A 115343-nucleotide genomic window follows, 5' to 3' on the forward strand; every position below is an offset into this window, starting at 1 on the left:
GGTCTGCGGTCTGCGGTCTGCGGTCTGCGGTCTGCGGTCTGCGGTCTGCGGTCTGCGGTCTGTGGTCTGTGGTTGCGATTCGCGTTCTGTACGAACTCCTCTACCACTTCCATTACTTCAGTTTCATGCTCCGCAGCTCATTCTCCCACCTACAGTTCTCACTCACAACTATTCATTCCTTAATCTCTATTCTCAATCTCTACTACTCATTCTTCTCTCCCTGATCTCTACACTTCAATCTCTTCCACTCATTTTTCACTCTTCACTCTTCATCCATCGCCCTTCACTATTCACTCTTTACTCTTCCACACTCCTCACACAAAGCCCCCGGCTCCCCATCCTTCCCTTTACCTTCACTCCTCCACCTTACATCACCTAGAATGAGTACCCCGCGTACCTCTCCGCATTGCTGATACTGGTCCAGATGTCCGGGCTCTCGCCGCCGATATGCCAATAGGCGATGCCGGCCAGCTTTTGCCGGGCGGCCAGATTGAACTTGGCCGTCAGGGAGCGGCCCTCCTCCAGCCAGATGGTGTGCTTCAGCTGACCGGTATAGCTGACCACATATTGCCCGAGCGTGCTGTTCCAGACCGGCCGCAGACCATAGCTGCTGACGCGCTGATTCTGTTCGGCAAGAGACAGCTCAACGGATGATGCCGGGACGGAGCCTTGCTTCAGCGTCCAGTCGCGTGTATACAGCGGCATGGCCAAAATCACCTTCGCGGCCGGCACCGCCTGCAGCAGCTTGCCCACCGCCTGCCGGACATAGGGCAGCGAAGCGTTCGAGCCGGGAGTCGGGCTCCCGGTGTAGTGCTCATCATAGCCCATCATCACCATGTAGTCGGCCTGTTTGCCAAGTGCTGCATAGTCAAAGGCCTCCGTCCAGTCTGTCCCGAGATCTGGCGATACATCTACCGAGAGTACAGCGCCGAGAGCGTGCAGCTTACCGGCCAGCTGTGTAACAAAGGCTGTCAACGCAGCCTTGTCGGCCGCAGCCACGTTCTCGAAATCGAGATTCAGGCCGTCCAGATCATATTTGCTGACAAGCGCCCCCAACTGATTAACTGCCGCCGTTCGTGCTGCCGTACTGGACAGCAGCTGATGTGTAGCAGCCTGATCAAAGCGGTTCCCGACCATCGGCCAGATCTTCTTGCCGTTATTCTTCGCCCAGGTAACCATTGAAGCCACTGTCGAATCTGATACCGTTCCGGTACCCCCTACGAAATACCAGCGTGGAGATAAGGTGTTCACATTGGATTGCAGTACGCTGTTCTTATACTCTGCCGCAGTCTGGCCATACTGCCAGCCCATTACGATCTGCGGGTTCTTATCCCCCTCAAGCTCAGTCACCCAACGCTGCTGCTGCAGCGCCCGATAGATAAGCACCGCAGTCTCCTGTCTTGTGATAGGAGCCGCAGGCCTGAAAGCGCCTGTCTGGTCGCCCTTCATTAAGCCTAAACTGCTAACGGCCGCTACTGCACCGCCCGCCCAGGTGGCAATTGTCCCGCTGTCCCGGAAGACAGCCTGCACATCCGCTGCGTTCCCTGTCTGCTTAAACGTCCGGGCGAGCAGCGCTGCAGCCTCCTGGCGGGTGACCGGCTGCGCCGGGACAAAGGTCCGCTCTGAGGTTCCGCCGGCCAGCTCCAGCTGGACTGCCGCCTGGATCCAGCCATAATACCAGGCGCTCCGTGCCACATCAGTATACGGTGAGAGCGGACTGTTGACGGGTTCCAGCTTCAGCAGACGGCCCAGCATGGTAATGAGCTCCGCTCTGGATACCAGACCCTGGGGCGAGAAGCTGTTCTCTGAGGTTCCGGTTATGATCTTCTTGTTATATAAGTCTATGATTTCATTTTTGGCATAGCTGGCTGCGATATCATTAAAAGGCTGCGCGGCATCTGCTGACGCGGCCGGGGTGTATGTAGTGTAAATAGCAGCTGCACACATGACAGCGGCGGCTCCGGTTGCGATTCTTCCCAATATTCTCTTCACGTTACTGCCAGACCCTCTCTCACTACCATTTTGCCCAGAGTATACCAGAGATAGAGTATGTTATCACCGCTTAAATACTGGCAGAAACATGAAGTGCCACCAGATTGCCCGGACGCCGGACCCGTCAGAAGTTTAATTCGAAACCCGCGTGGTTATGAATGGAATAGAGTATAAGATTCGGAGTCTATAAAATATGAAGTAAGCCAGGAGGGAACAGCATGATGAAGGATTCCAGTTCAACCGGCAGCATTCCGGCAGCGGAGAACACCGGCCTCGCCGCACAAGCGGTCAACGCTATCGAGGGCTTATCCGGCGTCCACCCCGGCTACCGCCGCGCCCACGCCAGAGGCATCTGCTGCCGTGCTGTGTTCCGGCCGAACGGGCTTGCTGCCGCCTTTACCACTGCTGCACATCTGCAGGAGCAGGAGTCGGCGGCGGTGGTCCGTTTCTCCGGCAGCTCCACCGATCCGGCGCTGGCCGATCTGCTCTCCCCGGCCAAAGGCATGGCTGTGCAGTTCAGCCTGCCGGACGGAGGGAGTACGAGCCTTGTAGGAGCTACTGTGCCGGTATTTTTTGCCCGGACGCCTGAATCTTTTGTCGATATCGTCCGCACCGCGCACAAAGCACAGGAAGGCAATCTGGGGCCGCTCGAGCTCATGAAAGAGATCACCACGCATTTCAGCGAGAGCAAGGAAAGCTTTCTCAGCCTGAACAAGCTGAAGCCGCCCGCCAGTTATGCCGAGCTGCAGTATTACTGCATCCATGCTTATTTTTTTGTTGATACGGAAGGCCGCAAGCGGCCGGTCAAATTCGAGTGGAAACCTGAAGCCGGCGTGCGTTCGCTATCGCTAGCAGATGCCCGGCAGCAGCCGGACCGCTACCTGGAGGATGAGCTTGAGCTTCGCCTGAAGGACGAACCTGTTATCTTTCAGCTTGATGTGATCTTCGGTGAAGACGGCGATCCGACCGATGACCCGACCAAAGCCTGGCCGGATGACCGGCGGCGGATTGAAATTGGCCGTTTGTGCCTTACGGAGGTCATAACGGAGCCGGAAGAGCTGCTCATGGACCCGGGGGCTGTTACAGAAGGCATTGAGCTCTCGGATGATCCTATTCTTCATTTCCGCCGCACTGCCTACGGAGAGTCCTTCCATAGACGCCGTAAAGAACAATAACCTATAAATGGAAGGACGGGAGTACTGATGGAGCAGGCTATGATTATTGTGAATCCAACCTCCGGAAAGGAAGAAGGCGCAGGGTATGTCCAATTGGCCCTGGATATTCTGGAAGAGCAGGGATATGCGGTAACTGTGATGAAGACGCAGCAGGAAGGAGATGCTACCCTTTTCAGTACGGCTGCATGTGAGCAGGGCTACGGGCTGGTGGTGTCGATCGGGGGGGATGGAACACTGCATGAGGTGATCAACGGGCTGAGCGGAGCTCCGCAATGTCCCAAGCTTGGGGTCATTCCGCTCGGAACGGTAAATGACTTTGCCCGGCAATCGGGCTATCCCTGGTTCCGGAAGAAGCCATCCGCACGCTTGCCTCCTCCGCCGTCCGCGCAGTCGATGTCGGACGGCTGAACGGGCGGCTGTTCATCAATGTGGTCGCCGCCGGCGCCATTGCCGAATCGGTATCGGCGGTAACCTCAGAGGATAAATCGCGGCTGGGCTCACTGGCTTATTTCAAGGAGGGGCTGAAGGAGCTGACAGGCAACACGCCCAACCGCCTGACCATCACTCATGACGGTCAGGTATGGGAGGGCGATTCGCCGCTGTTTATTGCTGCCCTGACGAATTCGGTCGGCGGCTTCGAGCGGCTGGCTCCGGGCGCTGCCGTTGATGACGGCCTGATCCACTGCTTTGTCATCAAGGATCTGACGATTCTGGGCACCCTGTCCGTCAGCATCTCCCTGCTGCTGGGCACCCTGAAGAATCACAAGGATGTAGAATATTTTACAGCCCGCAGTGTGACTGTAGAATCGGCAGCGCCGATGCGGACCAACGTTGACGGCGAAGCGGGCCCGGCACTGCCGGTTCAGCTCAGCGTCCTGCCGCGGCATATCCGGATCGTAGTGCCGGAGGAATAAATCTGCTAAAACAGCAGGTGTGTATTCCTTGCGGAAACTCCCTGCCCCCGCCAGCCCGCCTACACCTGCTGCCGCAGCTTCCGGGCATATACGATCTGGCCGATGTGATAGGCATTATGCGTAGCGGCATTGCTGATAATCTCCCACCACATCGCGGGTTCAGCGAATCCGTTCACCTGCGCTTCCAGGCTGTCCTCGGCAAGCAGAGTCTGCCAGCGCAGCAGGACATCCAGCAGCCCGCTCTTCAATTCACTGAACACTACATTGTCGGGCAGAATAAAGCTGTTATTGTTATCGCCTATAGGCGGTACGGCATCCACCCGGCCGGCCTCATAACGGGTCTGCCAGGTCTTGTTCCAATACAGCAGATGCTGCGTCAGCTCGGCAATACTGTTCAGGCCGGTACCCGGCTTCCAGAACGCCTCCTCTTCCGTCACCCCTTCCACCGCCTGCATGAACGGTAAATGCCAGCTGGGATCATTGGCACCTGCCAGCAGCTGGTTGGCTAATACTTCTCTCGCATGAATCATTCTATTTCACTCCCTGGTCTATACTGGTTGAGCTTGCCCTGATAAATCAGTTCCAGCCGCTCACTCTTGCGGAAATCATCCGGCGTAACGAGCGCCGGCAGCTTATTCCACAGCTTGATGCCGGAACGGTCAAGAATTTCTGCAACGAACTGTGAGCAGAAGTATGAGTTGCTGAATTCCACCGGTTCCTTCAGGGCAATGCCGATCACGCCCAGAATGTTATACAGGTATTTCTGACGGCTGCGGATAAAAATGTGCAGCACCCGCTTCATTTTCTCCACTTCCCGCTCTGTAACCTTCAGCTCATAGATCACGCAGGTCGTATTCGGATATTTACTGAACGTCCCCGTATGCAGATCCTCCTTCACAAACCCGCCGTTTAAGGGATTGCTGGGATGCTTTCTGCCAAAGCTGTACATCTCCGACAGGTCACGGGTAAATGAGATGGACGCATGGTTATACGGAGCCCTGGTGTAGCCCTGAATGAGCCTGGTGAACAGCGTTCCGGTATTCGTAAGCAAAATAAAAACCGATTGATTACCTTCCATTTACAAATTTTCCCCTTATCATGTTCGGACATTTCCTTCATAATAACATATGATTCCTTTAATGGAATCCTATCCTGAAACAGGCTGGTGATCGGCTCTTGAACAGCTCTTTATTTACGCTACTCCTTATTACCGGCGGCCTTTCCGTCATCCATCTGATCTACCTTGCCGTCAGCCGGCTTCAGAAGGACAAGGATTATACCGGTATCGGCTTCCGCATCAAAACCTGGTGGGGCATGCTGTTTATTTTCTGCCTGGCCACACTGTTCAATGCAGTGGTGTCCCTGTTATCACTAATGGTGCTGTGCTTCTTCTCGCTTAAAGAATATTTCTCCATGATCCGCACGCGCAAAGCCGACCGCAGGCTGTTCCTGTGGGCTTACCTGGCGATTCCGCTGCAGTTCTACTGGATCTATATCGAATGGTACGGGATGTTCATCGTCTTTATACCGGTCTACGTCTTCCTGCTGCTGCCGCTCCCCCGGCTGCTGAATAAGGGAACGCTCGGCTTTCTGCGCAGTGTCAGCTCCACCCAGTGGGGGATGATGCTGATGGTGTTCGGGCTTAGCCATCTGGCCTATTTCCAGTTCGCCACTCCGGAATACGGCGCGGGACTGGTGCTGTTCCTGGTGGTGCTCACCCAGCTGAACGATGTGGCCCACTATCTGGGGTCGCTTTATTTCGGCAAGCATAAGGTCGTTCCGACCGCCAACCCGCATCTGACCTGGGAGGGCTTTGTCTGCGGATTTGTGGCCACAACCGCCGTATCCTATCTCATCTATCCGTACCTGACCCCGCTCACCCCGCTGTTCGGGCTGCTGTCCGGGGTATTAATCAGCCTGAGCGGCTATTTCGGCAGCCTGACTGTCTCCGTACTGAAGCGTGACCTGCTGATCGGGGACGATGACAAATTCGCTGCCCTGCAAAAAAGCTACCTGAGCCGGGTCGACAGCCTGGCGTACACCTCACCGATCTTTTTCCATGTGATCCGGTATTTCTTTGATTTCATGTAGCTGGCCGTGCGATAGGCATTCCCTACGAGGGGGTGTCTATTTTTTTGAAAAATAAAACGTATGACCTGCAGGGTTTGGAAAAGAGCCTTCGTCTATTACGGGTGGGAAGGGGGAGAGGACTCATTGATGAGGAATGTTTGATCAAGCAGATTTTACAGGGCGACCACGCCAAATTCCGCTGTCTTATCGACAGTTACGGGCGGCATATCTACCAGGTTACCTATTCTGTGCTTCACCAGGCCCAGGATGCCGAGGATGCTGCCCAGGAAGCTTTTGTCCAAATTTATAAGTCTCTCCCCCAATACCGTTCAGAAGGATTCAAAACATGGATCACCCGCATCGCCCTGCACAAAGCAATCGATATCAAACGCAAGCTGGAGCGCCGGAAGGCGGAGATTAATGACAGCGGGGATGTAATTCTGCAGACCGCCGATCATCAGGCAGACGTTGTCCGCCAGCTGCTGAAGAAGGAGGAGAAGGAGCTTTTGCGGCAAAATATATTGTCCCTCCCCCATCAGCACCGTGATATTATCGTTGATTTCTACTTAAAAGAAGAAAATTATGAGCAGATTGCCCTGAAGTCGCAGATCTCGGTAAGAACGGTGGAGTCGAGGCTGTACAGGGCACGGCAATGGATCAGAACACACTGGAAGGAGACGCCGCGGGATGAATAAACCTGACAAGCAGGAATGGATACGTTTTGTACAGGGAGAGATGACCGGGCCGGAGCGTGAACAGATGGACAGACTGCTTCTTGAAGATCCTGAAGCGCTTCCCTCCTATATGACTGCTCTGGAGCACTGCGCGGCACCGGAGCTGCCTGACGGAGAGGCCTTTGCCGGACAAATTATGGGCCGGATTACGCCTTATCCATCTGCAGCAGAGCCCGCAACCAGGCAGACAGGCGGCCGACTATACAAGATACTGGGCAACCAATGGGTGCATTACATCGCGGCAGCCTGTATAACGATGCTGTTTATCTCCGCCGGGGTATTTGACCGGATTGCTCCGGGTAATCTGGATGCCGGTGCCGGAATAAAACAGCCTTACAGCGAGAAAATGGTCCAAAAAGCAACCGGGTGGCTCGAAGACATCAAGCCTGCCTCCATAAACCATAAGAAATGAAAGGACTGAACGCCAATGCCGCAGCAGCGCAGCAAAATGCTGGCTTTTCTGCTTAATATGATTCCTGGCCTCGGGCACTATTATTACGGAAGCCGGCTGAAGGGGTTTATTTACGGATTTATCTTTTTTGGAAGCCTGGGTGTTGCCTTTCTTGCACTCGTTGCGGGAAATGATGAGGGATTTGCCGCCTTGTGTCTTTTAGCGGCAGCCGTTCTCTGGTTCATCAGCATGTTCGGTATGGTAATCAGGCTGATCCGGGAACCGGATTATCCGCCATACTACCCCCATTATCCCCACCCTCAGGGCCAAATGCCGGGCAATCCCGAAGGGCCGCTGGAACAGCCTGTATTCGGATACCAGCCGCAGGACGGATATGGATATCCGCAGCATAATGTGGAGCCGCGCCGGGAGAGCGAACGGTTCTACACCATTCTCCTGTCCTTTGTCCCGGGCCTCGGCCATCTGCATTTAGGCCTGCTGCAGCGCGGGCTGTCGTTCCTGATCGGGTTCTTCGGCCTCGGCATTATGCTGGTGTTTGTTGCAGGCATTACCGGGCAGGAAACGTTTCTGATCTTTCTGCTCCTGCTGCCGGTATTGTGGCTGTACTGCATGTTCGATGCAGCACAGCATGTGAACCGCAAGCAGGCAGGCGAGCTGCTGGAAGACAAGACGATCTTCGAGCAGCTTGAGCACGGCAGAAGCGCAGGCAAAAAAAGCAAAGTCATCGCCACCCTGCTGGCAGCCTTCCCCGGAGCCGGACATATGTATCTGGGGCTGCAAAAAAGAGGCCTTCAGCTGATGCTCATCTTCCTCGGAAGCATCTATATTCTGGATCTGCTGAATCTTTCGCTGTTCCTGTTCTTTATTCCGATCGCCTGGTTTTACAGCTTCTTCGACGGGATGCAGCAGGCCAGCAAATACGGCAGGGAGCCCCTCTATGACAAGCCGGTCCTTGAAGGCTGGACTCGGTATCAGGGGTGGATCGGCGGCGCGCTCCTGTTCCTGGGTGTGTATTATCTGTTCATCCGTATAGTCGTTCCGGAGCTGAACTTTAGCTACGGCTACTATATTGCCCGGATTCAGTCGTATATGAATACTGTTGTCGTTGCTCTGCTGATGATCGGTGGGGGTATCCGGCTGCTAACGAATTCACGGAAAAAGAACACCGAAGCGGAAAAGTTCCTCAGAGCGCTGGAGCGCGAACCCAAGTAGAAACAGTAAACAGCAAAGCAGCACGTTTCCCGGGTAAGGGGGAACGTGCTGTTTGCTGTTTCACTAATAATATTGCCGGCTTTAAAAGCCGCTGTTACATCTGAGTCCCACTGTCCGTTCCGGATTGCGTTGTACCGCCCGTCCCGGCAGATGGAGCGCCAGTTGGCGGGGTGCCAGTCGGCGGAGTGCCGCCAGCGGTGCCGCGGTCAGGTCTTGTACCGCCGTCAAAGCCGCCTTGGCCGCGGACTCCACCCATGCCGCCCATACCCTGGGTTGCTTCAGTAACACCGGATTCATTCAGCCAGGTCACGCTGCTGGAGAGGTCAAAGCTTACGACTTCTGTGCCGCCGCTGTAAGTACCGTCCGTATACACTCCGTCAACTGCGGTGCCTGTCGAGCTGCCGCCGGTGGAGAGGGTGTATGAGCCGCCTTCTTTCAGATCAGGCGAGCTGATTACAACCGAGCGGTAACTCTTCGCTGGAGCAAAGGTTGTAATGGTGTTGCCGTCCTTATCCTTAAGGCTTACCAGCTGTCCGGCTTCCTGTGAATCCGTAAAGGTCATGGCGATGGAGTATTGGCTGGAAGCATCGCCAGGTGCCTGAAGCATACCCGCGCTTCCTGCCACAACCAGATATCCGCCGGTAATTTCGAAGGAACCGTCATAATCGAGGGCGCCGTTGCCGTCATTGGTCGGGCCGTAGACGGTAACCGTACCGCCGCTCATTGTGATTGAGCCGTTAGAATCAAGGCCATCGCCTGTAGCATCTACATTCAGTATGCCGCCGGTAATGGTCAGCAGGTTGCTGCCGGAGCTTGCAAACTGATCCTGGCCGCCTGTCGCCTGGCCGGCATTAGTATCATTGCCGCCCGCTACGTTGACGCCGTCATCAGAGGCTACCACATCAATGTCACCGCCGGAGATGGTAATATTGCCGCCTTCAATCCCTTCATAGCTCTTGGTGATGTTAACGGTACCGCCGGAGATGGCTGTCAGGCTGTCGGCGTGAATGCCGTCATCGCCTGCTGTTATCCCGAATTCACCATCCGTGATTGATACGTTGCTGTTGCTGTGTAGTGCATCATCTGCGGAGTCAATCGTGAAGCTGCCGCCGTTAACGGTAAGGTCACCTCCCGATTTCAAGCCTTTCATACTGGTCGATTCTGTTTCGGTAGTGGCCGCAGTATCCGTGGATGCCGCAGCACTGTTGTCTGCTGGTGCCGGAGCTGCAGTCCCTGCCGCAGTTCCTTCTGCTGCCTCAGCTGTAGCGCCTGCCATTGCGTCAGAATCCGGCATTTCCGGCGGCGCAGCCTGCGTACCGTCACCTGACGGAGCCTGGCCGCGCATTCCGCCGCCCATGCCGCCTTTGCCGAACCCGCCGCCGCCAAAGCCGCCTTCATCGCCTGTTTTCACCTCAGCGTTGGCACTGCCTCCGCCGGTAACCAGATTATACGTACCTCCGTCGATGACAAGGGAGGTTTCACCTTGAATGCCGTCATTTGCTGCCGTGATGTCAAAGGTTCCTCCGGATATCGCTATGAAGCCCTTCTCGGTATCTTCATCATTGGTCGACTTGATGCCGTCGCCCTCTGCTGTAATGGTAATGCTGCCGTCCTGCACAGCTACCAGATCTTTACCGACCAGACCGTCATCTGCAGCCTGCACTTCAATTATGCCGGAGACGACTTTCAGATCATCTTTACTTGTAATACCGTCGTTATAGTTTCCGTTAACCTTCAGCGTCCCGGTTCCGTTAATGGTCAGATCCGCCTTGCTGAAGATCGCTGCACTCGGCTCATCCGTAGCCGCATCCGGGTACACATATTTTGCGGCATCGGTTACTGTGTTCACCGTACCGTCTTCCAGCGTCATGATTACCTTGCCGGCTTCTTTAATGTAGACTGGCGCACTGCTGCTGTTCGTGAGTGTAGCCCCGTTCAGCACAAGATGCACGCTGCTGTCATCCTGCACATCGACGATGATCTGGCCGTCACTCAGGGTGCCGCTCAGCACATAGGTTCCGCCAGCCGAGATGGTTACTGTGTTACCGGAAGCAGCCGCGCCGGTTCCAGTCACGGCGGCACCGGTTCCGCTTAACGCAATCGTTGTGGCGCTGTCAGCGCTCCAGGCTGCCGCCACATCTTCTTCATCAAAGCTGACGAGGTCCGCCGCCTTCACACTTGCCAGTTGAACGCTTGCTGCAGCCCCGCTGGCAGCAGCAGTAGTTACTGCTGCTGTACCGGCAGACGAAGAGGTAGAGGCATTGCTGGTTGTGCTGCAGGCTGACATGACGGCTGCGAGCAGCAGAATCAGCCCCGCTTTGCCTGCCACTATAAATTTACTCATATCGGATCAATCCTTTCAGTCTCTGGTTTAGTATTCTGTAGTAGTAGGGCACATCGTAAGCGACAGATCCAGGTTGCCGTTCCGGGTGCGGATGGCATCCAGGAATTCCTTCTGGCTTGTGTGCTCATCAAGGGTAACGTTATACACCAGCTCATAGAGGCTGCCGAGCTCGGTGGTTCTGATCTTTTTCAGCTCATATGCGACATTGAACTTGTTGAACACTTCGGCAAAAGCTTCTTCATAGCCCAGATTTTCCGGGATGGTTACCTTCAGCGTTTTTTGCGCTGATTTTCTTACGCCAAAGCCGGTGCGGTTGAGAATGACCATGATGATGCAGAGAATAATGGTGAACAGGACTGCGTAAGCATAAGCGCCGACGCCGCAGGCCAGGCCGGATGCCATAGTGAACAGGACAAAGGTGATGTCCTTAGGATCGCCGGGCGCACTTCTGAAGCGGATAATCGAGAACGCTCCGGCCAAGCTGAAGGCTCTGGCAACGTTGCTGCCAATTAAGAGAATGATGATGGCTACAATAACAGGCAGCAGTACCATGGTGAGCGTGAAGCTTTGCGAATAGCCGGCCGGGCTTGTTCTCATATAAGTGAAGCTGATCAGCGCGCCCAGCGCCAGGGAAATCAGGATCGTCAGAACCGCGTTGCCAAAGGTTAAAGCCGTGCTGTCAGAGACGGCGGTGAAGATGGAATCAAGCATACAGGACACTCTCGCTTTCTACTTTGCTGTTTCTCAGCATTTTTTTATATTCATTGCCGTATTTGGAGAAGCTGGTGCGGTACATCTGGTGCTCGGAGAGCATTTTGGACAGCCAGACCGGAATCGTCTTCTCGGCTTTGACCTCCATCAGCCACTGGCCCGGTTCCATCAGCAGCTCGCCGTGAGTGCCGTGCTCCATTTTCAGATCGTACCGCCGGCTTCTGATATTCGTATCGAAGGTGATGCGCAGATCGCGGTTATTTTTACAGAACAGGGCTTTGCGGTCATAGGACAGATACACCATCGGCTTCAGATCATAGCAGCTCAGGAAGTATTTGATTTCCTCAACCACCTGCTTGTTCATGTAGTCCTTATACTCAGGCGGGATACCTGTGCGGACAAAATCGTAAGCTTCGTGCAGCTTGAGCGGGGTTCTTCTTTTATTAACGAGGCCGAAGACCTTCTTCTTGATCTCCAGGTAGACCCTGGAATCGCCATTTGGAACACCGTATGCCCGGAGGCGCAGCTTCTCTTTGTATTTCGGCTTGGACAGGCTGTTGCGGATCAGCGTATTGCTCGGTGTGTCGTAGTACAGATTCGTAATGGAATAAAACTCATGCTGTTTGTTGTAATCGTCCGGTTCCATATATTCGAGCAGTTCGTTATAGAGCTTCAGGTACGCTTCATGATCGAACAGGTATTTGTTTTCGTAGCGGTTAAAAACCTCAATAGCCATGGGATCAGATCCTTTCTCTTCCGAATGTTTCGTATGTCTCGCTTGCCTATGAATGTATCTTAGCGGCCGAACCTTTAATGAATCTTAAATGGATTTTACACTGCGTTTATTTTTTTACACCGGCTTTACAAAGAGCTTCTGCAGCAAAAGAAAACCGTCACTATATAGTAGAAGCCTTAGATTTCGCCTCCGCGGTTAAGGTTGGTTAAAGGTAATCTTGCTATAATGGCGTAAGTTACAATACAGACATTAAGCTAACCAGGGGATGATGACAGGGTGAGAATATTAATCGTGGAAGATGAGGCGCATCTGGCCGAGGCCGTGACCCAAATCCTGAAAAAGCATAACTATTCCGCAGACGCCGTGCATGACGGCAGAACGGGCCTCGATTACGCGCTGAGCGGGATCTATGATCTGCTGCTGCTGGACATCATGATGCCGGAGATGGATGGAATCAGCCTGCTGCGGGCCTTGCGCAAAAAAGGCATCCCGACCCCCGTCATCTTCCTGACGGCCAAAGGTGATACAACCGATATGGTGACGGGGCTTGATTACGGCGCCGACGATTATATCGCCAAGCCCTTCTCTTCAGAGGAGCTGCTGGCAAGAATCCGGGCGGTGCTGCGCCGCAAAGGCGAGGTGCTGCCGGATGATGCGCTGAAATACGGGGATCTGGAGCTGAATACGGCGAACCTGAAGCTGATGGTGGGCGGCAAGGAAATGAAGCTGAATCTGAAGGAGAGCGAGCTACTGGAGCTGCTGATGGTCCGCAAGCAGTCCGTCACCTCGAAGGAGCAGATCATTGAGAAGCTGTGGGGCTTTGATTCAGAAGCCGAGCATAACAATGTGGAGGTCTATATCTCTTTTCTGCGCAAAAAGCTTACGTTTCTCGGGGCCTCCACACGCATCAGCACAATCCGTAATGTAGGCTATGTATTAGAGGTGAATGTCTGATGTTCAAAAAGCTCAGAAACCGTTTCCTGATTGTCAATCTGGTGACCATCTCCGTGATGATGCTGGTCGCCTTCGCTACCATTTATATTATCAACTACCTGAATGTCCAGAATGACATCCGCATGGATCTTCAGCGGATAACCGAGGCCTTCCAGAAGCCGGGCAGCGGCGAGCACCGCGGCGGCGGAATCGGCGATGGCATTGGCGGCTCGCCGGACGGCGGCACAGACACTGGAACTCAGCGGCAGGATATCGGCGGCGGCAGCTTCGGGAGAATGGGCGGCAGTCCGCCGCCGGAGCGTTCGATCTCCTTCATGATTGAGACCGATAACGATTGGCAGCAGACCGGTACGCCTGTCTCACAGCTCAGTATGGATGACGAATTCTATGCCCAGGCACTGCAGGAAGCCGTTGATATGAATAAAACAACCGGAAGATTTGAGCTGGACGCAGTCTCTGGGCCTTTGAAATCAAGCCCGCCGCTGACGGGCATATGCTTGTTTTCCTGGACATCACCTCCCAGCAGAAGATTCTCACGAACCTGATCTACATCTTCACCGTTGTCGGCATCGTGATGCTGGTCATCCTGTATTTCACCAGCCGCTATTTTGCGAACCGTTCCATTAGGCCGGTACAGGAAGCCTTCGACAAGCAGAAGCAGTTCATCGCCGATGCCTCGCATGAGCTGAAGACACCGCTGGCCATTATTAATACGAATACGGATGTGCTGCTGTCGAATCCCGAAGATACCATTCTTGAGCAATCCAAGTGGCTGCACTATATTAAATCGGAGACGGAGCGGATGGCCAAGCTGACGAGCGATCTGCTCTACCTGACTGAAATGGATGATTCCCGTACCGGAATGATCCATGCCCCCTTCAACATCAGCGAAGCGGTGGAAAATATCATCCTGACGATGGAGGCCGTTATCTTCGAGAAGAATGTGGCGCTGGAGTATGATATCGAGCCTAATCTAAGCGTGAACGGCAACAGTGAGCAGATCAAGCAGGTCGTTATGATTCTGCTGGACAATGCCGTCAAGTACACCGGTCCGAAGGGTGAGATCACCCTGTCTCTGCGCAAGCAGCATAACGATGTGCTGCTGTCTGTCACCAATACCGGCGAAGGTATTGCCCCTGAGCATCTGACCCGGATCTTTGACCGGTTCTACCGCACCGATACCTCGCGTGCCCGCAAGCAGGGCGGATACGGACTCGGCCTCGCGATCGCGAAGTCGATTGTCGAGCAGCAGCATAAGGGCAAGCTCTATGCCAAAAGTACAGTCGGGGAATCTACTACGTTTTATGTGCATCTGTAATTAAAGCGAATTTTAGATAAACAGCTGAAACCAGGTGGAGGGTCCCTCCGTATCAGAGTTATTACCGATAAGGAGGAGATTCACAGCAATGTCCATGTTTAAAAGAATGCTCGCAAGCGCCGGAATTGGCGCCGCTGAGGTGAACCTCATGCTTCACCAGGATGTAGTAAGAGCCGGTGATACACTCAGCGGGGTTGTCCGCATTCAGGGCGGCCGTGTGGATCAGAAGGTTGATGATGTGTATGCCTTCGTCAAGACCCGCTACGTGAAGGAGCATAATGATTCCAAGAGCCATGTAGAGGCAACCATTGCCAAGTTCCTGCTGGCTTCCGGTTTCACCGTGGAGGCAGAGAAGGTCTATGAGTTCCCTGTATCCTTCCAGCTTCCGTCCGTTACTCCGGTGACCATGGGCAAAACTCCCGTATGGATTCATACCGGGCTTGATATCAAGGAAGCACTCGATCCTAAGGACGAGGACTATCTCCAGGTCCTGCCTCATCCTCATTCGGCGGTTGTTCTGGATGCTGCAGCCCAGCTCGGCTTCCGGCTCCGCGAGGTCAGCTGTGAATACGCTCCTCATTACGGCAAAAGAAACGGGCTCCCCTTCGTTCAGGAGTTTGAATTCCTGCCTTCCAGCCAGTTCCGCGGCCGTCTGGATGAGCTGGAAATCATGTTGTACCCGGATGAGCAGGGCGTTGAGCTGCTGCTGCAGGTTGACCGCAAGGCCCGCGGATTATCCGGCCTGCTGGCAGAAGCGCTTGATGCCGACGAGAAATTCGTAAGGCTCCGCTTTGACCAGAGTCATCTGGCAGCAGGAACGGAATACATTGCGGGCCAGCTGCTCGCAACAATCAGCAAATACGCATAACGGCATTAGTAAAGAAAAGCGGCTTGACGGATAACGATCCATCAAGCCGCTTCTTTTTATGTTCTACGCGCCTTCAGAGTCAAGCGTGCAATAACTTCTTCAAATAGCCGCTTAGCGCCCGGGCTGTCTGCTCATGGGCCGATATTCCCGGATGGCTTCGTGCGCCGGCGCTTTCCGGTGTCATGTTAGGCAGCTGGAATACAGAGACCCTGGTGTCTCCTGATTTACGGATATAACTGTCAACGGCACGGCTGATGGCCGGCAGCATCGGAATGCCCAGCATTCCGTAAGCCCAGACCAGATGAGCCTGCGGATTGCAGGATCTCAGCTGTACAAGAAACGCTTCTGCAGCCGCCTCAAAAGCCTGCAGGTCCTCCTCATTGAAGGAGCCGTCTTCGTTCAGCCGCTGCTTGCGGGACCTGCCGCTGACCGGATCGTTCCAGTCCGGCGAATAAAAGGCGCCGCCGTCGTTGGTGCCCAGATTAATCACAACGGCATCCGGCTGCCAGGCTTCAAAATCATGGTCCTGCAGCGCTCCGAGCGCTTCATTGCGCTCACCGCCCAGCAGGCCGCATACCTGCCTGTAATAGAGGGGGATATTCTTCCCGGGATTGTTATCCCAGCTTGTCAGCACCCCCCAGCCGCTCTGGGAGATGACACGGTAGTCCGCATCCAGCTCCCGGGCTGTCATGGCGGTATAATTCACGGCAGCACTGAACCACATGGGAATCCAGTCTTCCTCGGACTGGGCGCCGATCACGCCCTCACCTGAGGTGATGCTGTCCCCGATGAACTCGAGCTTCAGCGGCTTATCCGCTACCGGCAGAAACTCCCCGTCACACTTAACTCCATGTATCTGCAGCAGACAGCCGGGGTCATCACTCATCGCCTGCAGCTCTTTCATGATCTTCACGTTCTTCACAGACTGCTCATTCATACCTCTGAAGACACAGATCCAGTGTCTGCCCGCGGTTACCATCTGTCTGCTGACAGGGGAACCGTTAATGACGATGCTGATCCACGGCTCATGCTGGTCATAGTCAGCTTCCGCCTCAATCCACAGCTCCGAACCCCTGATATTGAATTCAAGTGCGCTGCCTGTCCAGAACAGCGTCAGGGGAGCCAGGCTCCCATTTGTTCTGCCGTGAACCTTGAGCTGTACAACCTCCTGCAGGGCTGCGGCTTGCAGCCTCCCGTTCTCTTTCATCCTGTCGTTCCTCCCGGCTCTCTCCCATGATCAACTAACCTCGCTTGATTGGTGCCGCCAGTACAATCTGGCCTCTAGGCGCTTCTCCCCCGTCATCCGGCTCCAGTGTGATAGCAACGGTATCGTACTCCTGCGGCTCGAAGGTATAATACAGCGCCCCGTTGCCGCCCTGTGATACGAAGGTGCCCGCATTCTGCGGAACATCCCCTTTGATCAGCCATACCTGGTAAACTTCGGTCCCTGTAAGCTCGGGCAGACCTTCGGCCTGTACAACGAGATGTGTGCCGCTGTTGTCCGCGATGATGGTAGCCAGACCTTTGACCGCAGACTCCACTTCGGCCGGACTAAGCACAACCGACTCATTCACCTTGATTCCCTGAAGCGGTCCAGAACTGACGGCCACCTGGCGCTGCAGCTGATCGATATCCTGGCGCAGCTGGCTTGTATAGATGAGCAATACTACCACTGCTGCAGCAAGCCCGGCGCTAAGATAACGCAAAATCGGCTTCTTTTGGGGAGCGGCGCGGCCTTGACTATATATTCGGGCTCCTCCCGAACCGGCTTTGGCGCCTCACCTGCAGGCTTCTGAACTTGCTGAACCGGAGCATCTGCTTCCAATACCCGGGACAGAACACGTTTCTTCATCCCTGTCGGCGGTTCGGCAGGCTCGGAGGCAAGAGGGAGCAGCTCGATTACCTGGCGGTATTCTTTTACCAGTTTCTCACATTCAGGACATTCCTGTAAATGAATGCTGAACTGCTCCATTTCATCGTCCTGCAGTGCACCAAGCGCATACAATTCAGCCCATTCACACAAGTCTTTATTCTCTTCAGTCATGAGCCTGATCCCTCCTTCCCCAGTGGACTAACCGTTTCTGCAGCTGCCTCATAGCCAGCCTTACTCTGCTCTTAACCGTGCCCAGCGGAACAGCCACGTGATAGACTACCTCCTGCTGCGTAAGACCCTGATAATAGATAAGGTCCATCACCTGCTGCTGGTCCCTGCTGAGCTCCAGCAAGGCTTCTCTGATCTGTTCTCCTGCCACCAGCATTTCGACCATATCCTCCGTCATCGCCCCGGTATCGCGGAGCTGCTGCAATTCCTCCGCATCGGCGGATTGCTGCGGCGGCCGTGTATTATTTTTACGCAGCTGGTCAAGCGCAATATTCCGTGTAACCGTAAACATCCACGTCGACAGCTTGCCCTTGGCGGAGTCATACTGCTCCGCGTTCTTCCAGATCCGCATAAATAATTCCTGCATGATTTCCTCCGCCGCCATTGAATCCTTTACAATCCGGTAAGCAAAGCTGTAAACCATCTGCTCGTACCGGTCGTAGAGTTTTTCGAGGGCATCCGGGTCCTTTTGCCTGATTTGCTGCATTAATTGTACGTCGTCAGCGACTTCGTTCAACTGTTCCCCCCCATTTCCCCAGCGAAGTTGGATGAATTAATATTTTAAAATTTATTCTTTAAAAAGTGATCCAACTTCTGAATACTTACGTTCCACTGAGTATAACCGCTTTTGATTAGCGGCTCAACTTTGGATGAAGGAGTGAACTGAAATGAAAAAGCTGCACAGTAAGCTGGCCATCCTGATGCTCTGCCTGAGTTTATTTCTCCCGGCACTGGCAAGCGCTCACGAAGTGGATACGAACGGTGCTGCACCGAATTTGCAGGCGGCTCTCGGTGAGCTGCTCGGTGAGCATGCCCTGCTGGCCGTCATTGCGATGCAGAAGGGCTACGACAATGCTGCAGATTTCAATGATGCCGCAGCCGCACTCGGCAAAAACACAGATGACCTCTCAGCCGCCATCGCTTCAGTCTATGGCAGTGCCGCCGGTGAAGCATTCGAACCCATCTGGTCCTCCCATATCGGATATTTTGTGGACTATGTGAAAGCGACCGCTGCCAAAGACGAGGCCGGACGGCAAAAGGCCGTTGCTGAGCTGGATGACTACCGGATGAAGCAGGCCGAATTTTTCCATAATGCCAACCCGGCATATTTTGAAACGGCTGCCCTCGCAGACGGGCTGAACATGCACATCAACCATCTGCTGGACGCCTTCAACAGCTATGTAAATAAAGACTATACAGCTGCATACAAGGATACACGGACTGCGTACGCTCACATGTTCATGACAGCCAAATCGCTGGCTGCCGGCATTCAGGCCCAGTTCCCTGACAAGTTCCCTGCAGGCACCACAACCTCACCGGGAATCGACCTGCGTGCAGGCCTTGGACAATTGCTGGGTGAGCATGCGACACTGGCCGCACTCGCTATGCAAAAAGGCATCGACGGTGCCCCGGACTTCACTGCGGCAGCTGCTGCCCTGAATAGCAACACGGATGACCTGTCTGCGGCGATTGCCACCGTTTACGGTAATGCAGCCGGCGATGCCTTCAAGCCCATCTGGTCTTCCCATATCGGATATTTCGTCGATTATGTAAAAGCCACAGCTGCTAAAGACGAAACCGGACGCGGGCAGGCTGTTGCCGCGCTGGAAGATTACCGTATGAAGCAAGCCGAGTTCTTCTACAGTGCAAATCCGGCTTATTTTGAAACAGCAGCCATTGCAGACGGACTGAAAATGCATATCGGCCACCTGCTTGATACCTTTAACAGCTATGTAAATAAAGATTATGCCAAAGCTTATAACCTTGAACGTACTGCCTATTCCCATATGTTCATGACAGCAAGCGAGCTGACAGGCGGCATTGTCTCCCAGTTCCCGGACAAGTTCCATGGCAAGACTGGCGCCGCCGCCCCTGAAATGACAACCATTTCAATGAAGAAAGGCAGCACTGCCGTTACGGTTAACGGGACTACAAGCCAGATGGACGTTACTCCGGTCATGAAGGACGGCAGTACCTTCATCCCGCTCCGTTACCTCGGTGAGGCCATTGGTGTCGATATTACCTGGGATAACACCAGGAAAACGCTCTGGATCAAGGACGGAGACAACACCGCAGTCTTCTGGGTAGGACAGTCCTACATGGAGCTGAACGGGGAGCGCAAGAACATCGGAGCCCCTGTCTTCCTGGACAGCGGCCGCGTGCAGGTTCCCGTCCGTTTCATTGCCGAGCTGCTCGGCTGGGATGTGAAGTGGCTGCCTGGTGACGGCACCATTACATTAACCAAAGCAATGGCGGCCACAATGGAGCATAGCCATTAATAGATTCAAATGGGTAAAAACAAAGGCCACCCCTCACGGGATGGCCTTTGTTCTGCCTCTATAGTTACTTAGTGCACCAGATGAAATTTAATAGTTCTCCCCGCGGTAATACCGCTCCAGCTTATGCTCCAGATGGGCGAGCTGCGCCTTCTTTTTCTCGATATCATCCAGCAGCACCTGCTTCTGCTCCTCAATCATTCTGGTTCTCTCCGGCAGGGTAGACGTTCCGGTCTTAACCATATCATAATATCTTTTTATTTCCTCAATGCTCATCCCCGTTTCCCGCAGACATTTCAGGAACTCCAGCCAGCCGATGTCCTCTTCACTGTACAGCCGGTTATTCTGTTCATTACGCACCGCCGGCTCCAGCAGCCCTTTACGCTCATAAAAGCGGATTGCCCCGATGTTCAGCCCTACCTTTTTTGCAATCTGTCCTATCGTAAACATTCTTCCTGTCTCCCGAAAATTCACTGTTGACCTACACTTAGTGTAGCATATTAAGCTTCAGATTATAGATCGATATCACTTAACAGAAAGAAGGATAACAATGATGAAAACTGCTTTGGTAACAGGTGCGAACAAAGGAATCGGACTGGAAACAGCAAGACAGCTGGGCGAAGCCGGCTGGAAGGTAGTACTCGGAGCACGCAGCACGGAACGGGGAGAGGCAGCAGTTGCCGAATTATCCGGCCAGGGCCTGGATGTGGAGCTTGTGCAGCTGGATATGACGAATCCGGACAGCATCGCCCAGGCGGCTGCCACGATTCAAGCCCGCTACGCTGATCTTACTCTGCTGGTCAACAATGCCGGTATGCCGGGTGCCTTCTCCAGCTCATTTAGCAATACCCGTGAGGAGGATCTGCGGCAGGCTTTTGAGGTGAACTTCTTCGGTACGTTCCGGTTAAACCAGCAGCTTCTTCCGCTTATCAAGCAGAATGAAGGAACCATAATTAATGTCTCGACCGACATGGCCTCTCTGCACTTCATGCAGCATGCGGAATATCCGCTGAATTGCTTCGACTATAATGCCTCCAAAACAGCCAGCAACGCGATGACCACCGCAATGGCTATTGAGCTAAGAGACAGCCGCGCTCAGGTCTTTGCTGTTACTCCTGGATTTACGAAGACGGACCTGAATCACAACGCGGAAGGCGGCCAGTCCAAGGAAGCAGGAGCAGCCATTATTGTCGGCTATGCCACTGACGGCAAGCGGCATAACGGGGAGTTTCTGGATGTGAACGGGATCTACGCCTGGTAAAAACATATATATATTGCTGAAAGACCGGAATAGCTTCTGCTTTTCCGGTCTTTGTAATTCTGCTTGATTATGTAATATCTATTTGTGTGATATGAAATTTCTCGGCGATTACATAAGTGAAATCTGTAAATAGAAGAATCCGCTCCCTTCCGCTGGCCTTAATCCTCCGCGGCTCCGGCTCGGCGGTAACTTTTAACCCCCTGCTTCCCAGCACGGTGCGGTAAATATCGGCGATTTCCCGAGGGCCGAAGGTAAAATGTACTCGCTCTGCTGTCGATCCTCCATAAGGCATAAAGTCAATGATTCTGTCTCTTGCGTTATAGGTACCCAGAAACTCCTGCAATGCGTTAAACACACGGCCGTAAATCTCATTATCCCCCTCAAGCTGGATAGGGCCCGAGATCATATACTGGGGCTTATTATATTTAAATAAAATGGGATGATCCTTCAATATTCTCAGATAGGTAAATCCGCTTGCAAATTTGATATTACTTTCCCGTACATTTTCACATATAATCTCCCAGGTGCGCAATTTACCTACAATGGTTCCGCCCTCACATTCGTACATAGAGATAATAAGCTGTAAATTGTCCCCTGCCATTTCTCCCTTGTCAACGCAGAAGACATCAAACCAGTTTCCTTCCATTGCTTTGTTAATATCACGGATATTAAGCAAGTGCAGCAGTCCTCCCTTTTATGAAAACGGTTAATCTGTGCCGAAACAAACATATCATTTCCTCTGTCTCTGTTAAAATGATAAGTATCGCTTTTCTGATTATCTGCGCATTCAATCTGATAAAGGAGTCACCACATTATGTCTATTAAAGCAGTACTATTCGATTTTGACGGAACGCTGGCTGATACGCTGCCTTTGTCATTCACGGCTTTCCGCACGGTGTTTAAGCAATACGAGAACAGGGATGTAACGAACGAAGAGCTGGTGGCCATGTTCGGCCCGACCGAAGAGGAGATTATCGAAGCTAACTTCACTAATAAAGCCGCTGCTCCGCAGGCGGTTCAGGATTATTTCTCGATCTATGAAACGGGCCATGATGGGGAGTCAGTCCGGAACACCGAGATTAACAGTCTGCTGCAGCTGCTGAAGAATCGTGGGATCAGGATGGCTGTCATTACCGGCAAAGGACAGCGGGCATACCGGATCTCCTCCAAGGCACTGCAGATGGAGGACTTCTGCGAGTTTGCCATTACAGGGGATGATGTGACTCAGCCGAAGCCTCACCCGGAGGGCATCTGCCGCGCCCTGGAGATTCTCGGAGTCAGCCCCGCCGAGGCTGTGTTTGTCGGTGACAGCAACGCCGATATTCTGGCAGGCAAAGCTGCCGGACTGCGTACCTATGCGGTGCGCTGGCTGTCGGCTTTTCAGAGTCAGACCTATGATGTTGAGCCGGACGGCGTTTTCAGCAGTGTAGCTGAATTGGTGGAACTGCTGGAGCAGGATCGCCTGTAATGTTGCCGTGGTGAGCTCGCGGTTGCGATTGTTTATATTGAGAAAAAAGCAAAATCCGGCTGCTTTTTGTAGAATCATAAGACGCTGCTAATCTCGGCTTTACTCGCAATACCACTTTGTTTAGCGAACCGGCACCACCTTTGTCACCCGTGCAGGGAGTCGCTCCTCGGGAGCGAATAGGTATATCACCAAATACCCAAGCGGAGGAATGGAAAATGGAAATGTTTAAAACAAAGGAAGCTGCAGAGCAATTGTCCGTCAGCCAGACCACAATCAAACGCTGGGCCGCGATGTTCCCTGCCAGCTTTCCCAAGGACCGGTTCGGTCATTATATTTTTACCACCCAGGAAGTCAGCCTGCTTAAATCTATTAAAGAACGGCTTGAGCAGGGAGAGTCGCTGGACAGCATCACGCTGGCCGAGAATAAGCCGCAGGCAGAGCCGGTGCCTTTTATCCAGAAGCTTCCCGTTACGGAGCCGCCTATGCAAGAGGTCTGGTCCCGCCTCGTCCGCATCGAGCGTTCGCTCGACCAGAAGGCCGACGAGGTGGTCTCCGTGCAGCTGCTTCAGCAGCGCCAGGAGCTTGAGGATCTGCGCCGGATGATCCAGCAGCTTGCTGTATCCATTGAGAGCATCCAGCAGCCGCGGCTTCAGGCGGCCGCTGCGTATGAGGAGATGCATCCCCTTGCCGCTATGAAGCTCAAAACCCCGCCCAAGAAGCGCGGGCTGCTGCGCACTTTTTTCTCGCTGTAGGCTATACGTACAGGCCTGGGTCCGGTACGGCCATTGCCGGGCTCAGGCTGGTATTTTCAGGCGTTCAACCTTGTCCCACCGTGGCTTATCTGCCATATCTTACACCCCGCGCCGCAGCCGCTCCTGCCAATCCAGCCATCGGCGTTCTTCCCAGCCCGGCCAAATCCTTTTTACCTCGTTTAACAGCCACTCACCCGCTATCGTAATTGAGTTTTCATGGGAAGCGTAGATGACCCAATCCATGTCAGCAGAAAACCAGTAGCCCTCGCCATTGATTGTGTAGGCCGGGTTAAATCCTTCTAGATCAAGCTGATACTCCGGCGAATGGTCGAACTCCCGCAGTTCGAAAACCCGCTCTATCCCGTGAGCACTTAATATTGCCTTTAGTGCCTCAATCCCCACCTCCGCCGCAAAATAGTCTTCCATAAAAGCTTCGGTTTCCGGCGGCTTAGGCTCAGTAAGCGGGTACCAGAAATCACTGATGCCCCACTTTTCCCTCAGGTCCTCCCACAGCAAGGTCCGCTCTACCTCTGACAAGGTGCGCCGGTAAGGCAGCGGAGATACGCCGACTATCCCTGCTGCAGCTTTTTTATCCAGATAATCAGCTAACGCTTGCCGCTCAGCCGCCGCTGTCTGCTGAAAGATACCCCCTTTATTCTCGGTAAACAGGCTCTGGGCGCTCCAGACAGCCGCTAGAATCTTGTTATGCGCTTCTTCCTCAGCTGCAAATTCTGTTCCTTCAAACCGTTCAAGCTCAGCAAGGATCGCATCCAGAACTAAATAGCGGGGGAACAACTCCTCTGCTTCTACCGTGTAGCCCCCGTCTGCCGTCCTGTCCCCGCCGGCATTCATCAGCCGTGAATATGTTCTTCCCCAATACCGGGACATAATCATGCAGTAACGCCTTGCAAGAGTGTGAAGCTGCTCTGCCTGATTCATAGTGCACATCCTTTTTATATGATTTGGTGGATACCTAACAGCTCATCCCTCCGCTCAACATCTCTATTAAAAATAAATTCACTCATTGAGGTGTCTCCTTTTTTTATCAAACAAACAGTGACTTTTCTCTACAGCAAATTCTTATAGATATGCTACATTTTGATCAAAAAGATCAGAGAGGATTGATCTAACTGTCAGGCTATTTTAGACTGTTTTTTAGAATCCATCTGAAATTCTGGTATTTGTCTGCCGCTACCTTAGTATGGGGGATTGCAGTCTTTGGAATCATCTTGCCGATCATGGCATTCGGATTGTCCTATCATTTCAGTGATACGGCTACCGGAGTAATTCTGGCGGCTATAGCCCCGTTTGCGGTGACAATGCTGCTAATTTTTCCGAATCATACGATTGCCCGGGAATACGCAATAACCCATGACGTAAGCGGGGGAGCGGGCAAGCTCCTGGTTCTGGGTCAGCTGCTGACAATGCTGCCTGTCTATGTGCTGGAGGCCTCTGCATTTCTTCTCTATTTCACATACCGGTAGTTTCCAATTGGACGGTGCCAACCCTATCTGTCACAAGCCCTTGAAAGCCTGCAAATCCGGGTCGCCAAGGGCTTGTTTGATATACATGAGCTATACTTCTGTGTTTTATTCTATAATTGTAACAATGATAAGCAAGAAAGGAATTCTATGCCCATCTTTGAACTCATTACATGGACAATCGCATTTGCCCTCCTGCTATCCGTACTCTGGATTGTGCTCATAAGCTGGAAGAACGGGATTTCGCCGATGCCCGCATCCGGTCCTGTCCGGCTGGCGGTGATTGCAGAGGTGCAGCGGATTCGGGGCTACGGCAATATCATTGAGGCCGGGTCCGGCTGGGGAACGCTGGGGTTGGAGGTTATCCGCCATTGTCCCGGCAAGCGGCTGACCGGAATCGAAAACTCCGGCATTCCTCTGGTGTTCTCCAGGCTGCTCACCGTACTCCATGCCCGCATGCTGCCGGATAAGATTGCCGGGGAGGGGCTGCGCAAACGGGTTATTTTTAAGCGGGGGGATATCTATAGCTACTCGTACAGAGATGCCGACATTGTGCTCTGTTATCTGTTCCCGGGAGCAATGGGGCGTCTGGCGGGGAAGTTCAGGCAGGAGCTGCCACAGGGTGCGACGGTAATCAGCGTTTGTTTTGCATTGCCGGACAGGCAGCCTGTGCGCGTTATTACCTGTAAGGACCGTCTGCGGACTAAGGTGTATGTCTACCGGTATTAGGGATGGGTTACAAATTGAATAACATCTTCCGCAAACCGGTCCGGCGCTTCAAAATGTGGCAGATGGCCGCAGTCCTCATATATTTTTAAAGTCCCGTTCAGTGTGTTTTCAACAAAACTCCTGGTCTGCTCTTCACAGGTAATCGGATCATACCTTCCTTTGATCAGAAGAACGGCAACCTTGAGATTTTTAAGTACGGGAAGCACCGGGTCGAACATCCGGCCCTCTTCCATCAGTTTGGACAAATGTATAAAACTGCGCCTTCCGAACTCTTCTGTCTCACTGCTTGAATACTGCATCTCTGTATAATTGTTGCCGTCATTCGGCGTATATACCTTCATTCTCAGTTCACCCAGACCTTGGCCTAACTCGAAAAAGGAGTGTAGCAGCTCCAGCGGCGGACGATTATCCTCTGCTGCTGTAAGACAAGCATTTGCCTGCTCTGATTTCCAGAGAGACTCGTACAAGCCTGCTGCCTTGCGCAGCCAGCTCTGAAGTGATTTTGGCAAATCTAAGGAAGGCCCCTCCAAAATCAGGCTCTCTACCGAGTCGGGATACTTGCCGGCATACCGGACCCCCAGCAAACCACCAAAAGAATGGCCCAGAACAGACCATTTTGCAATCCCCAGCTCTTTACGCAGCTGCTCACAGTCCTCTACCAAATCCTCCAGCGCTAACGGCTCACTCTCTCCGATCTCCTCAGAACGCCATACTCCCCGCTGGTCAATGCCAATTAGGCGGAGTTGGCTGATAAGCGCTGAGACTGATGCAGCATGAATTCATAGCAGCTTTCTCCCGGTCCCCCATGCAGATACAACAGTGGCGGAGCCGCTTCATCACCGTGAATTTCTACATACAGCCGTTTACCGCGGACTTTAATAAATGCAGTTTCCATACAGACCATCCCTTCCTGTACCTCTAACTGTTAAAATTCATATCTCTACCTAACCTGCCAACGGAAATTAACCGCCTGAAATTCTCAACCAATTCCATATGGTATTCCTTGTCGAACAGATACCCTCCGGACAGGGTTATGTCAGGCAAGCCTAAGCTATATTGGTGCTGAGTAAGAGAATACAGGATCATAAAGTCACCCTTTTTATTCGTACGCTTAACCGAGATTGTAAACTCCTCCGGCGACATTGCACTTAAGTCTGCATGTTCTAACCTATCGAAGTGTTCCAGCTCGTGAACAAAACGCTGAAGCTGCTCCAGCTCGAACCAGACATTAAGACTGCAGCCAGTAAACTTGTTATTTGTAACCTCAATACTGCAAGCCATGCTAGGTAACCGTTCATATATGTACTGCTCGAGATAAAAGGTGATGTATGACGCTCTATCGGACGAGTATATCCTGAAGTCATAATCGGTGTGCGGGGTAAACATGGCTCCCTCCCAGGCGGACAAAATGAAACAGACTTCTAAAATGTTCCAACTACTCTATGCCCATTGTAATCTCTAACCTCCCTCCCAGCCAATACATCCTAACGGACTCGGCGGACCTTATTCTCGCAATCTCGGCCCTGCGGCGGGTTTAACGGACTCCAGTGACGTTATTTGCACCAATTTTATCCGCACTAACGCAAATCCGTCTAAATAGCGTCATCTGAGTCCGTTAGAATGTCCAACCGCCGGAAAATCGGCAAATAACGCCTCCTGGGTCCGTTAGAGCACCCCGTGCGCTGCAGCTGCTATGAATGCTCCGTTAGAGCGCCCCGTGTGCTGCAGGTGCTATAAATGCTCCGGCTGCGGTGAGTGGGACTATTGCTACACCTGCCTCATCCCGCCACCCGCGCAAAAAACAGGACAGCGCCTCCCAAAGCGGGAGAACGCTGCCCTGCTCTTGCATAAACCTACGCCTGCCCGCCCCAGCGGACCGCATATCCCTGCCTATAGCTGGCTATTCATTATTACTTGTTCGCCAGGAAGGCATCAATCTGTGCCTGCAGCTCGGTCTGAATCTTATCAAGACCCGCGGATTTCAGCTGCTTGTTCAGTTCAGCCAGTCCTTTGTCGATGTCTTCGATTACGCCGTATTCCAGCGGAATGGCGTAGCGCAGCATTACGTTGCCGACATTGGCGATTTCTGTCTTCACTTTGCTGTTGTCGAACACGAAGGTCTCCAGATCATAGTGGTACACGCTTGCTTCCCACTTCTTGACCAGATCGGAAGCTTCCTGCGGGAACGCTTCATTGTCGCGGTTCAGCGGCGAGTTGAAGTTCCAGTTGGAGAAGCCGGTGTAGTTCGGGTTCTTCTCAAGCGCTTTGTATTTGTCGTCACCAACCGGCTCATAGTGCACGCCGTTGATACCGTACATGATCAGGTCGTGAAGCTGTTTATCATTTTGCATCAGATCGATCATCATCAGGGAGCGCTCCACATTTTTGGAGGTCGCATGGATGGATGTGCCGTTCTGTGTCGAGATGGCGATCGATTTTTTCTTACCCTGGTTGATGTCAGCCAGCGCTACCTCGTAAGGTGAATTTTCCTGGCGCATCAGGGCCATCAGGGCACCCAGTGTACCGTTGTTGTGCGTAATGGATGCGGTTTTGCCTGCTTTGAAGTCAGCCTGATGATCGTTTTTGCTGTTCAGCACGTTCTTGGACCAGGCGTTATTGTCGGCGAGATCCTTGTAGTATACCAGCAGATCCTTGAATTCCTGAGTTTCATAGACGTTGAATACTTTACCTGTCGGATCATCCAGCTTGAAGGCGAACGGCAGGTCGAGGTCGAACATGTTCCATTCATTCTGCTGCTTCAGCAGGACACGGTCGAGGTTATGATATTTCCAGTCTCCGGTTTCCGGAGTGAACGGGGCAACGCCCTTTTCTTTCTCAGCAATGGTTTTCAGGTAAGTCGCATAGGTTTCAGGGCTGTTGATCTCAGGCAGATTGTACTTTTTGCGCAAGTCTTCGCGGTAGAGAATCAGCTTCTCAACAGACTCCCCTCTGTTCTGCGGAACCATGTACAGCTTGCCGTTCACTTTGGCCTGATCCCAGCTTACCTGCGGCATAGCCTTCATAGTTTCCGGCATGTATTTGTTCAGCAGCTCATCGGTCAGCTCCAGGAAGCCGCCTTTCAGCGCCTGGTCATTGTAGCCAGCCCAGTTTGCCGAGTAGATCAGGTCAAAATCCTCATTCGCCGCCAGCTTCAGCGGATATTTCTGCGCCCAGTCGGACCAGTCCAGGAACTCGCCTTCGATGGTTGCATTGATCTTTTCCTTCAAGACTTTATTGATTTCGGCGAACACGCTGTCATAATCGACCGGCTTAGGTCCGACAAAAATCATTTTCAGCTTCACTTCTTTGGATGTATCAATGGTACCGGAAGCCGCAGGATCTGTTGCAGTTCCCGTATCCGTGCTGTTACCGCCTGCCTCTGATGCACTATTAGTAGGCTCAGCTGGAGCATTGGCATTGTTATTGCCTCCGCCGCACGCACTTAGAATCATAACGAAGGTTAAAACGAGCGCCAGCAGCATCATTCTATTTCTTTTCAGCATCTCAAGCCTTCCCCCTTGTAGTTGAATATGAAATCTATTGATAAACCGGATGACTCCGGGTTCACCCTTTAACAGCACCGATCGTTAAGCCTTGGACAAAATAACGCTGCACGAACGGATAAGCCAGCAGGATCGGGCCAGTAGCCACAACCGTCATTGCCATTTTGAGGCTCTCGGTCGGAATGGCTGTAGTCACGACAGCGCCTGCACCCATCATCGCCTTGCGCATACCGTCCATGTTGCCCAGCATTTTGTACAAATAATACTGCAGCGGCATCAGATTCTCATCGGAGATGAACAGAAGCGCATTATACCAGTCATTCCAGTAAGCCAGAGCCAGGAACAATCCGATTGTAGCCAGGGCCGGCTTGGACAGCGGCAGAATCAGGCGGACATAAATCCGGAAGTCGCCGGCGCCGTCAATTTTGGCCGATTCGACAATGGCTTCGGGTATGCTGCTCATAAAGGACTTCATGACGATAATGTAGAACACATTCAGCATCATCGGCACAACCAAGGCCATCGGCGTATCCTTCATGTTGAGATAGTTGACGATCAGCAGATACCACGGGACGAGCCCGCCGCTGAACAGGGTGGTAAAGAAGAAGAAGAACGAAAACTTGTTGCGCCACTTGAAGTCCTTGCGGGACAGCGCGTATGCAGTCATCGAAGTCAGGAACAATCCCAGCACGGTGCCGGTCGCCGTAACCCCGATAGTCACCAGATAAGCATTAATCATTTCTTGCGGGTATTTAAAAAGAATACTGTAAGCCTCGGTTGAAAAGGCAGTTGGTATAAACTGATAGCCGTCCGTTACGATTTTGGTCTCTTCCGTCAGGGATGAGGAGACAACCAGAATGAACGGGAAGATACATAGCACGGCGAGAAGGATCAGTGAAACATAACCAATGGCTGAGAAAATTTTGCGGTCAAGCTGCTTCATATCGTTACCTCCATTTCCTGTTTGTCCCTAGAACAAGGCACGGTCTTTGTCGTATTTGCGGACAGCGTAGTTCACCGTCATAATGGTTGCGAAGCCAAGCACCGACTGGAACACGCCTGCCGCAGCCGACATTCCGATATCATTGGAAGTAATCAGGGACCGGAAAACAAAGGTATCGATAACATCCGTCGCGGAAAACAGCAGCCCGTTGTTGCCGATCATATTGTAGAACATTCCGAAATCACCGCGGAAAATGTTCCCGACCGCCAGCAGCACCAGAATGATAACCGTCGGCATCAGATTCGGGATCGTTACTTTCATAATCCGCTGGAAAATGTTCGCGCCGTCAATCTCGGCAGCTTCATACATCTCCGTATCAATGCCTGTTATCGCTGCCAGATACATTACCGTTCCGTACCCGAGGCTCTTCCAGGCAGCTACAAGCACCAGGATGTAAGGCCAGTAAGCAGGCGTATTATAAATATCGATTGGCTCAAGGCCAAGCCCTCTGAGCAGCGCATTCACCGTACCGATATCATAGTTCAGCAGGTTATAGGCAATCGCCCCGACCACGACCCAGGAGATAAAATAAGGCAGGAACAGTGCAGACTGTGTAAGCTTGCGGAACCATTTGCCTCCGACCTCGAACAGCATAATTGCGGCAAAAATCTGCAGTATGTTGTTTACCGTAATAAAAGCGATGTTGTACAGCGCCGTATTCCGCGTTACCCGCCAGGCGTCGCCTGATTCAAAGAAGAAGCGGAAGTTGTCCAGCCCGTTCCACGCACTGCCGAAGATCCCTCCGGCGTAATCGTATTTCTTAAAGGCGATGACGATCCCCGCCATCGGGATGTAAGCAAACAGGAGGAAGAAGGCAACCGCCGGCAACAGCATCAGCAAGATAACCTTATAATTTTTTAAATCACTCCAGAATGTATGCCTTTTCATTTCTGCACCCCTCTCATCTCTATATCTCACATTATAAGCAGGGCGTGCTTCCGGCATAATTCAGCGAAACAACTAAACTTAATACTAATTCAACGATTTAGTATATAAAAAAAGCCCCGTTCCACCCGGAACAGAGGCTGCAGTATTATATTTTATTCCGCTTCCGGTACTCGCCCGGCGACATCCCCATATACTGCTTAAATTGCCGGTTGAAGTAGATGATATTTTTGTAGCCGGCCTGCTCGGCGATTTCATAGACCTTTTTGGTAGGGTCCTCCAGGAGATCACAGACCCGCTTCATCCGCAGCTCGCCGACATAGTCGCTGAACAGGCTGTTCGTCTCCACCTTGAACAAGTGGCCCAGGTAGTTAGGCGAGAAGTCGAAGTGGGCAGCCACCTCGTTAAGGGTAATCTTCTGATCCAGCCTCGCCTTCACATAGTCTGTAATTTCATCAATCAGCTTGCGCTTCTGCCGCTGGCGCTTCAGATACAGACGCTCCGACAGCTCGAAGAACCGCCGTCTCAGCCAGGAGAGGATGTCATGCACCGTCTCGAACTGGAACAGCACGAACGGCTGATGAGCGTCCCAGTTAAGAATCTCGTACAGATGCTCGTTCATCTGCCGCAGGTCGGCGTGCAGCTTGGAGGTGATCCGGATAATGATATCGTAGATATCATTTTTTTGGGAGATCGGGCTGTCCCCGGCAAACAGCTGCAGCAGGCAGTCATCGACGGTCGTAAGGTCATACTCTAGCATGGCCTTCAGCATCCGGTCCACAATCTCCTCCAGATCGGAGGCTATTTTCTCCTTCGGGTGCCACTCTGAAGCGTCCTGAATGAGCCTGTTCTTGCCGACTATCCATTTGATGCTGAGCGCAGCCTGGGCCTGACGGTAGGAGTCATGCAGCTTGTCCGGCCCGGACGCATACATGCCTCTGCCGATGGTAATGGAGCAGGCAAATTCCTGATAGAACGCCCGGATCAGCTCCTCCAGCAGGGCAGTGAAATGCTGCTCCTGAACTGCAGCCAGAATGATAAAGTGATAGTCATAGCCGGTAATCACCATACCCAGATTATGCTCCCGGGCAAACTCCCGGATAAACCCTCCGGCTCTGCTGCTCCAGGCAGACCGCTCTTCTTCGCTCCAGCCTCGTATTTTCCAGGCGATATCGTCCAGCTCCACAATCGCAACAGCCGACAGTGCCTGCAGGTAAGGCGTGAGCACACCGAGAATATGTGTCTGCGCCGGTCCCGGCGCGGTCTCACTGAACCAGCGCAGCAGCAGCTCCTGATTGACAAGAGACAAGGTCTCAGTCAAGGAGGTATGCTGCTTGCGCTCCTTCTCGATCTTGGCGCAGAGCCGCTCCAGCATGCTGTACAGCTCCTCATCGTCCACAGGCTTCAGCAGATAGTCAGAGGCATTCAGCTGGATCGCCTCCTTGGCATAGCTGAAATCCTGATGGCCGCTGATGAACACAATCTCGACCTCCGGGTTCAGCTCCTTCGCCTTGCGGGCAAATTCCACCCCGGTCATAATCGGCATCCGGATGTCGGAGAGAATAATATCAACAGGCTGCTGCTCCATTATTTTGAGTGCGGCAAAGCCGCTGGCGGCCGTTCTGACACTATGCAGCGGCAGGCGGCTGCTTCCGGCCACACGCCGTCTCAACCATTCCAGATCGATGGCCTCATCATCCACCAGCAAAATATTTATCTCCAGGGCCATAATCCTCTACTCTCCCCTCACTTCGCGGATCTCCGCATTCTCAACCGGCAGGACAATCTGCACCGCCGTCCCGGCTCCGTAATAGCTGCCGATTTGAATCCCGTAATCATTGCCGTATCTCAACTTGATCCGTTCCTCCACATTTTTCAGGCCATAGCTTCCCGGCTGAAAAGAGCCTGCGCGCATGCTGCGCAGCGTATCCGGCCGCATGCCGATGCCATTATCAATCACCTTCAGCTCAATCCGGTCACCAAGCCTACGGCCCGTAATCCGGATGGCAATACTCTCGCCGAACCAGGCATGCTTAAATATATTTTCCACAAACGGCTGCAGGATCAGCTTGATGACCGGAACCTGCAGAATTTCAGGATCAATATCATAATAGACTTCAAAGGCGTCGGCATATTTCACCCGCTGGATTTCCAAATACATTTTGACCTGCTCCAGCTCTTTTTCAATTGAGATATAGACCCGCCCTTCGTTTAAGGTCAGCCGGTAAAACTTGGACAGCCCCTTCACCATCCGCGTAACCTTCCCGACCTCTCCAAGATTGGCCAGGCTGCCGATGGTGGACAGGGTGTTATACAGGAAATGCGGGCTGATCTGGGCCTGCAGCACATCCAGCTCGGCCTGTTTCTTCTGAAGACCTTGAACATAGACGTTGCGTATCAGCTCCTGAATGCTCGCCGCCATCTGATTAAAGCTGTTGGCAATATACACAAATTCATCATTCCCGGGGAACCCGATCCGCTTGTAGAAGTTCCCTTCCTGGAAGGAACGGGCCAGGTAGACGATCCGCTTGATCTTTTTGCCGGATATTCGGGCCACAAGGAACCCGATCGCTGCCATAACCGCGAAGCTGATTGTGCAGACAGTACCGATAGCCCTCTGCATTCTGCTTGCATCCTTGTTAAGATAGCTGTGCGGCACCCGCGCCTCAATGACATAACCGGGTATCGGAATATCCTCGCTGATAATCAGATAATTGTCCGGCTTATCCGGCTTGTCCGGTGTACCCTGCTCATAAATAGTCTGTCCTTGTACCCTGTCAACCAGCCGAAGCTCCAACCCCTGATCCACCGGGAAGGTATCAAAATTGCCGAACAGCTCATCTATTCTCGCCGTAACCCGGATATACCCGATGATTGACGGAGCCGCGTTGGAAGCCACGAGCTTGCGGAAGTAAGAAATGTTGCCAAGCTTACTGTCACTGTCCGCCTGCAGCCACAGGCTGTCCCGGTTATTCATCACGATCGAACGGAACCATTCCTTGTCCTCAATAACCCGGCCCGAGAGCACATAGTAATCGCTTCTGCCGATAGGCTCCGTCATATCGTCTCCGGTAATTTCAAGCATGGTCTCGTTAGCCGTATACAGCGCAAGCCGCAGCTTGTTCCCGTATAACTGCAGAGGCGCCTTCATATAAGGGACGATATCATCGCGCATCTTGAGCATATTCTCCAGCGGATTACCCCTGAACTGCAGCGCATTCTGAAAGTTCGTATTGAGAAACAGCGAATTGCTCATCCGCTTGATCTCATCGGTCTGGTATTCGATATTGCTCCTCGTCTGCTTAAGGGCCGTCCGCACATTCGTCTCCGCCATCTCGGTCCTGGACTCAACAAGCATCGTGTAGGCTATATAGCCGACCAGCAGGTCTGTCAGAAGGACCAGAACCAGATAAGGAATCATCATTTTGTAGGTGAACGGAATATACTTTTTATCCGGTGAAAATTTCTCCATACCTGGTGCTCCCTTGCATGCTTGATTGCAGCTGTCCGCTGTTTTCATCCATTCTACAACGAAGTGTAAGCGGTTACTACTATTTTTACGCAAAAAAAAGAGGCATCAGCCGCCTCTGGCTGGTGCCCTGCCGGTACCATAATAGAAAGAAGTTGTATATATCCTTTTCTGGAGTGCCGCATTGCCTCACTATCTGATAGAATTATTATTGATGGTCTGTTTCGCTCTTTGATCCGGCATCCGGACGGTAGCGCTACGGCGCTTACGGCTGCATTCCGTCCTCGATCCGTTTCATGAATTCTTCAACAGCGCTGTAGCCCAGCTGCTTCAGGTACCAGTTGTTGGCTGCCGCTTCGATTAATCCGGCGACATCGCGTCCCGGCTGAAGCTGAACCTCAATATGCGGAATTTGTACCCCGAGATATTCGGTGAACTGGGGAACGAGCTCCAGCTCATTGTTGAGTGCATTCTCCCTCCAGGGACACAGCTCAATATCGAGCACGATCCGCGTCTCATCCTGAAAGGCTTTGCGCCCGTATTGGCGGACTACATTAATCAGCCCGATGCTGCGCAGCGCCAGGAACTCGCGTGTAGTCTCGTTATGCGTACCAAGCAGCGTATGCGGCCCCAGCTTCTTGAGCACCACTATATCGTCTGCTACGAACCGGTGGCCTCTGCGGATCAGCGTATGTGCGGTTTCACTTTTGCCGATGCCCGATTTGCCCCGCAGCAGAATGCCGATGCCCGATACGTTAACACATACGCCGTGAATCGACAGCTCGGGGGCCAGCGCCTTCACCAGATAGCTGTCCAGCTTGGCAATGAACTCGTTGGTCGTATCTGCTGTCCGCAGCAGAGGGATCCCCTCCTGGTCGCAAAAATGCGTAAGATAAGGAATCTCCTGCTGTCCGGTCGTTACAATGAAGCACGGGGGATGATATTTGACGATGTTGCCGATATGCAGCACGCGGTCCTCTACGCTCAGCGTAAGCAGATAATTAATCTCCTTGCGGCCGAGCACCTGTACCCGCTCCATAGGAAAGAAATCAAAATATCCGACAAACTCCAGCCCGGGCCGGTGTGTCCGGGGCCGTGTGACCAGGCGGTCCATCCGGCTGGCTCCTGCAAGCACCTCCAGCTGGAATTTATCAGTAAGGCTCTGAACGGTGATCGACTTCATGGGGTTCTCCTCCTGCAGCTAAGGCGTATTCCGGATACGCCTGAAATGTAATAGTAGGGTTGACGGTTATATTCAACGGCTGGGGTAACTCTACCTTCTCTTTATTATAGATATCCCTAAAAATCTTGTATTCTTACAATGCTGATTATATAGTTAGAAATATTACCTAAGTCTTAAGACCCACAGAAATTCATAATCTACCAATTAATGCAAGAAGGTGCGGCGTATTGGATTTGGGATCATGGATTGATCTAATGATGTGCTTTGTCTTGTTTCTGCTGTTCATATACATATTTGCTTCTGTTACCATAACCAGATTACACAAAGTGTATCTGGGCTTTCATTTTTCGATGATGGTATGGCCTTACTGCCAGTTCGCCATCAAAACTGTGGACGAGCCGGTCTTTCAGCTGTTTTATGTAAAAGCAGCCTTTGTCGATGCGTCCCTGCTGATTGCCGGCTGGATCTTCTTCACCATACTGATCTCCGGCCAGTCCCAGTTCCTGAAACGGAAAATCTTAATCCTGCTGTTCCTTCCGGCAGTCTTCTCGTCGCTTGGCGTCATCCTGAATCCGAACGAATGGTTCGTCCGCCCGGTGAACGGAGGATATGTAGAAAGAATTTACGGCCCTATTTTCTGGATCAACATTTCCATTCTGGTTATTCATGCCCTTGTGTCCCTGTATATCATTTATGTAGCGCTTGTGTCCGATCAGGCATCACGGATTAAGAACCAGATCATGTCCATGCTCAGAGGGATCCTTGCGGTAACGATATTTTTGCTGCTTGATATCCTGCTGAATGTTGTCCTTGATGATTACCTGCCGGTCATTCCGGGCTTCACTTCGCTCGGCATCGTCATTTCGGCTATTTTCTTTGTGATTACCATTCACCAGGATAAAGTATTCGATATTGTAACGATTGCCCACCAGGATATCATTGATACGATGGAATACGGCATCCTTGTGCTGGATGACCACGAACGGGTAGTAGAGATGAATCAGGCCCTTGATCCTTACTCCAGGCTTGAGCCCGGCGACCGTTTCCAAATGGAGGCTTTTCTGCCGGGTACAACCGATGCCATCAGACGCTTTCTTGACCAGTACCGGGAACGTCCGGATGAGATGGCCGAGATTGAATGCCTGCATCCCGGCGGCCACCTGTATATTAGCATTCATGCTGCACCCATCATGGTCAGCTCGGTCAGAGTAGGGCGTACCATTACTTTTCAGGATATTACCGAGCTCCGCCGGCTTATTGACGAGACCAATCATCAGAATACCATTCTTCAGGAAAGAAATGAATCCCTGATCAAGGTTCAGGAGGAGCTGTTCCAGACTAACCGCAAGCTGACAAAAATGGCCATTACCGACAGCCTCACTGATTGCTATAACCGGCATTATCTCACACAGCAGCTGGAGAAGGAAGTAACGGAGAGCCGTGAGCACCCGCTTCCTTCGGCCATGATCCTGATCGATATCGACTTCTTCAAGGCAGTCAATGACCGTTACGGCCACCTGGCCGGCGATCTGGTCATCTGCGGAACCGTAGAGGTGCTCCAGCGCCTGCTGCGGGAGAAGGATATTCTGGCCCGCTATGGCGGCGAGGAATTTATCATCTACCTGCCGGGTACGGAAGAGACGGAAGCGGTCGCCATTGCGAAGCAGCTTAAATCCGCTGTGGCCGCCAATAAAATGAGCATTGACAACGTAGAGCATCCTGTATCGGTTACGATCAGCATGGGAGTGCTGAGCATCACCGACTTTAAGGCCGGACAGCCCAAGGATGCATCCGCCTATCTGAACGACCTGTTCAAAGCCGTCGACAAAGCGCTCTATGCCGCCAAGCATCAGGGCCGCAACCGGATTGTTTCGGTGCGGCGGTAGGCAGGGATGCATAGTATATACCCGGTCCCTGGCTGAAATGCAAAGAAGACCTTCCCGGAAGAGTATTCCCGGGAACGGTCTTTTTATTAAACTATCCAGCTTACTGCATCGCTTCCGCCAGCCCGGTAAAAATCACACCCAGCGCATAAGCGCCGGCATCCGGGTACCCGATGCTGCGTTCGCCGACTGTACCGGCTCTGCCCATCCGGGCAACGATCTCCCCGGTCTGCCTTGCTCCTTCTACTGCAGCAGCGGCTGCCTTGGTCGAAGCAGTACCAAAGTCATTGCCCTGTGCGGCGCTGTCCTTCCACGACTGCGCATAAGGAACCAGCGCATCAATCAGCGTCTTGTCGCCGACTACCGCCCCTCTGCCGAAGGCACGCTCCCCGGTATCCTGAATGCCTTTGACCACGGCCTCCAGCATTTCGGCCAGCTCCTGTACGGACAGTCCCTTCCGGTCTCCGGCATATTTGCCGGCAGCCCGGAACGCGGAGCCCCAGATCGGGCCGGAGGCGCCGCCGCAGTGCTCCATAATGACCAGGGAGCAGGCATCCAGGAAGCTGCCCAGATCGGCTGAATGATTGGCTGTAATCTCCGGCCATTCGGTTTTGAGCTGCTTGAACCCTTTGGCTACGCTCATTCCAAAGTCACCGTCACCGGCATGGGCGTCCAGCTCACAGAACGGAACCTCATTCTCTATGATAATCTCGCTCATTTTATCAATGGCATATACCATGTTATTCAGCGTAAAGGTGTCCCCTGTAACCTTGGCATACGCAGCATCTGTATCGCACTTAAAGGATACTTCCTGCTCCGCTTCCGGCTTCAGGACAACTTCGGTATATTGCACCGGCTCGAACGGTCCCTGCAGTACCAGTGCAGGGGTATGGCATTCGTCGGCCAGCAGCTCTTTAAGCTGATCGTCCAGCTTCATCAGCGACAGGGAGGCCCCGGCCATATCAATGCTCGTCATGAAATTGCCGGCGAGCACGTTATGCACGGTAACCCCTTTGGCATCCAGCTCACGGATCACCGAGTTGCCGAGCAGGTACAGCTCCTGCAGCGGCGTTGCCCCGAAGCCGTTCACCAGCACGGTAACCTCAGGTGATCCCGCCCCGCCAGCAACCGAAAGGCTTTCCAGCAGCGCGTTTACCATTCTGGCCGCCAGCTCATCGGCAGTAACTACAGGCTCCCTGCGGATACCGGGCTCACCGTGGATGCCGACCCCGTATTCCATCTCGCCCTCTTCCAGCTGGAAGGTCGGCGTGCCTTTGGCCGGAACGGTACAGGAGGTGAAGGCGAAGCCGATGCTGCGGATATTCGCGATGGCCTTCTCTGCGGCTTTCTTAACCTCAGCCAGAGACAACCCCCGCTCGGCCGCCGCTCCGGCGATCTTGTGTACCAGCACCGTGCCGGCTACCCCTCTTTTGCCGACGGTATACAGGCTGTCTTCAACAGCGATGTCATCATCGACCTTCACATAATCCACTTCAATGCCGTCTTCGCCGGCAAGATAAGCGGCATTCTTGAAGTTCATCATATCGCCGCTGTAGTTTTTGATGATCAGGAGCGTGCCCTTTTGTCCCGCTGTAGAACGGATTGCCTGATACACCTGGATCTGGGACGGTGAAGCAAAGATGTCGCCGCAGACCGCCGCATCCAGCATTCCTTTGCCGACAAAGCCGGCATGGGCAGGCTCATGTCCGCTTCCGCCGCCGCTGATCAGCGTCACTTTGTCCGGGTTCAGCTGCTTTTTCTGGATTACCTTGTGCTTGCTGTTGAATTCAAGAGACGGATGGGCCAGCACCAGCCCGCTGCACATTTCCCGTACCAGTGTCTCGGGTGCGTTGATAATTTTCTTCATGTTATGCCCCCTTGCTCTGCTTGTAGTTCCGGCCGAGCTGGTCGCAACCCGGATTGCTGCGGCTACAGCCTCTACCGTAATAGGGAACGGCATGGAATGGATCGACTCCTCCGCAATGCAGGCCTTGCCTGCAACTTCCAGCAGCTCTTCCTGCGAAATGCTGTCTACTCCGATGTCAGCAAGGCTGACCGGCAGGCCGACCGACAGGCAGAAGTCCATCACCTGGTTCAGCTCTTCGGCCGGCGCATTTTCAAGCACCAGCTGGGCAATCGTGCTGAAGGCTACCTTTTCCCCGTGATAGTAGTGATGTGTACCCTCAAGCGAGGTTAGACCGTTATGGATCGCATGGGCTGCCGCCAGACCGCCGCTTTCAAAGCCCAGTCCGGACAACAGAATGTTGGCTTCAATGATATTTTCCAGCGCAGGCGTCACCTGATTGCAGTCACTGGCCACCTTCGCGTGTAATCCGTCTTTCAAAAGAGTCTCATAGCAGAACTTCGCCATCATCAGTGCCGTATTGGTTCCCTTTGCAGGTCCGCACACACCCTCACGTACACCGCTCGGCAGGCCGGCGTTGACATTGGAATAGGAATTTGCTGTTGCTCTTGCTTCAAAATAAGTCGAAAGCGCATCCCCCATCCCGGATACCAGGAACCGTGTCGGCGCATTGGCAATTACGGTTGTATCAATCATGACCACACTCGGACTCTGTTTAAAATAAGCATAGTCGTCAAACTGGCCGTCCGGAGTATAGAGAACCGCCGAATGGCTTGTCGGTGCGTCGGTCGCCGCAATCGTCGGCACGATAATCAGCGCCTCGCCTTCAGCTACACACTTGGCTGTATCAATAGCCTTGCCTCCGCCGAGTCCGATGGTACAGGCACAGGAATGCTCACGGGCCAGCTCCTTCAGGCGGGCAACCTCCTCGCGCGAGCATTCGCCGCGGAAGTTGCTCTCGACGAGCGTAATCTTAAACTTTTCGGCTGTGGAATCCAGCTTGGCCTGCACACGCTTCACATCATCCGGGTGGGCGATCAGCAGTGCAGACTGGCCGAAGGTCTGTACAAAATAACCCAGGTTGAGCAGTTCATCTTCACCCTGCACGTATTTGGTCGGGCTGATAAAGGCTTTTCTCATCTTAATTCCTCCTAAAAGTTTGGTGAGCTGTACTATCCGAGAATCCCCTTGCAAAAACGGCTTCAGAAGCATCCGCTTAATTCATATATAAATCAAGTATAGTCTGCCCATTCTTTTTAAGCATTGTACTCTGCCTGCTACATTAAGCGTTTTCACATTGTGTTTTCTTGTTGTATACTTAGATAATAGTATTATCTTGCACTCGTTACTGGATAGGAGGATCTTACACTCATGAGCAATCCGCTGTTCAAGCTGGAAAACATTATAGACCTCGAGAAATGGCATGTGCTTCAGGACTCTCTCGCGCTGGTCACCAAGATGGCGATTATCACCGTCAACTACAAAGGGGTTCCCGTCAGCAAACACAGCTACTGCCAGCCCTTCTGCCAGGGCGTGAGAAAGGATGATGTCCTCTCGCCTTTCTGCCAGAAATGCGATGCCAGAGGCGGCCTGGAAGCCGTCCGGCTCAATGCCCCCTATATCTACAAATGCCACTTCAATATTATTGATATTGCCGTGCCGATCATAATAGACAATCAATACATAGGAGCGGTCATGGCCGGACAGATCCGGCTTCGTGACCCGGACCAGCAGCAGCTCGAGCAGCTGGTTTCCCGGCCGCCCAGCGCCGATACGGAGCTTAAATTCCAGGCACTTGAGGCTGAATATGCCTCGCTGCCCACATTGACCTATGACGAAGTATCGACCACTGCCAGCATGCTGTTTCACCTCTGTAATTATATCGTCGAAGAAGCAATCACCAAGAATGCCACCATTCAGATGTACAAAAAAACACTGCTCGCCGAGGCGCCTCTAAGCCAGACCGATGATTACGCCGCCGCGCCCGTACCCGCTGTCGGCAGCCTGCAGGCGATTCAGAACGAGCTGTCCAACACACTGGTCGAGCATTCGATTAAAGAGCTGAGCGTAAGTCAGTACCGCGCCGCCAATCCGCTGCTGCAGCCGGCCTTTGATTATCTCTACCAGCACAAGAACAAAAATCTGACCCTGGCTGACCTGGCCAGACAATGCCACATTAGCCCAAGCTATTTCAGCCGGATCTTCACCAGGGAAACCGGAGAGAACTATTCCGCTTTCGCACCGCGGCTGAAGATCGAATGGGCCAAACAGCTGCTCAAGACTACGGAGCAGCCCGTTAACCGGATCAGTGATGCACTTGGCTTCTGCGATGCGGGCTATTTCATCAAGACCTTTAAGAAGTTTGAGCATCTAACGCCTGCTGTATACCGCAGCAGGTACCGGGATGAGGAGTAACAGACTATCCTGGCTTCCCGGAGAGGTGGCTCGGCTCCCGGAACCCGCAGAGTGTAAGTTATGTCTTGTACGTCACGCGCCAGAACTAAGTGGAAATCCGCCACCTATTTCTTCGGTAAACCCCACTGTTGAGAAACTAAGTGGAAAAATGCCACTTAATTCCGCCAAAATTACCCATGGAGCAGGAAAGGGCCCAATTTAGATGACGTTTTTCCAACTAATCGCCGGAAATGCCGAGAAACGCTGAAATTAGGTGGCGAAAATCCAACTAACCGTCCGCTTTCCGCTGTTTGCGGTTGGAATCTGCAGACTGCCTATGCTTCCGATGCTAGCTTTTCTACGAAAAGCTTTCAGGCGGTCTCCAAAGCTCGCACACCAGCAATTCAGGCTTTTTCCCTTTTCATAGCACAGCTCCAGCAATGCAGCAAAGGCAGGCCCCTCTGAACAGGGGCCTGCCTTTATACCTTTTATCTGAAATTAGCCTGCTTCTGCGGCTCCTCTTCACCCAGACCCAGGGTCTGGTTCACCGAGGCCATAATTTCTTCCAGCAATTCCGGGCGGGACGCCAGCGGGATGCCGTAGGAAGGAATCATCTCCTTGATCTTTGGCTCCCAGGACTTGATATGCTGCGGGAAGCACTTGTTAAGGACCTCCAGCATGACATGAACCGCCGTGGATGCGCCCGGCGAGGCGCCAAGCAGCGCAGCTACCGAGCCGTCGGCGGCACTGACCACCTCGGTGCCGAATTGCAGTGTCCCCCTGCCGTCAGGTGTATCTTTGATGACCTGCACGCGCTGGCCGGCTACGACCACCTTCCAGTCTCCGCTTTTGGCGTTCGGAATAAACTCGCGCAGCTCGTTCATGCGCTGCTCGCTGGAGAGCATCAGCTGCTGGATCAGATACCGGGTCAGCGCCATTTCCTTGGCACCGGCTGCCAGCATCGTAAACAGATTGTTCGGCTTCACCGAGCCGATCAGGTCCAGATTCGAGCCGGTCTTGAGGAACTTCGGCGAGAAGCCCGCGAACGGCCCGAACAGCAGGGCCTTCTTGTTGTTAATGTAGCGGGTATCCAGATGCGGCACCGACATCGGCGGGGCGCCCAGCTTGGCTTTGCCGTACACCTTGGCATGATGCCGCTCGACAACCTCCGGATTGTCGCAGGCCAGGAACAGCCCGCTCACCGGGAAGCCTCCGATATGCCTGGATTCCGGTATCCCGGTCTTCTGCAGCAGAGACAGGCTCCCGCCGCCCGCGCCGATAAAAACAAACTTGGCGGAATGGAACTCCGTCTGCCCGCTGCTCAGATTGTGCACCTTAACCTTCCATAAACCGTCCCCGGTACGCTTGATATCTTTAATGGCGTGCCTGTAGTGAACCTCGACCTTCCGGCTCTGGAGATAGTCGAACAGCAGCCGGGTCAGCGCACCGAAGTTAACATCCGTCCCCGAAGTAATCCGTGTGGCAGCAACCGGCTCCTGGGAGCTGCGGCCCTCCATCATCAGCGGAACCCACTCCTTCAGCTTCCGGGGATCCTCGGAGTACTCCATGCCCTGGAACAGCGGATTTTGTGAGAGCGCTTTAAATCGCTTATTCAGAAAAGCCACATTCTTCTCGCCCTCGACCCAGCTCATATGGGGGATCGGCATAATGAAATCCTGCGGACGGCGGATCAGCTTATGCTTGACCAGATAAGACCAGAATTGCCTGGACAGCTGGAACTGTTCATTGATTTTGACCGCTTTGCTGATGTCAACCGACCCGTCGGGCTTTTCGGAGGTATAGTTGAGCTCACAGAGTGCCGCGTGACCGGTACCCGCATTATTCCATTCGTTGGAACTCTCCTCTCCCGCGCCTGCAAGCTTCTCAAACACTTTAATGTTCCAGTCCGGTGCCAGCTCTTTCAGCAGGGCTCCCAAAGTCGCACTCATGACTCCTGCACCAATCAAGATAACGTCTGTTTTTTTGTGTTCGCTGCTCATTAAAAAACCTTCCTTATCTCTGTGAATTTGCCAAAAGAGCCAGGCCGCTTTGAAGGCTGCAGGACGCATGGCTCCACTCAGGAAATCTATTAAAATGTTCATCGGCTGTTATCAGATAATTATATACAATTTGAAGCAAATAAAAAATCAAAACTTCGCGCGGGCCGCAGGGAATATGGACACTCTCTAATCCAGCTCCGCCCGGGAAAACAGGTCCCGGATCAGCTCCTCATGCTCGCAGGCCCGCTTAAATCCGGTGATGAAGGCTTTCAGCGCCGCCCCGTCTGAAGAATAGGCACAGAACATATCCGCTTCCGGGTCAAAATGAATCTGCTCCTGCAGCTGCGGCATCTGCTCTTCAAGGAATACTGCGGCGAGTGAAGCCCAGTCGTATCCGTTGCCCTCAAAGCCCTCGCCGGCCCTCGCAGCAAACACCTCCTGCATGTAGCTGCCGACAACGAGAATGACCGACATTCCGCCGTTAGCCTGTTCGATCAGCTTAAAGGGGGCCACTTCCGCTGCCATCGCCGGATCCACTGTCCCCGCTTCATCCTCCTCCGGCTGCTCCGCCGCCAATGCCGCTGCTCCCAGCCGTTCTTTCACCTGGCTCAGCGCCTCAGCAGTGAATGCCAGCTTCCCGTGGGACTTCACAATCTGGCCCTCCCTGATCCGCCGGTCAAGCCAGTCGCTGATGAAACCGGGCGCATAGCCGCCCTGCCCGAACGCGCCGCCGAAGGCAATCATCTTCGGGTAGGCTTCCAGATATTCGTCCCGGCTTGGCTGCGGATAGCTTGCTGTATACAGCCAGAACTGCACATCGTACATCAGCAGCGACAGCTCATCGGCATGGAAGGAGAAATAGCCCTTCTCGCGGACTACACGGGTACATACTGCCCTGATCTGTGTCTCCAGCCGCTCCGGATCAGGCTGGTTGCTGCACAGCTCGGCAAGCAAAGGCGAGAATTCGCCCTCTTTTACCTTACGCAGATCCTCTTCCCTGTCCTCTGCAGATGTATCATATAACTCCTCATGCACCAGCCCGCGGATGAACGTCTCAAAGTCCGGGGCCAGATACGTAATCTCGTAATCCGCCTCCTGATCCACATGAATGACCTCAGGCTCCCCGTCTTTTCCGCAGTGGCGGTAATCCAGCATAATGACATCATGCCCGGCTGACGGACAGTCGCAGATAACCACTCCGATATCAGGATAACCCCATTCTTCAATCATGAACGGGCTGCCGAGATCGCCGCACAGCGAATAGGATTTATCCCGGCCGATCCCCATAATCCCGGTGATAGCGACATGATCGTCTGCCCAGGAGGTAGGTACAAGGGTAGGAAAGCAGGTGTTGTGCGGAACTCCGCCGTTATGCTGCTTCATCAGCTCGATATAAGAAGCCGGCAGCTTATAGCCAAGCTCCTCCTCCACTGACGCGATCAGCTCATCATCCGGCGGCGCCAGAACATAAGCATCCAGCGCATAATCGCTGTCATCCCAGAAGGACGCTAAGTCCATCCCTTCAAAAAGCTCACCCTTGCGCTCCCCGGCCCTGCTGCGCTCCCGGTTAGCCGCGATCAGCCGCTCCTGCTCCAGCTTCCTCCGGCTCCAGTCCAGCAGCATTGCGGACTGCTCATCCCCCGGATCAAGCGCAAGCGCTGTACTGAACGCCTGAACAGCCTCTTCATGCCGGTCCAGATAGTAATAGGAATATCCGGTGCGGAAATGCCACAGCGGGTCCTTTTCCCCTTCTGCCGCAACCTGCTGAAACTGCTCCAGCCCCTCCTCATACCGGCCTAAATTGTTATATGCCCGCCCGAGGCTGCTGATGATTGCGTAACCGCGCTCCGCCGGAGGGATTTCTATTATTGTATCTACTATTTTTTGATGCTCGTCTTCTTCATGCCACTGTGCCAGTTGTGTGCTTAGATCCTTATCCATAGTCTTCAGCCTGCCTCCCAGTGAAAATGTGATACTCTTATTCTATCAGACCGGTAATAAAGAATGAAAATGGCCTTGCGTCCGCGCTAAAGGTAATGAAGCCGTTTTGTCGAATAGTTATGCCTGAACGCGGTTTTTTCAAGAACCAGCAACTACACAATGAACACGACAGGAGGAAGGATTCATTATGGCTTTTACCATTAATAATCTCAAAGACAACAGCAACGTTATTATCAAGGAGCAGCTTGGCGGTTTTACAGTGATTGAATATAAAGAGGATTTAAGCAGTACCAGCATGATGGAGGCGCAACTCAACTATTTTATGAGCAGAAGCAACATGCGCAACAAGCAGCTGATGATTGAGCTGAACAATAACGAGGTTATGCTTAGCGCAGGTGCTATGCAGTATATGGTCGGAAATATTGAAATGACCTCAGGTGTTAAGGGTGTCGGCGGGCTGATGCGCAATATTATGTCCAGTGCAGTAACCGGAACTACGGCAATCAAGCCGCTGTACAAGGGAACCGGAACGATTCTGCTGGAGACTACTTATAAATATCTGTGGCTGATTGATGTTGACAACGACCACATTGTCATTGATGACGGCATGTTCCTCGCCTGTGAGAGCTCGCTCGAGGTTGCTGTCTCTCCCCGTAAAAACCTGTCCTCTGCGGCACTCGGCGGAGAAGGCCTGTTCAACTTAAGCGCCCGCGGCAAAGGAATTCTCGCGCTGGAAGCGCCGATCCCTTCCGAAGAAGCGGTTGTGGTCGAGCTTAACAATGATGTGCTGAAGGTGGACGGCAATTTTGCGCTGATGTGGTCCAATACCCTTGATTTCACTGTAGAAAAATCCGGCAAAACCAAGCTCGGCTCCGCCGCCTCCGGGGAAGGCCTGGTCAACGTCTACCGCGGAACTGGCATGGTCTGGCTGGCGCCGCTGATGTCATACAAAAACAGTATATTTACACCTAATGCTTAACGTACACAGCGAATCATCCAGTTTTTAGTATAGGAGGTTCCTTGAATGCCGCGGACCTATGAAGAGCTTGCGCAATATTTCGCTGTTACCCCTATCCAGCTGTTCGGTATCTACCGGACCTGGCTGGAGGGCGGCCGCATCTATGGCGGGCATGTTAACAAGCCGACTACGAAATGTGCGGTTATTATCGCGCTCAAGGGGGAGGCCCTGTTCAACTTTGACGGAGGAGAGCAGTACCGGCTGAAGCCCGGCCATATGCTGATCGGAGGAGCGGAGCGTCATCTCGAAATCACGACAGGGACGGACGGCTTTCAGTACTTTCTGGCGCATTTCCTGCCGGATGGCCCGGCTGAACTTGACGGGCAGAGGCGCAAGCAAGACATCTCCTGCCTTGAGACAGTGCTAAATCCGGAGCTGCTGCCGCTGATGGAGCAGCTGCTGAACACCGCCTCGGCCCCGGATGTGCTGGGCCGGCTGAATCAGCGCTCGCTGTTCTATCAGCTGATTACCCGGGCGCTGCAAGCGGAGCGCCATAACCAGAACAAGGACAGCTACCTCATGATTGAGGATGCTATCCGTTATATTCAGTCCCATTACACCGAGCCGCTAACGCTTTCCAAGCTGGCTGGCCGTTATCAGCTGAAGCCTAAATATTTCTCTTATCTATTTACCAAATATACCGGTGCAGGCCCGATTGATTATCTGATTCATTACCGGATGAACAAGGCACATGAATGGCTGCTGACCAAGCAGTTCTCTGTAGCTGCAGTCGCCAAGAGCATCGGATATGCCGATCCGTATTATTTCAGCCGGCTGTTTAAGAAATATAAAGGCATCGCCCCCAGCCAGGTGGATTTTGACAGCAAAAAGGCTGACGGCACTTAGTGTTAACAGATGTCCTCTATCATGCACAATATCGTCTGTTGCTGCAGCCACCGCCGGCTCAGGCGAAATTGTCCATCATTTCATCGGGAATCTCTTCATTCTCATCTGCGCCGGATGATGTTACTATTGGAAATGCAATTGATAATCATTTTCAATAGAGGAGCGCATTTAATTTATGAAATCTCAACGAGCCACCTCGTGGTCTGCCTTTCTTGCAGGGATGTTCAGTCTGCTTCTGCTGCTGAGCGCCTGCTCAAACAATGTAAACTCCGGCAGTAACGGGGCCGCAGCCAGCCCGTCACCCTCAGCCCCGCCGCAAGAAGCGGCAGCTGCCGGGGCGCCGGCCTTTCCGCGGACGATCGAAGCCGCCAACGGCAGCATCGTAATCGCCCAAAAACCGGAGCGGGTCGCCGTCGTTCACTGGGGTTATGTCGATTCTCTGCTGTTGTTCGATCTGCCGTCTGCCGGGCTTGCCCTGCCTTTCACCAAGGATACCTCATCGCTTGGTACGGATACGTACAAGCCGTACGTAGACCGGATCGGTGAGCTGGCCATTGTCGGTGAGAATACAACCGTCAATATGGAGGCGCTGCTGGCCTACGGACCGGATCTCATCATCGCCGGGAATGCGGTGAATGCAGAGGTCACAGAGCAGCTGGAGAAGATTGCGACGACTGTTGTTATTGATGAGACAGCTACTGATGTATGGAGCAACTGGCCTGCCCTCGTTACCGAATTCGGCAAGATTCTGGGCCAGGAGGCGGTAGCGGAGCAATTCATCAGCGGCTATCAGGCCAAGCTGGCCGATGCCAAGGCGAAGCTCGCGGATGTTGAAGGCAACGTGGCCTTCCTGCAGGTGCGCAATAATACCGTCTATCTTGGCGGTACCAAGTACCTGACCCAATACTACGATCAGGGAGTCGGCCTGACCGCGCCGGATGATCCTGCAATGGCGGAAGGCGCCGAGATGTCACTGGAGACTTTGGCTGCGCTCAATCCGGATCATCTGGTCCTGGGCTACTTCAACTACGACAGTCCGGAAACAGCTTCCCTGACCGATGAATGGGAGCAGACCGAGGTCTGGAAGAAGCTGAAGGCGGTGGAAAGCGGCCAGACTTATTCGGTCAACGGCGTACTGGCAATGGGTTACGGGCCGCTGGCCAACACCTATGGCGTTGAGGCTGTACTGGAAGCGCTGGAGAAATAAGCGGAGTCACAACAAACGAACCAAAAAGGCAGTCCCGGGGCCGGATAACGGCTTAATGGGACTGCCCTCTTTTTAGGCACATACAGGTTCAAATATACTTGTCCTTCAGCTGATCGCTGCCCACTCCGCCGCCCACCATCAGAACCAGCGGCAGAAAATTGGTAACCGCCTTCGGCAGCCCTTCGAGAATCTGAATGTCAGCATTCATGAAATGGTTCAGGCCGATAATAATGATTTTGATAACCAACAGAAATACACCCAATAAAAATACACTGTCAAACAGCGCCTTCCACTTCGGGTGCGCCAGCTGCCTGCTGTCCTGGATAACCTTCTCCTTCAACCCGTCATCTCCCCTCAATAGCTCATCTATCGTAATACCGAACAGATCGCTCAGATCTATAATGACCTCGATACTCGGATAGTTTTTGCCTGTTTCCCACTTGGATACGGACTGGCGGCTTACATGCAGCTTTTCAGCGAGCTCAGCCTGGGACCAGCCCAGCTTTTCACGTTCGCGTTTCAATTGTTCACTGAAAATCATCGGTTGCACGCCCTCTCCTTACAGTCAGATTATTGGGGGGATACCGGGATAAAGTAAAGCTAGTTCTAGGCGCATCAAGAGGCAACCGCAGGTTGCAGCCCGCTCTCAGGCCTTATTTGGCAATCCAGTATGTGTTGAGAAAAGCAATCCTGAACCCGGCCCGCTCCATATTGGCATGGCTGGCTGAGCCGAACTCCACATCGGTATATACCGTTGTAGCGCCGCGTTCAGCAGCTGCCGCGAGCCGATGCTTAATCAGTGCGGACTGGCACCCTCTGCCCCGGTATTCCGGAAACGTATAGTCGTTGGCCAGATAGCCCTCTTCTCCGCTCAGAAACAGCGAGCCCATTGAAGCAGGCTTCCCGTCTATGCTTAACATATAATTCAGGAAATCTTTCCTGTAAAAATACTCCCGCGACCGCTCAATCATCTCCCTGGTAACCCTTAGCCCGCCGGCAGATTTTCTGATCCATTCAATAAATAGTTCGGCTGTTTCTTCTGTCACCATCTCAATCTGAAAGCCCGGAGCCTGTTCGGCCATCCCCTGCAGATTTATATATAAGAAGGCAAGCTGTTCGGCAGGAATAAACCCCTTCTCACAGAGCGCCCGCCCTACCTCTTCCGTCATATGACGGGGAGTCATATCAAAGCAGGGGGCTGCCTCAGGATAATGGCTTAACAGCGTATCAAGCGCAGCAAGATCCTCCGGGCCGAATCCCTTGATCCGGTTATAGTAGCTTGAACCTGCATCTGTGCGGTCACGCAGAAGAATAATCCCGCCTGCAGGCAGCACCTCCAGCTGGCGCGGTACATCCACCAGTGAACGCGCTGCATTCAGCCGGGTTAGCTCAAGCTCAATTGTCTCAATATTCCTCACATAATCCAAAGGCTTCACCGTACGATCCTCTCCTCTCTGCCTCATTATAATGCCAACACGCCATGAATTACACAACAACAGGAGAGCAGTCCCGCCTCAAAAAAGAGGAAGTACCGCTCTCCTGCAAATCGCACTATTTAACAACCATTATACGATTCCCGTTTCCCTGTTACAGTCCCGCGATTAACGCCTTTACCGAGCTGTCGGTCTCCAGGGCACGGATAATGAGCGTTACAGCTTCGGCACGTGTCGCATTGTGGCCCGGTGCGAACGAGGAAGCCGACACCCCTTGCACCAGTTTGGCCGAAGCTGCCTGCTTGATGGCTGCGGCAGCCCAATAATTGCTGCTTACATCGGTAAAATCAGCCGCACCGCCGCTTTCAAGCACTCCAAAGTTTAGTACACGCGAGAGGATTGTCACCATCTCGGCACGGGTGATGGTTGCGTTGGGCTTGAAGCTGCCGTCTGCGTAGCCGGTTACGATTCCTTTATCGGCCAGGGCACCGATAGCTCCGGCAGCCCAGCTTGTGCCGGTGTCGCTGAATCCGGCTGCGGCCTGATTCCCGGCCAGCCCGAAAGCCCGGGCGATCATAGCGGAGAACTCCGCTCTGCTGACAGCAGCATCCGGCCGGAAGGAGCCGTTCTCATACCCGCTGATAATCTGCAGCTTCACAGCCGCTGCAATAGCATTGCTGCCCCAATGGCCAGCAGTATCACTGAACGACGTATGCGTGTTCTGTGTTCTGGCGATGGCATCGCTCACCGTCTTCAGCACCGTCTCCTGGCTGATTACGGCAGACTGGAACGGATTCAGGGCTGTTACCGGATTGGTGGTGCCCGGCTGTTCACTTGGAGCTACAGGTGCCGTTGTTCCGCCTGAAGTGCCTCCTGTTGTTCCGCCTGTATTATTGTTCGAGCCGCCCGGCAGGGAACCCCCGGAATTGCTGCCGCTGGTCGTATCGGTGACCAGCAGCGCAACCTGGCTGGACTGGTAAATAACCTGGGCGCTGCGCGTGCCTGGCAGACCGTTAATCTGAACAGAAGTAAACTGGCCGGACCGCTGGTTATCGCCATGCGTGATCAGCGGAATCAGACCGCCGGCAGGCACGTAGCTGTTCTCGAAATCGATCTGCAGCTTGCCGCTTGCTGCTACTTTGCCTTTGACATCGAGCACATCGCCCGCTCCGGTAAGGTTCAGCTCCAGCGTGCCTTCAGCCGCTTGTGTGAAGGCTCCGCCGATGGTTATTTTGCCGTAGACATTCTCCACTACAGAGCCATGTACGTTCACAACATCGCCGCTGCCAAAGGCCGTGGCTGAATCGCCTTCAAGCGTACCCGCCTTCACCTCGGTACCGCCCGAATAGGAATTGCTGCCGGTCAGCTTAAGCGTTCCGGTACCTTCCTTGGTCAGTCCGCCCGTGCCGGAAATATCATTGCGCCAGCGGTCGGCTGCATAGAAGCCGCTCTTTGCCGCATCCAGGGATACCGTTACATCGCTGTTGAATGCGCCGTAGCCGTCAGCGGCAGCGAACAGGTTCAGCCGGCCCCAGCCCTCAGGATCATCCAGCAGCGGATAGCCGGACTGGATTGCAGTTGTAGCCAGTACTGCACGGCGCTGCTCTGCGCTCAGATAAGGCAGGCGGGTCTCCAGCAATACTTCCGCCCCTTTGGGAACCACGGCAGGCTTAACAGTAGAATTAATCTGCGGGAAGTTGTAGGTCAATCTTTGGGTGAACTGCGCTTTATTTTTGGCATAATCACTGAACCGGTCCTCTGCCGTTCCCGTTTCGGTCAGCAGCTTCTCATGAGCCTGATCATAAGCAGCCTTCTTCAGCTCCGCATTATCCGGATCAGCCAGGGTTGCCGCTGCCAGTGCCGTTGCCAATACCCGGCCTCCCATTACATCGAACGGGGAGTGCATGCCGGCAACAATCCGGCTATTCCCCATTTCCGAAGCGCGTGTCAGCAGCTCCTGGAACCTTTCAGGCACCGCATAGGCCAGAGACAGTGCAGCCAAATAAGAAGCATTGGTATGACCGCTCGGGAATCCGCCGTCCGTAGCAGGCGTACTGCTCATCGCAGGCACAAGCGTCGGCACAATGACGGAGGTGTCCAGCCAGCGGAATGGACGCATATAGCTGTAGAACGATTTTGACGGATTGGTTGAAGCATAATTGCCGCGGATGGTACCGATCAGGTCAACCATTTTGCCCAGCTCGGAGCCGGAGTCTCCCGCTTTGTTCGAGCCGTTGCCGTCCGTATATTTCACTGAAGTAGCATCGGCCGGAATTTCGGTAATCGTCGTGTACGTCCCTGATTTCGCGCGGTATACCTCCGAGAGGGAACCCAGGCCGTCAGCAGCACCGTAAGTCTGATTCCGCCGGTCATCGAAATAGGCCATGTCCTCCTCTGCCTTGGTTCGCGTGGCTGCAATTTTGGCTACATATTTAATGTTGGCATCAAGCACACTGCTGTTCAGCTTGGTCCCGTTATTCCACGAGGTACCCGGCGTCCACAGCTCCAGAAATCCCGAAAGGATACCAATGGCAGGGTTGGCATAAACGGCCTGATTAACGGAGGTGTTGTTCTTGTAGCTGTCTACGAAATGCCCCCACTCGGGAGCGGCAGGTACCGGGATTGATGAATCCGCGGGAGCAGCCGCTGCAGGCTGCAGCGCAACAGAGTTATTAAGGATGGCGAGACCGGCAGCAACAGATAACAGCTTTTTGGCAGTCTTTGTTTTCAAGTGATTGGCTCCTATCGTCAATTGTAGTCGATTCGAATCGGTCTCAATGTAGCATCAGGCCGCGTGAACCGGCAATAAGACGATTTCTCTTTTGTATCACTTTGGGAGCATTACGGGCAAATCACCTGATTTAATATTCTGTTAACACAAATCGGGAATAGGCTTGTCATAGGGTAGTGTATAATCCGCCTGGGAGGAGAATACGCCATGAAAAAATGGAACTCAGCATTTACCGGCCTCGCTCTTTCATATCTGTCCGTTGTTCTGGTTATCGTTCTCTTGCTCTGCTCCGTCTTCTCGGTCTATTTCTCGGGACATTATAAAGAAGAGCTGCGCAATAGCAACCGGCTGGTGCTGGAGAATACCGCACGGACCATTGAAACCTCGGTGCTTCAACGGGTTCAGCAGATCTATCTGGAGCTATCTCTGGACAGAACCTCGGCTCTGCGTTTGTTCAGCGATACTTCCTTTCAGCATAATCTAAGCAAAGTGAGCGGGCTGCAAAATCTGCTGAAAGCCGAGGTTGCCGGCAACTCCGACATCATCCAGGCGGTACATCTGTATGCCCCGCAGCAGCAGGTCATGCTGTCATCGCTGTATGGGCTGAGATACCAGGCTGACCAGGGGGACAGCGCCTCAGCTTTTACAGACTGGATCGGCGGAATGCGTAATAACTCCGGGAACAGTCTCTGGACTTCTGCCCGCGAAGTGCCTGAAGATATATACTCCAGCGTGCCTGGCGGCAAGCACAATACGCTCATTACCTATGCCCATAGCTATCCTTTTCAGTCCTCCGGGGCTGAGAGCGATCTGATTGTGGCAATTGATGTTAAACAGAGCGCAGTCAGCGCTATTATTCAGAATATGATGCCCATGCAATATGAAGGGACTTTTATTGTAGATCCTTCCGGCCAGCTGGTTGTCCCGGATACCTCTACGGATCAGGTCAGCAGCTATAGCTCCAGCATCAGTGTGCCGCTTGAGTCTGCGGCGGAGGCTGGCAGCTTCGACAGCAAGCTTGGCGGTACTCCCTATGTCCTCTCCTATCAGACCCTGCCGGCTGCCGGGTGGAAAATAGTCAGCGCTGTACCCGCCAGTTTCTTTTATGCGCCCTCCAACGGGATGCAGCAGCTGATTGCGGGATTATGCCTGCTTGCCATCTTGCTTGGACTCTTTATGTCGGGAGTTCTGGCTAAAGTGAACTATACCCCGATTAAACGAATCGTTGGCAAAATTAAGGATCTCTCGGGCCATGCGCCGGAGCCGGCGGCGAATGAGTACAGCCTGATCGACACCGCCTTCACCCGGCTCAGCGAGCAGGTCAGCAGTCTGGAAGAGAGCCTGCAGGCCAGCGCGCCGGTAATCAAGCATAATGCTGTGGTGTGCCTCTTGCGCAAGGGCTCCAGCCGGGAGGAGACAGCCGAGGCACTTCAATGTCTTGGAATTTCGCAGGATTACAATCACTATTGCTGCCTAATTGTGAATACAGAAAGAGCCTGGAGCCACATGAGCTCAGCGCATATCCAGAATATGATGAGTACCATTATCGGAGCGCTTGAGGCCGTCCGCCTGACGGAGTGCCGGATCATTGCCGAGGAGCTGCCGGATAAGCGGATTGCCGTCATCGTGTGCGCGGGCAGTGCCTCGGACAGTCTGCTTGACCAGCTCTCGCAGCTCATTACCAGGGAAGGCAGACAGCAGTTTCAGGCAGAAATCCAGCTGGCCTGGGGCTGCTGGGTGCAGGAGCCTGCCGAACTCCACAACAGCTGCTCTGAAGCACAGCTTCTGATGAAGTATGCTTATTTTCTGCCGGAGCAGTCTGTCCTAAAGGACCGCAGCCTGCTGGAGCGGGAAAGCAGCCTGGAGGAAATTCCGCAGCAGCTCCTTGTCAAATTCAAAGATAAGCTGCAATCCCGCCAGCCGGATGAGCTTACGGCCATCGTCGGGCAGCTTGTCACCGCCATGCGGGAAGGTTTATACCCGGCGGATTATTGCCACTTTATTCTGGGGAATACCGTGTTTGTCTACTCGGATTATCTGAAGAGCGTCCGCTATAAGCCCGGCGATCTGTATCAGCAGTATATCGGAATGCCCGACATCCTCAGCTTTCAGAGCTGGCTCACCGGCTCGCTGACCGGCTTTATTAATGAAACAGACAAGCGTAACAGCGACAGGGCTTTATCTGCCATTGAAGCGGCAAAGCAGTATATTGAGGAGCATCTGGCGGGGGATCTGTCACTGGATGCCGTGTCGTCCAAGGTATATATCAGTCCCAAATATTTAAGCAGACTTTTCAAAGAGGAGCTTGGAGTCACCTATACCGACTATGTCACCGCCCGGCGGATGGAGCACGCCAAAGCACTGCTTGAGAAAAGCAGCATGACCGTTGAGCAGATCGCGGGCAGCGTGGGCTACGGGACGGCGGCTTATTTTATCAAACGGTTCAAAGAAATGTACGGCTGCACACCCGGTAACTATTTGCGTACCCTTAATGAGGGTTAGTCCGCAAGCGGCCGCCGGCATAGCTGACAGGAGGAAAACCCGGATGAGAATGAACAACCGTTGGAGTGCCGTGCTTCTGACAATACCCGTTATCCTCACGGCTCTGGGCCTGCTCAGCGGCTGTGATCCGGCAGCTGTAACGGCTGCAGACCCGTCCGCTGCTTCGGCACAACAGCCACCGGCTCCGGGCGGCACCGCAGAATCCCCGGCTCCGGATTACACGATCTCTTGGACAATGCACCAGAACCTCCCGGTTCCCGATGATGCGGCGGTGGTCCGCGAAGTGGAGCAGAAATTCGGCGCCGATCTTGATGTCTGGAATCTGGAGAACAACAAATATGAATCCCTGCTTGAGCTAAAGCTGGTACAAGGTGCCATTCCCGACCTGTTCCGGATCAGGCAGACCCAGGATCTGCTGAAATACCAGCAGCAGGGCGTGCTGGCGGAAATTCCGCAGGACCTGCTGGACACCTATGCGCCTAATATCATGAAGGCGATCCGGGAAAATGCGCCTGCTTATCAGAATTCCGGTATCATTAACGGAGCTTACTACGGCATTCCTGTCGTTAACCCGACTAACATCTATCGTATTCCTGTTGTCTACCGCCAGGACTGGCTGGATAAGCTTGGCCTGGCTGTTCCGGATACACTGGCTGACTTTGAGAAGGTGATTTATGCATTCGCGAATGAGGACCCGGACGGCAATGGCGTCAAGGATACGTACGGCCTGTCACTGGAAGGGATGAATGTTATCTTTGGGGCGTTCGGGCAGATTGTTTTTGCTGATCAGCTCTATTTCAGCAGACAGGATCAGCAGCTGGTTATCGGTGCCCTGCAGCCGGAAGTGAAGGAAGCGCTGCGCTATCTGCGCAAGTGGTATCAGGACGGGGTTATCGATCCGGAATTCATCACCGGGGAGAATAAAGGCGGCTACAAGCATCTCTCCCATGCTTTTATTAACGGCCGGATCGGCATGACCTCCATGGGCAACTATTATCACTGGATTCAGGACGGGGATTATTCCACATGGACAACGGATGAGCTGGGAAAAACCGTGGAGACACCTGTTGCCGCCACTTTTAATGTGAAGGAGCTAACGGCAAAAAATCCGCAGGCGCGGATTGTATTCGGCCGGCCGGTAAGCGGGCCTGACGGCAAACGCGGATCTAAAGCCTACGATATGCTGATGAGCTTCACCGCCATCGGTGCAGATGCCGTGAAGGAGCCAGGCAAGCTGGAGACCATCCTGCAGATTCTCGACTATGTCAGCGCCAATCCCGACCCGCAGGAGGACACAGCAATGAAATTCGGCATTCAGGGGGAGCACTGGGAGTGGGCGGACAGCCTGAACAAAGAGGTGGTGGTGCTGCCGCCGTATGACCAGACCTTTAGCTACCAGAACACCATCGGTGCCGGTCTTGGCATGACAGTGCCCGTGATGCCTGGCGAACGCAGGGAGCAGTGGGCGGCGACGCTGGATCTCGACCGGGACGGGATTTACAATGCCCTGGAGGTCGCAACGCCCTCCCTGGTCAAGAACGGGCCGGAGCTGATTCAGCTGCGGAACGAGGCTTACATCGCCTTCATTACCGGCGAACGTCCGCTTGAGGAATTCGGCAGCTTCGTTAAGGAATTTATGGCAGCGGGCGGGGCTAAGGTGCTGCGGGAGGCGAACGGACTACCAGAAACCTAACAGATAGCCAAAACCCCATATATGCAACAATGGTAATACGGCCAGCGTAGTTGTAATATGCATATTCAGCTTTTGTTCCGTTGAGATATTGGTAACACCTCTCCACCGCACTAATCTTGTCATGAGAATATGAAGTAAAAGAAAGAAGAGATTAAGGGCCACATAGAGATAACTTTTGAAAAATTCCTTGCTGTCATGAACACCAAAAAAATAAAAATCAAAAGCTTTATCAATATGGTAGTCCCCATATAAGCTTATAGGCAGACTGATTATTAACAGCGTCGTTGTCATACGCAAACACCATGTTAATAGCCTCAAATGATCATTGTCCCCCGCTTTATTAATGATAGCTCCGGCAATGAGAAAGAGGACCACCCCTGCAGCAAGGGTCAAAATTTCTTTAAAATCCATCAGAACGCTCCAATTAATCAGTTATGCTGATCATTATACGGCAGCCGCTGTTTCTTGTATGTGCTATACCATATACTCAGCCATAATCTGCTCAATATGAAACGGAGTCAGCCCCTGCTCTACCGAGAATACTGTATCAGCATGGCGCGCCGATTCGGCAAGCTGTCCCCGGGCTTTGACATGGAGCATGAACAGATCATATAGATCCGGCTTTTGGAGCGAGGTCATAGCTTTGCCGATCAGCACCATTCCTTTCTGGTTACCCTCCACATTATTGTAGTATTGGGGAGCTCTCGTCAGTGACAGATCGGTCCAGATGACCGTCCGTTCAACAAGATCCAATATAACAGGGATCGCTATCTGTGTATCCGCTGTAAAGTCTATCTTATTCGTTACGGTCGAAGGCTCAAAAATCTCGCCCGAGCCGGGCTTCTTCCGCATCATCCAGCCGGTAAAGCATTCCGGCAGATTACAATACGGCTGCTCCGTGAAAGAGTTCAGCGACGCCACCACGTATCTTCCGCCATATTCGACGATAGAGGGGATATGCAGATCAATGAACTCGCAAGCCCCGTGAGGCGCCGAGACAATATCCCCGCTGTGCGCCGCCAGATAGTTGGACGAGCGCAGATTCGTATAAGAGATATGCTCCACATAGTTCCAGTTTTGATCATACATGACCGCAGACAGGTCAATATCGACCCGGCCTGTAGGCACACCGCCAACTTTCCCCTCTTTCCACCAGCTGAAAAAGCGGATTGTATCCCCCTCCCCCATCGGCAGCCGGCTTCCCCGGACAAGCGTATGCAGCGCTTTGCTGGCCGATCTCTGGGAAAAGGGAACATTGTAGCTTTTGAGCCGCTCATCCACGTAAGCATTCCCTAAAGGAGGCAGCGCTGCGAATCGCCCGATTAACGCCTGCTCACATACATTTACGACATCCCGGCAAGTTTCGGCATCAATCTCCGGCAGCGTATCAGGGATTGCAAAAGCTTTGGCGACATTTCCTTTCGGGAAAAAGACCCGCAGACCAGGCCAATCCAGCCGGTGGGCAAAATGGTTCTTCACCTGCAGCAGCACCGGAGTCGCTACCTGCCCCGCCACCTCGCCAAAGGCTAGCACAACGTACTCTGTATGTTCTGTAGAGCGCAGCAGATGATCCAGTCTCCGCGCAAACTCGCCAGGGCGCTTAATCAGCAGATCCAGCGCATCCCAGACCTGTTTGTATTGAATCGACAGTTCCACACTGCTGTTAAAAGTTGCAAACGGCTTGTTATTCCGCAAAATATCAAAGGCTTCCTCACAGCGCGCATACCGCTGCTTGTATTCAGACGGGTGCAGGATTTCGCCCAGGCGAATCCAGCGGTCCTTATATCTCAGCATATCCTCAGTAATCGGATGGCACTGTTCAAGTAATCCGAGCAGCAGACGGCGTTCGCTGCGTTTAAACTTGCGGAAACGCGCCGGCACCGCCAGGCTGACATCGCCGTCCGACCACGCCACCGCGAGGCGCAGCACATCGGTCGCTGTTTTGAAATACCGGCCCAGCCGCGCCAGATTAGCCTTGTCATGCTTCAGCAGCGATGACGCCACAAATGAGGTATTTTCCTTGAACGGGATTTCCTCCGGAAGGACTTCATCCAGCTCCTCCGGTTCAAGCCCCGCTATCACAGCATCAATATCCTCTTTATCGGCTGCAGATATAGAACCCTTGGCCTGGATAAGCCGGCGGATCATCTGTAAGAACTCAGCTCTGTCCCCAAGCTCAATCACCTTCAGCTGTCCCTGTTCCTGCAGCGGCGGCCTCTTCGCAGCCCCGTCGTATAGCGGAAAATCCCAAGTATAATAATGGTACATGGCATTCAGGTACAGGATGGCATCCTGCTCCAGCATCACCTGCTCCGGAAACCCGGGATACATCGGCGTGTACTTTACATGCGCACCAACCATGACCTTCAAATCTGCAACCAGCTGCTGGTACAGCGCCTCAAACTCTTCCTTCGGCAGCTCGCGCACGCGCGGAACAATGCAGGGGACAGAGCAAAGCCCAGCGCTTCCAGATTGCGGACTGCCGCCGCCAAATACCCTTCCGGCAGCCGACCGTTCCCGTTATATGAATCAACAATGATCTTGCGTTCTCTTTGCAGATAAATCGAATTTATTTTCATAGTAAAAGTGTCCAGGAAAGCCGTATCCCTATTTAGATCATCCTCTGGGTTTAGAAGGAAGGAATACGATAGCCTGGACGCCTCCTCTCTAAGATAAGATCCTTCAGGAAAGCTGCGGCCCTGTTTCATTTACAGTGAGTTAGAAGGAAGGACCGCAATAGCCTGAAGTCCAAGCGTCCCGGATTCCGGTGAACCCGGCCGTTTGATGCCCTTATCATCGCATACGGGGAGGAGTGTAAACAGGGCGGAAGTATTACGAGGGCGGAAAAAACGGGAAATCTTTTCCCTTACAAATTCCTTATAACTCCCCTTTACACTGCTAAGTGGAAAGGATGATATAATATGCCGGACATTATTTTAGAAACCACGAACCTATGCAAAAGCTTCAAAAAACAGCCCGCAGTAAACAACGTCTCGCTCTCTGTGCCCCGGAACTCCGTCTACGGGCTGCTTGGGCCGAACGGCGCGGGGAAGTCGACAACGCTCAAGATGATGGCGGGTATGCTGCGCCCCGATTCGGGGAGTATTCTCTTTCAGGGCCATGAATGGGACCGGAAGGATTTGAGCGAAATCGGCGTTCTGATTGAGTCGCCTCCGCTGTATGAGAACCTGACGGCCCGGGAGAATCTGCAGGTGCGGACGCTGGCGCTCGGACTGCCGGAGTCGCGGATAACCGAGGTGCTGGCGGTCGTTGATCTGGCCCATACCGGGAAGAAGCGGGCCGGCCAGTTCTCGATGGGCATGAAGCAGCGGCTGGGAATCGCGATTGCGCTGCTGAACCAGCCGAAGCTGCTCATTCTCGATGAGCCGTCAAACGGGCTCGACCCGATCGGAATTCAGGAGCTGCGGGAGCTGATCCGCTCTTTCCCGGGGCAGGGAATCACGGTCATATTATCGAGCCATATTCTCTCTGAAGTGGAGCAAGTAGCCGATCAGATCGGGATTATCGCCGGCGGGCAGCTGGGGTATCAGGGTACTGCGCCGCAGGGGGCTGAGCTGGAGGCCCTGTTCATGCAGGTGGCCGCAGCCGGCCGAAAGGCGGGTGAATCCAGTGCTTACACTCATTAGCGCGGAACGCCTGAAATGGCGGCGCACCTTTATCCCTTGGCTGCTGTGGATTGCACCGCTGTTTACGCTGCTGCTCTGCATGCTGCTGATGGGCGGGCGGTATTTTCAGACCGGTGCATATAACTGGTGGTATACGATGCTTCTGCCGGGCGCACTGACACTGGTCTGCTCGCTCGCCATGCAGAAAGATGCCAAGATGAAGTACCGCGCCCTTCTGGCGCTGCCCCTCCGTCCGCAGGCACTATGGTCCGCCAAAATCGCCTCCGTCACCGGTTGGCTGCTGGCCGCCAGCCTGCTGTTCTTCGCCGGCATTTCATCCGGAGGCTGGCTGTTTGGCCCCGGGATTCCGCTGATGAACAGCGCAGCCGGCAGTCTGCTGATTGTCATCACATTTCTGTGGCAGATTCCGCTCTGCTTGTTCCTGGCCGCACGGTTCGGGCTGTTTGGCGCCGTGCTGATTAATATGGCCCTTAACATTGCAGGCGTTGTTACCTTTGACATCGGCGGGCTGTGGGATTTCATGCCCTACACGATTACGTTCCGGCTGATGTGCCCGGTGCTGCATATTCTGCCGAACGGTCTGCCGGTTCCGGAGGGCAGCCCGCTGAGAAGCATGGATACGGTTCTTAGGGATACACTGGTTTCCCTGGCCTGGTTTGCCATCCTGGTCTTCTTCACGGCCCGCAGATTCCGCAGGCAGGAGGCTGAGTAGAATGGCCTCCTTACACGGACTCTTCAAAGCAGACCTGCTCAAAACCCGCCACACGCCGTTTTTGCTCGTTCACCTGCTGGCCCCGCTCATCGCTGCAGCGGTATTCCTGGCGTACTACTCGTACTCCCCATGGAGCGCTGCCGATAAGGTACAGGCTTATCTCCAGGTGCTGGGCTGCGCTTTGCCCACCCTGATTGCCCTGGTCTGCTCGATGGCAGCAGAGCAGGAGGCGCTGGCCGGGCATTTTCAGGGGATGCTGGCGCTCCCTGCCGGACGGACCAGAGTTTACACCAGCAAGCTCCTGCTTCTGCTGTTATATGGCCTTTGCGCCATCCTGCTCGCTGTCGTCACATTCGGCATCGGATTCCGCTATGTACTGGGTCAGGACAGCCTCGGAATGGACTTTTACTGTTACAGCGCATTGATTCTGTCCGGAAGCACAGCTTTTCTCTATCTGCTGCATGGATTCATCAGCCTGCGGTTTGGACGGGGTGCGTCGATTGGAATTGGCATTGCGGGCAGTCTGATCGCGGCCCTGCTGCTTACCGGACTCGGCGAGGGCCTATGGCCGTATGTCCCTTTTGCCTGGGCAGCACGCTTCATTTCCATATGGACAGTCGCCAGCTCGGGGACTCCATTATCCTCCGCAGCATCACAGGCCGATATCGGAGCCTTTGTATGTGCTGCTGCAACAATACTCGCTGTCCCCTTGTCCTTCCTCTGGTTTCAGCGGTGGGAAGGCCGGTCTGCCGATAATTAAATTAGAAACGTTTTTTGATACACAACTATTATTAATAGAGGGAATGCATATGGCCAAAATACTCGCCGTCGACGATGAGCCCGCCATCCTGGCATTGATCCGCAGTGCCCTGGGCGCAGACCGTCACTTGATAACGACCATTCAAGATTCAACCACTGTGCGCCAGAGTGATCTGGGTACGTATGATCTCATTCTGCTCGATGTGATGATGCCCGGAGTAGACGGCTTTACACTGTGCCGGGAGATCCGCGCGGCGGTGGACTGCCCGATTCTTTTCCTGACCGCCAAGACGCTGGAATCCGACCTGATGTACGGGCTGGGACTGGGTGCGGACGACTATATTATGAAGCCCTTCAGTATCGGCGCGCTGCGGGCGCGGATTAATGCCCATCTCAGACGGGAGACCAGGGAACGGAGGAATGTGCTGTACTCCGAGCATATCCGCTTCAATCTCTCCGGCAGAGAGCTGCTTGCCCGCGGCCACAAAGTACCCCTGACCAAAAGCGAATACGACATCTGTGAATTTCTGGCGAAGAGCCGCGGACAGGTCTTTTCCAAGGAGCAAATCTATGAGGCGGTCTTCGGGTTTGACGGGGAAAGTGACAGCAGCGCCATCACAGAGCATATCAAGAATATCCGCGCCAAGCTGAACAAAGCGGACATTGAAGCTATTGAAACAGTCTGGGGGATCGGTTACAAGTGGAAGCTGTAAAAAGAGCACCGGGGATGCGCCTGCGCACCTTTTTTCTGCAATATCTCCTGATTCTAAGTGCCGGAACCATTCTGCTGCTGCTCCTGCTGCTGGGCTTGTTCACGGCGGCATTTTCGGCCAATGTGATTCTGCCCGCCAATTATGCGGAGAAGGAGATTGGGGCTGTTAAGCATGAACTCGAAGCAGGTGACGAAGATGCCGCTGTTGTCATTCCGAAGCTGGCGGACTACGCCATATTTACAGCCGGAGGGAAGCTACTTGCGGGCAGTCTGAATACGAAGGAAGCGGACCATGCCTGGAAACTGATACAACAAGGCATAAACCGCGACTCTTATTTCTATACTTCCTTCCGGCATGGAGGGGAGCTATGGATTTTCCGTTATACGCTTACTCCGCAGTTCGCCTCCCCGCTGCTGCGCAGCACTCTGCCGAATCCCCAGCTGGCGGCCGTGCTGCTCTTCATCCTGGGTGTGCTGATTCTGGCCGCTGTGCTTGCCGCCCGCTTCGGCCGCAGGCTATCGCAGAAAATGGCCGGCTTACAGGAGGCAACCGACAGCATCCGGCAGGAAAATCTGGCGTTCACCGTCCAGCCAAGCGGGATCATGGAAATCGACGAGATGCTGGTCTCGCTGGACCAGATGAAGGAAGCGCTGCAGGCCTCACTGAAGCGCCAGTGGGAGCTGGAACGGTCCCGCAGAGAGCAGATTTCTGCGCTCGCCCACGACATCAAGACCCCGCTCACGATCATCCGGGGCAACGCCGAGCTGCTGCAGGAAACCGTCCAGGATGAGGCCCAACGGGAATATAACCGCTATATTCTGCAAAGCTCAGAGGATATTGAAGCCTTCGTGCAGGGGGTCATTGATCTGTCCAGTCTGCAGGCTGCCCCCGGAAACAGGAAGGCACAGGCGCGCCTTACGGATTTTGTAGCCGAGCTGGAAACCCAGCTGCGGGCCTTATCCTCAGGCAAGGATATTTCAGTACAGGTCATCGCAGACGGCCCGCTGCCTGAAATGATATTCATAGACAGGGAGCTGCTCCAGCGGGGAATTGTCAATATACTTGCAAATGCTGTGGAGCATACGCCGCCGCAGGGGAAGGTTACTCTGGATATCCGCCGGGACGGGGACGGGGCTATTTCTTTTACCGTTACAGACACGGGCAGCGGCTTCTCCCCGGCCGGATTACGGGAAGCAGCAAGCCAGTTCTATATGGGCGACCAGAGCCGCAGCTCCGGCAAGCATCACGGGATGGGCCTGTACATTGCCGAATCTGCCGCGCAGCAGCATGAGGGAACGCTGACATTGGATAATGCTGTAGCTTCCGGCGGAGCGAAGGTGACGGTGAGGATCATGGCGGATAGCAGCTTGAATTCGGACTAATTTGCCGAATACACCGGATCGAACAAACTAAGCGGAAATTCGAAATCTGTTTTCGGTGAAACTGCCCTGAAGCGCTATCTAGTGGGAAAAACGCCACTTCCTCCCCAAACAGACAGCTACGGCGTAGGCTGAGCTATCCGGCAGACTGGTAGCCTGCAGCAAAAAAGGCCACCCCTCCCGGGATGGCCTCTTTATTCATTTGCGCCGATCAGAACGGATTGGTAGCAATAAAGCTCGCCGTCTTCACATACACACGCGGGTTCAATTTAAGCTGGTCGATAATGAACTCTGCGATATCCTCAGGCTGAACGAACTTCGCATCATTATTCTCCTTGATCAGGTTCAGGTCGAGCGCAAGATCGGTAGCGATTGTACTCGGGGTCAGAGCCGATACACGGATGTTATTGCGGCGTACCTCCTGGGCCAGGGATTCGGTCAGTCCGATCATGGCAAATTTGGAGGCGCTGTATGCACTGGAGGTAGCTGCGCCGTTAAGTCCGTTAGTCGAGGAGATGTTAATGATGTCTCCGGCATTCTTGTCGATAAGCTGCGGCAGCACAGCACGGGTTACATAGTAGGTGCCCATCAGGTTGACGTCGATCATGCCCTTCCACTCTTCCGGGTCCATTTCCAGCAGTGTGCCGAATGTGGCAATTCCGGCGTTGTTAATCAGAATGTCCGCAGCGCCCAGCTCGTTTTTGAGTGCTTCGACCGCGGCGTCTACCTGTTCCTTGGAAGAAATATCAGCGACGGCAAAAGCGGCCTTTACTCCGTAGCCTTCAATCTCGGCAGCCAGTGCCTGCAGTGCAGCTTCACTTCTGGCCAGCAGACCGACGCTGACGCCCTCCTTGGCAAGCGCAACAGCTGTTGCTTTTCCGATTCCTCTTGCCGCTCCGGTTACAATTGCTACTTTTCCTTGCAATGATTGTGCCATCTAAGCAGGCTCCTCTCCAATCTTCTTTTAAAAAACCTCTTCTATTATACTATGTCCGGACAGCCGGAGCTAAATGCTCCATGTGATATTGACATCTTAAAACGGTCATAAATGCCATCAATCCAAATTTAATTTACCACTTTTTTATTGACACTTCCCGCAAATCCATATATATTGTTCGATAATGAGAATCGTTATCAAGTATTGCTAAATACACTACATAAAGGATGGGGTCACACCAATGAAACACATGAACACAACAAGGAAGTATACTTTCAGAACGCTGCTTGCTCCGCTTGCGCTAACCCTTGCGCTGGTAGGCTGCGGTAACAACAACACTGCATCGAACAATGCTGCTTCCCCTACAAACGCTGCGGCCACTACTGCACCGGCTGCCACAGAAGCACCTGCTGCGACAGAGGCCGTTCAATATCCGATTACAATCAAGACTGCGCTTGGGGAAGCTGTAATTGAGAGCAAGCCTGAGCGTGTAGTTACTATTCAATGGGCTAACCATGACGTCGCGCTTGCACTTGGCGTTATTCCTGTAGGCTTCTCTGCTGCGAACTTCGGCGTTCAGGACGGCAGCGGACTGCTTCCTTGGACCAAGGAGAAGCTGGACGAGCTGGGCGTGACGGATCCTAACGTGTTCCAGGATACCGACGGCCTTGATTTTGAAGCCATTTCCGATGCAGATCCGGATGTTATTCTTGCCGCATACTCCGGTATCACGCAGGAAGATTATGATACCCTGAGCCAGATCGCTCCGGTTGTCGCTTACCCGACTTCCCCTTGGACAACCACATGGCGCGAACAGGTTTTGCTTAATGCTGAAGGCATGGGCATGAAGGCAGAAGGCGAACAGCTGATTAAGGACACTGAAGATATGGTAAAAGAAAAGCTGGCCGCATACCCGCAGATTGCCGGTAAAAAGGTTGTATGGGTTAACTTCTCCGCTGACGACCTGTCCCAGCTGCACATCTATGCGCCGATTGATTCCCGTGTTGCCTTCCTGTACGAGCTGGGGATGGAATACCCTGAGAGCATCACATCCCAGATTACCGATCCTACCAGCTACTCTTTGAGCCTGAGTGCCGAGAACGTTGAAGCCCTTAATGATGCTGACCTGATCGTCGGCTACGGCAATGACGAATTGCTGAAAGCCCTCCAGGCCGATTCCCTGCTGGGCAAAATTCCGGCTATCGAGCGCGGATCTGTTGCCTTCATTGACAGCGATACACCACTGGTAGCTGCCGGAACGCCTAACCCGCTGTCCATCGCCTACACCATTGATGAGTATCTGGCTTTGATCGGCGGAGCTATCGACAAGATTAATGAATAGTTCTACAGTTTCCGAACAAAAACAGCCTGCCGCGCATACACCGCGCAACTTCACGCTGATCCTGGTCATCTGCTTCATCCTGCTTGGCTTATGCGTGATAGCCTCGCTGGCCTTGGGCTCGCGGGTGACCAGCTTCCGGGAGCTGATGGACGGGTTATTCCATCCGGATGTCCAGTCCTTCGGGGCTAACGTAGTCCGCAAACGGATTTCCCGCACCGTGTTCAGCTTAATGTGCGGAGCGGCGCTCGGCGTGTCCGGAGCGCTTATGCAATCGGTCACCCGCAATCCTATTGCGGACCCGAGTATACTTGGAGTCAATACCGGCGCGCCCTGTTTGTGGTGTGCGGGATTGCTTTCCTGAACATAAGCTCAGCCAGCCAATATATTTGGCTGGCTTTGGCCGGAGCTGCGCTGACTGCAGTGTTCGTATTCGGAATCGGTTCAATGGGGCGTGGCGGAGCCACCCCCATTAAGCTCGTTCTGGCGGGCGCTGCCACCAGCGCAGCCCTTTCCTCTTTGGTCACCGCCATTATGATTCCGCGTTCCTATGTCATGGATAAATTCAGGTTCTGGCAGGTGGGCAGTGTCGGCTCAGGGAGCTGGGATAATATCTCCACCTTCCTCCCTTTTCTGATCGCCGGCATGCTGATTGCTGTGTTAACCGCCCCTGCGCTTAATGCCCTGGCTCTGGGGGATGATGTGGCCACCGGTCTGGGCGTGAAGACGGGCTTCCTGCGGTTTATTGCCGCCTTTGCCGGTGTTGTCCTATGCGGTGCGGCAACTGCACTCGCGGGCCCTATCGGCTTCATCGGGCTGCTCGCCACTCATGTGATCCGTCTGATTCTTGGCCCCGATCTGCGTTTTGTTATTCCCATGTCCGCGATTGCGGGCGCTATTATTCTGACCGTGGCCGATGTCATCGGCAGACTGCTGGGCAGTCCCGGAGAGCTTGAAGTCGGTGTAGTGACAGCGTTCATCGGAGCACCGATATTAATCATATTAGCTATGAGATCGAAAGTGCGGTCCTTATGACAAATCATCCTACTTCAACTGAATTCATTATGGCAGGCAGGCGGCTCAGACGCCGCCGCTGGATACTGGTTACAGGCCTGCTCGCAGTGCTGGCCTGCTCGCTCTGCATAGCTATGCTGCTGCTGGGGAACACCATCTATCCGCTGTCCAAGGTCCTTCGGGCGCTGTCTGGAGAACAGCTCAAGGGCGTATCCTTTGCGGTCAATACGATCCGCCTGCCGCGGATGCTGGCCGGCCTGTTTGCCGGGTTTGCTTTTGGTGTCGCCGGCTATACGTTTCAGACCATGCTGCGTAACCCTTTGGCTAACCCGAATGTTATCGGCATTACGTCGGGATCAAGTGCAGCAGCTGTGTTCAGCATCGTCATTCTGCATGCCGGCGGGGCTGTGGTCTCTTTTGCCGCAGTCATCGCCGGTCTGGCCACCGTCATATTGATCTATTTCCTGTCCCGGGGAAGAACCTTCTCGATTGGACGCCTGATCCTGGTCGGAATAGGTGTGCAGGCGATGCTGGATGCGGTCATTTCCTATCTCCTGCTGATCAGCTCCGAGAAGGATGTGCCTACAGCAATCCGTTGGCTGACCGGCAGTCTCAACGGCTCGCAGATGAGTGAGCTTCCGCCGCTGGTCATTACCGTATTGATCTGCGCACCCATCATTGCCCTGCTGGGCAAGCATCTTGATATCCTGGAGCTCGGCGAGCAGTCAGCGTCTTCGCTGGGTGTGCATACCGACAAAACGCGAATCCTGCTTATCGTAGCCTCCGTTTGCATGATTGCGATTGCTACCGCTACAACAGGCCCGATTGCTTTTGTCTCCTTCCTTGCCGGACCCATAGCCAAAAGACTGGTCGGAGTCGGCTTCTCCGGTGTCATTCCGGCAGGACTTGTCGGCGTTGTTCTGGTTCTCGCTGCAGATCTGATCGGACAGTTTGCCTTCGTTACCAGGTTCCCGGTCGGTGTTATTACCGGACTGCTCGGAGCGCCATATCTGATTTACCTGCTGATCCAGATGAACCGGAAGGGAGAACTATAATGAATCAGGCGCATACTTTTCAAGTCGAACGCCTCGTAGCAGGCTATGAGAATAAAACAGTCATCCAGGATGTCAGCCTTCTGCTGCCGAGCAGCAAGATCAGCGTCATTATCGGCTCGAATGGCTGCGGCAAGTCAACGCTCCTGAAAACGATGGCCCGGCTAATCAAGCCCTCCTCCGGTGCCATTACAATTGACGGAAAACCGCTTGCCAAAATCGCCTCTAAGCCCTTGGCCCGCATAGTTGGAATGCTGCCGCAATCACCGATAGTCCCGGAAGGCATCACCGTCGCCGATCTGGTCGGCCGGGGAAGATTCCCGCACCAGTCCCTGTTCGGCGGGTGGAGCAAAAAGGACTATGAGGCTGTGGCCGAAGCAATGGAAATTATGAAGATTACGGAATTCGCCAATCATCATATTGATGAGCTGTCCGGCGGCCAGCGCCAGCGCGTCTGGATCGCCATGGCACTGGCGCAGCAGACGGATATCCTGTTCCTCGACGAACCGACAACGTTCCTCGATATCACCTACCAGGTCGAGATTCTGGACCTGTTGACCGACCTGAACCGCAAGCACGGCACCACTATCGTCATGGTGCTGCATGATATCAACCTGTCCGCCCGGTATGCCGACCATATTTTTGCCCTTCATTCGGGCAAGCTAGTCGCTGAAGGCACGCCGGATTCAGTGATTACAAGCACCCTGGTCAAGGACATCTTCGGACTGGATTGTGCGGTAATCAAGGACCCGGTTGCCGGCTCTCCTATGATCGTGCCCAAGGGCCGCTATCATGCGGATTATGCGCCTGTTCATTAGCGAATGCATGGTTTACTACAAAAAAACCACCCCGGTCAACGGAGTGGTTTTTTTCGTTAAGGCTAGATATGATTTCCCGCCTCGGTATTGATATTGATCTCCTGGCTGCTCTTCTGCTTTCTGCTCCTTACCGAATACAGAATGAACAGAAGAATGAACCAGACAGGAGTGAATAGCAGTGCCGGACGGGTCTCTTCGGCAATCAGCATGATGACCAGAATTGCCGCGAACAGTGCCAGAACAATATAGTTTACCGCCGGAGTGAACGGTGCCTTGAACTTGGAGGCAGCCTGCAGATCCGGGCGGTTCTTCTTGTATTTAATGTGGCACACCAGTACAACGCCCCACACCCAGATGAAGCAGATGGCGCTGACTGTGGTTACAATGCCGAAGGCCTGCTCGGGAACAAGCTTGCTCAGCAGGGCTCCTGCCGAGATTACCAGCGTAGAGACGAACAGCGAGTTGGCAGGTACATGGTTTTTGTTCAGCTTGCCGAACTGGCCGGAGGCCTGATCCTTGCGGCTCAGATTATAGAGAATCCGGCTGGTCGAGAACATCCCGCTGTTGCAGGCCGACGCAGCCGAGGTCAATACGACGAAGTTGATAATTCCCGCAGCAATCGGAATGCCCACCAGGCTAAAGGTTCTGACAAACGGGCTTTCTGCCGGACTGAGCTGAGTCCACGGATTCACACACAGCAGGACGAACAGTGCTCCCACGTAGAAGAACAGAATCCGCAGCGGGATCTTGTTGATTGCCGACGGGATATTTTTCTCAGGATCAGCCGTTTCCGCTGCCGACACCCCTACCAGCTCTACACCGACATAAGCGAATACGACCATCTGGAAGGAAAAGAGGAAGCCTGTGATACCGTTCGGGAATACCCCGCCGTGCTGCCACAGATTGCGGACAGTAACTGCTCCTGCATCTGTTTTGAAGCCCAGTACGAGCAGTACAATTCCAAGCCCGATCAGGGCAAGAATCGTAACCACCTTGATCAGTGCGAACCAGAACTCCAGCTCGCCGAAGCTTTTGACAGTCAGCAGATTGAGTCCCAGCAGAATAATCAGGCAGATGACTGCCGGAACCCACTGCGGGATATCAAACCAGTATTGTACATAGACACCCACCGCAATGACATCGGCCATCGCCGTCATAATCCAGCAGAACCAATACGTCCAGCCTGTAACAAAAGCGGCCTTGGGTCCCAAATAATCCTCAGCGATATCTGTAAAGGACTGGTACCCTGCCTTGGACAGCAGCAGCTCTCCCAGTGCCCTCATGACAAAAAATACAGCGATCCCTACAATCAGATAAGTGAACATGATCGACGGACCCGCTTTTTCGATTGCCCGCCCTGACCCCAGGAATAATCCTGTTCCAATCGTTCCTCCGATTGCGATTAACTGAACGTGCCGGTTGGCCAGCTCTCTCTTTAACTCTGCCATGCCTGTTTCCCCCTTATGATTACAGCCTGTTGTTGCCAATAAAAAAAGAGACTGGATATCATCCAATCTCCCGGCTCATAAGAATATCAAACACTATCCGCCCTGCGGGCAGCAGCCCGCAAGGCAGATAAATATTCAGTACTCTTCTGTCCTTTTGCCTGAGATTGTGAACCCTTCGGCGCTGCGGTAGCCCGCAGTCTCTCCAGAAGCTGCTCCTGCTATAGTGTGATCCATAGCATTCATAGCCTGTAGCGTATTAAGTTGGTGAAGCGTTAATGCATTTTAATATTCTAACATATTACTCGTCATGTGAGTATATAAGCTGTGAAAAAAGTCTCAATTCCAATTTTATCCTTACAGCCTAACCCTGTACCTGCTCTTCCCCGGCCTTCCCGTAGAACCTGAGAAAAACAACGATACCGATCAATGCTACAACAATGCCCGACCAGAAGAACCAGACCTGCACCCCGTACCGGTCGGCAACCGGTCCGGCCAGGGCCAGCCCGATGGGAGAAGACAGCATGCCGATGCTGGAGACGAGCGAAATTACACGCCCCAACGTTTCCGGCTCGTATGCCTTCTGAATCATAGCCATATAGGGGCCATTAAACAGTGGGGCGGCTGCACCCATGAAGAAGGACAGCACGGCAAAGGCTACGAAGGCTCCGCTGCCGACAACTCCGCTCAGCAGGCAGGTCAGGCCGATAATTACAAGGCTGGCGCTCATATAGGTGGAGTCGCGCCACTTGGAGGACAGTACCGACAGCAGCACGCCGCCGGCGATCATGCCGATGCCGAATACCGCCTCGATTACACTCGCGCTGTATCCGCCCCGGCCAAAATGCTCCAGCGTCATCAGCGGGAACAGCATGGCCAGCGGCATAAAGACAACGCTGAAGCCGGCCATGGCTATTGTAATAAAGACAATAGGCTTAGAGGATACAAAGGTCCGCCAGCCGAGAATAAACTCCTGCCGGAACGAGGGTGCCTGCACCACCTCGGGCTTCGGTTGATGAATCTTCACCATCAGCAGCATAATATTGGCAATTAGTGCGCCTGCCACATCAAGCAGCAGTACCGCTCCCAGCGAGGTAGCCGAATATACGGCGATTCCCAGCGCGGGCCCGAGTATGCTGGAAGCGGAGAAGACCATCTGCTGCCAGCCCGCCACCCGGGTCAGCTGATCCTCCGGGGCAATCAGCGGGACCGCTGCCTGGAACGACGGCGCGTGGAACGAGGAGGCCACGGAGCGGATGAACAGCACGACATAAACGACCCACAGGCTCGGGTCGCCCCATAAATAGTAAGCGCCCAGGATCAGGCTGGTGACAGCAATCATGCTGTCGGAGATAATCATGGTCCGCTTGCGGTTCCAGCGGTCCAGCCACACGCCGATGAACGGACCCAGGATGGCCTGCGGCAGGAAGCCGACAAGTCCGGCAATCATAAGCACGGAGGCCGACCCCGTCGTTTCCGTCAGATGCCAAATAATAGAGAACTGCACCATCGATGAAGTCAGAATCGAGAAAATCTGACCGCTGAAGATAAAGGCGAATGTCCTCTTCCAGTGCATATGATTCATAAATTGTACCTCCCAAAAGTAAATGGATTTCATGTATGAAGCAGCCTAGCCGTTAACCAAAAAAACAGACCCAAGTCCAGTGGGCTTGAGTCTGCTTGCTTTACGTATCAGAACAGGGCATAGCCAAATAAGGCTCTGCACATTAACCGTCAGGATTACGGCCTATGTCCATACGTAATAAAACAAGCATCTCAAAAAAGCCCACCTTACCGGTGAAAAAAGCTCCTCTGGATACTCATCTTAAACGTATGAAATAAATCATAGTCCGCAGCCCTCCTTCTCATTAATTAGCCGTATCTTACCATCGGCAGCAAAAGCTGTCAAACCTAAAATTTCATTAAAAAAGCGGGCAAGCCAACGCTTACCCGCTCCTCCAAAACCTATTGACTATTTGATGATTACATATTCCAGTCCTACCAGTTTAGCGTAGCTAACGATCTGATCGGTAGTCAGGTTCAGGGAAACCACAGTGTGGTGGCCGCCGCCGTTCTCGATCCAGGCCTTTACTCCGTCCTGGAAGTTAGGCTTAACCTTCCACAGGACGCGCGCTACCGGAAGGTTAGGAGCCGCAACCTCAGGCTCAAATGCTTCCACTTCGTTGATCAGCAGCTTGTAGTGTGTACCGAAGTCAGCCATCGATACAACAACGCCTTCGCCTGCTTTGCCGTCGAATACAAGGCGGGCCGGGTCTTCGCGGTCGCCGATACCGAGCGGCGATACCAGCACCTTCGGCTTGTTGCTTGCCAGGCTTGGATCAACCTCAAGCATGTGGGACTGCAGAATCGCTTCCTTGCCTTCTGCCATTTCATAGGTGTAATCTTCCATGAAGCCGGTGTTCACGTTGTGCGCCATTACCTTCAGCAGGCGGTCAAGGGCAGCGGTCTTCCAGTCGCCTTCGCCGGCGAAGCCGTAGCCTTGGGCCATCAGGCGTTGTACCGCCAGACCCGGAAGCTGCTTCATGCCGTGCAGGTCTTCGAAGTTGGATGTGAAGGCATTGTAGCCGCCGTTGTCCAGGAAACGCTTAAGGGCGATTTCATAGCTGGCCTGAACCTTAACGCTCGCTTCCCAGGCCTCCTTGCTGTAGTTGCCGTAATCGAAATCGTACTGCTCTGCATATTCAGCGAACAGGGCATTGATCTCTTCTTCCGTTACTTCGTTAACATAAGCTACAAGATCGCCGATACCGAAGTAATCAACAGTCCAGCCGAACTGGATCTGGGCTTCTACTTTATCGCCTTCAGTAACCCCTACGTTACGCATGTTGTCGCCGAAGCGGGCAACCTTAATGTTGAAGCTTTCGTTATAGGCAACCGCTACGTCCATCCACTCGGCAATCTGCTTCTGAACATTAGGGCGCTGCCAGTAGCCTACAACCACTTTGTTCTGTTTCTTGAGGCGGGCGTTGATGAAGCCATACTCACGGTCACCGTGGGCAGCCTGGTTGAGGTTCATGAAATCCATGTCGATGGTTGCCCAAGGAATGCTTTCATTGTACTGGGTAGCCAGGTGCAGAAGCGGCTTCTGAAGCAGCTTGGTGCCGCGGATCCACATTTTTGCCGGGGAGAAGGTGTGCATCCAGGTAATTACACCGGCAACCTCGTCACGGTAGTTGACTTCCTTCATGATGGTAGTGATTTTGTCTGCGCTCACTGCCAGATCCTGCAATACAAGAGGGTAAGGCAGAACGCCGCTGTTATTCAGCGCGTCAACCATTTCCTGGGCGTGGGCTTTAACTTCTCCGAGTGCTTCTTCGCCGTACAGATGCTGCGAGCCAACAACGAACCAGAACTGCTTGTCACTAACTGTTGTCATTTATATTCATCCTCTTCTCTTAAATTGTAATAGTAGGCTAATCCGTACGTAATATTACTTCTGACCGTAATAAGCATCCTTGCCGTGCTTGCGCAGATAGTGCTTATCCAGAATCCGCTGCGGCAGCTCCTCGGCAAAATGGTTCAGCTCACGCGCAAAATGGTTCATCTTGGCCACTTCCTCCAGCACCACACTGTTCATGACTGCGGAATGGGCATCTTTGCCCCAGGTGAATGGTCCATGGCCCTTCAGCAGTACGCCGGGAACCGCCATAATATCAATACCGCGCTGCTCAAACGTCTCGATAATCACATGCCCTGTCTCTGCTTCATAGCCGCGGTCAATCTCTTCTTGTGTGAGGAACCGGGTACATGGTACAGCGCCGTAGAAGGTGTCAGCATGCGTTGTTCCCATAACCGGAACATCAAGCCCTGCCTGCGCCCAGACGGTCGCCCACATGGAATGCGTATGCACGATGCCGCCGATTTCCTTGTAATGCTTATACAATACAGCGTGGGTCGGTGTATCCGAGGAAGGTCTGAGATCGCCCTCAACCACGTTACCGTCAAAATCGACAACGACCATATCGCTGGCTTTCATTTTCTCATAGCTGACTCCGCTTGGTTTAATGACGAACAGGCCCTTCTCACGGTCAACCGCGCTCACATTGCCCCAGGTGTACTTGATAAGTCCTTGCTTAGGCAGGTCCAGATTGGCCTGGAATACCTCTTCCTTCAGTTGCTCTAACACATTAACCCCTCCCGTTCTCTACCAGATGATCTACAGCAGCCTGCTCAATCGCCAGCCCCTCCACATACCGCTCCATAAAGAGCTCAAAGCCCTTAACGTCAGCAGCATCCGGATGAATGACCTGTCCTTCCGTATCCTTAAATACCTTGTTATCGAGAAAATCGTCCAGACGCTCCTGCTGCTCCCTGTTCTGCATGAACGCAGCCAGAATCGCCATCCCCCAGGCGCCGCCTTCGCTGGCTGTTGCCATTACAGAGACAGGTACGTTCATCGACGCAGCCACGATCCTTTGGCCGACTACCGGAGTTTTGAACAGGCCGCCGTGCGCCAGAATGCTGTCGATTGCGACATGTTCCTTCTTGGTGAGGATATCCATCCCGATCTTCAGCGCAGCGAAAGCGGTGAACAGGTGCGTGCGCATGAAGTTAGCCAGATTGAAGCGGCTCTCAGGCGAGCGGACGAACAGCGGGCGTCCCTTTTCGATGCCTGTAATATTTTCCCCGGAAAAATAACCGTAGCTCAGCAGACCGCCGCCGTCGGCATCCGCCTCAAGCGCTTTGTTAAACAGCACGCTGAACAGCTTGCCGGAATCGGCCTCATAGCCCATAGCCTCCGCAAATTCACGGAACAGGCCGACCCATGCGTTGATGTCACTGGAGCAGTTATTCGCATGTACCATCCCTACCGGACTGCCGTCTGGAGTAGTAACCATATCAATCTCCGGATACACGGCGGACAGATCGTTCTCAAGCACGATCATCGCAAATACGGATGTACCTACGGATACGTTACCGGTGCGTTTTCTTACACTGTTGGTAGCGACCATGCCTGTTCCGGCATCCCCCTCAGGAGGGCACAACGGAATGCCTGCCTGCAGATCCCCGGACACGTCCAGAATCGCAGCACCGGCCTCGGTCAATACGCCTGCCTGCTCGCCTGCATGGTACACTTTTGGCAACAGCTCACCCAGCTTTAAAGAGTACCCTTTGGCTGCTGTCAGCTCGTCGAACTGCTTCACCATTGCCGGATTGTAATCCTGCGCTGCCTCATCAATCGGGAAAATCCCCGAAGCGTCGCCGATGCCGATCGCTTTCGTTCCGGTCAGCAGCCAGTGGATATATCCGGCCAGCGTCGTTATAAAATCAATGCTCGGCACATGTTCTTCCTTGTTAAGAATCGCCTGATACAGATGGGCAATGCTCCACCGCTCAGGGATGTTGAACTGAAACTCTTCAGTCAGTTCCTTGGCCGCAGCTCCGGTTGTCGCATTACGCCAGGTCCGGAACGGAACCAGCAGCTCTCCCTTGCTGTCAAAAGCCATATATCCGTGCATCATGGCCGAGAATCCGATCGACCCCACCTTGCTCAGGGTGACTTCGTATTTCTGCTGTACCTCCTGCTTCAATTCACTGTAGGCAGTCTGCAGGCCCTTGATGATGTCATTCAAATCATACGTCCAGTATCCGTCAACCAGCTGGTTCTCCCACTCATAGCTGCCGGAGGCAACCGTCTCAAACTTCTGGTCAATCAGTACCGCCTTGATACGTGTGGACCCAAATTCGATACCCAGTGAGGTTCCTCCCTCAAGTATCGCTTGCCTGATGTTCTGATCCATGCCCACGTTACTCCTCTCTAAGCCAACCTGTTATAATTGCAGTAATAAAAAGAAGGCGCTTCCCTTTAACAGCTCCAGTATATTTTTTGTTCGTACATTTGTCAATACAACCAGTAAGATATACATACAAATTAACTTTATGTTTATACATATGCGCTCATGGACTATAATAAGCTAATATCCGTGTTACAATATGTACGTACAACTTTTACACAATCATTACATTCCGTTCTGAACTACCTCGAAAGAAGTGAGTCCGATGAAGACAAAATACCAGATCATTTTTGATGATATAAAAAGCAATATTCTCTCCGGGGCCTACAGTGTGGGGGAGCAGATTCCAACCGAGCTGGCCCTGCAGGAAACGTACAATGTCAGCCGGCAGACGGTGCGCAAGGCGATCCTTGAGCTGTCTAATGAAGGTTTTTTGCGCAGTGAAAAGGGCTCTGGCACCTACGTCAGCAGCCAGTTCCGCTCCAAAGCGGCAGGCAGCTCCAGCAAGCGGACGATCGGCGTTATTACCACCTACATCTCGGATTACATCTTTCCTTCTATTATCCGGGGGATTGAGGGGCGGCTGAATGAGGATAATTATTCGCTGCTGCTGGCCAGCACCAACAATGATGTGGCCCAGGAGAAGAAGGCGCTGGAGATGATGCTATCCTTCGGGGTCGATGGCCTGATTGTGGAGCCGACCAAGAGTAACCTGTACAACCCCAACATCGCCTACTACCTGTCCTTTAAGGAGCAGGAGGTGCCGTTCATCATGATTAACGCGTATTATGAGGAGCTGGAGGTACCGTTCTTTTGCCTCGATGATGTGCAGTCCAGCTACCTGGCGACCAAGGAGCTGATCTCCAAGGGCCACACCCAGATCGGCATCATAGCCAAGATGGATGACCTGCAGGGAAAATACCGGATGAAGGGCTATATCAAGGCGCTTGGCGAAGCGAAGCTGCGGTTCCACCCGGAGCAGGTGCTGTCCTTCGATACCGAAACGAAGCAGGAGCTGTCTGACAGCCTCAAGAAATTCCTGAGCGAAAATAGAGAGATGCTGACAGCCATCGTCTGCTACAACGACGAAGTCGGCCTCGAAGCCGTAAATGTGTGCCGGCAGCTGGACATCTCCGTCCCGGAGGATCTGTCCATCATTGGTCAGGACAATTCGTATATTGCCAAGAACGCGAACATTAAGCTGACGACCCTGACCCACCCGCAGGAGCAGATGGGACGGGACGCCGCGGAATGGGTGATCAAGAAGCTGCAGGGCAAGAAAGACCTGCGGAACAGTACCTACTATCAGCCAGTGCTGGTGGAGGGGGAAACGGTGCGGGAGCTGGAATCTTGACCCTATGACAGTATGTAAAGATTTGATGAGCTATGTACCGATGATTTTTCTCCGCCCGGATCGTCTAACATTATGAACCACTCAAATCGATCCGAACCCAAGGAGGAATAACAATGACAGTCAAGCTTACCCCTTATATCACGTTGGAGGGACGTACGCAGGAAGCTATCCGGTTTTATGAACAAGCGCTCGGTGCTGAGGTTATCTTCGTAACTACTTACGGCGAGATGCCGGATATGCCCAGTACGTTTACGGAGGATCTGAAAGCCCTTGTCGCGCATGCCAAATTAAAAATCGGTGAAGCGGAACTGATGTTTTCCGATTCCCCCAGCGGTTCGTCGCCGGGGGAAGGGAAGCGGGTAACGATCTGCATTACGACAAACGACGTAGAACAATCGAGGCGGATATTTGAAGCCCTGCAGCAAGAAGGCCAGGTCAATTTACCCTTTCAAGAGGAAGCGTTCAGCCCGGGGTTTGGCGATGTGACAGATAAATTCGGGGTCACTTTTCAGGTGTTTACAGAGTTGCCGTACAATTGATTGGATAAAGAGTCGTCCGGTGAACGGGCGGCTCTTTGTTCCTTTCAATTTAAAATTCTTCAATTTTCAACTAATCCCCAATCGCATATAATGAAAGAACAACCTTTCGGAATATCGGTTTGGGGGGACAAAATGAAAGATACGGCATTTGACGTCCAGACGTTCGAAGACCTGAAGCCGCAGTTAACATCGTTCTGTTACCGCATGCTTGGGTCCGCTGATGACGCGGACGATGCTGTTCAGGAAACCTATATTAGGGCCTGGGAGAACTGGAGCTCGTTCCGGCAAGAATCTTCAATGAAAACATGGATTTACCGTATCGCTTCGAATCTGTGCCTGGACAAGCTGAGGCGTGCCAAACGCCGCATGCTTCCCGTTGATTTCTCCGACCCGGCGGCCCGGATTATTGAACCGCGCGAGACGCTGCCCGATTCAACATGGATTTGGCCTGCGCCTGATTTTGCGGAAACTCCCGAGGAGCAAATCGTTCGTAAAGATACGCTGCGGATTTGTTTTATTGCACTCTTGCAGACACTGCCTCCGCGTCAACGGGCGGCGCTTATCCTGAAGGATGTATTCGAATGGTCTTCAAAAGAGATCGCGGAAACACTAGGCATTTCTGCGGCGGCCGTGAACAGCGCTTTACAGAGAGCCAGAGAGACGATGAGCCGGGCAGAGCTCCGGTCCGATGAGCTCAGCTCCATGGAGGTTCACCCGGATCGCGAGCTGCTCTCGCGGTATATCGTTGCCTTTGAACAATTCGATATCCAGGCACTGGTCGCCTTGTTCCATGAGGAAGGCAGTATGTCGATGCCCCCTTTTGCGATGTGGATTCATGGCAGGGACGACTTATCCCGATTTTTTTCGATTACACGCCCGCATTGCGAAGGATCGAAATTTATACCGGTTACGGTCAACGGCGGTTATCCCGCCTTGGCGCAGTATATGCCGAGCCAGGAACCTGGGGTTCTAGTCCCTTGGGGCATTCATGTTCTCGAGGTCAAGGAGCACTGCATTCTCCATGTCCAAAACTTTATCAGCACCACTTTATTTGCCCGATTCGGCCTGCCGGAGCGGATGTACCGATGAATTTTGAAGCTCGCTTTCGTCTATACAGGTAAGAAGCAAATTTCAACCATTACGAAAGAGGTGTCCTTCGATCATGGAGACGAACAACAAGGCAAAAGTAACCGTACAGGCTGTCATTCAAGCGCCGGTAGAGAAGGTATGGACGTATTGGACCGAGCCGGTTCATATCACGAAGTGGAATCAGGCTTCAGAGGATTGGCATGCGCCAAAAGCGGAGAACGATTTGCGGATCGGCGGTACATTTGTCACAAGGATGGAAGCGAAAGACGGGAGCATGGGCTTCGATTTTGGCGGGACTTACGATGTGGTAAAGCAGCACGAGGCGATCGGTTATACGATGGAGGATGGGAGACGCGTCGATATTGCTTTCGTTGACAAAGGCAGCGAAACGGAGGTTATCGAAACGTTCGATCTGGAAAGCACCCACTCTGCCGAGATGCAGCAGGCCGGCTGGCAGGCGATTTTGGACCATTTCAAAGCATATACCGAACAATCGGCATGAGGACTAAAGGCGCCAGAACGGCGCCTTTTTTATTTGTTGAAATCTACTTGCAGCCGTCTCCTTGTACCCGGAAGTGGTTAAGGTTGATTGCTCCCGAAGCATTAATATGTTCCCTAATACACTTTCCATATGTTAGACACAAACAGGCGGAAAGGTTGAAGGATTTTCCAATTATTTATGGAAAGATAGGAGTACCTGAAATCGAATACAGCGCACCTGTAATTAGGGGTAGTATTGGGATGCCATTTCGTGGACTATGCGGGCGGCCATCCGTTTTGGGAAATGATTAGGGAAAAGAGGAAATGAAGCTGATGACAACCATTCGGTTAGGCGATACCCGGTTAACAGGAGCGGATGGCGTGCGTGCCATTGCCTGCCTGTCCGTCATCCTGCATCATGTGTCACAACGTCTGGCGATGCCCGCTCCAAGCCCTTGGCTTCAAGAAGTACAGTCGGTTCTCTTGCTTGGGAACAGCGGAGTAAGTTTGTTTTTTGTATTAAGCGGATTTTTGTTATCGTTTCCATTCTGGGGCGCTTACCTGAACAATGAGGCATACCCGAGCATCCGAACGTATACGATGCGCCGCGCGGCAAGAATTATGCCCGGCTTTTATGTTGCATTCCTCGTGTGTCTGTGGCTCGAATGGAGGCTGGGCAGCGAAATGGGGTTCTTATGGCGGCGGATCATAACGGGCTTCACGTTTACGTCGGGTTTCCACTATACAACGTTTTTCCCGTCCGAATGGAATGGGCCCTTCTGGTCGATCAGCTTCGAGGTATTTTGCTACCTGCTTATGCCGTTGTTTATGGCTGTATTGTTTCGGCTCGGCCTGCGGCGTTCGTTCGGTAAGGCGGTCTTGTTCTGGCTCGCTGCAATCGGATTGGTGTTAGTCGTCAACCCGCTCATACATCATTGGTTTACACCAAGCGAGAGCGGCCGGGGCTGGGAATATGGTCAAATGGGCGGTGCAAAATACTGGATGCCGAATTATAATCCGGTCGGATTCTTCGGCCACTTTGCTATCGGCATTCTGGCGGCGGGAGTGACAGCCGCGACCATGCAGCGCGGCGCCGCAATCGAGCGGTTGCGCAAGCTCGGGCTGTTCGACGCAGTTGCGGCAGCCGCTTTGGCGCTTGCCGGCCTGCTGATCTGGCGAATGCGCCATCAGGGCGAATTCGATTTCAGCTTCCAGCAGCAACCGTACTACTTCCCGGCATATGCCATCCTGTTCGGAATCGTGCTGATGTCCGCACCGTTCAGCGTGCTATTGGGGCGCTGGTTAGATAACCGCTTTTTCCGTTTTACCGCGAAAATGTCATTTGGTCTGTATATCTGGCACTATCTGTTCATCACCTTAATCGAAAAGTATGGCATGAAGGATTACCACTATTCCGGGGTCACGGACGTGTGGCGATGGGTCGGCATCAGTGTATCCGTCATCTTCCTCTCCTATGCGGCCGCGACGTTCTCTTATTATGTCATAGAGCAGCCGTTCATTAACAGGTCGAAGGGCAAACCGTTTTTTCGGCGCAAGCGGACGGATACGCCCCCGATTGAAGCGGCATAAGGTATCGAACATACAGCAAGATGAACAAACCCGGATCTCAAGGAGAGAGCCGGGTTTGTTTTTACTCATACAGCCAGATCCCCGCCACCGTCATCACCCCCGGCAGGCTGTCCTCATCGACCGCCACATTATTATCGTACCAGCCGCCCAGGGCCAGGTTGAGGATCAGATAAAACGCTGGTCGAACGGCATGCCGGGCTCCAGCCGGCGCTCGGCGAAGCAGTGGCCGTCCACCAGCCAGCGGATGGAGTCCGCGCTCCACTCCAGGCCATAATCACGGAACTGGCTGATCGTTCCGTCTTCAAGCTCGTGGGTAAACTCCTCAACCACCTTGCTGTCCAGATCCTTGCCATAGTGCAGCGTTCCGGCAATCTGCCGGGGCAGGCGGCCCTTGGCCTCCAGCATGTCCAGCTCGCCGGACGCCGGCCACGGACCGTAGGCGTAATCCTGCGGCATCAGCCAGATTGCCGGCCACAGGCCCTGGCCCACAGGTAGTTTGGCGCGAATAACCAATTTGCCGTAGCAGAACGAGAAATGATTTCTTGTATCGAGACGGGCTGAGGTATAGTCGAAGCTCCGCCCGTCCTGCTCTATTTTTTCACGGCATGCCCGAAGGTTCAGCCCTTGCTCATCAAAGTAGAGGTTCGCGGCACGGCCCGTATAAAACTGCTGCTCATTATTGCCCCAGCCCGGATAAACGGGCTTATCATTCAGATCGAGCAGATCATTGCCTGTCCGGATGTTCCAGAGGCTGAGATCGCCCCCGCTTTTTACAAAATCCTGCTCCCACACCAGCTTGCTCATCGCTTGGCACACTCCTCTCATGTAAACACAGCATACTGCATTTCTAAATGCGAATATCGGAATCCAAAAAATTGGGATGGCGGCAAAAACGGTGGCCTTTTTTTCCTGCGCCTTTTTTCTTACGATGAGGAGGAAAGGGGGGACATAAGACATGGTTCGATTCCGGGGAGAACAAATGAAAGCGTTTTTTAGACAGTGGCAGCTGCAAAGCATGGTTATTCCGGGCATTGTCTGGATGGTTATTTTTTGTTATCTTCCGATGTTCTGGCTCGTTATCGCCTTTATGGATTACAGTATTGCGAGGCCCATGCTGGAATCGCCGTTTGTCGGGCTGAAGCATTTTGAGGCCTTTGTAACCGATGACCGGTTCTGGCGTTCGATCCGCAATACACTGGGGATGAGCAGCATCAAGCTGATTCTTGGTTTTCCGATTCCGATTCTGTTCGCGCTGCTGCTTAATGAAATCCGCAGCCTGCGCTTCAAGCGTACGGTGCAGACCATATCGTATCTGCCGCATTTTATCGCGTGGACGATCTTCGGCGGGATTGCGCTCAACTGGCTGGGCGAAGGCGGGGTTATTAATCAGCTGATGATGGCTATCGGGCTGCAGGACCGTGAAATTCTTTTTAACAGTGATGCCAAATATTTCTGGTGGATTACCTTTTTTACCGATACGCTGAAGGAAACGGGCTGGAGTGCCATTATCTACATTGCGGCTATCTCGGGCATTGATCCCGGATTATATGAAGCTGCTGAGCTTGATGGTGCAGGCCGCTGGCAGCGGATGTGGCATATCACCGTGCAAAGTATCCGTCCGACGATTGCCATCCTGTTCATTCTCGCGGTGAGCGGTATTCTGGGCAGTAATTTTGAACAGATTTTTATGCTGAAGAACAATATGAACATGAAAATGGCGGAAAGCCTCGACCTGTACATTTACAACATGGGGCTTGTGTCAGGGCGGCATTCCTTCTCCACAGCGGTACTGTTTGCCCGTTCCATCGTGGCGCTGGGGCTGCTGTTCATGGCGAATCAGACATCCAAAAAACTGACCGGGGACAGTATCTTCTAGAAAGGGGGCAGACCGGTGAAAAGACGCACAGGCTTACGGAGCATCGGCGTATTTGAAGTCTGCAACACCCTGCTGATGCTGGGCGTATGCTTTCTGACGCTGTACCCGATGTGGTTCGTGCTGATTAACTCGCTTAACGCGCCGGAGCAGGCGCTGCTGGGCACCGTCAACTGGTTCCCGGAACAGCTGTCGCTGGCGAGCTACAGTGTAGTTTTTAATGATAAAACGATGATGAACGGGTTCCTGATCACCACGCTGCGTACCATAATCGGCTCGGCGGCACATGTGCTGTTCACCGCCATTATCGCTTATGGCCTGAGCAAAACAACGCTGATCGGACGCAAGGTGTACATGAAGGTGGCCCTGGTTACGATGCTTTTCTCGGGCGGACTCATTCCTACGTTTATTTTGATGACGAAGCTGGGGCTTTATGATAACTTCTGGGTGTTCGTCATTCCCGGCATGTACAGCTTTTTCAATATGGTGATCTTTATGAGCTTCTTCCGCACTATTCCTGATAGTCTTGAGGAGTCGGCTAAGGTCGACGGGGCGTCGGACTACGGTGTGCTGTTCCGGATTGTACTGCCCAACAGTATGGCTGTAATCGCTACCATATCGCTGTTCTCGGCCGTCTATCACTGGAATGACTATTATCAGGGCGTTATTTATATCCGTTCGCAGGATATTTTGCCGCTGCAGACGATCCTGTACAAAATCATCGCCGAAAACTCCATGTCGTTCATGCAGCAGCAGGCCATGGCCCAGTTCGGGGCAAGGCTGCCCGGCAACTCAATCAAGTTCGCCTCCATGATGGTGGCCACACTGCCGATTCTGCTCTTCTACCCCTTCATTCAGCGTTACCTGGTCAAAGGGGTAATGATCGGCGCAATTAAGGGATAACCAAACCGAAAGGATGATCTTCTAATGAAGCGTAATTCCGTTAAAAGAAGTCTCACCCTGCTGCTGACGGCGATGCTCTCGCTGTCCCTGGCCGCCTGCAGCGGCAATTCCGCCAATAATGAAAGCGCGCCGACAGCAGCACCTCCGGCAGATGCTACACCAGCACCGCAGGAAGAAGCCAAGCTGAATCCCGATGAGCCGGCCTGGAAGCTGGACACAAGCCCGATTGACCTGACCTGGTTCGTCGGGGCCAACTGGTACGCCCACACGTGGGGGGAGAGCCTGACCTCGAAATATGTTACGGAGAAAACTGGCGTCAACGTCAAGCTTGAAGTCCCTTCCGGCGAGGCAAATGAGCATATTACCCTGATGATGACCTCCGGCCAGCTGCCTGACCTCATCTCCATGGGCTCCTGGGAAACCGCTGTCAAAAAGCTCTGGGAAGGCGATCACGTCTTCGCCCTGAACGAGCTGGCTGACCAGTATGATCCTTACTTCTACAAAGTGGCCGGCGACGGCACGCTGAAATGGTACCGCCAGGAGAACGGCAACACCTACGGGGTTCCGAATGACTCCTACAGCCCGAATCTGATGCATGAGACCGGTATGACGGCGGCCAATCAGACCTTCCTGGTGCGCAAGGACCTGTATGAGGAGATGGGCAGTCCTGACCTCAGCACACCGGAAGGCTTCCTGGGCGCATTGCAGCTGCTGAAGGATAAGTATCCTGAATATAAGGGCCAGCCGATCAGCCCGTTTTTTGCCCAGGGGAATGTGCCTTACGGAATGACTGAATATCTGCAGAACCTGCTTGCTGTCCCGCATGAAAAAGACGGCAAGGTGTACGACCGCGTAACCGATCCCGAATACCTCACCTGGCTGAAAACCTTCCGCACTGCCTATGAGCGCGGACTGATCAATGTCGACTTCCTCGTGGATTCCGATACACAGGTGGAGGAGAAAACAAACAACGCCCGCTATTTCATGATGATCCGTGAATGGACCGGTATGACGGCGGTCAATCCGCTGCTGGCTGCAAGCGCCAACCCGGATTCCTACTATATCGCTGTAGACGGCCCGCAGAACAGCAAGGGCGACAGCGCCAAGCTGTTCCCCGGCAACATGGACGGCTGGATGGTCACAATGATCAGCAAATCGACCAAAAACCCGGAACGGGCGATCCGCTTCCTGACCTATCTCGCCAGCGAGGAAGGACAGCAGGATCTGTTCCTCGGCAAGGAAGGCGAAACGTGGGAGACCGTGGACGGCAAGCCTCAGCTGAAAGCAGATATGGTGAACCTGATTGCAAGTGATATCGAAACACTGGAGAAGCAATATGGCGTGCTGGATACGTACTGGATGATGCGTAACCCGGTTATTGTGAACCAGTGGAGACCGGAGAAGGCACCGGTAATCAAGCAGATGGAGGACTTCGCTAATGCCCAGGCTGATATTGACAGCGGCATTTATAAAGGCCTTGACCCGCTGGGCGATTCCGAGGTTGCGGTAGCCTGGTCGCGGATTTCGCAGAACTGGGAGGAAGTGCTGCCGGAGCTGATTACGGCCAAGGATGAGGCTGCTTTTGACAAGGTGTTTGCAAGCTTCCTTGAGCGCCGTGACGAATACGGCTTCCAGCAGGTGGTGGAATTCCGCCAGGCTGAGCTGGATGCGCGTAAGACCAAAATGGCGAATTAGTTGATAAAGATGCCGGCTGCCCGGGGGCGGCCGGTATTGCCTGCTTGTACAGAGCCTTTTGCAGCGTCTGTTGTAGAGTCTCTATGAATAAGTGCATTTTGCTGATTACCTGCCTGTATTTTTGTAATACATGGTATATTACAAATATGGGGAGGTATGGGAATGAAGGCCGTACAGACAACAATAAGGAAGCTTTACCGCAATTCACGGATCTCGCAGAAGCTCTTTCTGGCCTTCAGCCTGATGATCGCCATACCGGCCATTATCATATCCTTTCTGTTCATCCGCACACAGGAAGCCCAGCTGTACAAGGATGCCATGGCCGAGGGCAGCAGTCATGTGTCCCGCCTGGAGGGGCAGCTGCGCAGCCGGCTGACGATGCTTGAGAACGCTTCCTCAACCGCGCTGACGCAGAAAGGCTTCGTGGATTTCATCCACTCTGACATGCAGGCTGACGGTCTGCAGCTGGTAAAGTTCCGGCAGAACCAGTATGAGCAGATGCATAATATCATCCAAAGCTATGATCTGATCAGCCAGCTCAGCTTCTATGTCGATAACCCCGGCCTGCATGAGATATGGCCGGAGATTTACCGTTATGACCGGTTCTGGCCGCAGGATTACTGGATGACGCTGCGCGAGGAGAACGGGGCGGCTTTCCGCTTATTTTCCCTGCAGGAAGGCGAACATACTTTATCTTACTATAGGCTTGTCCGGCTTCAGGGCAAACAGAATGAACGGCCGACGATTATGGAGATACGGGCCCGACATAGTGCGATCTTCAGCGATTTACTGGAGGAGAGGGACGGCAGCTTTTTCTCTGTTGTCATGGACGGAAGCCAGCCTTCCCGCAGTGTATATAATGCTGCGCATGCGTCAGCTCTCGTCGCAGACGGCAGCTCGAGGATATCCTAACCCGCGTCCACAGCCGGCTGGATGTGCTGCAGCACGATGAGCCCGTTCAGATCACTTCCGGTGATCAGACCTACTATGCATTGTACCGGTACATCGCACCGCTGAACGCCTATATCGTAGACATCACCTCCCATCAGGAGCTGATGAAGGGGCCGCGGAACTGGTATTTTCTTGTGGTGGCTATTACCCTATGCGTCCTGCTGATGATGATGGTGATGATCTCCTATATGACCCGGCGGATCTTCCGCCGGCTGGAGATGGTGCTGGCCTCCATGCGCAAGGTGCGTCAGGGCCAGCTGGATGCCAAGATTCATACCGGACTTCGCGATAGTGATTCCGGTGATGAGATTGATTATGTCGCTGTCAGCTATAACAGCATGCTGGACGAAATCCAGCGGCTGATGACCCAAGTTGTTGATAAGCAGCTGATCGCCAAGAATGCGCAGCTCCATTCGCTGCATTCGCAGATCAACTCCCACTTCCTGTACAATGCGCTGGAATCGATACGGATGCGGGCGGAGGTGGAGCGGCAGCCGGCGATTGCCGGAGCGCTGGTGTCGCTTGGCTCACTGCTGCGCTACAGCATGCATTGGCGCGGGGACACCGTCAGCCTCGGCGATGAGTTCGCCAACATTCACAGCTATATCCGCTTCATTAACTTTATGGAGGGAAGCAGCTTCGAGCTGCAGGCCGAGCTTCTGCCTGAGGTGCTGCGCTACCCGATCCCCAAAATGTGCATGCAGCCCATTGTGGAGAACGCCGTGCACCATGCGGCGCCGCCGGGAGGGAGCGTAGCCATCGAAATGAACGTAAGCGTGGAGAACAGCTTCATGCTGCTGATTGAAATCCGTGATAACGGTACCGGCATGGATCCGCAGACGCTCAGCCGCCTGCAGGAGGAGATGGCCGATGAGTCCGACCGGCCGATTGTCGCCAGCCGCAACGGGCTGGGGCTGGCGAATGTGCATAAACGGCTGCAGCTGCATTATGGCAAAGGCAGCGGGCTTTCGATTGAGAGTGTACAGGGTGCTTACACGAGTGTCACCATACGTTTGCCTTGGGAGCAAGTCAATCTGGGAGGATGGTAGAAGTTGATGAACCTGCTGATTGTGGACGACCAGAAGCATATCCGCGACGGGCTGCAGGCGATGGTGAGCCAGTTCCCGCAGCAGCCGGACAGTATCTACAGCGCGGCTAACGGTATTGAAGCGCTGCAGCTGCTCCGCCGGCACAGCATCCAGCTCGTCATTACCGACATCCGCATGCCCGATATGGACGGCCTTGAGCTGATGGCCCGCACCCGGGAGGAGCAGCTGACCGTCGATTACCTGATTATCAGCGGCTACGGCGATTTCGCTTATGCCCAGAAGGCCATTGGGCTGGGGGCAAAAGGCTATCTGCTCAAGCCTGTCAACCGCGAGGATCTGCAGGCCTCGGTGGAGCATGTGTGGCAGGAGATCATGACCCGGCAGGCAATGTCCCGCGACATGGAGCAGCTCTCCCGGTTGGCCCGGGAGACTGACCGCAAGGAGCTGAGCCTGTATATGCAGGGCTCGGCCTACGACGAGGCGTGGATTGGCAGGACGGAGCAGCAGCACCCGGAGCTGTGGGCCAGCTACCGGCTGTGCCTGCTCAGCGAGGAGCGGCGGATCAACCAGCCGGGCGCAAGCAGCGCCCACAGCATGGAGTCGCTCGCCTACAGCGTGTACGGCAGCGAAGGCTGCCTCTGCCTGCAGCGCCGCCCGCATCTGATTCTGGCGGTAGACGCTACCGCAGATACGGGGAAGCTGCCTGAGGTGCTTAAAGCTGCACAGATCGCGGCGACAGCAGCCATAACCGGGCCGCAGCAGGGCTTAAGGGCGCTGCCCGCTGCCTACACCGAGGTGCAGGAGCTGCATAAGCACAGCTATCTGTTCCCTGAGCTGCGCTGCATTCTGCCGGAGAAAACGGCTGGGCTGGTGCAGCAGTGGCAGCTCCCCCATGAGGAGCTGTACGCCCTGTTCCGGTTCATCGGAGCGGATAGCGGCAGCCGGATCGCGGAAGGCATCTCTATGCTTTTTCATAAAAATGTACTGCAGCGCTATCACATCGGCTATACGGAAAGGCTGTGCCGGGCGGTGGTGCAGATGCTGGAGGAGTACGAGTGGGTGATCCGCCCCTACATGGGCGAGGATGCGCTGGATATTGATCCGCTGCGCAATCTCTACGATCATCCGGGTATCCGCGAATATATTCAGGCGCTCCAGCAGCAGATGCTGCGGCTAAGCCAGTTCTACCACGAATTCAAGTGCAGCTACCGTAACTCCCAGGACCTGAACGAGGCGATCCGCTTCATCCATGAGAATTACCACAAGCCGCTCGATCTGGCGATGGTGTCCAACCATGTGTCGCTGAACTACGCTTATTTCTCCAACCTGTTCAAGAAAAACGTCGGCAAGGGCTTCGCCGAATACCTGCGTGATGTCAGGCTGGATAAGGCGCGCCGTCTCCTGGCCGAAACGGAGTATAAGATCATCGAGATCACGCCGCTGGTCGGCTACGAAAGCTACAAAAGCTTCACCCGCGCCTTCCGCGAAGTCATGGGCATGCAGCCCACGGAGTACCGGCAGATGGTGCGGCGCAAGCAGGGGTAGCGGACGGTTTCTACCGGGGCATAAAAAAGGCCTTAATCCAACGAAACGCTGGACTAAGGCCACCTTTTTTTATACAGACTGGGTCTGCCAATACTGCTTGGCAATCCGCTGCCCTTGGTTAATCTTCGCCCATTGCTCGTCTTCCGTCAGCTCATTACCGCCGTCACAGGAGGCAAATCCGCACTGATGGGAGAGGAACAGCCGGTCTTTATCAATAATCGTCGCTGCTTCATTCAGCAGTCTGACTACGCGCTCTTCATCATCAAGCGTATTGGTTTTGGAGGACAGCAGGCCGAGTACAATCTCGGTATCCGGGCGATCCTTGAAGACAGCGAGAGCCTCAAGCGAGCCTGCGCGCTCATCATCCCACTCCAGGAAAAAGCGGTCATACTTCAGCTGCTTCAGGAACAGGTTGGCAATCTTAACGTACGAGCCCCCGCCCATGTTACGGGAGTCATAATTACCCCGGCAGTTGTGCGTCCACACCTTAAGCCCCAGGCTATGGCCGTAATCAATTACCGTGTTGTTAATATCAATGAATTCAGTGGCCAGCGCCTGTACTTCCTCCTGATTGATATTTTCGCCGGTATACGGGGAGTTCGGGTTATCATCTGCAAAAAGCTCCCACAGGCAGTCGTCGAACTGAATGATTTTACCGCCTGTAGCCGCAAATTCACCTACAAATTCCTTATACGCCTTAACGAGACCGTCCTTCAGCTCTTGTCTGTTCTTATATACGGCATCCTTGCCGCCAATGTTGTCGGACCAGGACAGCTCTCCGAAAATATGCGACGGCGACGGGACACACAGCTTCGTTTCACGGTCACCGGCATGCTCCTGGAATTCTTTGAATATTTTGATAAAATGATGATTCTTCCCGCTCAGCTCACCTGTAATCCGCAGGCCGATATCTTTGCGCGTCTCATACTTTGAAGTGCCGTCTGTATCCCGGAAAAAGTACCCGTGATCCGCGATGTACCGCTCAACTCCCTCAAAGCCCCACACAAAATCCAGATGCCACATCGACTTGGAGTACTCGCCGTCCGTTATTACCGACAGGCCGTGCTCGATTTCCTTGTTCACTACATCCTTAATCGCCGCAGCCTCGCAAGTCTCATAACCGTCAAAATCCTCATAAAACGGATAGCTGATATCATCCCGGTGCTCAATCTGCGTTTTATATTTTAACAGTTCCGACGGCCGTAACAGGCTGCCTACAATTTGAAATTTATTACACATGATAAAATCCTCCTCCGTTATGCTCGCATCAAGTTCTTCGTGCTGTGATTGTAGCATGCGGCTGAGGCCTGCCGATAACACCTAAATGTCATATCTAGTTATAGGGAGGGGCTATAGCTCCCCAAAACCAAAATATTGGGCCTGTATATAAAATCCTGTACCTTTTACCGGGCTTGCCCATTCGCTAGAATGAAGATGTACTTATTTGTAAGCGGTTTCCAAAGGGCTAGACTATTCTAAAGGAGGGCAAGTATGAAACGATTGAACAAGGCTGATCCCCGGTTCTCACGTAAGGTGTGGAGTCTGTTTCTCGCGCTGGTAATGTTATCGGGCATAGGGCTGCTACCGGCTTCTAAGGTTCAGGCAGCGGCGACAACGGTAACGTCCATGGCTTATTTCTCGGCGGCAGACGGGCCGGTCATCTCCAAATCGGGTGTGGGACAAGCCAGCTACGGGTTTGTTATGCCAATATTCAATGGCGGCGCGGCAACCTGGAATGATGTCTCCGGCGATGTCGGCGTCAAAGTGAAGAAAAATGGCAACTGGGTAGACATCGACAGCGCAGGCGGCTTCGTATATAACCAGAACTGGGGGCACTGGAGCGACGGCGGTGCGAACGGCTACTGGTTCACTCTCAGCGCGACCACTGAAATTCAGCTCTACTCAAAGGCCAACAGCAACGTTACGCTGAATTACACACTGGCGTTCCAGAACGTCAACACGGCGACCATTACGTCGATGGCAGCAACGCAGGGTCCGGTGCTTACTGCAGGCTTTACCGGCAGTGCGGGCTTTACGTATCCGGTGTTCAACAACGATCCGAATCTCATCTACGCAGCAGTAGCCCAGGATCTGAAGCTGTCCGTCAAGCCGGTCAGCAGCAGCCAGTGGGTTAACATCGACAACAATGCGGCCAGCGGCTGGATCTACGACAGCAACTTCGGCCAGTTCACCGAAGGGGGCGGCGGCTACTGGTTCACAGTAACTGAATCCATTAACGTGAAACTTGAATCCAAAACCTCCGGGGCCAGCCTGATCTACACCATCAATTTCAATCAGCCGGTCCGCAATTCGTATGTACTGTCCGCCTACGACAGCAATACGACCTACACAGCCGACAATAACGGCTCCATCGGCTTCCCGCTCCCGAAAATTGACGGAGGTGCGCCGATCGGCAGCGAGCTGGGCAAGTTCGTCTATCAGATTAAAAAAGCGGGCGTATGGGTCGATCTCAGCAGCTCCGCCCAGAGCGGCTTTGTCTATGCAGGCAACGGGTACAATAACATGTCCGCCGCCAACCAGTGGGGATACTGGGCCGACTATATCTATGGCCTGTGGTTCCAGCCCATCCAGGAGAACATGGAAATCCGCATCGGCTATCCGCTGAACGGACAGACCGGCGGCAATGTCGGTAGCAACTATGTCTATTACAACTTTATCGGCAATCCTAACGCTCCACGCCCGGATGAATCTGACCAGGAGGACATCGCCATCGGCACGCCGAGCGATCCGGCCATTGCCGGCATGAACCTCATCTGGCAGGATGAGTTCAGCGGCACTGCGCTTGATACAAGCAAATGGAATTATGAGACCGGCTATTACATCAGCAACGACGTGAACAGCTGGGGCTGGGGCAACGCCGAGCTGCAGCATTATACCAACAGCACGCAGAACGTGTTCGTGTCCAATGGACAGCTGAACATCCGTGCCCTGAACGACCACCGTTCGTTCCCGCAGGACCCTAACCGGTACGCGGAATATTCCTCCGGCAAAATCAACACCAAAGACAACCTGTCCCTCCAGTACGGCCGCGTAGATATCCGCGCCAAGCTACCTACAGGTGACGGGATCTGGCCTGCGCTCTGGATGCTGCCTGAAGATGCCGCCTACGGCGCCTGGGCCGCTTCCGGTGAAATCGACATTATGGAAGCCAAAGGACGGCTCCCTGGTACAACCAGCGGCGCGATTCACTTCGGCGGCCAGTGGCCGGTGAACCGCTACATTGCCGGAGAATATCATTTCCCGCAAGGGCAGACTTTTGCGAACGATTACCACGTCTATACGATGGTATGGGAAGAAGACAACATGAAATGGTATGTAGACGGCAAGTTCTTCTTCAAGGTCACCCGCGAGCAGTGGTATTCGGTAGCCGCACCGAACAATCCGAACGCACCGTTCGACCAGCCGTTCTACCTGATCGTGAACCTGGCCGTCGGCGGCCATTTTGACGGCGGCCGGATACCGGCAGCGTCCGACATTCCGGCTACCATGCAAGTGGACTATGTACGCGTGTATAAGGAAGGCACCGGCGGCAATCCGGGTAACCCCGGCAATGTTGCGGTCAGCGGAGTCACCGTGACACCGGCTACCTCGCAGATCGAAGTCGGGCAGAGCGTTCCATTAGCCGCTAATGTTGCACCTTCGAATGCTACCAATAAGGCAGTCAGCTGGTCTGTTTCCAACCCGGCGATTGCTTCCGTTAATGCCAGCGGCAGCGTAACCGGACTCGCGGCGGGCACCGTTACGGTAACCGCCACAACCGCTGACGGCGGCAAAACCGCCTCCAGCACCATTACCGTCGTAACCCCGCCGCCTGTCACCGTCGTCATCGGCGACAGCGTGCGCGGCCTGAAGAAGACAGGCAACAACCTGCAATTCTACGTCAACGGCGCAACCTTCGCCGATCTGCACTACAAAATCAACGGCGGCGGCCAGCTCAATGTAGCCATGACCCCTACCGGCAACGGCAACTTCACTTACCCGGTACTGAACCTGAAGCAGGGCGACACTGTAGAGTACTTCTTCACCTACAATCCAGGTCAGGGAGCACTCGACACCACTTGGCAGACTTATGTGCATGGGGTGACGCAGGGGGTGCCACAGTAAGGTAGGCAGCCGTGGTATAAAAAAAGACCTCAATTCCGCTCTTCAGAGCGTGTTGAGGTCTCTTTTTTTGTTCTCAATAATCCATCGCCTTCGCCCTTTGGCTCTTAGGCAGCGGTTTAAGGTCTAACACTCATGATCTTTAATCGCCCGTTTTTGGCAGCCGCCCAATACACAGCACCATCATAGTACACTGGCCGCTCAAACGAGTTTAACGGTAGTCCTCCGAGTGAGGTTGCAGGGGTGATAACTGTTCCTTCTTCAGATAACACCATGTAGAAGGTATCCTCATCTGTCGACCATAATATAACAATACGCTCATCCGCCGATACAACTTGCGGAGCAATAACATCTGTATCGTTATAATGGGTAAGCCAGTGTACACCGTAGTCCGTCACCTTTTCGAGCGGTGAATTATTACTGTCATTTATATCTGTTGATAGAGCACCGCTACGAACTTCTCCACCTGTAAACATAGATTCGGAAACCTGTCCTGCTTGCGGGTCAAAGATCTGGACAAATAAATTCTGTTTCTCACTCTTTGCCTGCTCACTTATGGATTTGGCCGATGCACCGACCAAAGCGACACCTTTACTTGTCTCTGCAAGTCCCCCAAGCTGTGCAAAAGTTTTATTGACTATATACATATCATAGTTTGCATTTGCTTCCAGATAGAAATGGAACAGTATTTCTGAGTCATCACCATATTTTCCGGAGCTATTATTAACTCTGAACCCGCGGGCGTACGCATCACCATGACTGGCAAAGAGGAAACCTGATAATTTCTTGCTGTAAATCAGGCTTTGGTTAAAAGAATGTCCGCTATAAGTATCATTTGGCAATGAATAAGGCGACATATCGGATATTTTTACAGCAATGACATTATCGCTCTGATGGCCATCGTATCTTCTTTTGGAATGATAATTGACCAATATACCATCTGCTATTACCGAAACGGAGTTGCCATGAGCAAAGGGAACCTTGGTTTTTGCTGAGTCCGCATCACGCCATGGCGTAGATTTTCCTACAAACCCGGTTGTTTTCAGCTCTTGTCCTTCTGGTGAGTATTTTGAAATAAAGACGGTTTCAATTGTAGCGTCTTCTGTCTCATTTGCTTTTCCCCAAATGACATAAAAGTTACCGTCGTCATCTGAAATGACATCTCCGAGAATAGGATACTTTACTTGTAAGGTTAATGTTGTGCCGGGGGTTGTTATCTTAAGCTGATTGTTATCGGCATAGGCGTAAGCGAGACCCTCCCCTTTATAGGGAAATTGATGGACTGAGGAAATTTGTGCCCAATTATCTACTCCATACGCTTGTGTATTCTCCAGTTCGTCCACGATAATGACCCCTTCCTGTTCAATGGAAAGAATCTGTTTTGCTGCGTCCCATGTCACTTCATAACCAAGATTCTCAACGACTGCACGAATGGGCAATAAGGTGCGTCCATTATAAATTTGTGGCGGAACATCTAACTGTACCGGAGATCCTCCGCTTACTTGCATTTGCTGGCTATCGATTTGTAAGCTTAGCGTTTTGTTACCTTTACTTACAGTCGTGGTCCGTGTACCAACATCCCATTTAATAGTTGCGCCAATCTTCTCACAGACCGCACGAATGGGAACCAGTGTCCGGCCATCAAAAATAACGGGGGGCTGATCGAATTCGACTGATTCCCCTTCAACGTTGACTCTTATATCATTACTTTTCGCATATGTGGTTGTACTTATCGCCGGCAAACACAACGATAATCCTAATAATAACGCCAGACACTTCTTCAAATCTTTCAGCCTCCAATATGTAAGTTGAACCTATTTTTCAATTCCCGATAATCCATTCGCCTTCGCCCTTTGGCTCCTCGAAGCCGCTAAGAAAGGTATTTAATAGCTCCTCATTGATCGTAAAAGCAGCATTCGCATCAAAACGTTCACTCCGTACCTTCAGCCGCCTCCGCAGCTCATCCGGGTGCACCTTCAGGTAGATCAGCTTCCACCGGCCTCCCGCCTCTTCGATCAGCCGTTTATACTTGTCCCTTTCCGCCTTATTCCAGAAGCTGGAGTCCACTACAGCCGGTTTGCGCTCTTGGATGCACTGTGTAATCTGGTTTTGCAGACTGAGATGCGCCTCATTCAGATACTCCCGGTACTTCTCGGCCGGATAATCGATCCCGTACCGCCCATGAACCGCCCACACCTCTTCATCAATAGACAGACGCGTGAAGCCGTACGGCTCTATTTTCTGCGAAAAGGTCGTCTTGCCCGAGCCCGCTATCCCGCACATCAGTACAACCAAAGGCTTATCCGAATCATGGTCTGGGCCGAGCAGCTGCTCCAGGTCTGCTTTTTGTAACATTGTATGTCCCTCCCTATCTGGCAGTAAGCTTAAGAGCCAGGTTTCGTATCTCCGTGCTTAGTCTTGGATTGGCCGGATACACCGCTTCAATAAACTCTAAAATGCATAACGCCGACTCTGGTACACGATCATATCCCTGCAGCATACCGCCAAGCTTTTCCGCAAAACCGGGGTACCGCTTCTCTAAACGTCGCTCATTCCCGAAGGGATCGGGGAAGTAATCGACCTCCGGTTCCAGCAGATGAAGCACCGATAAAATCCGGTCGATCGCATGCCCCTGGATAAACCGCGCTGCCGACAGGCGCTCTCCTCTGGCATAACGGCCCAGCCCCACATACAGGTTGGTTAATGCCTCGTTCAGCGGAAAGTCCAGAGCATCACACTTTTGACTCGGCAGCGCTCTGCGCGGTTTGGCAATAGCCGTGTTGTTATACAGCGGATCTTTCCATACCACCCGGCCCTCCGTATAAGCGGCATCGGTCAGCTCCCACTCCTCGAATATCGCGTATTCCCCGTAGATCCCGTCCTCGAACAGGATTTTGCAGCCCGCATCAGAATTTTTAAAAGCATACGCAAGCGGATGTGTCTCCTCCAGCCAATCCAGCCGGTCAATATACCTGTCCTTCTGCCCTGCTTCCACAATAACAAAAAAATCCAAATCCGAATACTCATCCATCCGCTCCAGCTCCACCCCCACCGATCCCACACCCAGCAGCAGAAGCGCCCCACCCTTACGTCCGAGCGTCTCCCCAATCTTATCCAGCCTTTGTAAAAGCAATTCTGTCCGCAGCACGCTACTGTTCCTCCCTATTTCGGAATGCAAAAAGGGCCCAACCCACACTTGTCAGCGAGGTTGAACCCTAAGGTTACATTGCCTTTGATTTTCTAGAGTTAAAATAGCATTGGTTGGGGGTGGGTGTCAATTGGGACGATGCGACGTTTTTCCATGGCTTCCTCACATTGAGAGAAATCATTTCTTGACTACACAATCTCTTTATTAAAATGCCCTCTTGTGTCTGTTTCCTGATCAAAGACAGCATGATTCATTGAGCCATTTAATTTGCCAGAGGCTATATTAATGATTTTCACAACCTGCTCTTTGGATTCAACGGTTCGATTTTCATTTTGAATCCTCCTTCACTAACCACAATCGGTGAATACTGCATTTTTTTGAGCTTATTTGTTATAGACGATAGGCATTTTTCTAATCAATTGGTTGTCACGGGTGGCAGCATACATGATTTTAGCAACATTTTCCCTGGAAACCGATAATTTAGCCGATTTATCTCCGAATGAATAGCCATAAGATTGCCCTTTGTGTTTAACATTGGGGTTAATAATTCGGACAACTGTCCAATCAAGGTTCGATTGTTTAACAATTCCTTCCATCTTCTTCATTTCCGCTTGACCGTTTGGAAGTAAAACTTTAGCCAATACACCTGGAAGTATCGTCGAAATGTTTTTCTTATCGTCATCTGATTGCAAAGCCGGCGTCGCAAGTGTAATTAACCTTGTTTTGTTATGTTTCTTCATAGCCCTAATCATCAGTTCGTGTCCGTCCGCAATCGGCGTGCCTTTAAGCTTTCGTGACATATCGGATGCTGGCCCCAATGTGCTGATTACGACATCTGATTTAGCAACAGCCTGCTCGATGGTTGAAGCATTCGAAAGTTCCCCTTGTACAAAGCTCAAATTGGGATGTTTGAGGCTGATTTTGTGGGCGTTTCTAACATATGCCGTAACGAAATCTCCGTGATCTAGAGCTAATTGTGTTAGCAGCTGTCCGATTGCACCACTTGCACCAAAAATGGTGATATTCATTTTCTTGAATGATCTCCTTCATCTAAATTATTCAAATCACACTCGGTCTTCAGTTATAAACTCTTCTACTCTGTCTCTTTTGGTGTACATGTCATACCAAATATCAGCGATTTTGTCTTGAACTCCTGAATTCGGTTGCATCCAAATTCCGATCGAAAGGTGACCCGCATAAATACCTTTGTCAGCTAATTCGCTGTTCAAATTAAAGATATAATTGCGAAGTCCTGAAACTGCAATTCCGACATTACCCATCATCGGAACTGGGTGGATTGCAGCGCCTCCAGTAGTAAATAATAAGGCACCGCTTTGCTTATCCAACATTTCCGGCAGCACCTGTCGAACACTGGATAACGCGCCTAAAACATTAAATTGAAATTGGTATAACGCATTTTCTTCTGTTACATCTAATGTTGGCGCTACTGTGTTGATGCTCGGCGTTGGACTGTATTCAAGAACATCAATAAATCCGTATTTCTCTTTAACAGCGGCAAATGCCATCTCAATTTCTTCTTTATTTAATATGTCCGCTTGAAATGAAGCCGCTTCGATCCCCGATTGTTTTAATTCAATAACCAGTTGGTTCAGCTTTTCTTCATTTCGGGCAATAAGAGCTACGCGAAAGCCATTTTGTCCGAATTTCTTTGCAATGGACATTCCTAAACCTGCTCCTGCTCCAACAACGGCTATAGTTTTCATTTGATATCTCCCTTTCAATCAGAATTAATAGTCAATGAGATAAATAATAGTCAAGGTGTTGTATATTTATCTTGTGTTTATTATGCTTAATAAAAGCTCAGCATTCAATATTTAATATTTCTGATTTTGAGAGATAAAATGCATTTTCAGCTCAAATGTCGTATATCTAACAAAAAAATTAAGGGAATGAGCCATAATGAACAAAAAAACCGATTTGCGTATCATTCGCTCCAAACATTCGATCAAAAAGGCGTTTATAGAGCTTCTTACGGAAAAGGGATACGAAGGAATTACGATTCAAGATATTGCCGATAAAGCGATGATTAACCGGAATACATTTTACCTTCATTATCAGAACAAACCCGATTTGTTAAATACATCTATGGACGAATTAATAGAAGAACTAAAGAGTACACTCAAGCAATGCTCAAGCAGCAAAACTCCGGTAAGCGGCTCTATGCTTGAACAACTAATGCAAACCATCCTGGAGAAAATCCAGGACAATGTACCTTTTTACAAAGCATTGTTATTAGATGAGAATAGAATTTATGGTTTCCAGTCAAAAATGGAGGAAATTATAAAAAATACAGTGGAGGATGGCTTGGATAATACCCCATTGATGATTTCAAAGGAATTATTACTCCAATATATTGCATCTACTTTTATGGGCATTGTAGTGTGGTGGGTTAAACATGATTTTCCCTATACCCCAAAGGAGCTCGCATCTCAATTTGGTAAAATTCTAACTCACGGACATTTAAAAGCAGCAGGTATTGTCGTCAATGATTAAAGTGATAAAATCTTACGAACAGTAGCTGAGAAGATAGAGAAAGAAAGCATAAAGGAGCCATCGAATGATAGCTCCTTTATTTGTTACTACACCGTCAATAATATTGTATTGCACTCTTGAAGACTAACAGAAACCTCCACTCTTCGCTTTACCACTATTTGTGATACGGTTCCCCCCGATTTATCTTCACCGCGCGATAAATCTGCTCCACCAGCACCAGCCGCATGAGCTGATGAGGCAGCGTCATGCGGCCGAAGCTCATGCGCTGCTGGGCGCGGCGCATCACGTCATCGGAGAGGCCATGGCTGCCTCCGATGACGAAAACGACATGGCTCGTCCCGTAGGTGCCGAGCCGGTCGATTCCGCGCAAGCTCCTCGGAGCTCCAGAGCTTGCCGTCGATCGCGAGCGCAATGACATGCGCATCGCTCTTGATGTGCGCGAGGATCCGTTCGCCCTCGCGCGTTTTGACCTGGACCACCTCAGCATCGCTGAGATTGTCCGGGGCTTTTTCATCCGCCACCTCAATGACCTGAAATTTGAGGTATGGCGTCAGCCGCTTGGCATATTCTGCGATGCCGCTGACCAAATATTTCTCCTTCAATTTGCCTACGCCAATAATTTGAATGAACATGATATCCTCCATATGCCGGCCGGAAGCCGGCTATTGCTCGTTAATGTGAATGTATAATAAGAAGGCAGATTGTAACCGCCTGCTCCGCCTTAATTTGTCCAAAAATAAGCAATTCCATAAAACATAACTACGACCACTACGGCTAGGATCACAAAGGCAATTATACCGGCCATAAACAACCCGCCTGCCGATTCTTTTGCCAGTTCTATGGCTCTCCGCTTGTCTGCCTCTTCCTCAGAAACATTCAAGTGCCAGGTTGCATAAACACTCTACATTAGCTCATCTATGACCAAGCTTACCATATCCCGAACCATCTGTTTATTCGTACATACATTTTAACTGAATTGCGGGTAATTTGTTTCTAACTCCGCCCATTGCCCGCCAAACATCAAAAAAGACCCTGCTACCGCAGAGTCCCTGTATCCTCTATTTTCTTCACTCTTCCATCTTCTCCCCAAACTCCACCGCCTCACCGGCAGACTCATACGCTTCCAATATCGAATCCAGAACCCCCGGAAACCGCTCATTCAAATCCTCTTCCCGCAGCGACAAAATACGCTGGGTGCCCTGGGCCCGGGTGTGCACAACACCCGCTTCGCGCAGGGTACGGGCGTGATGGGACAAGGTGGATTTGGCGATCGGTACCTTAAAGCTGTTGCAGGCCTGCTCGCCGTGCTTGCGGATTTCCGACACGACATATAAACGGATCGGATCGCTAAGCGCATACAAAACCGAAGCAAGCTGTATGTCTTTACGGTCCGGATGATGGAGCAGCTTCATATATAAGACCCCTTTATGATTACTTAAAATGTATCTTATCTCTTCAACTTCTCAACGTATCTCTTCAATTGTTCATATTTTTATCTTTCAGTTTCTCATACTCATATCCTTCAACGCCATGCTAATTCTCATCTTCCTAATTGCATTTTACAACTTTGCATGCTATATTTCAATTGTTCGTAAGTAATCGAACTATTAAACAATAGAAACAAAGGAGTGACACCCCCTTGAACTCATTACATACATCTAAAGGTACTGCGGACAAAGGCAGCAGTCCCTTTAATCCTGGCTCTGATCCTGTCCCTAATACTGGCTCCAACCCCGCCGCCCCAGAACCCTCCCTCCCCCGCGAGGGCCTGCTGACCCTGCTGTTCAGTGTCGCCGTAGTGCTCGTCATCATGAACACGGCAATGTTCAATCTGGCGCTGCCCGATGTGACCGAGGCCTTCGGTATTACGGCAGCATCGGCATCCTGGATTGTGACCGGGTATTCCATTATGTTCTCGATCGCTTCGATTACGTATAGCCGACTGTCCGATTTCTTGCCAATCCGCCGGCTGCTGATTATCGGCCTGCTGACGCTGGGGCTGTCCGCTGTGGCCGGCTTCTTCAGCACGAACTTTATCTTCCTGCTGATCGTGCGGATTCTGCAGGCATCCGGTGCGGGAGCTGTCATGTCGCTGTCGCTCGTCCTGTTCACCCGCTATGTGCCGCAGGCCCGCCGCGGCAAAGCCATGGCAACCATCATGTCCGCCGTCTCGCTCGGGCTGGGGCTTGGTCCGGTAGCAGGCGGCTCCATCGTCGAGTATCTGGGCTGGCATTGGCTGTTTGCTGTTACGGCAGCGATACTGCTGCTGGTGCCGCTGTTTATGATCCTGCTTCCTAAGGAAGTGCCTGCGCGCGGCTCGTTCGATATCCTGGGCGGAGTGTTCCTCGGGATCGGCACAACCGGCCTGCTGTTGTTCCTGACAAGCGGACTGTGGGTGGCACTAATTGCCGGACTTGTTTCAATTGCCTTATTCATTGGCCGCATCCGCAGCACGCCTGATCCATTCGTGATGCCGGCGCTGTTCGCCAACCGCTCATACCTCGTGCTTGCCCTGGTCGGAATTGCTTCTTACCTGTGCAGCTTCGCTACCCTGTTCCTGCTGCCGCAGATTCTGACCCACCGCTTCGGGTTCACTGCCAGCCATGCCGGGCTGGTGATTTTCCCGGGCTCCCTGCTGGCGATCTTCGTCTCCCGTGCTGTCGGGCGGGTCATTGACCGCTACGGCAATGCCGGAATCCTGCGCTACGCACCGCTTCTGGTGCTGCTGGCTACTGTGCTGTTCGCCTTCCTGGCCGGCAGTCCTGGGTTGCTGTTATGCTCGTTTACATGATAATGAGCTTAGCCTTTACCGTACTGTCGAGCAGCGTGTCCAACGAAATTTCGCGCATCCTGCCATCCTCGCAGATCGGCTCGGGCATGGGACTGTTCCAGCTGCTGCAGTTCTTCAGCGGAGCATTCAGTGTAGCGATGGCCGCCAGCGCTCTGGAATGGCAAAAGGGGCTGCCACTCTCTACAGCCTACTCCAATATCTACTGGGGACTGTCGGTTGCCGCAATCATAGCAATCGTGTCAGCATTTGCCTACCACCGCAGCAGTCAGAGCGGTCGGCCTACCCAAATGGCGGATGCAGCAGACGCCTAAATCTCCATATTTGCTACTGATCTACCGATTTTGGCGCTAACTCTCCCTACACCAAAACACCCTACAGTCCGCTAACACGGCTGCAGGGTGTTCTTTTGAATAATTGACAGCAGTCCTCAGACCACCAGATATTCCGCATTCTTCTCACATTCCGCACATTTCGCCGGCGGGTCCCAGTCCGAGAATTCAGTCTCCTTCAGATCCACAACATCCGGTGCATCCTCGTACTCGTCCACAAATCTGTCGATGGCCAGCTCAACGTGTTCCTTACACACTACATACATTCAATCAAGCATCCCTTTCTGTGCCGCTGCGGCGTATACTTCTACTATTGTTCTACCACACTTCCCCGTAAAAAGGAACCTTCCGCCCCGTAAAAATCAGCTCTTACTCCGCTCCCGCAAATTTCATGACATCTCCGGCAATCAGCTGGAGCGCATCCCGCCAAAAAGCCAAAGAATGGACATCAATGTCCATCAGCCTGGCGGCATCGGCAATATTCCGTGTGCTGGAAGCTGAGAGAAACTGCTCGTACCGGCTGACGAACGCCTGCCCCTGCTTTTTATACTGTGCATACAGCCCTTTGGAGAACAGCAGCCCGAACGAATACGGGAAGTTGAGAAACTCATTGCCTGCCATATAATATCCGGCCTTGCTGATCCACTGGTAGGGATGGATCGAGTCCGGCAGCACACTTTCACCGTAAGCAGCGGTCATTGAATCCAGCATCAGCTCATTTAACTCATCCACGGACAGATTGCCTGATTGTCTGCGCTCATACAAACCGCTCTCGAAGCAATAACGTGCATAGAAATCAACGATATAATACCCGGCATCCGCCAGACTCCGCTCCAGAATGGCTGCCGCTTCACCAGCCGGGGCACTCTGCAGCAGCTCACCGCTGATCAGACTCTCGCAAAAGATCGACGCCGTCTCGGCAACCGGCACCGGATAATCCGTATTGACCATACTCTGCCCGGTAAGCCGGCTGCTGTGGTAAGCGTGTCCGATCTCATGCGCCAGCACGCTCACATCTATATAATTACCGTGGAAGCTGGTAATCATCCGGCTCTCCCCGATCGGGAAGATATCAACACACATCCCGAAGCTGCCTTTGCCGGCGCGCGGCTCCGCGTCGATCCAGCGCTGTTCGAACACTTTTTGTGCAAAAGTACCCAGCTCCGCACTAAACCTGCTGAAGCCGGACACAATCATCGTCTGCGCTTCTGCATAAGAAATTTCAACCGACGGTTCTCTGCCAATTGGCGCGAATACATCATAGAACGGCAGCGCGCCGTTATGCCCCAACATCTCAGCCTTCTTAGTATAGTACCGGTGGAACACCGGCAGACTCTCCCGGATCGCCTGCAGCATCACTTCCAGCGTGGCTTCATCCATCCGCGAAGCTTCCAGCACCTTATGCAGCGGCGATGCATATCCCCGCAGCTCATAGACTGCCGCCGCTTCACCGGTCACGGCATTAATGCAAGCAGCACTCAGCGTAGCTACACTTCGACAGGCTTCACCCTCCGCCACTGCCGCTGCTTTCCGTACGGCTGCATCGGAATCATAGACCAGATTACGCAGCTCTGACAGCGACAAACTCCGGCTCTTTCCATCCAGCTCCAGCTCTGTCCGCAGCGTAGACAGTGTCCGCATATAGAGCCGCTCCCAAGCCTTCGAGCCGTTGGCCTGCATCCGGGCAACGACCGCTTCACCTTCCACGCTCAGCAGATGCCTTGACTTCATCTGCAGCTCACGCAAATAGAAGCTATGCTCCGCCAGATATGCGCCAGATTCCACGCTAGCCTCTAACTCCTCCATACTGACCCGGGCCAGCCATTTGCTGAACCCAACCCGTGCTTCCTCCGCCCCGCTGCCGATCTTCTCCAGCTCATCCATCAGATTGACGGCTTCCGTATTACTGCTGTCGGCGCTGAAGATCAGCTCCGCGTAGCTGAATAAACGGAGGTAAATCCTTTTATAAGCGTTATATTGTATAAGGAACTGCTCCATTACTCCGGAAGCATCCTGTACATTCTCTAGCTGTGAGGCGGCCCATGCTGCAAGCTCCCCGGCCAATATCTCTACAAGCCTGCGGTCCTGCCGCAGGGGCTCTGACTGGAAGCCTGGGTAGATGCTGCTCAAATCCCAAGTTAACTGCATTTTTCACATCTCCTTATATTAGCTGCAGTTACCGCCGTTCCTCACATGCTCCCACCTCATTCTTCATATTTTCACGGAAAAAGTTAATTCCAGTATATCACGCTTGCCAAATTGCTAGTCTATGGAAATAATAGATTTAGCTATATTAGCCCGAAAGGAGCATCACCCATGGTTAACCAGACGATTACTGAAGGGGTCCTCCGCACACGATCGAAGCTGCGCAGGGACCTGCTGATTTCCATTCTGGACGAATTCGACGGCAGTATTATGGCTTTGAGCCATGTCAACCGTGCGGAGAAATACGGCAAAATGGCGCAGAGCGCGTTTTCCTTCTACCGGGGCAGCGCCTATCTGTTTTATTTTGATACGACCAGACAGTACTTTCCGTACCACAGCGCACCCGAACGCCCGACCTGGATACAGGGAGATCTGCATTTTGAGAATTTCGGCGCTTTCCGCAGTGAGGACGGGGCGATTGTCTATGATGTGAATGATTTTGACGAGGGGTATGTCGGCTCTTATCTCTACGATCTACTGCGTATGGCGGTCAGTATTGCCCTTGTCGGCAGGCAGCTTGGCTATGGCGGGAAGGAGCAGCAGAGCTTCATTTCGGATTACGCAAAAGCTTATGCGCGGCAAATCCGCCGCTTCTGTCAGGGTAAGGATGATCCCGCTGATTATGTGGTGGACGAGGATAACGCCAAAGGCCCGGTTAAAAAGCTGCTGCGCAAGCTCGAGAAACGCCGTCAGAGCCATTTTCTGGAGAAGGTTACCGCCCATATGCAGAGCAGCAGAGTGTTCCTGGAGAATGCCGAGCTGCTGATTCCCGGAGCTGACGAGCAGGCCCAGCTGGAGCAGGCATGGAGCTTTTACAAGCAGACGGTGGTAGCACGCAAGCTGCAGGATGAGCATTTTCAGATTAAAGATATTGCCGTCAAACGCGGATCAGGAACGGCTTCAATCGGACTCGACCGCTATTATATTCTGATTGAGGGCGGCATGGAGCTAGAGGGCGCAGATGATCCTGTACTTGAGGTAAAAGAGGTCCGCGCTCCCGTCCCGGCCTATTTCATGCCGTATTCGGAATCCTTCTGGCAGGCCTTTGCCCATCAGGGCAAACGGGTAACCGCTACCCAGCAGGCGATGCATCATAAGGCTGACCCTTATCTAGGGTTCCTGACGATGGACGGCCGGGAATTCTACGTACGGGAGCGTTCCCCTTACAAAAAAAGACTGAAGCTGGAGGACATCACAGATGCTGGCGAACTGACCAAAGTACTGGAGCTGATGGGCAGCCTGACCGCCAAAATGCACGCCCGGGCCGATGCCGATGTGGACCGGGGAATTCTCGATTACCATAGCGAGCAGGAAATTGCCAGAGCCATGGGCTCCGATTCGGACGCTTTTGCCCGTTATATTGCCGAATGGGCCTTCGGCTACGCCAATCAGGTGGAGAAGGACTACGCAATGTTCAAAGATTGGGTAACCGCAGAATTCGGCCTGTAGATTTGTACAAAAAAAGAAGCTCTCACCGCCCCAAGCCGGGCAGGAAGAGCTTCTTTTTCTATAATGCTATATCTGTTCCGGGGCGTCCGCATCCATGAACTGAACCGGCCGGTCCAGCTCATACAGCTTGCGGTAGCGCGGTTCGCGCTCCATTAGCTCTGCATGGGTGCCGCGCATTTCCACCTGCCCGTTCTCCATGAAGATCACTTCATCCATCTGCTCTGCACCGACCAGATGATGGGTCACCCAGAGCAGCGTCTTGCCGGCCATCGCCTCGAACATGGTCGCCAGCAGCTCACGCTCTGTCCGCGGATCAAGGCCTACCGTCGGCTCATCCAGCACAACCACCGGCGTATTCTGCAGCAGAATGCGGGCCAGGGCCATCCGCTGGCGTTCACCGCCGGAGAAGCGCTGTCCGGCTTCGCGTACCGGTGTGTTATACCCTTCCGGCAGCGAAGAGATCAGCGTATCCAGCTTAGCCAAGCCTGCCGCCCGGCGGATGTCCTCCTCCGAAGCCCCGGGATTGCCCAGACGGATGTTGTTCGCCACCGTAGTATCGAACAGATGCGGGCTCTGGTTCAGCACAGCAATGACCTGCGGAATCTGCTCGCCGAAGGCTGAAGCCGCAACCCCGTTAATCGTTGCGGAGCCGGCAACCGGAGTAATGACACCCTGCACCATCTTGAGCAGCGTCGATTTACCTGCTCCGCTGCGCCCGATAACGGCAACCTTCCGGCCCTGCGGAAGGTTGAGGCTAAGATTTTGGACCGACCAGGCAGCATCTGCCGAATAGCGGTAGCCTGCCGACTTCAGTACAATATGGGCCTGCCCGGTAGCCTGAATGCTCCCGATTGCTGTAGCGGCTTCTTCATTAACAGCCGCCGGCGCCTGCGGCATAGTCCCCTTGGCCTCTTCTACACCGTCCAGGCGCTCCAGTGAATTCCGGTACTGCGGAATTTTCTCGACGGCCTCCGATACCGGCAGGAAAGCATCCGCTACCGGAAACACCACCAGCACGAACGCGGCGATCAGCGTACCGGCTATAGTACCGTCAGCGAATTCTCCGGCGGACCAGTACAGCATCGATAGTACAGCCAGCCCGACTACAGCCTGTCCAATAAACATCCGCAGGCGGCCCAGCTGCGCAGTGCCCCGTCCGTTCGGGCCACTTCCCGTTCATCTGCCTCGTACGTTGCTACGAACTGGGCCTGCCGTCCGCTGATCATCCAGTCGCCCATACCGAGCACGGCATCGGTCAGCTTCTGATAGAGCCGGTTGCGCTCCTGCTTGACCTGCCGCTGGCGTCTTTGGGTGAACAGCAGCGAGATCAGCGGCAGCACAACCACCAGCACCAGCATATACAGCCCCATCAGCAGGGCGAACGCCAGATCAAAGGTTCCCAGCGCAATGATTGCTGCCGCATAGATTAGCAGCGCAATAATACTCGGGAACACCGTACGGAGATACACGTTCTGCAGGTATTCAATATCATCAGCAAGCATACCCAGAATATCTCCGGTACGGAAACGGGAGGATAGGAACAAAGCCTGCGGCTCCAGAATGTTGTAGAGACGGGTGCGCATTTTGGACAGGATGCGCAGAATTGTATCGTGGCCGATCAGCCGCTCCACATAGTGGATAACGGCACGGCTTGTCCCGAAGGTGCGTACACCGACAATCGGCACATAGACCATCAGAATATTTTCTGGCGGGATGGAAGACTTCGAAATCAGGAAGCCCGAGGTGTACATCAGGGACGAAGCTGAGAAGATCGTCAGCGCACCCAGCACAATAATCAGCACAAACCGCCAGAAATAACTTGAGGCATAAGGAGCAAACCATCCTTCACGTTTCAATGGATTCCCTCCAGTTGACTTTGAATAAGCCCGTAATAAGCACCCCGGCGCCGGATCAGCTCAAGGTGTGTACCGACCTCCGCCACCTGGCCCTGCTGCATGACGATGATCTGATCCATGTCCATCATCCAGTGCAGCCGGTGGGTTGCCAGAAACACCAGCTTCCCCTCGAACAGCGGGAGCATCGTCTCCTTAAGCTCATACTCCGTCTCAATATCAAGATGAGCTGTAGGCTCATCGAGCAGCATAACCGGGCGGCTGCTAAGCAGGGCACGGGCCAGCGCTATACGCTGCTCTTGCCCTCCGCTCACCGACCGTCCGCCTCCGCCGATCATTTCGTTTAATCCATCCGGGAAAGAAGAGACAAGCTGCGATAATCCTGCAGCCTTCACTACTTCAGCTACATCTTCAAGCGTTGCCTCCGGGTAATAGAAACGCACGTTATCGGCCAGCGTCCCGCTGAAGATATAAGGCCGCTGCGGAATATAGGCAGTCTGTCGGCGCCATGCTTCATCAGTCAGCGCACTGACGCGGTTTCCGTTAATGACCAGATTCCCGGAGGTAGGATGCAGGAATCCGCCCAGAATATCGACCATCGTTGATTTGCCGGCCCCGCTCTCCCCGATAATGCCGATCTTGGCAGCGCCGGTAAATGCAAGGTTCACCCCTGCCAGCGACGAGATCCCGTCCGCTTCATATTGAACGCCGATTCCCTCAAGCATAAGGTTACTATCTGGCTTCCAGCTGAATGCCCCTGCTTGCAGCGGCTGTGCAGTTCTCTGTCCGTCAGCGGAAATCGGCTCTGCCTTCACGGTCTCGCGGTCAATGATATCCTTCATCGCTTCTCCGGCTTCCTTGCCGTCCAGCGTAGCATGGAAGTCAGCACCGACCAGCCGGACCGGCAGGAAATATTCGGGTGCGAGAATCAGGATCGTCAGACCCGTAACCAGGGTCATCTCTTCATTGATCAGCCGCAGCCCAAGGCTTACGGCGACTGATGCAACTGATAACATGGTGAAGAAATCAAGTGCAAACGATGACAGGAATGCCACACGGAGGGTCTTCATCGTTGCCGAGCGGTACCTGTCACTGACAGCGGCAATACTCTCGCTGTGGCTGCGGCTGCGCCCGAGAAATTTCAGCGTCTCCAGTCCGCGAAGGGAATCGACGAAATGATTGGACAGGGTCCGGTAGGACTTCAGCTGCCGGTCCATCTGCTTGCGTGCAGTCATCCCGATTAGAATCATAAAAATAATAATAATCGGCATCGTTAGGGTCAGGATGACCCCGCTTGATGTATCAAGCCAGTAAATATAGGCCAGCAGCAGCCATGGTGTAATGCCCATCCCAACCATCCGCGGAATAATCAGCTCCAGATACGTACGGAACTTGGTCACTCCTTCAAGCACAATTGTAACCAGTGTTCCCGTTCCCCGGTCGCCAGCCAGCCTTGGTCCCAGCTGGAACAGCTTATCCATCATTTGTCTCCGCATACTGCTGCCCGTTGCCTCCGCGAAGCGGTAGGAGACACGGCTCATCAGCATGGCACAGGCATGACGCACAAGAAACGCAAGAAGGAACAAGAGCATTCTTGCCCCTTGTTCCTTCAGCGGTTCTCCCGCAAATAGCGCCGAGACAGCTTCTGCCAGCGATTTCGCCAGCAGAAGAATGGACAGGCTTTGCACCAGGGTAAGGAAGCCAACGATCAGAAAGACCGGCTTAACTCCTTTATACCCAAGCAAATTTTTATCCATTAGTATTCAAGATGCTCCTTCTCGTGAACCCGTTTGTGGAAGATAAAATAACTCCAGATCTGATAGCCGAGCACGAACGGCAGCAGAGTCAGCGCTACAATGGTCATTACCTTCAGTGAATAATGGCCGGAAGCAGCATTTGTAATAGTCAGGCTGAATGCCGAATCAATCGAGCTGATCATGACCCGCGGGAACAAGCCCACGAAGACGGACAGAACGGACAGCGCCATTACGGCTCCGGTCATTCCGAACGCCCAGCCGTCTTTCTTCTTGCTCATGAAATAACCGGACAACACATAAGCGGCGATTCCCAGAATGACAAGAATCATCAACACTGTTCCGCGCTGTTCAAAGATATCTGTCATGAAATAAGTCATAATAACGAATGCTACCAGCAGCACTGCCAGCGGAATCAGCAGCAGCTGGCCGAGCTTGCGGGCCCGAACCTGCAGATCGCCAACCGTACGCAGGGTAGTAAACATAAGTCCATGCACCAGGCAGAGCATCACGACAGTAATACCCGCTACTACCGTATAAGGATTCACGATATCGAAGAATCCGGCATACATCTGCATGTCGCCGTCAATCGGCAGCCCCTTAATGAAGCTGGCGAAGACAACGGCAAGCAGGAACGGCGGCAGGAAGCTGCCGAAGAAAATGCAGACATCCCAGGTTTTTTTCCAGGTCTGTGAATCCCGTTTGCCTCTGAATTCAAAGGCGACCCCGCGGGCAATCAGCGCCAGCAGCGCGAATACGAACGGAATATAGAATCCGCTGAACAGCGTGGCATACCAGTTCGGAAAGGCAGCGAACATCGCTCCGGCACCTGTAAGCAGCCATACTTCATTCGCATCCCAGAAAGGTCCGATCGAGTTAATCAGCAGACGGCGTTCTGTATCATTTTTGGCCAGAATCTGCGTTTCCATGCCTACGCCAAAGTCAAAGCCCTCAAGGAAGAAGAAACCGATAAAGAGAACCGCAATCAGCACAAACCACAATTCATTAAGAGAAAGCATGTGTAGTACCCTCCTTGCTATACGGGTCATGGGCATCACCATGATCGTGATCCATGTGATAAGGGCCCTTCTTGATTACTTTAATGAACAATCCAACCAGTACAACGCCCAGAATGGCATAGATAGCGTTAAAAGTAATAACCGAGAACAGAACGGAGCCTGCAGTTACGTTAGGCGATACACTGTCTTCCGTCGTCATCAGGCCAAACACAGTCCATGGCTGACGCCCGATCTCCGTCATAATCCAGCCGGCGGTATTCGCAATCGGCGGAAGCAGAAGTCCCCAGAACATAAAGCGCAGGAACCAGGTGTTCGGACGCTCCATCTTTTTACGCCACATCAGGTACATGGCATACAGGCCAAACACTACCATAAGTGAACCGGCAGCTACCATGATCCGGAAGCTCCAGAATGTAGTCCGCACAGGCGGGATATAATTACCCGGCCCATACGCCTGTTCATATTCTGCCTGCAGCGTATTCATCCCTTTAACCTCACCGGAGAATTTACTGTAGGACAGGAAGCTGAGCAGGTATGGAATTTTGATTTCACCGGAGTTCACTTTATTTACAGGGTCAATAAAAGCGGAAACCGTCCAGGCAGCAGGATCACCGCTATCCTCCCATAGTCCTTCTGAAGCTGCCATCTTCATCGGCTGTGTCTCTACCAGATACTGCGCCTGGGCATGACCGGCAACTGCTACACCCACAGAGGATACAATTCCGACGATGGCCGCAATTTCAAAAGATTTTCTGAAGAACGGCACATCCTGCTTCTTCAGCATTTTATAAGCACTGATCCCCGTTACCAGGAAGGCGCCTGTTGCATAAGCAGCCAGCAGAGTGTGCGGCAGTTCAACAAGCAGCTGACCGTTAGTAATCAGAGCCAGGAAATCATTCATTTCAGCCCGGCCGTTATTGATTTCGAACCCGACAGGGTGCTGCATAAATGAGTTGGCTGTGAGAATCCAGAACGCTGACAGCGTTGTTCCCAGTGCAACCATCCAGATGGACAGCAGGTGAATCTTCTTGGAAACCTTGTCCCAGCCGAAGATCCAGATTCCGATAAAGGTGGATTCCAGGAAGAAGGCCAATAGCGCTTCAATAGCGAGCGGAGCCCCGAATACGTCACCGACAAAGCGGGAGTAGTCCGACCAGTTCATTCCGAACTGAAACTCCTGTAAAATTCCTGTTACTACACCGACAGCAAAGTTAATCAGGAAAAGCTTCCCCCAAAACTGTGCCATTCTTTTGTACTCCTCGTTGCCCTTTCTGACATACATCGTCTCCATGATCGCAATCATCAGAGCCAGGCCAATCGATACCGGTACAAAGAAATAATGAAAGATCGTCGTCGACGCAAATTGTATACGCGACAGCATTACTGTATCCATATTTCTCCCCTTCCTTCTCCCCATTCAATATGTCTATTCTGTCAAAAACATAACGATTAAAGTGTGATATATGTCACATTATACGCCTCGTTTTGCGCAAATTTTCAATAAATTTGTGACAAATATCACAATATTCCGCTTAGAAAACAAAAAAAATAAGACGGTTTACCCGTCTTGGATTTGTTCATCATTTATATTTAAGGTTGACTTATAATAGGTGATGGTCAGGTAATGGAAATACCCTTTTTAAGTGATTTCAGATCGCCGTTGGAATTTACCAGCTGCGGCAGCATCTTCATATTACGGGCCATTGGAGCATGGCAGAGGGGGCAAGACGGCGCATGTTCAAATGCGAAATTGTCCCTCATCCATCCATTGCAGTCATCATTGGTACAGGCCCAAATAGCGGTATTCTCTTCCGGTACTTCCTCGACAGGCTTCTTCCGGTAGTTCATTGCCGTTCCTCCCTTCCTTATATGTCACATGCCTGGACAACAAGTAAAAAAGCATCTGACGATGCCCTTGCAAGTTGCTGACTGACAAATCCTTTATTACAGAACGTGTGCCCAGCGTTATTCTGCTTAGATCAGGCTGTTTTTACAAGGGTGAGTTGACTTCTGATCTTTATAAAAAAAGACCGTCCCGACTTACGTGTAAGCAGGGACGGCGCTTCTATTATTACAGTTTTACAACGTTTTCGGCTTGTGGTCCACGGTTGCCTTGAACAACGTTGAATTCAACGCGTTGGCCTTCGTCCAAAGTCTTGAATCCTTCGCCAGTGATAGCGGAGAAGTGTACGAATACGTCGCTTCCGCCTTCAACTTCGATGAATCCGAATCCTTTTTCTGCGTTGAACCATTTAACTGTACCTGTTTGCATGTGTGTTACCTCCACAAATTTAAATTAATATGTTCTTTTTATCTTCAAACAAAGAAAAAATTCACACATTGAGAAGGGTTGTATACCAGTTGACAGCCCTTTTCAATACGAAAATTAGGTATCAAATGTATGATTATTCTCATGTTACCACACCCGGGGAACAAAGGCAAGCTAGCTTATCCGATATTCTCCGTTTTTTCCCTTAAAAGGTTTACTTTCCAATGTAAGGGCTATCAGTCCAGTTGTAACTTGCACTTCTGCACGATACTTTTTATTACCCTGCTTATTCTGCCTTGAAACGAAAGAAACGGTGCCGCCCCAAAAAAAATTTCTGTTCAGGGCGGCCGTGCCGCTTCACTTCCTCATGACTGCCTTTTTATTATATACAGCCTGTGCAGCATTTATTCCTGCGGCTTCTCAAGAAGTTTCACAGTAGCCTGCTTTACTTCTCCGTTCCGGTAATAAGTAATCTTCAGTTCATCGCCGATCTTTGTCTGCTCGTATAAATACTTGCGCAACGACAGCGTAGAGGTAATCGGCTGGTCATTAAACTTGGTAATTACATCGTTGAACTGTAGGCCAGCCTCCCCTGCCGGTCCTACTGCATCAAGCACAACGACGCCTTCTTTGACTGAAGCAGGCAGATTAAGCTCCTTCACCTGATCCTCAGCGAGCGGAACATAAGGATTGTTCAGATCTACCGAATACACGCCCAGGTAGGAACGTGATATTTTGCCCTTGGCAGCCAGCTCATCCGCCGTCTTCACTACATGGTTGGCGGGGATAGCGAATCCGAGTCCTTCTACGCCGGTGTCAGAAATTTTCATCGTATTGATTCCGATAACCTTACCATCCAGATCGACAAGCGCCCCTCCGCTGTTGCCTTCGTTAATGGCGGCATCCGTCTGGATAACCTCCTGCTCCCAGTCATAAACCCCGTCCTGGTTCAGCGACACCGGAATAGTCCGCTCCGTGTAGCTTACAATTCCGGAGGTCAGGGTATCGCCGAGACCAAGCGGATTACCGATGGCAATAACCGTCTCGCCAAGCCGCAGCTTGGAGGAATCACCGATCTGGGCAACCGTTGTCACATCCTTGGCATCCATGGACAGTACGGCAATATCCGTGACCTTATCTGCCCCTACCAGAACTGCCTTATGTGTCACACCGTCTACCGTTACCACTTCAAGCTTGCCTGAGCCTTCAATGACATGATTATTGGTAATGATAAAGGCCTTAGTATCGTCCTTCTTATAGATAACTCCCGATCCGAGTGCCGACTCATCGAGAATGTTGAGTTCCTCATTATCTTCTTTATGATTAATAATACTCACGACCGCGGGACGGACCAATGCGGCAGCCTGAATAATCCGGTCATACGGATCCCCGCTGCTCGCTGTAACCTTCTGCCCTACTTCCGGTACATAGGCTTCCCTCTCGGCAGCAAATTGTCCTGTAACAAGACTGAACAGCAGCACGGCAACTACTGCACTGACTGCTGAGCTGATTACAGAGACCTGCCATGTTGCCATCGTGCGCCGTGATCTGTGCACGGTCCATTTCCGGCTGGTAAGCACTTTGCTTTTCTCCAGCTCTTTTCTTTTGCGGCGCGGTACTTTGGTTGAATAGAAATCGTCATCGAACAATCCCACGGGTACATCCTCTCCCCTCTATTGCTACTGCATTCACAACTGAACGCCAAGCAACTAACCCCGAACTTCTCGCTCTCTCTTAGACTGCGCAGAGCACTAAAAGGTTTCACTTAATAATATATACCGCCAAATCAGCGGTTTATAAGCGCCAAGGGTCTCTGATTCTTGCAACCTGCCATGATAAACACCGTGAGTCTAAGGAATATTTTGCAGCTTAAAAGACTACAATAATAGAAGTAATGTACATCTGATGCTTATATCTGTCGGTTCCTTATAATTGTATCACAAGCGGGCATACCGCCCACATTTTTCTTGGAGCAAAAATGCATGAAATTGTTTACAGTTTCCGTATCATCTCCAGCCGGAAAGGAGCAGGTGTCATGGAATCTTTTTCAACCAGCATGGATCTTGTGCAATTTATCGGTAAGCTTGGTGACCTCAAGGATGAACACTATCATTTGCTGCTGGTGCAGAGTGCGCTGATCGAACTCATGATTGATAAAGGAGTGTTCTCCCGCCAGGAGCTTGACCGC

The 115343-nt window shown here is 52.8% G+C and carries 100 protein-coding genes, 5 pseudogenes and 1 riboswitch (1 of these 106 running past the window's edge); of the genes and pseudogenes, 50 read left to right on the forward strand and 55 right to left on the reverse strand.

All coding sequences use genetic code 11. The annotated features are described in order from the left end of the window. Positions 1 to 375 precede the first annotated feature (375 nt). Positions 376 to 1992, reverse strand: coding sequence for an S-layer homology domain-containing protein (locus AWJ19_RS31070; protein WP_241781954.1), 1617 nt, complete (start codon positions 1990 to 1992; stop codon positions 376 to 378). Positions 1993 to 2210: 218 nt separating this feature from the next. Here AWJ19_RS31070 and AWJ19_RS31075 point away from each other — a divergent pair, with 218 nt between their 5' ends. The 3 genes from AWJ19_RS31075 to AWJ19_RS37075 are packed head-to-tail and all read left to right on the forward strand — an operon-like array spanning position 2211 to position 4081. Beyond that, positions 2211 to 3167: a catalase family peroxidase gene (locus tag AWJ19_RS31075; RefSeq protein WP_068729357.1), complete on the forward strand. Its 957-nt coding sequence runs from the start codon at positions 2211 to 2213 to the stop codon at positions 3165 to 3167. A gap of 27 nt (positions 3168 to 3194) precedes the next feature. Next, on the forward strand, positions 3195 to 3575 hold the full coding sequence (locus AWJ19_RS37070) for an acylglycerol kinase family protein (protein ID WP_241781955.1): 381 nt from the start codon (positions 3195 to 3197) through the stop codon (positions 3573 to 3575). Beyond that, positions 3572 to 4081 (forward strand): hypothetical protein, encoded by a 510-nt coding sequence (locus AWJ19_RS37075; protein WP_241781961.1) that lies wholly within the window; start codon positions 3572 to 3574, stop codon positions 4079 to 4081. Before AWJ19_RS37070 ends, AWJ19_RS37075 begins: the two co-directional genes overlap by 4 nt. A 59-nt stretch (positions 4082 to 4140) precedes the next feature. Here AWJ19_RS37075 and AWJ19_RS31085 read toward each other — a convergent pair whose 3' ends face one another. Together AWJ19_RS31085 and AWJ19_RS31090 are read right to left on the reverse strand one after the other, a co-directional pair. Beyond that, the gene (locus AWJ19_RS31085; RefSeq protein ID WP_068729359.1) at positions 4141 to 4611 is read right to left on the reverse strand and encodes a DinB family protein; all 471 of its coding nucleotides are present in this window, start codon (positions 4609 to 4611) and stop codon (positions 4141 to 4143) included. Then, positions 4608 to 5159: a hypothetical protein gene (locus AWJ19_RS31090; RefSeq protein WP_068729361.1), complete on the reverse strand. Its 552-nt coding sequence runs from the start codon at positions 5157 to 5159 to the stop codon at positions 4608 to 4610. The genes AWJ19_RS31085 and AWJ19_RS31090 overlap by 4 nt, the downstream gene beginning before the upstream one ends. 98 nt (positions 5160 to 5257) lie before the next feature. On the opposite strand from AWJ19_RS31090, the gene AWJ19_RS31095 reads away from it, so the two are divergent. The 4 genes from AWJ19_RS31095 (at position 5258) to AWJ19_RS31110 (ending at position 8509) form a co-directional block, all read left to right on the forward strand. Continuing rightward, positions 5258 to 6172, forward strand: a complete 915-nt coding sequence (locus tag AWJ19_RS31095; protein WP_068729364.1) for a phosphatidate cytidylyltransferase — start codon at positions 5258 to 5260, stop codon at positions 6170 to 6172. A gap of 137 nt (positions 6173 to 6309) precedes the next feature. Beyond that, complete coding sequence (locus AWJ19_RS31100; RefSeq protein WP_241781956.1) at positions 6310 to 6846, forward strand: sigma-70 family RNA polymerase sigma factor; 537 nt, start codon at positions 6310 to 6312, stop codon at positions 6844 to 6846. Then, positions 6839 to 7297, forward strand: a complete 459-nt coding sequence (locus AWJ19_RS31105) for a hypothetical protein (RefSeq protein ID WP_068729366.1) — start codon at positions 6839 to 6841, stop codon at positions 7295 to 7297. The genes AWJ19_RS31100 and AWJ19_RS31105 overlap by 8 nt, the downstream gene beginning before the upstream one ends. Before the next feature lie 15 nt (positions 7298 to 7312). Further along, positions 7313 to 8509 carry a hypothetical protein gene (locus tag AWJ19_RS31110; RefSeq protein WP_068729368.1) on the forward strand — a complete coding sequence of 399 codons (1197 nt, stop codon included), beginning with the start codon at positions 7313 to 7315 and terminating at the stop codon, positions 8507 to 8509. Between the two features lie 94 nt (positions 8510 to 8603). Here AWJ19_RS31110 and AWJ19_RS31115 read toward each other — a convergent pair whose 3' ends face one another. From AWJ19_RS31115 to AWJ19_RS31125, 3 genes are read right to left on the reverse strand one after another with little or no spacing between them, the layout of a single operon-like run. After that, entirely contained in the window at positions 8604 to 10853 is a 2250-nt protein-coding gene (locus AWJ19_RS31115) for a carbohydrate-binding domain-containing protein (protein WP_068729369.1), read from the reverse strand. A gap of 27 nt (positions 10854 to 10880) precedes the next feature. Continuing rightward, entirely contained in the window at positions 10881 to 11564 is a 684-nt protein-coding gene (locus tag AWJ19_RS31120) for a DUF4956 domain-containing protein (protein ID WP_068729371.1), read from the reverse strand. Then, positions 11557 to 12300 (reverse strand): polyphosphate polymerase domain-containing protein, encoded by a 744-nt coding sequence (locus AWJ19_RS31125; protein WP_068729373.1) that lies wholly within the window; start codon positions 12298 to 12300, stop codon positions 11557 to 11559. The genes AWJ19_RS31120 and AWJ19_RS31125 overlap by 8 nt, the downstream gene beginning before the upstream one ends. A gap of 276 nt (positions 12301 to 12576) precedes the next feature. On the opposite strand from AWJ19_RS31125, the gene AWJ19_RS31130 reads away from it, so the two are divergent. The 4 genes from AWJ19_RS31130 to AWJ19_RS31140 all read left to right on the forward strand — a co-directional run bounded on the left by AWJ19_RS31130 (position 12577) and on the right by AWJ19_RS31140 (position 15440). Further along, complete coding sequence (locus tag AWJ19_RS31130) at positions 12577 to 13254, forward strand: response regulator transcription factor (protein ID WP_068729375.1); 678 nt, start codon at positions 12577 to 12579, stop codon at positions 13252 to 13254. After that, positions 13254 to 13799: a hypothetical protein gene (locus tag AWJ19_RS37815; protein WP_347231178.1), complete on the forward strand. Its 546-nt coding sequence runs from the start codon at positions 13254 to 13256 to the stop codon at positions 13797 to 13799. Before AWJ19_RS31130 ends, AWJ19_RS37815 begins: the two co-directional genes overlap by 1 nt. Beyond that, complete coding sequence (locus AWJ19_RS37820) at positions 13748 to 14572, forward strand: HAMP domain-containing sensor histidine kinase (RefSeq protein WP_347231179.1); 825 nt, start codon at positions 13748 to 13750, stop codon at positions 14570 to 14572. The genes AWJ19_RS37815 and AWJ19_RS37820 overlap by 52 nt, the downstream gene beginning before the upstream one ends. Before the next feature lie 88 nt (positions 14573 to 14660). Beyond that, positions 14661 to 15440, forward strand: coding sequence for a sporulation protein (locus AWJ19_RS31140; RefSeq protein ID WP_068729377.1), 780 nt, complete (start codon positions 14661 to 14663; stop codon positions 15438 to 15440). Between the two features lie 79 nt (positions 15441 to 15519). Here the strand turns inward: AWJ19_RS31140 and AWJ19_RS31145 are convergent, their stop codons facing one another. The 4 genes from AWJ19_RS31145 to AWJ19_RS31160 are packed head-to-tail and all read right to left on the reverse strand — an operon-like array spanning position 15520 to position 18058. Next, complete coding sequence (locus AWJ19_RS31145; RefSeq protein ID WP_068729379.1) at positions 15520 to 16647, reverse strand: GDSL-type esterase/lipase family protein; 1128 nt, start codon at positions 16645 to 16647, stop codon at positions 15520 to 15522. Between the two features lie 34 nt (positions 16648 to 16681). Further along, on the reverse strand, positions 16682 to 17146 hold the full coding sequence (locus AWJ19_RS31150) for an anti-sigma factor (protein ID WP_157890128.1): 465 nt from the start codon (positions 17144 to 17146) through the stop codon (positions 16682 to 16684). After that, positions 17107 to 17484: a hypothetical protein gene (locus tag AWJ19_RS31155; RefSeq protein ID WP_068729383.1), complete on the reverse strand. Its 378-nt coding sequence runs from the start codon at positions 17482 to 17484 to the stop codon at positions 17107 to 17109. The genes AWJ19_RS31150 and AWJ19_RS31155 overlap by 40 nt, the downstream gene beginning before the upstream one ends. Next, a complete protein-coding gene (locus AWJ19_RS31160; protein WP_068729385.1) occupies positions 17477 to 18058 on the reverse strand; it encodes a sigma-70 family RNA polymerase sigma factor in 582 nt (193 codons plus the stop codon). The genes AWJ19_RS31155 and AWJ19_RS31160 overlap by 8 nt, the downstream gene beginning before the upstream one ends. A 151-nt stretch (positions 18059 to 18209) precedes the next feature. Here AWJ19_RS31160 and AWJ19_RS31165 point away from each other — a divergent pair, with 151 nt between their 5' ends. Continuing rightward, on the forward strand, positions 18210 to 19820 hold the full coding sequence (locus AWJ19_RS31165; protein ID WP_068729387.1) for a copper amine oxidase N-terminal domain-containing protein: 1611 nt from the start codon (positions 18210 to 18212) through the stop codon (positions 19818 to 19820). 87 nt (positions 19821 to 19907) lie between these two features. On the opposite strand, the gene AWJ19_RS31170 is transcribed toward AWJ19_RS31165, so the two are convergent. Next, positions 19908 to 20267 carry a MerR family transcriptional regulator gene (locus tag AWJ19_RS31170; protein WP_068729389.1) on the reverse strand — a complete coding sequence of 120 codons (360 nt, stop codon included), beginning with the start codon at positions 20265 to 20267 and terminating at the stop codon, positions 19908 to 19910. 100 nt (positions 20268 to 20367) lie between these two features. Between AWJ19_RS31170 and AWJ19_RS31175 the strand changes: the two genes are divergently transcribed. Then, on the forward strand, positions 20368 to 21078 hold the full coding sequence (locus AWJ19_RS31175) for an SDR family NAD(P)-dependent oxidoreductase (RefSeq protein ID WP_068729391.1): 711 nt from the start codon (positions 20368 to 20370) through the stop codon (positions 21076 to 21078). 67 nt (positions 21079 to 21145) lie between these two features. On the opposite strand, the gene AWJ19_RS31180 is transcribed toward AWJ19_RS31175, so the two are convergent. Further along, on the reverse strand, positions 21146 to 21754 hold the full coding sequence (locus AWJ19_RS31180; protein ID WP_068729393.1) for a hypothetical protein: 609 nt from the start codon (positions 21752 to 21754) through the stop codon (positions 21146 to 21148). A gap of 138 nt (positions 21755 to 21892) precedes the next feature. Between AWJ19_RS31180 and AWJ19_RS31185 the strand changes: the two genes are divergently transcribed. Continuing rightward, on the forward strand, positions 21893 to 22546 hold the full coding sequence (locus AWJ19_RS31185) for an HAD family hydrolase (RefSeq protein ID WP_068729395.1): 654 nt from the start codon (positions 21893 to 21895) through the stop codon (positions 22544 to 22546). Between the two features lie 215 nt (positions 22547 to 22761). Beyond that, the gene (locus AWJ19_RS31190; RefSeq protein WP_068729397.1) at positions 22762 to 23298 is read left to right on the forward strand and encodes a MerR family transcriptional regulator; all 537 of its coding nucleotides are present in this window, start codon (positions 22762 to 22764) and stop codon (positions 23296 to 23298) included. A gap of 99 nt (positions 23299 to 23397) precedes the next feature. On the opposite strand, the gene AWJ19_RS31195 is transcribed toward AWJ19_RS31190, so the two are convergent. Beyond that, positions 23398 to 24237: a hypothetical protein gene (locus tag AWJ19_RS31195; protein WP_068729399.1), complete on the reverse strand. Its 840-nt coding sequence runs from the start codon at positions 24235 to 24237 to the stop codon at positions 23398 to 23400. Positions 24238 to 24527: 290 nt separating this feature from the next. Here AWJ19_RS31195 and AWJ19_RS31200 point away from each other — a divergent pair, with 290 nt between their 5' ends. Further along, complete coding sequence (locus AWJ19_RS31200) at positions 24528 to 24782, forward strand: hypothetical protein (RefSeq protein WP_128083739.1); 255 nt, start codon at positions 24528 to 24530, stop codon at positions 24780 to 24782. A gap of 147 nt (positions 24783 to 24929) precedes the next feature. Then, positions 24930 to 25508 (forward strand): class I SAM-dependent methyltransferase, encoded by a 579-nt coding sequence (locus AWJ19_RS31205; RefSeq protein WP_068729403.1) that lies wholly within the window; start codon positions 24930 to 24932, stop codon positions 25506 to 25508. On the opposite strand, the gene AWJ19_RS31210 is transcribed toward AWJ19_RS31205, so the two are convergent. The 9 genes from AWJ19_RS31210 to hprK all read right to left on the reverse strand — a co-directional run bounded on the left by AWJ19_RS31210 (position 25505) and on the right by hprK (position 35551). Next, positions 25505 to 26287, reverse strand: a complete 783-nt coding sequence (locus AWJ19_RS31210; RefSeq protein ID WP_128083740.1) for an alpha/beta hydrolase — start codon at positions 26285 to 26287, stop codon at positions 25505 to 25507. The genes AWJ19_RS31205 and AWJ19_RS31210 overlap by 4 nt on opposite strands. After that, positions 26242 to 26403: a hypothetical protein gene (locus tag AWJ19_RS35505; RefSeq protein ID WP_157890129.1), complete on the reverse strand. Its 162-nt coding sequence runs from the start codon at positions 26401 to 26403 to the stop codon at positions 26242 to 26244. The genes AWJ19_RS31210 and AWJ19_RS35505 overlap by 46 nt, the downstream gene beginning before the upstream one ends. A gap of 23 nt (positions 26404 to 26426) precedes the next feature. Further along, on the reverse strand, positions 26427 to 26894 hold the full coding sequence (locus tag AWJ19_RS31215) for a hypothetical protein (protein WP_068729405.1): 468 nt from the start codon (positions 26892 to 26894) through the stop codon (positions 26427 to 26429). A 524-nt stretch (positions 26895 to 27418) separates the two neighbouring features. Beyond that, entirely contained in the window at positions 27419 to 29011 is a 1593-nt protein-coding gene (locus AWJ19_RS31220; protein ID WP_068729407.1) for an ABC transporter substrate-binding protein, read from the reverse strand. Positions 29012 to 29072: 61 nt separating this feature from the next. After that, a complete protein-coding gene (locus AWJ19_RS31225) occupies positions 29073 to 29954 on the reverse strand; it encodes a carbohydrate ABC transporter permease (RefSeq protein WP_068729409.1) in 882 nt (293 codons plus the stop codon). A gap of 27 nt (positions 29955 to 29981) precedes the next feature. Next, a complete protein-coding gene (locus tag AWJ19_RS31230) occupies positions 29982 to 30902 on the reverse strand; it encodes an ABC transporter permease subunit (protein WP_068729411.1) in 921 nt (306 codons plus the stop codon). Positions 30903 to 31047: 145 nt separating this feature from the next. After that, positions 31048 to 32628, reverse strand: a complete 1581-nt coding sequence (locus AWJ19_RS31235) for a response regulator (RefSeq protein WP_241781957.1) — start codon at positions 32626 to 32628, stop codon at positions 31048 to 31050. A 6-nt stretch (positions 32629 to 32634) separates the two neighbouring features. Then, positions 32635 to 34371: a histidine kinase gene (locus AWJ19_RS31240; RefSeq protein ID WP_068729413.1), complete on the reverse strand. Its 1737-nt coding sequence runs from the start codon at positions 34369 to 34371 to the stop codon at positions 32635 to 32637. A gap of 262 nt (positions 34372 to 34633) precedes the next feature. Then, complete coding sequence (gene hprK, locus AWJ19_RS31245; protein WP_068729415.1) at positions 34634 to 35551, reverse strand: HPr(Ser) kinase/phosphatase; 918 nt, start codon at positions 35549 to 35551, stop codon at positions 34634 to 34636. 227 nt (positions 35552 to 35778) lie between these two features. On the opposite strand from hprK, the gene AWJ19_RS31250 reads away from it, so the two are divergent. Next, entirely contained in the window at positions 35779 to 37437 is a 1659-nt protein-coding gene (locus AWJ19_RS31250) for a diguanylate cyclase (RefSeq protein WP_068729417.1), read from the forward strand. Between the two features lie 100 nt (positions 37438 to 37537). Here AWJ19_RS31250 and dhaK read toward each other — a convergent pair whose 3' ends face one another. After that, the gene (dhaK, locus tag AWJ19_RS36075) at positions 37538 to 39301 is read right to left on the reverse strand and encodes a dihydroxyacetone kinase subunit DhaK (protein ID WP_068729419.1); all 1764 of its coding nucleotides are present in this window, start codon (positions 39299 to 39301) and stop codon (positions 37538 to 37540) included. Position 39302: 1 nt separating this feature from the next. Further along, a pseudogene (locus tag AWJ19_RS36080) lies at positions 39303 to 40438 on the reverse strand (glycerol dehydrogenase). A gap of 231 nt (positions 40439 to 40669) precedes the next feature. Here AWJ19_RS36080 and AWJ19_RS31265 point away from each other — a divergent pair. Next, positions 40670 to 41713 carry a PocR ligand-binding domain-containing protein gene (locus tag AWJ19_RS31265; RefSeq protein ID WP_068729421.1) on the forward strand — a complete coding sequence of 348 codons (1044 nt, stop codon included), beginning with the start codon at positions 40670 to 40672 and terminating at the stop codon, positions 41711 to 41713. 467 nt (positions 41714 to 42180) lie between these two features. Here AWJ19_RS31265 and AWJ19_RS31270 read toward each other — a convergent pair whose 3' ends face one another. Continuing rightward, on the reverse strand, positions 42181 to 43692 hold the full coding sequence (locus AWJ19_RS31270; protein ID WP_068729423.1) for a malate:quinone oxidoreductase: 1512 nt from the start codon (positions 43690 to 43692) through the stop codon (positions 42181 to 42183). A 186-nt stretch (positions 43693 to 43878) separates the two neighbouring features. Further along, complete coding sequence (locus AWJ19_RS31275) at positions 43879 to 45633, reverse strand: Imm51 family immunity protein (protein WP_068729425.1); 1755 nt, start codon at positions 45631 to 45633, stop codon at positions 43879 to 43881. A gap of 187 nt (positions 45634 to 45820) precedes the next feature. Between AWJ19_RS31275 and AWJ19_RS31280 the strand changes: the two genes are divergently transcribed. From AWJ19_RS31280 to AWJ19_RS31290, 3 genes are all read left to right on the forward strand, one after another. Next, on the forward strand, positions 45821 to 46612 hold the full coding sequence (locus AWJ19_RS31280) for an AIM24 family protein (protein ID WP_068729427.1): 792 nt from the start codon (positions 45821 to 45823) through the stop codon (positions 46610 to 46612). Between the two features lie 45 nt (positions 46613 to 46657). Next, a complete protein-coding gene (locus tag AWJ19_RS31285; RefSeq protein ID WP_068729429.1) occupies positions 46658 to 47497 on the forward strand; it encodes an AraC family transcriptional regulator in 840 nt (279 codons plus the stop codon). A 175-nt stretch (positions 47498 to 47672) separates the two neighbouring features. Further along, positions 47673 to 48704, forward strand: coding sequence for an ABC transporter substrate-binding protein (locus tag AWJ19_RS31290; RefSeq protein WP_068729431.1), 1032 nt, complete (start codon positions 47673 to 47675; stop codon positions 48702 to 48704). 88 nt (positions 48705 to 48792) lie between these two features. Here AWJ19_RS31290 and AWJ19_RS31295 read toward each other — a convergent pair whose 3' ends face one another. From AWJ19_RS31295 to AWJ19_RS31305, 3 genes are all read right to left on the reverse strand, one after another. Continuing rightward, entirely contained in the window at positions 48793 to 49245 is a 453-nt protein-coding gene (locus AWJ19_RS31295; protein ID WP_068729433.1) for a helix-turn-helix transcriptional regulator, read from the reverse strand. Between the two features lie 112 nt (positions 49246 to 49357). After that, positions 49358 to 50140: a GNAT family N-acetyltransferase gene (locus AWJ19_RS31300; RefSeq protein WP_068729435.1), complete on the reverse strand. Its 783-nt coding sequence runs from the start codon at positions 50138 to 50140 to the stop codon at positions 49358 to 49360. Between the two features lie 151 nt (positions 50141 to 50291). Then, entirely contained in the window at positions 50292 to 52844 is a 2553-nt protein-coding gene (locus AWJ19_RS31305) for an S-layer homology domain-containing protein (RefSeq protein ID WP_347231182.1), read from the reverse strand. Between the two features lie 231 nt (positions 52845 to 53075). Here AWJ19_RS31305 and AWJ19_RS31310 point away from each other — a divergent pair, with 231 nt between their 5' ends. Together AWJ19_RS31310 and AWJ19_RS31315 are read left to right on the forward strand one after the other, a co-directional pair. Next, complete coding sequence (locus tag AWJ19_RS31310; protein ID WP_068729439.1) at positions 53076 to 55370, forward strand: helix-turn-helix domain-containing protein; 2295 nt, start codon at positions 53076 to 53078, stop codon at positions 55368 to 55370. A gap of 49 nt (positions 55371 to 55419) precedes the next feature. Beyond that, on the forward strand, positions 55420 to 57063 hold the full coding sequence (locus AWJ19_RS31315; RefSeq protein WP_068729597.1) for an extracellular solute-binding protein: 1644 nt from the start codon (positions 55420 to 55422) through the stop codon (positions 57061 to 57063). Here the strand turns inward: AWJ19_RS31315 and AWJ19_RS31320 are convergent. Both AWJ19_RS31320 and AWJ19_RS31325 read right to left on the reverse strand, forming a co-directional pair. Continuing rightward, the gene (locus tag AWJ19_RS31320; RefSeq protein WP_068729441.1) at positions 57049 to 57474 is read right to left on the reverse strand and encodes a hypothetical protein; all 426 of its coding nucleotides are present in this window, start codon (positions 57472 to 57474) and stop codon (positions 57049 to 57051) included. The two genes, AWJ19_RS31315 and AWJ19_RS31320, sit on opposite strands and share 15 nt — an antisense overlap. A gap of 63 nt (positions 57475 to 57537) precedes the next feature. Further along, positions 57538 to 59642 (reverse strand): annotated as a pseudogene (locus tag AWJ19_RS31325) (TerD family protein). Positions 59643 to 59984: 342 nt separating this feature from the next. Between AWJ19_RS31325 and AWJ19_RS31330 the strand changes: the two are divergent. Genes AWJ19_RS31330 through AWJ19_RS31350 form a run of 5 tightly spaced genes read left to right on the forward strand, consistent with a single transcriptional unit; the run spans position 59985 to position 64276 of the window. Further along, on the forward strand, positions 59985 to 60710 hold the full coding sequence (locus AWJ19_RS31330; protein WP_068729443.1) for a lantibiotic protection ABC transporter ATP-binding protein: 726 nt from the start codon (positions 59985 to 59987) through the stop codon (positions 60708 to 60710). Further along, the gene (locus tag AWJ19_RS31335) at positions 60694 to 61422 is read left to right on the forward strand and encodes a lantibiotic immunity ABC transporter MutE/EpiE family permease subunit (RefSeq protein ID WP_068729445.1); all 729 of its coding nucleotides are present in this window, start codon (positions 60694 to 60696) and stop codon (positions 61420 to 61422) included. The genes AWJ19_RS31330 and AWJ19_RS31335 overlap by 17 nt, the downstream gene beginning before the upstream one ends. 1 nt (position 61423) lies before the next feature. Then, entirely contained in the window at positions 61424 to 62182 is a 759-nt protein-coding gene (locus tag AWJ19_RS31340) for a lantibiotic immunity ABC transporter MutG family permease subunit (protein WP_068729447.1), read from the forward strand. Positions 62183 to 62231: 49 nt separating this feature from the next. Then, positions 62232 to 62894, forward strand: a complete 663-nt coding sequence (locus tag AWJ19_RS31345) for a response regulator transcription factor (RefSeq protein ID WP_068729449.1) — start codon at positions 62232 to 62234, stop codon at positions 62892 to 62894. Beyond that, a complete protein-coding gene (locus tag AWJ19_RS31350) occupies positions 62882 to 64276 on the forward strand; it encodes a HAMP domain-containing sensor histidine kinase (RefSeq protein WP_068729451.1) in 1395 nt (464 codons plus the stop codon). The genes AWJ19_RS31345 and AWJ19_RS31350 overlap by 13 nt, the downstream gene beginning before the upstream one ends. Positions 64277 to 64484: 208 nt before the next feature. Here AWJ19_RS31350 and AWJ19_RS31355 read toward each other — a convergent pair whose 3' ends face one another. Next, positions 64485 to 65210 (reverse strand): 3-ketoacyl-ACP reductase, encoded by a 726-nt coding sequence (locus AWJ19_RS31355; RefSeq protein ID WP_068729454.1) that lies wholly within the window; start codon positions 65208 to 65210, stop codon positions 64485 to 64487. Between the two features lie 250 nt (positions 65211 to 65460). Here AWJ19_RS31355 and AWJ19_RS31360 point away from each other — a divergent pair, with 250 nt between their 5' ends. The 4 genes and pseudogenes from AWJ19_RS31360 (at position 65461) to AWJ19_RS31375 (ending at position 69433) form a co-directional block, all read left to right on the forward strand. Continuing rightward, positions 65461 to 66552, forward strand: a complete 1092-nt coding sequence (locus AWJ19_RS31360; RefSeq protein ID WP_068729599.1) for an iron-siderophore ABC transporter substrate-binding protein — start codon at positions 65461 to 65463, stop codon at positions 66550 to 66552. Continuing rightward, a pseudogene (locus AWJ19_RS31365) lies at positions 66545 to 67584 on the forward strand (iron ABC transporter permease). Before AWJ19_RS31360 ends, AWJ19_RS31365 begins: the two are co-directional and overlap by 8 nt. Further along, the gene (locus tag AWJ19_RS31370) at positions 67581 to 68618 is read left to right on the forward strand and encodes an iron chelate uptake ABC transporter family permease subunit (protein WP_068729456.1); all 1038 of its coding nucleotides are present in this window, start codon (positions 67581 to 67583) and stop codon (positions 68616 to 68618) included. The pseudogene AWJ19_RS31365 and the gene AWJ19_RS31370 overlap by 4 nt, the downstream one beginning before the upstream one ends. Continuing rightward, positions 68618 to 69433 carry an ABC transporter ATP-binding protein gene (locus AWJ19_RS31375; RefSeq protein WP_068729458.1) on the forward strand — a complete coding sequence of 272 codons (816 nt, stop codon included), beginning with the start codon at positions 68618 to 68620 and terminating at the stop codon, positions 69431 to 69433. Before AWJ19_RS31370 ends, AWJ19_RS31375 begins: the two co-directional genes overlap by 1 nt. Before the next feature lie 62 nt (positions 69434 to 69495). On the opposite strand, the gene AWJ19_RS31380 is transcribed toward AWJ19_RS31375, so the two are convergent. From AWJ19_RS31380 to AWJ19_RS31400, 5 genes are all read right to left on the reverse strand, one after another. Further along, positions 69496 to 70881 carry an amino acid permease gene (locus AWJ19_RS31380; RefSeq protein ID WP_068729460.1) on the reverse strand — a complete coding sequence of 462 codons (1386 nt, stop codon included), beginning with the start codon at positions 70879 to 70881 and terminating at the stop codon, positions 69496 to 69498. 136 nt (positions 70882 to 71017) lie between these two features. Further along, positions 71018 to 71097, reverse strand: a riboswitch (glycine riboswitch). 145 nt (positions 71098 to 71242) lie between these two features. Further along, complete coding sequence (locus AWJ19_RS31385; protein ID WP_068729462.1) at positions 71243 to 72463, reverse strand: MFS transporter; 1221 nt, start codon at positions 72461 to 72463, stop codon at positions 71243 to 71245. Between the two features lie 387 nt (positions 72464 to 72850). Next, positions 72851 to 74275 carry an L-arabinose isomerase gene (araA, locus tag AWJ19_RS31390; RefSeq protein WP_068729464.1) on the reverse strand — a complete coding sequence of 475 codons (1425 nt, stop codon included), beginning with the start codon at positions 74273 to 74275 and terminating at the stop codon, positions 72851 to 72853. A 54-nt stretch (positions 74276 to 74329) separates the two neighbouring features. Beyond that, entirely contained in the window at positions 74330 to 75025 is a 696-nt protein-coding gene (locus tag AWJ19_RS31395; protein ID WP_068729466.1) for an L-ribulose-5-phosphate 4-epimerase, read from the reverse strand. A gap of 1 nt (position 75026) precedes the next feature. Then, positions 75027 to 76640, reverse strand: a complete 1614-nt coding sequence (locus tag AWJ19_RS31400) for an FGGY-family carbohydrate kinase (RefSeq protein WP_068729469.1) — start codon at positions 76638 to 76640, stop codon at positions 75027 to 75029. Positions 76641 to 76899: 259 nt separating this feature from the next. Here AWJ19_RS31400 and AWJ19_RS31405 point away from each other — a divergent pair, with 259 nt between their 5' ends. From AWJ19_RS31405 to AWJ19_RS31425, 5 genes are all read left to right on the forward strand, one after another. Beyond that, the gene (locus AWJ19_RS31405) at positions 76900 to 77988 is read left to right on the forward strand and encodes a GntR family transcriptional regulator (protein WP_068729471.1); all 1089 of its coding nucleotides are present in this window, start codon (positions 76900 to 76902) and stop codon (positions 77986 to 77988) included. A 113-nt stretch (positions 77989 to 78101) separates the two neighbouring features. Further along, positions 78102 to 78527 carry a VOC family protein gene (locus tag AWJ19_RS31410; RefSeq protein ID WP_068729473.1) on the forward strand — a complete coding sequence of 142 codons (426 nt, stop codon included), beginning with the start codon at positions 78102 to 78104 and terminating at the stop codon, positions 78525 to 78527. 132 nt (positions 78528 to 78659) lie between these two features. Next, positions 78660 to 79616: a sigma-70 family RNA polymerase sigma factor gene (locus AWJ19_RS31415; protein ID WP_068729475.1), complete on the forward strand. Its 957-nt coding sequence runs from the start codon at positions 78660 to 78662 to the stop codon at positions 79614 to 79616. A gap of 73 nt (positions 79617 to 79689) precedes the next feature. Then, complete coding sequence (locus tag AWJ19_RS31420) at positions 79690 to 80118, forward strand: SRPBCC family protein (RefSeq protein ID WP_068729476.1); 429 nt, start codon at positions 79690 to 79692, stop codon at positions 80116 to 80118. 302 nt (positions 80119 to 80420) lie between these two features. Beyond that, positions 80421 to 81686: an acyltransferase gene (locus tag AWJ19_RS31425; protein ID WP_241781958.1), complete on the forward strand. Its 1266-nt coding sequence runs from the start codon at positions 80421 to 80423 to the stop codon at positions 81684 to 81686. Positions 81687 to 81851: 165 nt separating this feature from the next. Here the strand turns inward: AWJ19_RS31425 and AWJ19_RS31430 are convergent, their stop codons facing one another. Further along, positions 81852 to 82490, reverse strand: a complete 639-nt coding sequence (locus AWJ19_RS31430; protein ID WP_068729478.1) for a glycoside hydrolase family 16 protein — start codon at positions 82488 to 82490, stop codon at positions 81852 to 81854. Between the two features lie 151 nt (positions 82491 to 82641). Between AWJ19_RS31430 and AWJ19_RS31435 the strand changes: the two genes are divergently transcribed. The 6 genes from AWJ19_RS31435 (at position 82642) to AWJ19_RS31460 (ending at position 89702) form a co-directional block, all read left to right on the forward strand. Next, positions 82642 to 83562 carry an ABC transporter permease subunit gene (locus AWJ19_RS31435; protein ID WP_068729480.1) on the forward strand — a complete coding sequence of 307 codons (921 nt, stop codon included), beginning with the start codon at positions 82642 to 82644 and terminating at the stop codon, positions 83560 to 83562. 15 nt (positions 83563 to 83577) lie between these two features. Beyond that, positions 83578 to 84462, forward strand: a complete 885-nt coding sequence (locus tag AWJ19_RS31440) for a carbohydrate ABC transporter permease (RefSeq protein WP_068729482.1) — start codon at positions 83578 to 83580, stop codon at positions 84460 to 84462. A 24-nt stretch (positions 84463 to 84486) separates the two neighbouring features. Then, positions 84487 to 86157 (forward strand): extracellular solute-binding protein, encoded by a 1671-nt coding sequence (locus AWJ19_RS31445; RefSeq protein ID WP_068729484.1) that lies wholly within the window; start codon positions 84487 to 84489, stop codon positions 86155 to 86157. Positions 86158 to 86319: 162 nt separating this feature from the next. Next, positions 86320 to 87069 carry a hypothetical protein gene (locus AWJ19_RS31450; protein ID WP_068729485.1) on the forward strand — a complete coding sequence of 250 codons (750 nt, stop codon included), beginning with the start codon at positions 86320 to 86322 and terminating at the stop codon, positions 87067 to 87069. Between the two features lie 23 nt (positions 87070 to 87092). Then, entirely contained in the window at positions 87093 to 88157 is a 1065-nt protein-coding gene (locus tag AWJ19_RS31455; RefSeq protein WP_068729487.1) for a sensor histidine kinase, read from the forward strand. 6 nt (positions 88158 to 88163) lie between these two features. Then, positions 88164 to 89702 carry a response regulator gene (locus tag AWJ19_RS31460; protein ID WP_068729489.1) on the forward strand — a complete coding sequence of 513 codons (1539 nt, stop codon included), beginning with the start codon at positions 88164 to 88166 and terminating at the stop codon, positions 89700 to 89702. Positions 89703 to 89771: 69 nt separating this feature from the next. On the opposite strand, the gene AWJ19_RS31465 is transcribed toward AWJ19_RS31460, so the two are convergent. Continuing rightward, on the reverse strand, positions 89772 to 90941 hold the full coding sequence (locus AWJ19_RS31465) for a cobalamin-independent methionine synthase II family protein (protein ID WP_068729491.1): 1170 nt from the start codon (positions 90939 to 90941) through the stop codon (positions 89772 to 89774). A 252-nt stretch (positions 90942 to 91193) separates the two neighbouring features. Here AWJ19_RS31465 and AWJ19_RS31470 point away from each other — a divergent pair, with 252 nt between their 5' ends. Continuing rightward, positions 91194 to 93827, forward strand: coding sequence for a family 16 glycosylhydrolase (locus AWJ19_RS31470; RefSeq protein ID WP_068729493.1), 2634 nt, complete (start codon positions 91194 to 91196; stop codon positions 93825 to 93827). Positions 93828 to 93943: 116 nt separating this feature from the next. Here the strand turns inward: AWJ19_RS31470 and AWJ19_RS31475 are convergent, their stop codons facing one another. The 5 genes from AWJ19_RS31475 to AWJ19_RS31495 form a co-directional block, all read right to left on the reverse strand. Next, positions 93944 to 95608: a copper amine oxidase N-terminal domain-containing protein gene (locus AWJ19_RS31475; RefSeq protein WP_068729495.1), complete on the reverse strand. Its 1665-nt coding sequence runs from the start codon at positions 95606 to 95608 to the stop codon at positions 93944 to 93946. 37 nt (positions 95609 to 95645) lie between these two features. After that, a complete protein-coding gene (locus AWJ19_RS31480) occupies positions 95646 to 96179 on the reverse strand; it encodes an ATP-binding protein (protein ID WP_068729497.1) in 534 nt (177 codons plus the stop codon). 13 nt (positions 96180 to 96192) lie between these two features. Beyond that, positions 96193 to 96972, reverse strand: coding sequence for a hypothetical protein (locus tag AWJ19_RS31485; RefSeq protein ID WP_068729499.1), 780 nt, complete (start codon positions 96970 to 96972; stop codon positions 96193 to 96195). A 383-nt stretch (positions 96973 to 97355) separates the two neighbouring features. Beyond that, entirely contained in the window at positions 97356 to 98000 is a 645-nt protein-coding gene (locus tag AWJ19_RS31490) for an NAD(P)H-binding protein (RefSeq protein WP_068729501.1), read from the reverse strand. Positions 98001 to 98036: 36 nt separating this feature from the next. Then, a complete protein-coding gene (locus AWJ19_RS31495) occupies positions 98037 to 98696 on the reverse strand; it encodes an SDR family oxidoreductase (RefSeq protein WP_068729503.1) in 660 nt (219 codons plus the stop codon). Positions 98697 to 98892: 196 nt separating this feature from the next. Here AWJ19_RS31495 and AWJ19_RS31500 point away from each other — a divergent pair, with 196 nt between their 5' ends. After that, positions 98893 to 99486, forward strand: a complete 594-nt coding sequence (locus AWJ19_RS31500) for a TetR/AcrR family transcriptional regulator (RefSeq protein ID WP_068729505.1) — start codon at positions 98893 to 98895, stop codon at positions 99484 to 99486. Positions 99487 to 99640: 154 nt separating this feature from the next. Here AWJ19_RS31500 and rlmH read toward each other — a convergent pair. Together rlmH and AWJ19_RS31510 are read right to left on the reverse strand one after the other, a co-directional pair. Then, positions 99641 to 100118: pseudogene (gene rlmH / locus AWJ19_RS31505) on the reverse strand (23S rRNA (pseudouridine(1915)-N(3))-methyltransferase RlmH). A 435-nt stretch (positions 100119 to 100553) separates the two neighbouring features. Beyond that, positions 100554 to 100898, reverse strand: a complete 345-nt coding sequence (locus AWJ19_RS31510) for a helix-turn-helix domain-containing protein (protein ID WP_068729506.1) — start codon at positions 100896 to 100898, stop codon at positions 100554 to 100556. A 227-nt stretch (positions 100899 to 101125) separates the two neighbouring features. On the opposite strand from AWJ19_RS31510, the gene AWJ19_RS31515 reads away from it, so the two are divergent. Both AWJ19_RS31515 and AWJ19_RS37085 read left to right on the forward strand, forming a co-directional pair. Then, positions 101126 to 102277: an MFS transporter gene (locus AWJ19_RS31515; protein ID WP_241781959.1), complete on the forward strand. Its 1152-nt coding sequence runs from the start codon at positions 101126 to 101128 to the stop codon at positions 102275 to 102277. Further along, positions 102274 to 102588, forward strand: coding sequence for a hypothetical protein (locus AWJ19_RS37085; RefSeq protein WP_241781960.1), 315 nt, complete (start codon positions 102274 to 102276; stop codon positions 102586 to 102588). Before AWJ19_RS31515 ends, AWJ19_RS37085 begins: the two co-directional genes overlap by 4 nt. 116 nt (positions 102589 to 102704) lie before the next feature. Here the strand turns inward: AWJ19_RS37085 and AWJ19_RS31520 are convergent, their stop codons facing one another. Both AWJ19_RS31520 and AWJ19_RS31525 read right to left on the reverse strand, forming a co-directional pair. Beyond that, a complete protein-coding gene (locus AWJ19_RS31520; protein WP_066377900.1) occupies positions 102705 to 102872 on the reverse strand; it encodes a CxxH/CxxC protein in 168 nt (55 codons plus the stop codon). Between the two features lie 103 nt (positions 102873 to 102975). Further along, positions 102976 to 104754 carry a M3 family oligoendopeptidase gene (locus AWJ19_RS31525; protein WP_068729508.1) on the reverse strand — a complete coding sequence of 593 codons (1779 nt, stop codon included), beginning with the start codon at positions 104752 to 104754 and terminating at the stop codon, positions 102976 to 102978. A gap of 168 nt (positions 104755 to 104922) precedes the next feature. On the opposite strand from AWJ19_RS31525, the gene AWJ19_RS31530 reads away from it, so the two are divergent. Next, on the forward strand, positions 104923 to 106260 hold the full coding sequence (locus AWJ19_RS31530) for a DUF2252 family protein (RefSeq protein ID WP_068729510.1): 1338 nt from the start codon (positions 104923 to 104925) through the stop codon (positions 106258 to 106260). A gap of 66 nt (positions 106261 to 106326) precedes the next feature. On the opposite strand, the pseudogene cydC reads toward AWJ19_RS31530, so the two are convergent. From cydC to AWJ19_RS31565, 7 genes and pseudogenes are all read right to left on the reverse strand, one after another. Further along, positions 106327 to 108116 (reverse strand): annotated as a pseudogene (gene cydC / locus AWJ19_RS31535) (thiol reductant ABC exporter subunit CydC). After that, complete coding sequence (gene cydD / locus AWJ19_RS31540; protein ID WP_068729512.1) at positions 108113 to 109870, reverse strand: thiol reductant ABC exporter subunit CydD; 1758 nt, start codon at positions 109868 to 109870, stop codon at positions 108113 to 108115. Before cydD ends, cydC begins: the two are co-directional and overlap by 4 nt. Continuing rightward, a complete protein-coding gene (cydB, locus tag AWJ19_RS31545) occupies positions 109870 to 110886 on the reverse strand; it encodes a cytochrome d ubiquinol oxidase subunit II (RefSeq protein WP_068729514.1) in 1017 nt (338 codons plus the stop codon). Before cydB ends, cydD begins: the two co-directional genes overlap by 1 nt. Then, positions 110873 to 112279, reverse strand: coding sequence for a cytochrome ubiquinol oxidase subunit I (locus AWJ19_RS31550; RefSeq protein ID WP_068729516.1), 1407 nt, complete (start codon positions 112277 to 112279; stop codon positions 110873 to 110875). Before AWJ19_RS31550 ends, cydB begins: the two co-directional genes overlap by 14 nt. A gap of 224 nt (positions 112280 to 112503) precedes the next feature. Beyond that, on the reverse strand, positions 112504 to 112734 hold the full coding sequence (locus AWJ19_RS31555; protein ID WP_039878009.1) for a cold-shock protein: 231 nt from the start codon (positions 112732 to 112734) through the stop codon (positions 112504 to 112506). A 223-nt stretch (positions 112735 to 112957) separates the two neighbouring features. Next, the gene (locus AWJ19_RS31560; RefSeq protein WP_039878010.1) at positions 112958 to 113158 is read right to left on the reverse strand and encodes a cold-shock protein; all 201 of its coding nucleotides are present in this window, start codon (positions 113156 to 113158) and stop codon (positions 112958 to 112960) included. Between the two features lie 401 nt (positions 113159 to 113559). Further along, complete coding sequence (locus AWJ19_RS31565; protein WP_068729518.1) at positions 113560 to 114810, reverse strand: trypsin-like peptidase domain-containing protein; 1251 nt, start codon at positions 114808 to 114810, stop codon at positions 113560 to 113562. Between the two features lie 380 nt (positions 114811 to 115190). Here AWJ19_RS31565 and AWJ19_RS31570 point away from each other — a divergent pair, with 380 nt between their 5' ends. Beyond that, positions 115191 to 115343 carry the 5' portion of a hypothetical protein gene (locus AWJ19_RS31570; RefSeq protein ID WP_068729603.1) on the forward strand. It continues 54 nt past the right edge of the window, so 153 of the gene's 207 nt are visible here — the first part of the coding sequence; its start codon is at positions 115191 to 115193; the stop codon falls past the right edge of the window.

This window comes from Paenibacillus sp. DMB5, from assembly GCF_001517085.1.
Lineage (GTDB): Bacteria > Bacillota > Bacilli > Paenibacillales > Paenibacillaceae > Paenibacillus_AQ.

What these genes read in the sequence shown, in the direction of transcription:
- AWJ19_RS31385 (WP_068729462.1), bottom strand. Translation starts at nt 72,463, where the DNA reads ATGAATCATATGCACTGGAAGAGGACATTCGCCTTTATCTTCAGCGGT.
- araA (WP_068729464.1), bottom strand. Translation starts at nt 74,275, where the DNA reads ATGACAACAGTTAGTGACAAGCAGTTCTGGTTCGTTGTTGGCTCGCAG.
- AWJ19_RS31425 (WP_241781958.1), top strand. Translation starts at nt 80,421, where the DNA reads ATGAAGCTGATGACAACCATTCGGTTAGGCGATACCCGGTTAACAGGA.
- AWJ19_RS31330 (WP_068729443.1), top strand. Translation starts at nt 59,985, where the DNA reads ATGCCGGACATTATTTTAGAAACCACGAACCTATGCAAAAGCTTCAAA.
- AWJ19_RS31530 (WP_068729510.1), top strand. Translation starts at nt 104,923, where the DNA reads ATGGTTAACCAGACGATTACTGAAGGGGTCCTCCGCACACGATCGAAG.
- AWJ19_RS31465 (WP_068729491.1), bottom strand. Translation starts at nt 90,941, where the DNA reads ATGTGTAATAAATTTCAAATTGTAGGCAGCCTGTTACGGCCGTCGGAA.
- AWJ19_RS31215 (WP_068729405.1), bottom strand. Translation starts at nt 26,894, where the DNA reads ATGTTTACCCCGCACACCGATTATGACTTCAGGATATACTCGTCCGAT.
- hprK (WP_068729415.1), bottom strand. Translation starts at nt 35,551, where the DNA reads ATGAAGTCGATCACCGTTCAGAGCCTTACTGATAAATTCCAGCTGGAG.
- AWJ19_RS31270 (WP_068729423.1), bottom strand. Translation starts at nt 43,692, where the DNA reads ATGAGCAGCGAACACAAAAAAACAGACGTTATCTTGATTGGTGCAGGA.
- AWJ19_RS31520 (WP_066377900.1), bottom strand. Translation starts at nt 102,872, where the DNA reads ATGTATGTAGTGTGTAAGGAACACGTTGAGCTGGCCATCGACAGATTT.
- AWJ19_RS31115 (WP_068729369.1), bottom strand. Translation starts at nt 10,853, where the DNA reads ATGAGTAAATTTATAGTGGCAGGCAAAGCGGGGCTGATTCTGCTGCTC.
- AWJ19_RS31400 (WP_068729469.1), bottom strand. Translation starts at nt 76,640, where the DNA reads ATGGATCAGAACATCAGGCAAGCGATACTTGAGGGAGGAACCTCACTG.
- AWJ19_RS31410 (WP_068729473.1), top strand. Translation starts at nt 78,102, where the DNA reads ATGACAGTCAAGCTTACCCCTTATATCACGTTGGAGGGACGTACGCAG.
- AWJ19_RS31525 (WP_068729508.1), bottom strand. Translation starts at nt 104,754, where the DNA reads ATGCAGTTAACTTGGGATTTGAGCAGCATCTACCCAGGCTTCCAGTCA.
- AWJ19_RS31450 (WP_068729485.1), top strand. Translation starts at nt 86,320, where the DNA reads ATGAAGGCCGTACAGACAACAATAAGGAAGCTTTACCGCAATTCACGG.
- AWJ19_RS31285 (WP_068729429.1), top strand. Translation starts at nt 46,658, where the DNA reads ATGCCGCGGACCTATGAAGAGCTTGCGCAATATTTCGCTGTTACCCCT.
- AWJ19_RS37820 (WP_347231179.1), top strand. Translation starts at nt 13,748, where the DNA reads ATGCTTGTTTTCCTGGACATCACCTCCCAGCAGAAGATTCTCACGAAC.
- AWJ19_RS31420 (WP_068729476.1), top strand. Translation starts at nt 79,690, where the DNA reads ATGGAGACGAACAACAAGGCAAAAGTAACCGTACAGGCTGTCATTCAA.
- AWJ19_RS31280 (WP_068729427.1), top strand. Translation starts at nt 45,821, where the DNA reads ATGGCTTTTACCATTAATAATCTCAAAGACAACAGCAACGTTATTATC.
- AWJ19_RS31470 (WP_068729493.1), top strand. Translation starts at nt 91,194, where the DNA reads ATGAAACGATTGAACAAGGCTGATCCCCGGTTCTCACGTAAGGTGTGG.
- AWJ19_RS31310 (WP_068729439.1), top strand. Translation starts at nt 53,076, where the DNA reads ATGAAAAAATGGAACTCAGCATTTACCGGCCTCGCTCTTTCATATCTG.
- AWJ19_RS31155 (WP_068729383.1), bottom strand. Translation starts at nt 17,484, where the DNA reads ATGACTGAAGAGAATAAAGACTTGTGTGAATGGGCTGAATTGTATGCG.
- AWJ19_RS31360 (WP_068729599.1), top strand. Translation starts at nt 65,461, where the DNA reads ATGAACACAACAAGGAAGTATACTTTCAGAACGCTGCTTGCTCCGCTT.
- AWJ19_RS31090 (WP_068729361.1), bottom strand. Translation starts at nt 5,159, where the DNA reads ATGGAAGGTAATCAATCGGTTTTTATTTTGCTTACGAATACCGGAACG.
- AWJ19_RS31380 (WP_068729460.1), bottom strand. Translation starts at nt 70,881, where the DNA reads ATGGCAGAGTTAAAGAGAGAGCTGGCCAACCGGCACGTTCAGTTAATC.
- AWJ19_RS31560 (WP_039878010.1), bottom strand. Translation starts at nt 113,158, where the DNA reads ATGCAAACAGGTACAGTTAAATGGTTCAACGCAGAAAAAGGATTCGGA.
- AWJ19_RS31435 (WP_068729480.1), top strand. Translation starts at nt 82,642, where the DNA reads ATGGTTCGATTCCGGGGAGAACAAATGAAAGCGTTTTTTAGACAGTGG.
- AWJ19_RS31480 (WP_068729497.1), bottom strand. Translation starts at nt 96,179, where the DNA reads ATGTTACAAAAAGCAGACCTGGAGCAGCTGCTCGGCCCAGACCATGAT.
- AWJ19_RS31320 (WP_068729441.1), bottom strand. Translation starts at nt 57,474, where the DNA reads ATGGATTTTAAAGAAATTTTGACCCTTGCTGCAGGGGTGGTCCTCTTT.
- AWJ19_RS31315 (WP_068729597.1), top strand. Translation starts at nt 55,420, where the DNA reads ATGAACAACCGTTGGAGTGCCGTGCTTCTGACAATACCCGTTATCCTC.
- AWJ19_RS35505 (WP_157890129.1), bottom strand. Translation starts at nt 26,403, where the DNA reads ATGGAAACTGCATTTATTAAAGTCCGCGGTAAACGGCTGTATGTAGAA.
- AWJ19_RS37815 (WP_347231178.1), top strand. Translation starts at nt 13,254, where the DNA reads ATGTTCAAAAAGCTCAGAAACCGTTTCCTGATTGTCAATCTGGTGACC.
- AWJ19_RS31275 (WP_068729425.1), bottom strand. Translation starts at nt 45,633, where the DNA reads ATGGATAAGGATCTAAGCACACAACTGGCACAGTGGCATGAAGAAGAC.
- AWJ19_RS31460 (WP_068729489.1), top strand. Translation starts at nt 88,164, where the DNA reads ATGAACCTGCTGATTGTGGACGACCAGAAGCATATCCGCGACGGGCTG.
- AWJ19_RS31510 (WP_068729506.1), bottom strand. Translation starts at nt 100,898, where the DNA reads ATGAAGCTGCTCCATCATCCGGACCGTAAAGACATACAGCTTGCTTCG.
- AWJ19_RS31185 (WP_068729395.1), top strand. Translation starts at nt 21,893, where the DNA reads ATGTCTATTAAAGCAGTACTATTCGATTTTGACGGAACGCTGGCTGAT.
- AWJ19_RS31295 (WP_068729433.1), bottom strand. Translation starts at nt 49,245, where the DNA reads ATGATTTTCAGTGAACAATTGAAACGCGAACGTGAAAAGCTGGGCTGG.
- AWJ19_RS31370 (WP_068729456.1), top strand. Translation starts at nt 67,581, where the DNA reads ATGACAAATCATCCTACTTCAACTGAATTCATTATGGCAGGCAGGCGG.
- AWJ19_RS31175 (WP_068729391.1), top strand. Translation starts at nt 20,368, where the DNA reads ATGATGAAAACTGCTTTGGTAACAGGTGCGAACAAAGGAATCGGACTG.
- AWJ19_RS31500 (WP_068729505.1), top strand. Translation starts at nt 98,893, where the DNA reads ATGAACAAAAAAACCGATTTGCGTATCATTCGCTCCAAACATTCGATC.
- dhaK (WP_068729419.1), bottom strand. Translation starts at nt 39,301, where the DNA reads ATGAAGAAAATTATCAACGCACCCGAGACACTGGTACGGGAAATGTGC.
- AWJ19_RS31345 (WP_068729449.1), top strand. Translation starts at nt 62,232, where the DNA reads ATGGCCAAAATACTCGCCGTCGACGATGAGCCCGCCATCCTGGCATTG.
- AWJ19_RS31555 (WP_039878009.1), bottom strand. Translation starts at nt 112,734, where the DNA reads ATGAACTACCGGAAGAAGCCTGTCGAGGAAGTACCGGAAGAGAATACC.
- AWJ19_RS31125 (WP_068729373.1), bottom strand. Translation starts at nt 12,300, where the DNA reads ATGGCTATTGAGGTTTTTAACCGCTACGAAAACAAATACCTGTTCGAT.
- AWJ19_RS31190 (WP_068729397.1), top strand. Translation starts at nt 22,762, where the DNA reads ATGGAAATGTTTAAAACAAAGGAAGCTGCAGAGCAATTGTCCGTCAGC.
- AWJ19_RS31430 (WP_068729478.1), bottom strand. Translation starts at nt 82,490, where the DNA reads ATGAGCAAGCTGGTGTGGGAGCAGGATTTTGTAAAAAGCGGGGGCGAT.
- AWJ19_RS37070 (WP_241781955.1), top strand. Translation starts at nt 3,195, where the DNA reads ATGGAGCAGGCTATGATTATTGTGAATCCAACCTCCGGAAAGGAAGAA.
- AWJ19_RS31205 (WP_068729403.1), top strand. Translation starts at nt 24,930, where the DNA reads ATGCCCATCTTTGAACTCATTACATGGACAATCGCATTTGCCCTCCTG.
- AWJ19_RS31415 (WP_068729475.1), top strand. Translation starts at nt 78,660, where the DNA reads ATGAAAGATACGGCATTTGACGTCCAGACGTTCGAAGACCTGAAGCCG.
- AWJ19_RS31265 (WP_068729421.1), top strand. Translation starts at nt 40,670, where the DNA reads ATGAGCAATCCGCTGTTCAAGCTGGAAAACATTATAGACCTCGAGAAA.
- AWJ19_RS31145 (WP_068729379.1), bottom strand. Translation starts at nt 16,647, where the DNA reads ATGAAAGAGAACGGGAGGCTGCAAGCCGCAGCCCTGCAGGAGGTTGTA.
- AWJ19_RS31375 (WP_068729458.1), top strand. Translation starts at nt 68,618, where the DNA reads ATGAATCAGGCGCATACTTTTCAAGTCGAACGCCTCGTAGCAGGCTAT.
- cydB (WP_068729514.1), bottom strand. Translation starts at nt 110,886, where the DNA reads ATGCTTTCTCTTAATGAATTGTGGTTTGTGCTGATTGCGGTTCTCTTT.
- AWJ19_RS31225 (WP_068729409.1), bottom strand. Translation starts at nt 29,954, where the DNA reads ATGAAGCAGCTTGACCGCAAAATTTTCTCAGCCATTGGTTATGTTTCA.
- AWJ19_RS31445 (WP_068729484.1), top strand. Translation starts at nt 84,487, where the DNA reads ATGAAGCGTAATTCCGTTAAAAGAAGTCTCACCCTGCTGCTGACGGCG.
- AWJ19_RS31290 (WP_068729431.1), top strand. Translation starts at nt 47,673, where the DNA reads ATGAAATCTCAACGAGCCACCTCGTGGTCTGCCTTTCTTGCAGGGATG.
- AWJ19_RS37085 (WP_241781960.1), top strand. Translation starts at nt 102,274, where the DNA reads ATGATAATGAGCTTAGCCTTTACCGTACTGTCGAGCAGCGTGTCCAAC.
- AWJ19_RS31085 (WP_068729359.1), bottom strand. Translation starts at nt 4,611, where the DNA reads ATGATTCATGCGAGAGAAGTATTAGCCAACCAGCTGCTGGCAGGTGCC.
- AWJ19_RS31120 (WP_068729371.1), bottom strand. Translation starts at nt 11,564, where the DNA reads ATGCTTGATTCCATCTTCACCGCCGTCTCTGACAGCACGGCTTTAACC.
- AWJ19_RS31550 (WP_068729516.1), bottom strand. Translation starts at nt 112,279, where the DNA reads ATGGATACAGTAATGCTGTCGCGTATACAATTTGCGTCGACGACGATC.
- AWJ19_RS31195 (WP_068729399.1), bottom strand. Translation starts at nt 24,237, where the DNA reads ATGAATCAGGCAGAGCAGCTTCACACTCTTGCAAGGCGTTACTGCATG.
- AWJ19_RS31355 (WP_068729454.1), bottom strand. Translation starts at nt 65,210, where the DNA reads ATGGCACAATCATTGCAAGGAAAAGTAGCAATTGTAACCGGAGCGGCA.
- AWJ19_RS31490 (WP_068729501.1), bottom strand. Translation starts at nt 98,000, where the DNA reads ATGAATATCACCATTTTTGGTGCAAGTGGTGCAATCGGACAGCTGCTA.
- AWJ19_RS31105 (WP_068729366.1), top strand. Translation starts at nt 6,839, where the DNA reads ATGAATAAACCTGACAAGCAGGAATGGATACGTTTTGTACAGGGAGAG.
- AWJ19_RS31235 (WP_241781957.1), bottom strand. Translation starts at nt 32,628, where the DNA reads ATGGCCCTGGAGATAAATATTTTGCTGGTGGATGATGAGGCCATCGAT.
- AWJ19_RS31075 (WP_068729357.1), top strand. Translation starts at nt 2,211, where the DNA reads ATGATGAAGGATTCCAGTTCAACCGGCAGCATTCCGGCAGCGGAGAAC.
- AWJ19_RS31170 (WP_068729389.1), bottom strand. Translation starts at nt 20,267, where the DNA reads ATGTTTACGATAGGACAGATTGCAAAAAAGGTAGGGCTGAACATCGGG.
- AWJ19_RS31240 (WP_068729413.1), bottom strand. Translation starts at nt 34,371, where the DNA reads ATGGAGAAATTTTCACCGGATAAAAAGTATATTCCGTTCACCTACAAA.
- AWJ19_RS31405 (WP_068729471.1), top strand. Translation starts at nt 76,900, where the DNA reads ATGAAGACAAAATACCAGATCATTTTTGATGATATAAAAAGCAATATT.
- AWJ19_RS31165 (WP_068729387.1), top strand. Translation starts at nt 18,210, where the DNA reads ATGAAAAAGCTGCACAGTAAGCTGGCCATCCTGATGCTCTGCCTGAGT.
- AWJ19_RS31110 (WP_068729368.1), top strand. Translation starts at nt 7,313, where the DNA reads ATGCCGCAGCAGCGCAGCAAAATGCTGGCTTTTCTGCTTAATATGATT.
- AWJ19_RS31495 (WP_068729503.1), bottom strand. Translation starts at nt 98,696, where the DNA reads ATGAAAACTATAGCCGTTGTTGGAGCAGGAGCAGGTTTAGGAATGTCC.
- AWJ19_RS31140 (WP_068729377.1), top strand. Translation starts at nt 14,661, where the DNA reads ATGTCCATGTTTAAAAGAATGCTCGCAAGCGCCGGAATTGGCGCCGCT.
- cydD (WP_068729512.1), bottom strand. Translation starts at nt 109,870, where the DNA reads ATGGATAAAAATTTGCTTGGGTATAAAGGAGTTAAGCCGGTCTTTCTG.
- AWJ19_RS31230 (WP_068729411.1), bottom strand. Translation starts at nt 30,902, where the DNA reads ATGAAAAGGCATACATTCTGGAGTGATTTAAAAAATTATAAGGTTATC.
- AWJ19_RS31340 (WP_068729447.1), top strand. Translation starts at nt 61,424, where the DNA reads ATGGCCTCCTTACACGGACTCTTCAAAGCAGACCTGCTCAAAACCCGC.
- AWJ19_RS31220 (WP_068729407.1), bottom strand. Translation starts at nt 29,011, where the DNA reads ATGCTGAAAAGAAATAGAATGATGCTGCTGGCGCTCGTTTTAACCTTC.